We start from the raw sequence: 115,039 nt of genomic DNA on the forward strand, positions 1-115,039 counted from the left end.
GGGGGGGGTGGCCGCCCGCCCCCCCCCCCCCCCCCTCCCGCGGTGTCTCGGGCCCGGGCCCCCCCCCGGGGGGGGGGGCCCCCCGGGGGGGGCCCCCCCCGGGGGGGGGGCCCCCCCGCCGCCGTTGTCAGCCCACCGGGGTACGGAACCGGTTGATCTCCGGCAGATGCCGCTCACGCGTCTCGGGGTCGGTCACGCCGAGCCCCTCCTGGGGCGCCAGGCACAGCACGCCCACCTTCCCGCTGTGCTCGTTGCGGTGGACGGCGCGGGTCGCCTCCCCGGTGGCCTCCAGCGGGTAGACCGCGGACAGCGTCGGGTGCACCATCGCCTTGGTGATGAGGCGGTTGGCCTCCCACGCCTCGCGGTAGTTGGCGAAGTGCGAGCCGACGATCCGCTTCAGCGACATCCACAGGTACCGGTTGTCGTACTCGTGCCGGAATCCGGAGGTGGACGCGCACGTGACGACGGTGCCGCCGCGGCGGGTGACGAAGACACTGGCGCCGAAGGTCTCCCGGCCGGGGTGCTCCAGCACGATGTCCGGGTCCTCGCCGCCGGTCAACTCCCGTATCCGGCCGCCGAACCGCTTCCACTCGCGCGGGTCGGGCGTCTGCGGGTCCTTCCAGAACCGGTAGCCCTCCGCGGCCCGGTCGATGACCAGCTCCGCGCCCATGGCCCGCACCAGCTCGGCCTTGCGCGGGTCGGAGACCACGCACACCGGCACCGCCCCGCCGTTCAGGGCCAGTTGGGTGGCGTACGAGCCGAGGCCGCCGCCCGCGCCCCAGATCAGGACCACGTCGCCCTGCTTGAGCGAGGCGCCGTTGCGCGAGACGAGCTGGCGGTAGGCAGTGGAGTTGACCAGCCCGGACGACGCGGCCTCCTCCCACGTCAGGTGCGCGGGTTTGGGCATCAACTGGTTGGACTTGACGAGCGTCAGCTCCGCGAGGCCGCCGAAGTTCGTCTCGAAGCCCCAGATCCGCTGCTCGGGGTCGAGCATCGTGTCGTCGTGCCCGTCGGCGGACTCCAGCTCCACGCTCAGGCAGTGCGCGACCACCCGGTCACCCGGCTTCCAGTTGCGCACGCCGGGCCCCGTGCGCAGGACCACCCCGGCGACGTCGGAGCCGAGGACGTGGTACGGCTGCGCGTGGCGCGCCGCCTCGGGGCTGCTGCGCGCGTACCGGTCGAGGAAGGTGAACGTGGGCAGCGGTTCGAAGATCGCGCTCCAGACCGTGTTGTAGTTGATCGCGCTGGCCATCACGGCGATCAGCACCTCACCGGGGCCGGGTTCCGGGGTGGCGACGTCGATGGTGTGCAGGGACTTGGCGGGGTCCTTCTCGCGGGTCTCCAGCCCCTCGAACATGTCGGTCTCCTCGCGGAGCACGGCCGCGCCGCGGTAGCTCTCCGGCACCGGGAGCGCGAGGAAGTCCTCGGCCCCGGCCTCCGCGCGCACGGCGTCGATGATCTGCTGCATGAGCGGTCCTCCCGTTGTGACCCGGCGGTCAGGCGATCTCGTTGGTCGGCATGTGCACTTCCAGCGGGAGTTGGTGCCGCCTGGTGATGTTGAGCTTGCGGTAGACCCGGGTCAGGTGCTGCTCGACGGTGCTGATCGTCACGAACAGCTTCGCCGAGATCTCCCGGTTGGTGTATCCGCAGGCGGCCAGGGCCGCGACCCGCTTCTCGGAATCGCTGAGCTTCGCCTCGGCCTCCGCGCCCAGCGCGTCGGCGGCGACCGGTTCGGCGAGCGCGGCGGCGGCCGGGGCGAGATCCTGGGCCCGTTCCCGCTCGCCCTCACGCAGCCGCTGCCCGGACTCCGCGCACAGCGGTTCCGCGCCGCACTCGCGGGCCAGGTGCAGGGCCCGGCGGGTGACGGCGATCGACCGTGTGGTCTCTCCCAGTTCGCGGTACGTCTCGCCCAGCACGCCCACGGTGCGGGCCAGTTCGAGCCGGTCGCCCGACCGGTGCAGGTCCTCGACCGCCCGGGCCAGCAGCGACGGCCGGAGCTTGAGGTCGACGCTCTGCGCGCGCAGCCGCAGCGTGACGCCGCGCACCCGCGGGTGCACCGCGTCCGGCATCCGCAGCTGGTCCACGATCAACCGCTCGGCGCGGTCGGGCTGTTCGAGACGGCACAGCGCCTGCGCGGCGTCGGTGCGCCAGGGCAGCAGCACCGGTCGGTCGACGCCCCAGCGGACGGCGAAGCGGCCCGCGGTCTTGAAGTCGGTGAGCGCGGCCTCGGGTTGGCCGGTGGCCAGGTAGAAGTGGCCGCGTGCCCGCAGGTATCCGAGACCGTAGACGCTCTTGAGCAGGGCGTCGGGAATCGGCTGGTTGAGCCGCCGGGCCGCGGCCGTGTAGTCGCCCGCGGCCGTGTGCGTGAGGATCAGCACGGCCAGCGGACCGCCGACGAAGAAGCTCCCGTTGTGGGCGGAGACGCTGTTCAGCGACTCCTGCGCGTACTGCGCGGCGGCCTCCAGCCGTCCTCCGCGCAGCGCGATGTCGGCCCTCAGGCCGGCGAACACCGCCCGCCAGCCCGGCGCCCGCCGCCGGTCGGCCTCCTCCTGGAATCTGCGACAGGCGTCGTCGGCGGCTTCCAGCCGGTCGCCGAAGTACAGCGACACCACGGCGTTGACGATCGGCGTCAGCGTCACGTCCATCAGCGGGGACACCCGCAGAAAGCGTTCGGCCGAGGTCTCCACGCCGGTGTCGGGCGACAGGACCGGGCAGCGCAGCGACCCGTCGGGGGACGGATGCGCCACCGCGTCCGCGGATATCGGGTGGTCCTGCACCCCGGGGTCGCCGCCCTCGCCGCACCACTGCCCGGCCAGGGGCGTCAGTTGACCGAGCGCCGCCTGCGCCGCGCCCCACTGGCCGGACGACGCCCTCGCCTTGAGGCCGCCGAGGATGGCGCGGGCCTCCTCGAAGCGGCCGTGGCTGATCAGCAGGTCGGCGAGACCGGCGGCGGTGTGGGCGGGCAGCCGGGTGGTGGCCGCGGAGGCGACCAGTTCCGGCAGGTGCCTGGCCTCGGCCGCGGCGGGGTTGATCCGCCAGAGCACGGCGGCCAGCCGCAGCCTGATGTCCGTACGCACCCGCTCGTCGTCGCACCCGGCGCAGGCCAGCTCCAGGTAGTCGATGGCGAGCGGGGCGTCGTCCTCGTGCAGCGCGGCCTCCGCGGCCTCCCGCAGTACGGCCGCTCCCCAGGAGCCGGGCACCTCGCCCCCCGCGAGCAGGTGCGCGGCCACCGCCGAGGGGCGGGCGCCCTGGTCCCTGAGCAGACCGGCGACCTCGCGGTGCAACCGGCCGCTCTCGGCCGCGTCCAGGCTGTCGCGGACCACGGACAGCGCCACCGGGTCGCGGAAGCGCGGGCCGTCCACGATGCCCGCGGACTCCAGTGCCTGCAACGCCTCGTCGACGCTCCAGGAGGTGGCCTCGGAGACGCGCCCGACGGACTCGGTGTCGGCCGCCTCGCCCAGCACCGCGACGGCGGCGGCCACCTCCCAGGTGTCCTCGCCTCCGCGGCGCAGGCAGGTCAGCAGCGCCTGTCCGAACAGCTCCCCGGCGAGCGGCGGGGCGATGCCCGGCGGCCAGTGGGCCACCGCGCGGTGGCAGTCCTCGAGACACGCGCGCAGCAGCAGCGGATTGCCGCCGGTCAGCCGGTACAGCTCCGCGGCGTTGACCGCTCCGGCGGGCAGATCGGTATACGCGGCCAGGATCTGGGCCACGCCGTCCTGGTCCAGGGGCAGCAGCCGCAGCCGGTGCACCTCGGGCTGACGCAGCAGCTCGACGGCGAACTGCGGGTCCCGCGGTCCGCCGTGCAGCGGCTGGGTGAGCACCATCAGGACACGTCCGCGCCGGGTCAGCCGGGCGAGCTGGAGCAGACACCGCAGCGACTCGGCGTCGACGTGCTGGAGGTCGTCGACGGCGATGACCACCGGTGCCTGCTCGGCCATGTCCTTCACGGCCGCGGCGAGTTGCCGGGCGAACCGGCCGGTTCCCTGGTCGGTGGCCCCGTCGGGCGGTACCGGTGGCGCGGTCGACGGCGGCACGCCGTCCATCAGTTGGGAGACGGCGCCCAGGGGGGTGCCGGCCTCGGCGGGCGACCCCGCCGCGCACAGCAGGGTGACCCCGGACCTGGTCGCCTCGTCGATGACCCATTCCAGGGTCTGGCTCTTGCCGCAGGCGATCGCGCCCTCGACCAGAACCGTTCTCCCGCTGCCGGACATGACATCCCGCAAGGAATTGCTCAAAAACTCTAACTGCGCTTCACGCTGAATAAATTCCACGACAGTGAACAGCCCCCGTTCAAACCGTTCAATTCGCATTACCCAAAAGACACCGGGAACGCAACAAAGCGCCTGCGGGTGTGAACCCCGTGGCACAGATGATCCTCATCTATCCCAAACAGCCAACTCCCACCGTATCCGAAAGCCGATTCGACTCTATCGCGGCTTTCCGAAGATCGGGCAACCCCGGCGCGTTAAGGAAGCGGAAGAAGTCGGCCATCTCCGACTCGGCCGCATCCGGGCCGGCCACGGCCGGCCCGGTCACCGCCAACCCGGTCACCGCCGGATCGGTCACACCGGCACGCCGAGCCGGTCGCGTAACCCGGCGATCACCGCCGGCCCCTCGGCCACCAGGTAGAAGTGGCCGCCGGGGAAGACCTCGATGTCGAACGGGCCCGTGGTGTGCCCCGCCCACGCCTCCGCTTCCGCGATCTCCACCTGCGGGTCGCGGTCGCCGACGAACGCGGTGACCGGGCATTCCAGCGGCGGTGCCGGGCGCGGCGCGTAGGTCTCGATGGCCCGGTAGTCACCGCGGACCGCGGGCATGATCATGCGCACGATCTCGTCGTCGGCGAGCAGATCGGCGTGGGTACCGGCGAGTCGGCGCAGTTCGGCGACGATGCCGGCGTCGTCCCGCCGGTGGACCGGATCGGGCAGCGGACGGTGGGCGGAGGGCGCGCGGCGCCCGGAGACGAAGAGCCGGGTCGGCTCCACCCCATGGTTCCGTTTCAGCCGCAGGGCCACTTCGTAGGCGACGACCGCGCCCATACTGTGGCCGAAGAACGCGGTCCTCCGGTCGACCATGGGGGCCAGCGCCTCGGCGGCCAGGTCGGCCAGGTCGTGCAGGTCCTGGACCGGTTGCTCGGTCCTGCGTTCCTGCCGTCCCGGATACTGCACCCCGATGACTTCGACATCCGGTTGCAGCGCGCTGGAAACGGGGAGGTAAAAACTTGCCGAGCCTCCGGCGTGCGGAAAACAGACGAGTCTGCGGGGTTCACTTCCGGGCGGAGCTGGGTGATAGCGGCTGAACCATGCCTCGCGGTTCACACACATCTCCAATTCGTACAAATCCGCCCAACGTGCCCAAGGAGTGCCATGCATGCGGTTTCGAAACTAGTTCGGCTCCGCACTCGCCAGTAACCCCTAATCCGGCGAGCGCCACCCCTATGAACGGAAAATGGCGAGGCAGGGGTGGCCGAAACCGGCAATCCGCGAGGACCGCTCGACCGGCTGCCCGACCGGCGGCGGTGGCGCGCCGGGCCCCGGCCGAATTTGCCGCGGGGGCGGAGGGCGGGACGGGGTAGGCGAGGGCCAGGCCGTGTCGGCAGGACACGCATGAGGTCTCGCGGAGGATCGATGGAAGCGAACACCGTTGACGGCGGCGCGAGTTGCCAGGTTCTGGTGGTCGGTGCGGGGCCCACCGGGCTGTTGGTCGCCGAGGAGCTGGTCCGGCGCGGTGTGCGGGTCCGGCTGATCGAGCGGTCCACCGAGGAGAACACGCAGAGCAGGGCGTTGGTGGTGGGAGCCCGCACCCTGGAGGTGCTCGACGACCTCGGGATCGCCGAGGAGGCGGTCGACCGCGGCCGGATCCTGCGCCGTATCGACGTCCATCCCGGCCCGGACGACGTCATCCCGCTCGAACTGGACGGCATCCGCTCGCCGTTCCCCTTCGCGCTCTCCCTCCCGCAGCCGGAGGTGGCGGATTTACTGGAGACGGCCGCGCGGCGGCAGGGCGCGGTCGCCGAGCGCGGCACCGAACTGACCACGTGCCGTCAGGACGCGGACGGCGTCACCGCGACCCTGCGGATGCCCGACGGCGCGGAGCGCACGGTTCGCGCCGACTGGCTGATCGCCTGCGACGGGGCGCACAGCACCGTACGGCGGACGGCCGGGATCGCCGGCGACCACCGGGATCTGCACCGCGCCTTCCTGCTCGCCGATGTCGCGGCCGACTGGGACCTTCCCCAGGACCGGCTGCATCCCTGGCTGGGCGGCCACGGCATCCTCGTCCTGCTTCCGCTCCCCAAGCCCGGCCACTGGCGTGTCATCGCCGATGTCCCGTCCGGCTCCGACGCGCCGGAACCGGACGAGGACATGCTCAACCGGCTGCTCGCCGAGCGCACCCCGCTCTGCGGCGCCGACGGCGGCAGCGCGATCTCCCGTGTGGACTGGCTGAGCGGTTTCGAGGTGCGCGAGTCGCTGGCCGAGCACTACCGGCAGGGGCGGATCCTGCTGGCGGGGGACGCGGCGCACACCCACAGCCCGGTCGGCGGACAGGGCATGAACGTCGGCCTCCAGGACGCGCACAATCTGGCCTGGAAGCTCGCGCTGGTCGTGCAGGGGCGGGCGGGCGCGGGGCTGCTGGACTCCTATGAGCAGGAGCGCCGTCCGGTGGCGGACCGGGTGCTGCACGCCACGACCCGCGCCACGAAGGTGGCCACGACGCACGCCCCGGTCGCCCGTACGCTGCGAGCGCAGGCACTGCGGCTGATCAGCAGGACCCCTCCCGTACGGCATCGGCTGGCCCTCGGCGTCACCGAGCTCTTCGTCGACTACGAGCACAGCCCGCAGGTCGACCGCGCCCGCAGGTCCGGCGCGGGCGGCCCCGGCCCCGGCGACCTCTCCCCCGACGCGTTCGTCCACGACGGCACGGGCTTCACCACGCTGCGGCACCGGCTGCGCGGCAGCGAACACGCCCTGCTGGTGTTCCTCGGGTACGAGGACGACGAGCGGCGGATCGCGGAGGTGACGCGGGCGGGCCGCGAGGCGCTCGGGGACTTCGGCACCGTCGTCGCGGTGAGCCGGACCCGCGGGAAGGGCGACCCCGACCGGTCGCTGCTCGGCGACCGGCACGGCGCCTGCCACCAGGCGTTCGCGGCCACCGGCCCCGGCCTGTGCCTGCTCCGGCCCGACCGCTTCATCTCCCACCGCTCCCAGGGCTGGGACATGTCCGGAGTACGGGACCGGCTGGCCGCGCTCGCGCGCTGACCGGGAGCGACGGCGCCTCCGCCGTCCGGGGCCGCGCGGCCCCGGACGGCGGGCGGGCGAGTCCCGCGCACGCCGAGGAGACGCCCTTGTGACGATCCCCACTCGAACACCCGTTTCCCCGGTCCTCCTCCGGGCACGCGCATACGTGACCCAAGAGGTGACTTCGTTGGACATATTCGATGACGAGACCGGCTCGCCGCCCACCGGCGCACTGCCGATCGCGGACTACAAACATCTGCCCAAGCTCACGATCGAGGGGATCGTCCCCTCACTCCAGCGCGAAGAACTGGAAACGGTGCTGCGCTACGAGAACAGCCACCGCAACCGCACGCCGCTGATCCGCCTGCTGATGTCCCAGCTCCGCGTCCTGCGGCACCGCGCGCGGTAGGACGTCTCCTCCCCGCGGTGGCGTCACGACGGTGCCGCGTAGCAGCGGACGGCGAAGAGCGCGGCGGGGGCGGCGCCGTGCGTGGACACCACCTCGACGGACAGCTCGTCCGTTTCGAGGGGGGTGTCGAAGGTGAGGACGTTGTGGGTCTGGTGGTTGTCGGCGCGTTCTGCGACCACGCGGTCCCCGGCGCGGACGACGTAATCGCGTACGCAGAACGGCACCGCGCGCTCCTGGTGGTCCCACAGGACGGACTCCATGGCGTGGTCGGCGTCGGTGTCGAAGGTCAGGTGGAGCCGGCCGATGCGTCGGGGTTCCGGCCAGCGCAGGCGGACGGTGGGACGGCGGTCCTCGTACGCGGCGGCCCACGCGTTGGGCCGCGCCGTGGGCCGGTCGTGGCCGTTGCGGACGCCCTCCACGCTCCACGCCCTGAGCGGAGGGTCGATCGTCAGGGCGAAGTTGTGTCCGCCGGGGCGCCGTTCGGGGGTCCAGAACTCCACGCGCGGCTTGCCGACGGCGTCGTCCGCCTCCTGGGTGCCTGTGTGCCGGACCGAGAGCAGGCCGGTGACGCGCCGGGTGGTGGTCCGCACCGACACGTCGTCGTTGCGGATCAGCGTCAGGAAGACGTACCGCGGCCGGTCGACCGTCGCTTCGACGTCGACCTCGATCCGCTGCCCGGCGCCGGCGTCGAGACTGAACTCCCGCGCGGCCAGCACCACATCGGGGGTGTAGTCCTCCGGCCGGTTGCCGGTACGGAGCTCCACCCGCAAGGTGGTGGGCGCGGCCACGTCGACGGTCAGCGTCATCCTCGGCAGCTTTCCCGCGTCCAGCGGCAGCAGTTGGGCGCGCGAGTGGTCGAGCGGCGCCGCGGGACCGTCGCCGGGGAGCGACCCCACGGTCAGCTCGCTCGACGCGGTGAGCGCGGCCTGCCCGGCGAGGTCGTCCGGATCGTCGAGCCTCAGGTCGGGGATGTGCTGCCCGGCACGCAGGAGTTCACGCTGAAGGGCGGGCATCCGGTCGGGTTTCGTCAGCTCCGCCGGGAGTACGCCGTCACGCGCGCACACGGCGGCGGCCATCCCGGCGGCCTGTCCGATCTGGGCGCAGGTGGCCATCACCCTGGTCGAGGCGAACGCGACGTGCGAGACGCTGATGATCCGGCCCGCCAGCAGCAGATTGCTCACGTCACGGCTGACCAGGCAGCGGTAGGGCACCTGGTAGACCCCGCGCGCGTGCAGGTGGTTGCTCCCGGCGTGCTCGCTGAACACGCCGTCGGCCGGGTGCAGGTCGAGGGACCATCCGCCGGAGGCGACGGCGTCGGCGTGGGGGCGCTGGTCGACGATGTCCTGCTGGCGGAGCATGTACAGGCCCTCGAACCGGCGGCTCTCCCGCTTGCCGGGAATCAGCCCGGCCCACTCCAGCGTCAGGTTCTTCGCCTCGGGGAAGTCACCGGAGTTCTTCAGGTGGTTCCAGACGCCGTAGACCACCTTCCAGAGCTCCCACTTGATTTCCTCCGTGTCGTGCACGGTGTCGAGACGGCCGCCGTACTCGATCCACCACAGCCGGCAGCCCTGGACCGTGGTGTCGAAGCTGCGCCAGCGGGGGATCTCGGTGATGTCGTCGAGCGCGTAGCCGGGCGGCACGAAGGTCACCGGCCGTCCGACGTCCTTGCTGTAGAAGTAGATCGACTGGCCGAGCAGGCCGCCGTACGACTCCTCGGGCGCGAAGAGTTCGCCGAATTCCTCGGTGGACTCCGCACCCATCCGGTAGGCGGCGCCGGCCAGGTAGCCGAGGACGCCGTCACCCGACGCGTCGCAGAACACCGGGGCCGTCAGCTCGTAGCGCGTGGAGTTCTGGGCGCAGAAGGCGCTCACCGAGGCGATCCGGTCGCCGTCCTTGGACACCGCCGTCGCCGCCGTGTTCAGCAGGAGAGTGATGCCCGGCTCGGCGACCGCCTTCTCCAGGAGCACGGTGTCGAACAGCACGGCGTTGCCCTCGGGGTTGCGGAACATGTTCTCCACGAGGATCTCGTCGAGCACGCCGCCCTCGCGCGACCAGCGGTTGTTGTTGAACATGTGCGCGGTGGCGCCCAGCACCCAGAGCCGTATCTCGCTGGAGGCGTTGCCGCCCAGCACGGGCCGGTCCTGGACCAGGACGACCCGCGCCCCGGCCCGCGCGGCGGTCACGGCCGCACACGTACCGGCCATTCCGCCGCCGACGATCACCAGGTCGGCGCTGAGCCGCTCGGTGCGGAAGTCCCGGCTGTCGCGGGCGGGTTCGGTGGTGAGGAGAGTGCGCGGTGCGGTCATGCCGTTTCAGCGCTCCTTCGGAATCTGCTGGTTGAGGTGGCGTCAGTTCGGGCCGTGCGATGGTCACTTCGCCGCGCCGGGGCGGCCCGCCGCTCATCGCGTGCGACGGGCCGCCCCGGCAGGTGCGGGGGCAGGGTGCTAACCGGCGTCGGCGCCGATGTTGGGGGCGCCGGGGATCGCGTTCTGGTAGTAGTCCACGCCCCCGTTGCCGGAGACGGCGACTCCCGAACCCGCGGCCGGGGAACCGGAGTCGAGCGTGTACGCCTGCGGGCACGGCTGCGGTCCCGCGCCGGAGGACGGCGTCCAGGCGCAGGTGCCGCCGGTGCCGGGCGAGGTGAACAGCGGGTCGCCGAAGACCGGTCCGGTCTCCACTCCCGCGGCCTGCCACGCGGCGAAGGTGCTGTAGGTGGTGCCGCCCCAGCGCCAGGCCGGGGAGCTGGCCGCGTAGTACAGGTTGTGCGACAGGGTCATGCCGGTCTGGCCGTAGGCGTTGTAGTAGAACTGGCCGGGGTGACCGTACTGGTCCCTGTTGCCCATGTCGCAGATGTTGTCCGCGATCAGTGAGCCGCCGGCCCAGGTGCCCGCGCTGTAGCCGAAGTTGAAGCAGGCGCTGGCCGTGGACTTGGTGCTCTGGGCGACGTTGGTGAAGAAGGTGTTCCCGTAGACCGACAGCGCGTTCTTCGGCACGTTGGGCACGACGGTCATCAGGCCGCCCTGGATCTTGGCCCAGTCGTCGTTCTCGGAGATGTTGTAGCGGTAGGTGTTGGGACCCCACACCTTGGAGTCGACGGTCGAGGTGTAGGCGAGCAGGCCGCTGCCGGCGTTGTGGTGGGTGTAGTTGTACTCGACCACCGAGTTCGTCGTGCCGCCGTCGAGGTCGATGCCGTCCCAGTCGCACCCGGCCGTGAACGCCGGGTACGGCTGCACGTTGTAGACCTCGTTGTACCTGATGGTGACGTTGTTCGAGGTGTACGTCTCGATGCCGCTCGCGCCGCCGCAGGAGGTCACGTTCGCGCCCACGTCGTGGATCACGTTGTGCTGGATCACCGCGCCGTCCCAGCCGTTGCCGGTGATGCCCGCACCCGTATCCTTCGCGGGCATGCCGAGGTTGTAGACCGTGTTGCCCTCGACCGTGACGTCGGTGATGTTCTCCCCGGAGCCCCAGCCGTAGATGCCGGGGCCGTCCGGTGAGGTCACGCTCGCGCCGTGCAGCTTGTTGTGACGGATCTGGACGTCGTTCAGGGGCCCGCTGTGCCCGTTGACCGCGTAGCCGAGGATCATGATCTCCCCGCCGAACGAGCTGCTGCTTCCGGCGGGTGTGGAGAATCCGGAGATGTCGGAGCCGGACACCGCCAGCCCCTGGGTGGCGGCCGTGCCGTTCTGGTTCTCCAGCAGGACGCCGGCCGCGGTCGTGGAGCCGTTGACCACTTTCAGTCCGGTCAACTGGAAGCCGCTGACGTTGTCGGCCGTCACGGCCGCCGAGTAGTCGCCGGTGCAGTTCGAGGAGAGGGTGGCCTGCCCGGTGCCGTAGGAGTTCACCACGAACGGCGTGGACGCGGACGACGAGGGCACGTTGACGGAGTTGAAGACCAGGCAGCCGGTGAAGGTCTGCCCGCCTTCGAAGGAGACGGAGCTTCCCTGGGGGAAGGTGGAGCCGTTGACCTTCGCGACGGTCTTCCACGCCTGGGCGGGTGACAGTCCGGTGTTGCTGTCGCTGCCGCTCGGCGAGACGTAGTACGTCGCCGTCGCGGCGTGTGCCGCGACCGTTGTGGCGGGCAGACAGCCGAGGACGACAGGTACGATCGCGAGTGTGAGCGCCTTTGCTCTCATGGTTCTCCCTCACTGCGTGCGTATGTCGACGCACAGGCACGCAGCCGATGAATCGTGGTGGGGGCATGCCTCGGCCAACCGCGTCCGGCGTGTACCGGCGCGGTGCCGGGCAGTCCGTGTGCGCTTCCGGGCCGCGACGTTCACGGCGTCGCGGATCCCGGATCCGGCTCCACGGGACCTCGTGCGCGCTCCTTTCCGTGGGTCGAGGTGATGTGCCCGCGCGGGCGGTACGCCTCTGCGCGGAGGCTCTGGTCAGGTATCCCGATGGTCAGGCGGGCCGGAAGGCCAGGTATCGGGATGGTCGGGTATCGCTTTGGTCAGGTGATCCGGAAGGTCCGGCGCGCTTGGGTGCGCGAGCTGTTGCCAGTGTGGACGTGGATCTCGCCCGGCTCCACGGTGAAGACCCCGGCCGGGTCGTTCGTCCAGAAGCCGACGTCGTCGGCGCCGAGGGTGAAGCGGACCGTCCGCTCCTCCCCTGCGGCCAGCCGGACCCGGTCGAAGCCCCGCAGGCGGCGGACCGGCTGGGCGATGGCGGCCACGGGGTCCTGGACGTAGAGCTGGACGACCTCCTCCCCTTCGCGCTCGCCGGTGTTGCGGACGCGGACGGTGACCTCGACCGTCTCGCCCGCCAGGAGTTCGCGCACCGTGATCCGCTCGTGGCTGAGCGTCGGCTCGTCGAGGGCGAAGTCGGTGTAGCTCAGGCCGTGGCCGAAGGGGAATCGCGGGCCGTCCTGGACGTCGAGGTACTTCGAGACGTACTTCTCCTCCGGCACGGCCGGGTCGTACGGGCGGCCGGTGCGCTCGTGGTTGTAGTACAGCGGGACCTGGCCCACCGTCCGCGGAAAGGTCACGGGGAGCTTGCCGCCCGGGACGACGGCTCCGGTGAGCACGTCGGCGACGGCCGGGCCCGCCTCGATACCGGGGTGCCAGGCCATGACGACCGCCTGCACCTGGTCCGCCCAGTCCCCGATCGTCAACGGCCGCCCGCCCACGAGCACCACCACGCACGGCGTGCCCGTCGCGGCGACCGCCCTGATCAACTCCTCCTGGCGGCCGGGAAGTCCCAGGTCGCTGCGGACCGCCGCCTCCCCGCTGATCTCGGAGGGCTCACCCACCACCAGGACGACGGCGTCGGCGGCCGCGGCCGTCGCGACGGCCTCCGGAAGGCCGGAGACGTCGGAGCCGTCCGCGGGGACGCCCGGGGCGTGGGTGACAACCGCGTCCGGCAGGGCTTCGCGCAGGCTCCGCAGGACCGGGACGGCCTCGGGCGCTCCGGGCAGCGCCCACGTGCCCAGCAGATCGCCGCTGTCCGCGAACGGGCCGAGGACGGCGAGCGTCCCGATGGCGGTCCCGTCCAGCGGCAGCGCTCCGCCGTCGTTCTTCAGCAGCACCACGCAGCGGCCCGCCACCTCGCGGGCGGCGGCCCGTGCGGCGGCACTCGGGGCGGTGATCTCGGCGGACTCCTCGACGTACGGCCGCTCGAACAGACCGAGCCGCAGCTTCAGCCGCAGGACGCGGGCCACGGCGTCGTCCAGCCGCTCCTGGCTCAACTCGCCGCGCTCCAGCAGGGCCGGGCCGTGGTCGACGAAGGTGGTGGACACCATCTCCAGGTCCACACCCGCCGACAGCGCCAGCCGCCCGGCGTCGGCCTCGTCGGCCGCGCTGCCGTGCGCGATCAGCTCCTGGACCCCCGTCCAGTCGCTGACCACGACCCCGTCGAACCCCCAGCCGTCCTTCAGAACGCCGGTCAGCGTACGGGGGTCGGCGTGCGCGGGAACGCCGCTGACGGTGTTGAAGGCGGCCATGACGGTGGCCGCTCCCGCCGCGACGGCGGCCTCGAACGGCGGCAGGTAGAGGTTGCGCAGCCGCTGCTCGGAGACGTCCACGGTGTTGTAGTCGCGCCCGCCCTCGGCGCCGCCGTACGCCGCGAAGTGCTTGGCGCAGGCGGCCACCCGGTCCGGCGCGGACAGGTCGTCCCCCTGGTACCCGTGCACCTTGGCCACCGCGTAGCGCGCGCCCAGATACGGGTCCTCGCCGGGGCTCTCGGCGATCCTGCCCCACCGGGGCTCGTGGGTGACGTCCACCATCGGCGAGAACGTCCAGTGGACGCCGTTGGACCGGGCCTCGGCCGCCGAGACCTCGCCGTCGGTCCGCGTCACAGCCGGGTCGAAGGCCGCCGCCTGGGCCAGCGGAATGGGGAACGTGGTGTGGAATCCGTGGATCACGTCCAGGCCGAAGACCAGCGGAATGCCGAGCCGGGACTCCTCCACCGCGATGCGCTGAACGGCGTTGCTGTTCGCGGCGCCGACCACGTTGAGCACCGAGCCGAGCAGGCCCTTGCGCGCCGCGGCCTCGACCGCGCCGGTACCGCCCCCGCCGGGACCGGTGTTCCAGGCCCAGGCGAGCTGCTGCAACTGTCCGAACTTCTCCTCGACGGTCATCCGGCCGAGCAGCCCGGCGATACGGGTCTCGTGGTCGTCGGCGCGCGCCGGGATCGGCATCGTGGGCTCTCCCTGGTTCATCGGTCCTCCGTCCGGGTCCTGACCGCCTCGGGCCAGGCCAGCGAAATGCCGAGGGTACGGCTCAGCAGCCTTTGGTAGTCGGCCAGTTGCGCCTGGTCGGACCGGACCTTGCGCGGCGGCAGCGCCCGGTCCAGGCAGAATCCGGCCAGAGCGCCGACGGCCTCGCCGATGGCCCACTCCACGGGGTGCAGGCGGTAGCAGCCGTTGGTGATGTGGGTGGTGCCGATGTTCTTGTTGGCGGGCAGCAGATTGTCGACCCGGACCGGGATCAGCGCGCCCAGCGGGATCTGGAACGGGTAGGAGTCGATGTCGATGTAGGTCCGGCCGGTGGTGGAGGGGTGCAGGTCGATGCGGTAGCTGCCGAGGCCGACGCTGTCGTGGAAGACCTCGCTGCCCGCGCCCTCGGGCCGCGCCTGGACTCCGACATGCTGTTCGAGGACGGTGAACTCCGCCTTGATACGGCGGGATTCGCGGATGTACGGCGTCTTGGCCAGGCCGTCCGCGGTGCCGGTGACATCGGGGCGCGGGCGCAGGCCGGGGTAGCCGGCGCCGCCGTCGGGGCGCGGGGCCTCGGTCTGGAGCCAGTGCAGGAAGGACAGCGACAGGTCGCGGCTGGCGGCGAGGGCCGCCTGCCGGGCCTCGGCGCTCACACCGAGCAGCGGGGCCTCCCAGTAGTCGATCTGGGGCCAGTTGACGACGGTGAGGTCCGAGGCGAAGGCTCCGGGCGCGAACTGCTCGCGGGCCAGGACGCGCCGGAACTGCCACAGGTCGAAGTGCTCCCCCGCGCTCTGGTCGGCGCCCATCAGCGTCCAGGTGCGCTCTTCGAGGGTGATCGGAACGACGTCGGTGAGGGAGAGCTGCGGTCCCGGCCAGAAGGGCGCGGTGGTGGTGAGCCAGTGGTCGTAGGTGTCCGGCCGATCGATGACGTGGTCCTCGCCCGGCCGGTGTTCCAGGGCGAAGCACCAGGACACGGCCTGCTGGTCGAGGGGGTCGGCGGTGTCGGGCGCGTGGGGCTCGCCGGTCTCGTCGCGGCCCTCGGCGCCGATGACGTGTTCCACACCCGCCAGTTCCAGCAGGTCGCCGAGTTCGGTGGCGTCCGCGACGTAGGAGGCGTGGACGGTGATCCGGCGGTCGTCGTGCCGTCCGGCCAGCGTGACCGCCTCGACGCGGTCGCCCTCGGTGTGCGCGGCGACGGGCTCGTACCCGGTCAGCACGGTGATCGCGCCGGAGGCCCGCCAGGGGGCCAGCATCTCCTCGATGACGGCCGCGCCCACCCGCGGTTCGTGACACATCCGGCTGACGATGCCGAGACCCGGATCGAGTCGGGGGTCCCGCGCCGCCCCGGGCGTGAGCGGGTAGTTGCGGCGGTAGTAGTCGCGCACGCGTCTGCGCAGGTCGGCGTAGCCGGGTGGGCAGGCGGGGCCTTCGATCCAGGGGTGCTCGTCGGGTGGCACGGCCTGGGCGGTGAGCTGCCCGCCGAGCCAGTCGGTGGGCTCGGTGAGCACCACCGTACGGCCGAGCCGCGCCGCCGTGAGCGCGGCCGCGACGCCGCCCAGCCCACCGCCGACCACGAGGATCTCTGTTCGTATCTCTGCCATGTGCCCAAGAACTCCTTGTCACCGGTCTCTGCCGGTCGGAACGGTCGGTTCCGGCTCGGTGGTCGTGCCGGGTGTCTTCAGGGCAGCCGTGATCGACGGACGCCGCCCGCTGTCGTGAGATGCGTGCTGTGCGGCCGCTCCTGTCAGCTCACCGCCGCGATGGTGGCGCCGGGGACCAGCGGGCACGGCACGAGGACGCTCTCGGCCCGCTTGCCGGGGTCGTCGAGCATCGCGTGCAGCTGGTCCACGGCGATCCGGCCGATCTCCTTGCGGGGGATCTCCAGCGAGGCCCACTGACCGGCGAGGTCCGCGGAAGCCCCTTCCAGTACGGCGACCGAGACGTCCTCGGGGATCTTGCGGCCCCGGCTCGCGAGGCCGTCACGCAGCGATTCCGCGAGCCGTACGCTCTCCACCACGATGGCGGTCGCGCCGCCGTCCGCCACCTCGTCCAGCCACGCCTGGTCGAGGTCGGCCGCGCCGAGGTGGCCGGGGGAGGTGTCCGTCAGTCCGAGCCGCGCGATGGCCTCGGCGTAGCCGGTGCGGCGGTCGGCGTACGGTTCCAGTTCCAGCCAGTCGCGCACGTAGCCGAACCGCCGGTGGCCGTGGTCCGCGAGGCGCTCGACGATCTGTCCGCTGGCCGACCGGTAGTCGGGGATGATCTGCGGGATCTCCGCGCCGGGCACCTCGCGGCGGCCGATGTGCACGAAGGTGTACCCCTCGTACCAGAGCCGGGCCAGCTCGCCGCGGTCGGTCGCCACACCGAGCAGGATGCTGCCGTCGGCCAGATTCAGCCGGTTCGTGCCGCCCCGGTAGATCTTGCGCTCGCCGTCGCCGCCGGCCCCGGTGGAGGTGAACAGCACCAGGTCGAAGCCGGTCTCCTCCGCGCGTTCCTCGATGCCGAGCAGGAACTCGAAGTAGAAGTCCTCGCGCGCGTGCGGGAAGACCCGCTCGAAGGTGTGCACGCCCAGCAGGTTGTTGCGCTGATTGCGCATCGCCCGGGCGGCGGGGTTGGCGACGTAGCCCAACTCCTTCACGGCGTCGAAGACCCGCCGCCGGGTCTCCTCCGAGATCCGCGCGGTCGCCGCGTCACCGCTGATCACCCGGGACACCGCCGACTGGGACACTCCGGCGAGCCGTGCCACGTCCGCCTGGTTGGGCGCCCTGCCGCGTCGTTGTCCTGTCATCACGCCCCCTGGAGTGCTTCCCGCCGGGCGGTGGTCGCCGCGGCGTGTGTCGTGTCGGCCATCACCCCGGCCCGGCCCTTGGCGTGCAGCCAGCACTTCGCCCAGTGGCCGTCGCCGAGGTCGGTGACCGGTGGGGCCTGCTCGGCGCACTCCTTCATCGCGAACGGGCAGCGGGGGTGGAAGCGGCAGCCCGCGGGCGGGTCGATCAGGCTGGGCGGCTCACCCAGTTCGTCGGCGCCCGCGAAGAACGCCTCGCGGTCGCCGACACCGCGCTCGGGGTCGGGCGAGGACTCGATGAGCAGCTTGGTGTACGGGTGCTGCGGGGACGCGATGACGTCCTCCTTCGGTCCCGACTCCACCATCTGGCCTGCGTACATCACGGCGATCTCGTCGCACAGGTAGCGGGCGCTGGCGATGTCGTGCGTGATGTACAGCAGCGCCAGGCCGTCCTCGGCGCGCAGCCGCTGGAGCAGATTGAGCATCTCCAGCCGGATGGAGACGTCGAGCATGGAGATCGGCTCGTCCCCGAGCAGCACTTTGGGTTCCACGGCGAGCGCGCGGGCGATGACGACGCGCTGGCGCTGGCCCCCGGACAGCTCGTGCGGGAACTTCGCGGCGAATTCGGCGGCCGGGGTGAGGCTGACCTTCTCCAGCAGCAGCGTCATCCGCTGCTCGCGTTCGGCCGCGGACAGGTGCGGGTGGTGCAGCCGCAGCGCCCGGTCGAGGTTGTAGCGGACCCGGTGCATCGGGTTCAGGGAGCCGAAGGGGTCCTGGAAGATCATCTGGACCTCGGAGTGGTAGGCGCGCCGCCCCCGCCTGCTGCGGCTCACCGGCTCGCCGCGCAGCAGGATCTCGCCCCGCGTCGGTTCGTGGAAGCGGGCCAGCATCCGTGCGAGCGTGGTCTTCCCGCTGCCGCTCTCCCCCACCAGCGCCAGGATCTGACCGGGCTTCAGCCGGACCGTGGCGTCCTCGACCGCGCGGACGACGGAGGTACGGCCGAGCGCGCCGCGGGCGGTGAAGTGCTTGGAGACGTCGAGGGCCTCCAGTACATACGGCGGCGCTTCGTGCGCCGCGTCGGGCGTGCGGGCCTCTTCGTCCGGAGCGGACACGGCCTCGGTCATGTGCTTGCTCATCGGGTCTCGCCTCCGTTGTCGCCGTCGGTCTCGTTGAGCAGGCACGCCGCTTCGTGTCCCGGCCCGGGGCCCACCGGCAGCAGCAGCGGCAGCCGCTCGTCGCACCCGTCCGTCCGCCGCGCGCAGCGCGGGTGGAACGGGCAGCCCGACGGCAGTCGGCGCAGGTCGGAGGGTGTGCCGGGGATGCCGTGCAGATCGCGCAGCGGGGCGTGCAGCGGCGGGAAGGAGTCGCGCAGCCCCTGGGTGTAGGGGTGCTTGGGCGCCCCGTAGATGGCCGCGGCCTCGCCCACCTCGACGATGCGGCCCGCGTACATCACGGCGATACGGTCGGCCAGCTCCAGCAGCAGCGACAGGTCGTGGGTGACGAAGACGACGGCGAAGCCCAATTCCTTGCGCAGGCGCAGCACTTGGGCGAGGATCTGCCGCTGCATGACCACGTCGACGGCGGTCGTGGGCTCGTCCATCACCACCAGTTCCGGCCCGCAGGCCAGGGCCAGGGCGATGGCGGCGCGCTGACGCATTCCGCCGGACAACTGGTGCGGGTAGTCGCGGATCCGGTCCTCGGAGATGCCGACCAGGCCGAGCAGTTCGGCCGCCCGCGCCCAGGCGGCCCGCTTGTTCAGCGCGCGGTCGTGGGCGCGCAGGACGTCGGCGAACTGGGCGCCGATGCGCATCACCGGGTTCAGCGCGTCCATCGCGGACTGGAGCACGATGGACAGGGCCGTCCACCGGTAGCGGCGCATCCGCTTGCCGTCGAGCGCGGCGAGGTCGACCGGCGGCGCGCCGTCCCTGCCGTGGAAGAGGATCTCGCCCGCGGTGGTGACGGCCGGCGGGCGCTGGAGCCGGGTCAGGGCGGTGATCAGCGTGGATTTCCCCGAGCCGGACTCTCCGGCGACGCCGAGGATCTCCCCTCGGCGCAGGGTGAAGGAGATGTCGGAGCAGGCGCGCACCGGATCGGCTCCGGTGGCGTATTCGACGGTCAGGCCGCGGACTTCGAGGACGGTCTGTCCCGCGGGGATCAGCGGCCGGTGCTTCGGCTCTGTGTGGACGGTCATCAGGCCGCGCCTCCCGTCCGCGCCAGTTGCCTGGTGCGCCGGGCGGACACCGGGCGGGCGACGCGCAGTTTGGGGTTGGCCAGTTCGTCGATGCCGAAGTTGACCAGCGCCGCCGCGGTGCCGATCAGGGCGATGCACAGGCCGGGCGGCACGAACCACCACCACAGGCCGCGCAGGACCGCGCTCTGCTGCTGCGCTCCCTGGATCATCGTCCCCCAACTGATCGACGAGGAGTCGGAGATGCCGAGGAAGGCCAGTCCCGCCTCGGCCATGACGGCGCCGATCATCGCGTGCAGGAACATCGACGCGATGAGGCCGGTCAGGTGCGGCAGCACTTCGGCGAAGACCAGTCGGCGACCGCGCTCGCCGAGCATCCGCATGGCGCGTACGAAGTCGCGGTTGGCGATGCTCATGGCCTGGGCGCGCAGGGTGCGCGCGCCGCCCGACCAGCCGAAGAAGCCGATGATCAGGGCGATCGTGGTGAGCCCTGTGCCCTGGAGGTAACCGGCCACGATCATGATGAGCGGCAGCGTCGGCATGACGAGGAAGAGATTCGTCAGGAAGTTCAGGGCGCCGTCGATCTTGCCGCCGTAGAACCCGGCCGGTACGCCGACCAGGATCGCGATCGCCGTGCCGACCACCGCGCCGAGCACGCCGACGTACATCGAGCCGCGGGCACCGGCCACGACCTGGGCGAGCATGTCCTGCCCGTACTGGTTGGTGCCCAGCGGATGTCCGCCGCCGGGCGACCGGGAGATGGCGGTGGTGTCGTTGGCGCGCGGGTCCAGGCCGAGCAGGCTGTGCGTCAGCCAGGGGCCGAACACGGCGAGCAGGAGGAAGAGGACGAGGATGCCCAGGCCGATGCGGACTTTCCAGCCGCGGAGGAAGAGGGTACGCACGGCCGGTCACCCCCCTTCTCTGATGCGCGGGTCGAGCAGCACGTACACGGAGTCCGCCAGGAGGTTGGCCAGCAGCACGGTGAGGGTGATGAGGAAGAACACGCCCTGCATCACCGGGTAGTCGCGCTGTTGGAGAGAGGTGTAGAGCAGATAGCCGATGCCCGGGTAGTTGAAGACGACCTCGGTGAGCAGGGCGCCGCCGACGACGTGGCCGAGTGCGAGGGTGAAGCCGGTGAAGTTCGGCAGGACCGCGTTGCGGGCGGCGTAGCGGAGCATGACCCGGCGGCCGGACAGGCCCTTGGCCTGGGCGAGCAGGACGTAGTCCTCACGGACCGTGGTGACGGTCATGTTGCGCATGCCCAGCAGCCAGCCGCCGAAGGCCGAGAAGACGATGGTCGCCGCCGGGAGCACTCCGTAGTGCAGCACGCTCAGGACGAACGACGGCGAGAAGCCGATCGTCAGGTCGGCGTCGTATCCGCCGGCCAGCGGGAACCAGTCGAGTTGGAAGGCGAAGAGCCACAGGCCGATCAGCGCCATCCAGAAGTAGGGGACCGCCGAGACGAAGGTGGTCAGCGGGCTGACGATCGTGTCGAACCGGCTGCCCGCCTTCCAGCCCGCCATCGCGCCGATGCCGGTGCCCAGGACGAACGCGATCACGGTGGTGACGCCGACCAGCAGCATCGTCCAGGGCAGGCCCTGCCGGAGCAGGCTGGTGACCGGGGTGGGGTAGTTGCTGATCGAGACGCCCAGATCGAGGTGCGCCAACTGACTGAGGTAGTCCAGGTATTGGCGGCCGATACCGGCGTTCGGATTGCCGAACACCTTCTGGATGGACTCCATGGCGCTCGGCGACATCTGCTGACCGCTGACGGTCTGGAGCTTCTCGACGATCGCGGCCGACGGATCGCCGGGCATCATCCGGGGCAGGAAGAAGTTCAGGGTGATCGCCGACCAGGTGGCGGCCAGGTAGAAGCCCAGTCGGCGCAGCAGGAATCCCCAGCGGCGCGGAATCCGGAACCGGCCGGCCGCCGGTACGGCGGAGGCGGCGATCGCGGTCACGTGGTGGCCTGCTTCAAGTTGAGCAGGGTGAGGGTGGCGTCGGGACCGTTGCCGGGGAAGGGCACGTAGGAGAAGTGCTCGGGGGTGGGCCAGCCGCTCCAGCGCTTGGCGTTGATCAGGACGAACCAGTAGCTGTTGTAGATCGGGCTGTACGGCACCTGCTCGGCGACGATCCGTTGCAGCTTCTCGCCCGCGCTCTTGGTGACGGCCGGGTCGGCCGACGATAGCAGGTCGGTGATCGCGGCGTCGGTCGGCGCGTCCTTCCACCGGCCGAAGTTGGTGGCGGCCGTCTGCCCGAGCGGCCGCGACGCCCGGCTGCTCAGGGCGCTGTAGACACCGGCGACGCCCGCTCCGCCCGAGGTGCTGATGGTGAGGTCGAACTCGCCGGTCTGCTGCTGCTCGTAGAGGTTGGCGCCGGGCGCGCCGACCGACTTGACCTTGATCCCCAGGTGCTCCTGCCAAGCGCGGACCATCATGTTCGCGTAGGGGTCCCACCCGAAGTCCTGGTTGAACGAGAGCTTCGGAGCGTAGGACTTGCCGTCCTTGACGAGCTTGCCGCCCTTGACCTCGTAGCCGCTGAGGGCGAGTTCCCTCTTGGCCGCCTCGGCGTCGACCTGCTGCACCTTGCCCCGGTACTCGGGCAGGATGACGTCCCCGTAGATCTGGTCCACCAGCCCCGTCGGGCCCGCCTCGGTGCCGGGGCGCTCCAGGGTGGTGACGATGTCCTTGCGGGGAATCGTCATCGCCAGCGCCCGCCGTACGTGGACGTTGTCGAAGGGCGCCTTCGCGGTGTTGTAGAAGAGGGAGTAGGCGCCGCCGGTCGCGTACTTCTGGTAGAGGTTGTGCCGGGGATCCTTGGCGGTGTACTCCTGCTCGCCGTTGCCCCAGGCCGCCAGCGCCCAGTCCACGTCGCCGCGCACCAACTGCGCGCGCAGGGCGTCTCCGTTGGTCGGAATGATCTTGATCTGCTTCACGGCGAACCGGCCGCCCCAGTAGTCGGTCCGCGCGCGCAGGGTGATCTGCTGGGGCGCGAACCGGTCCAGGGTGAAGGGGCCGGTGCCGACCGGGTCCGGGTTGGACCAGCTCTTGATGTTCTTGCCCTGCCAGATGTGCGCGGGCACCACCGGGACCTGGATGGAGGCGAGTTGGCTCAGCTCGCTGAAGGCGGCGTGCGGCCAGTGCACAGTGACGGTCGAGGAGTCCACCTTGGCGACGCGGTCGTACGTGGTGCCGCCGAGGTTGAAGCTGGGGTCCTTCAGCGGGAGGTTCAGCGAGAAGAGCACGTCGTCGGCGGTCATGGGCTTGCCGTCGGAGAAGGTCACGTCCTCGCGCAGCTTCACGGTGAGCGTGGTGCCCGTCGGGTCGAACTCCAGGCTCTTGGCCAGCCAGGGCTTGACCTTCGCGCCGTCGCTGTAGTCGACCCGCGCCAACGGCTCATAGATCATCTCGGCGTTGGGCGACTTCTGGATGGCGGGGCCGAAGACGTTGTAGTTGCGGATGAAGGTCGTCCCGCCGTCGGTCTTCCCGAAGACCAGCGCGCCCGAGCCCTTGCCCGCACCGCCCGTGGCGGCCGTACCGCTCTTGCAAGCGCTCGCCCCCAGCGGTATGGCGAGGGCCGCCCCGGCGGCGCGAGCGATAAAGGCTCTTCTGGTGGGCATGGCTGACTCCTGCTCCTCGTGAGTGGCGATACAGCGCACAAAAGGGGGTGCACATACGTATGAGCACGAGTGGCTGAGCTGTCATGGCCTCTGCTTCTACGTATGATCCGGAAACGTACGCACGTTGCCGGGAGGGGTCAAGACGGTGACGGGAAGATTTTCCAGCCACCTCAACGGCGCCTGGGACACGGCGGACCGGCTCCCCGGGACGTCACCCGGGGCCCTCCCGGCCACCGTCCCGTACGGCCGGCGGGCGCGCCGGGGATGACCGCCGACGGGCGTTGACACCCCTGGGTGATCGCTCTAAGTTGGCGCACCGGCCGACGCACTTCACCGGCGCCTGACGTCATGGCCAGGCAGCGCCGGCCGCGCTTTCACTCGCGTTCGGCGCCCGGACACGACGTGCGCCGCGCGTTTTCACGACGCTTTCCCCGGCGCCTTTCGCATTCCCTTCCAAGTGCCTCGTCCGTTCGCCGCCGGGCGCATTCGCCGCTCAATGCTGAGGGACGGGACACCCGGTACGCCCCTGACCCGAGCGGGGCCGGACCGGTGCCTCCACCGGCCCCGCTCGCCCACCGAGCCCGCGCGCGCCGTCACGCGTCCTCGCTCTCGTCCCCGCTCTCGTCGTTTCTCTCGTCCTCACTCGTCCTCGCATTCCCCACCCCTTTTCGTATTCCAGGATTCAGGAGCCCGCGCATGTCGCGACCCGACCGGCAGCATTCCGTCTGGGGCCGTGTTCCGCGCCCCGCATACGGCGCCGACTACAACCCCGAGCAGTGGGACGCGGCGACGTGGAAGGACGACGTCCGCCTGATGCGCGAGGCGGGGGTCAATCTGGTCTCGCTCGGCGTCTTCGCCTGGTCCTGGATCGAGCCCCGGCGGGACGCCTTCGACTTCTCCGGCCTCGACGAGGCCGTCGAGCTGCTGCACGCGTCGGGCATCGCCGTCGACCTGGCCACGCCGACGGCCGCTCCGCCCCTATGGTTCTCGCACGCCCACCCGGAGTCGCTGCCCGTGACCGCCGACGGACGGCGGCTGGCGCCCGGCTCGCGGCAGGCGTACTGCCCGTCGTCACCGCTCTACCGGGAGCGCGCCGCGATCGTCACCCGCCGCCTCGCCGAGCGCTACGGCGACCATCCCGCGGTGGTGATGTGGCACGTCAACAACGAGTACGCCAACGGCAACGCGCACTGCTGGTGCGAGACCTCCGCGACGGCGTTCCGCACCTGGCTGCGCACCACATACGGCGACGACCTGGACGCCCTCAACGACCGCTGGGGCACCGGCGTCTGGGGCATGACCTACAGCGACTGGAGCCAGGTGACCCCGCCGCGCACCAGTACCAGCCGCCTCCCGCCCGCCCTGTGGCTGGACTTCTACCGGTTCAGCGACGCCGAACACCTGGCCTGCTTCCGGGCCGAGCGCGACATCGTGCGCGCCCACTCCCCCGGCCGTCCGGTCACCACCAACTTCATGGCGAGCGCGCTGCGTTGGAGCGACTACTGGCGCTGGGCGCGGGAGGTCGACATCGTCTCCAACGACCACTACCTCGGGTCCGAGGATCCGCACCGCGCCGCCGAGCTCGCGTTCGCCGCCGACCTCACCCGCGGGCTGGCCGGCGGGCGGCCCTGGCTGCTCATGGAGCACTCCACCTCCGGGGTGCAGTGGCAGCCCCGCAACATCGCCAAAGTCCCGGGCGAGATGGCCCGCAACACCCTGACGCACCTCGCCCGCGGCGCCGACGGAACGCTGTTCTTCCAGTGGCGGCAGTCCGCGTACGGCCCGGAGAAATGGCACTCGGCGATGCTCCCGCACGGCGGCGAGGACACCCGGGTCCGGCGGGAGGCCAGCGCCCTCGGCAACGCCGTGTCGCGTCTGGCCGACGTCGCCGAGAGCACCTGCCCGCAGGCCCCGGTCGCGCTGCTCCTGGACTACGAGGCGATGTGGGCCCTGGAGCTGCCCGACCGGCCGAGCTCGGACCTGACCTGCGGCGACGCGCTCCGCACCTGGCACCGCGCGCTGTGGACCGCCGGTCTGGGCTGCGACATCGTCCCCGCCCCCGCCCCCGGTGCGCACCGGCTTCTGCTCGTGCCCTCGCTGTACGCGCTGTCCGCTTCGACGGCGCGCGCCCTGGAGACGTACGTCGAAGGCGGCGGCCACCTGGTCGTCGGTCCCTTCAGCGGCGTGGTGGACCCCGACGACCGTGTCCATCCCGGGCCGTACCCCGGAGCGCTCCGCGATCTGCTCGGCCTGACCGTGGACGAGTACCTGCCGCTCACGGCCGGAGCCACCGTCGCCCTGGACGACGGCTCGACCGGGAACGTATGGGCCGAGCGGGTCGTCCCGGACGCCGGGACCGAGGTGGAGTGCCGCTTCGCCGACGGGCCCGCGGCCGGTGGCCCGGCGGTCCTGCGCCGCGGAAACGTCCGCTATCTCGCCACCCGCCCCGACGTTCCGTCCCTCCTGCGCCTGCTTCCCCGGTGGGCCGCGCAGGCCGGTTGCGCGCCCGCGCCCCGGGGGTCCGGCGACGGCGTGGAGGTCATCCGCAGAAGCGGGCCTTCCGGGGAGCGGTCCTGGCTCTTCGTCGTCAACCACACCGAGGCGACCGCGCATGTGGCCGCCACGGGAACCGACCTCCTGTCCGGCGCCCGCGTGCCGGGAGTCGTCGCCGTTCCGGCGGGCGAGGTGGCGGTGGTGGAGGAAGGCGGTACGGGTCCTCGCTGACGTGTCCCCTTGCCACGAGGTGCCGCGAGGTGCGGCGAGTCGCCGCGAGTCGCCGCGGGTCAGATCCGAGCTGTCCGCGGCGGTCGAGGCCCGGACCTGCCCTGTCACCCTCTCGCGGTGGGCATGGGCTGAGGTCAGCGGACGGCGGGTGGCCCCACCTCACCGAGGTGCTCGTGCGCCAGGCGGACGGCCATGGCGCCCTCACCGACGGCGGAGGCGACCCGTTTGACCGAGCCGCTGCGGACGTCGCCGACGGCGAAGACGCCCGGCAGACCCGTCTCCAGGGCGAGCGGGGCGCGGGCGAGGGGATTCCAGAGGTCCGCTGTCAGGTGGACCACGTCCTGCCCGGTAGGAATGAAGCCGCGCCGGTCCAGGGTGACGGCGTCGGCGAGCCAGGACGTGGCGGGGCGCGCGCCGATGAACACGAACAGGGCGCGGACCGCCAGCGTCTGCTGCTCGCGGGTGCGGTTGTCCTCGACGACGAGGGATTCGACCCGGTCCTCGCCGGTCACCTCCCGGACTTCGGTATGCGGCCGGACATGGATCCGCGAGTGCCGCTCGATCCGGTCGATCAGGTAGCGGGACATGCTGTGTTCCAGGTCGTCGCCGCGGACCAGAAGGTGGACGGCGGGCGACTCGCGTGCCATGAACAGGGCCGCCTGACCGGCGGAGTTGCCGCCGCCGACGACGGCCACCGGATCGAGACGACAGGTCCGTGCCTCCCAGACGGTGGCGGCGTAGTGCACCCCGAGTCCTCTGAACCGCTCGACGCCGGGGGCGGTCAGCCGCCGGTAGCGCGCGCCGGTGGCCACCACGATGTTGGCGGCGGTGACCGTGCCGCCGTCGGCGAGCCGCACCACGCTGTTCCCGTCGCGCTGTTCGAGGCCGGCGGCCTCGGCGGGGACGTCGATCCGGGCGCCGAACCGGTTGGCCTGTACGACGGCGCGTTCGGCGAGCTCCATGCCGGAGATCCCGGCGGGGAAACCGAGGTAGTTCTCGATCCGGGAGGAGGTGCCGGCCTGGCCGCCGGTCGCCACGGCGTCCAGCACGACGGTGGAGAGTCCCTCGGAGGCGCCGTACACCGCGGCGGCCAGGCCACCGGGTCCCGCGCCGACCACCACCAGGTCGCAGACGGCCTCCGCGGCGGTCCCGGCGCGCAGCCCGATGACCCGGGCGAGCGCGGCGTTGGAGGGATTGCGCAGCACCCGGTGGTCGTTCCAGACGACGATCGGGGTCTCCTGCGGAGCGATCCCCAGGCGCGTGAGCAGCGCCTCGGCCTCGGTGTTCTTCTCCAGATCGAACCAGCGGTGCGGGAGGCGGTTGCGGGCGGCGAACTCCAGCAGCCGCCGGGTGTCGGAGGAGAAGGCGGAGCCGATGATGCGGAAGCCCGTGCCCGCGCCGGCCAGCATCGTACGGCGCAACAGGTAGGCGCGGAGGATCACGTCGCCGAGCGCGGGTTCGCGGCTGAGCAGATCGCGCAGGGCCGCCGAGCCCACCGCCAGTACCTCGCCCGGTGTTCTCACCACCGCGCTGAGGAAGGCGGTCTGGCCCTCCAGCACGCCGAGTTCGCCGAGGAAGCTGTGCGGACCGTGCACCTGGACGACCTGCTCCTGGTCGCCTTGGCCTTCGACCACGGCCACCGTGCCGCTGAGGACGACGAAGAACTGTTCAGTGCGTTCGCCCGCCCGGAAGAGGTGTTCCCCCTCCCTGACCTGCCGCACCTGTCCGGCGGGGTCCAGGAGCGCGATCTGGTCGTCCGTCAGCCGCGGGTAGGCGTCGTGAACGTCGGCGGTCGGGGTCAGGGGCGGCATCACGACGGTTCGCTTCCTTCGTCAGGAACGGCGGTGGACGCGTACGGCAGAGGAGGGGAACAGCGGCGGACGCGGTGTCGGAGGCGCCGTGCGAGCCCGCCCGGCTCAGACCATCGACTCGTGGACGAAACACCACCGCCAGTCCTCGCCGGGCTGGAACGACCGCACGATCGGGTGCCCGTCGGCTGCCGCGTGGGCACGGGCGTGGCGCATCGGCGAGGAGTCGCAGCATCCGACGTGTCCGCAGGTCAGGCACAGCCGCAGGTGCACCCACGCAGTCCCCATGCGCAGGCAGTCCTCGCAGCCCTGCGGTGTCCTGGGCGTCACGGGCCGGACCATGGACAGGTGCGGGTCGGGAAGAGTGGTCATCACGGCCTCCTGGTCGCGGGATCGGCCGGTCCGGGGGACGTCGACAGCGACTCGTTCACCCACTGGCGGAGCGCGTTCGCGGGCGCGGCGCCGGTCTGGCGGGCGACGGGCCTGCCGTGGTCGAGGATCAGCAGGGTGGGGACGGCCTGGACCTCGAACCGTCTGGCCAGGGCCGGTGACGTGTCGATGTCGACCTTCACGAGCTTGATCCGGCCGGCGAGGTCCTCGGCGACCTGTTCCAGGGCCGGGCTCACCATCCGGCAGGGGCCGCACCAGGTGGCCCACAGGTCGACCAGCACGGGCAGGCTCGCCTGCTCGGCGACCTCACCGAAGTCGGCGTCGCCCGCTTCGGCGATCCACGGCAGCGGCGCCCGGCAGTTTCCGCAGCGCGGACGGCCGCCCGCCGCGGCGGGTACGCGGTTGGTCCGGCCGCAGTTGGCGCAGACGACGGTCCGTACCCGGGCCTGCGCGCCAGTGGTGCCGTCGCGGGCCGGGCGGTCGTAGCGGCCTTCCTGAGAGGTGCTCATCACGGCTCCTGCGGCTGGTCCTGGAGGGAGACGGTCAGTTCGCCACCTGCGGCGTCGACCACGATGGTCACGCCTTCGCGTGCCTCGCCGCTGAGCAACGCGCGGCCGATCCTGGTCTCGACCTCGTGCGAGATGAAGCGGCGCAGCGGCCTGGCTCCGTAGACCGGGTCGTAGCCCTCGGCCGCGATCAGGTGGCGGGCCGGCTCGGTGAGAACGAGCGTGACGCGCTGTTCGGAGAGGCGGTCGCGCAGTTCGTCGAGGAGCAGATCGACGATGCGCTCGATCTGCGCGATGCCGAGCGGGTGGAAGAGGACGATGTCGTCGACGCGGTTGAGGAACTCGGGGCGGAAATGACCGTTGAGTTCGGTCATCACCAGCGCCCGCGCCTCGGGCTTGATCTCGCCGGCCTGGGTGGCGTCCTGGAGCAGGTACTGCGACCCGAGGTTGGAGGTCATGATGATCACGGTGTTGCGGAAGTCGACGGTACGTCCCTGCGCGTCGGTGATCCGGCCGTCGTCCAGCACCTGGAGCAAGGTGTTGAAGACGTCGGCGTGCGCCTTCTCGATCTCGTCGAACAGGACGACGGAGTACGGCTTGCGGCGGACCGCCTCGGTAAGCTGGCCGCCCTCCTCGTAACCCACGTATCCGGGGGGCGCGCCGACCAGGCGGCTGACGGTGTGGCGTTCCTGGTACTCGCTCATGTCGAGGCGGATCATGTTGCTCTCGCTGTCGAACAGCGCCGCGGCCAGCGTCTTGGCCAGCTCGGTCTTCCCGACACCGGTCGGGCCGAGGAAGATGAAGGAGCCGATCGGCCGCCGCGGGTCGCGTACCCCGGAGCGGGCCCGTATCACCGCGTCGGCGACGAGCTGGACGGCCTCGTCCTGGCCCACGACCCGCTCGCGCAGGATCTCGTCCAGCTTGAGCAGCTTCTGCCGTTCGCCCTCCTGAAGGCGGGTGACGGGGATACCTGTCCACGCCGAGACGATCTCGGCGATCTCCTCGGCGGTCACCACCTCGCGCAGCAGTCGGCTCTCGCCCTGCTTGTTGGCGAGCTGTTCCTCCTCGGCGGTCAGCCGGCGCTCCAGTTCGCTGACGGTTCCGTAGCGCAGCTGGGCGGCCCGGTTGAGGTCGTAGGCGCGTTCGGCCTGCTCGGCCTCCTGCCGGGCGCGCTCCAATTCCTGGCGCAGTTCCTGGACCTTGCGGATGGCCTGGCGCTCGGCCTCCCACTGGGCGTGCTTGGCGTCCACCTCACCGCGCAGGTCGGCCAGTTCGCGCCGCAGGTCCTCCAGGCGGGCGCGGCTGGCCGGGTCGGTCTCCTGGTCCAGCGCGGCCTCCTCGATCTCCAGTCGGGTCGCCCGCCGGGTGAGTTCGTCGAGTTCGGCGGGCATGGAGTCGATCTCGGTCCGCAGCCGGGCGCATGCCTCGTCGACCAGGTCGATGGCCTTGTCCGGGAGGAAGCGGTCGCTGATGTAGCGGTGGCTGAGGGTGGCCGCGGCGACCAGGGCGTTGTCCTGGATCTTGACGCCGTGGAAGATCTCCAGGCGCTCGCGGATGCCGCGCAGGATGGAGATGGCGTCCTCGACGGTCGGCTCGTCCACCTGGACGGTCTGGAAGCGGCGCTCCAGGGCGGCGTCGGACTCGATGTGCTTGCGGTACTCGTCCAGCGTGGTGGCCCCGATCATGTGCAGCTCGCCGCGGGCCAGCATCGGCTTGAGCATGTTGCCCGCGTCCATCGCGCCCTCGGCGGCGCCGGCCCCGACGACGGTGTGCAGCTCGTCCACGAACAGCAGGATCCGGCCCTCGGCGCCTTTGACCTCCGACAGAACGGCCTTGAGGCGCTCCTCGAACTCGCCGCGGTATTTCGCCCCGGCCACCAGCGACCCCATGTCGAGCGAGAACACCGTCTTGTCCCGCAGCCCTTCCGGCACGTCGCCGCGCACGATCCGCTGGGCCAGACCCTCGACGATGGCGGTCTTGCCGACGCCCGGTTCGCCGATCAGGACGGGGTTGTTCTTGCTCTTGCGGCTGAGGATCTGGATCACCCGGCGGATCTCGGCGTCCCGGCCGATCACCGGGTCGAGGCGGCCGGTGCGGGCCTCCACGACGAGGTCCCGCCCGTACTTCTCCAGGGCCTCGTAGGCGTCCTCAGGAGTGGCGGAGGTGACCCGTTGGTTCCCGCGCACCGTGGTGAGGGCGGTGAGGAAGGAGTCCTTGGTGACGCCCTGTTCACCGAGTCGCCGACCGGCCGCGCTGGTCGCCCCTTCGTCCACCAGGGCCAGCACCATGTGCTCGGTGGAGACGTACTCGTCCTTGAGCCGCTTGGCCTCCTGCTCGGCGCTGTCGAGCAGCCGGGCCAGCCGCTGGGTCACCATCACCTGGCCGGGGGCGGCGCCCGGCCCCGTCGTGCGGGGGCGTTTGACGAGATCGGCCTCGACCGCGGCCCGCAGGGCGGCCGGGTCGGCACCGGCGTCGGCCAGCAGACGGGTGGTCAGGCCGTCGCGCTGATCGAGCAGGGCCAGCAGCAGGTGCTCCCCGTCGACCTCGGTGTGGCCCATACGGACCGCGGCGCTCTGTGCTTCCTGGAGCGCTTCCTGGGATTTCTGGGTGAGGCGATTCATGTCCATGGTGTGGGCTCCTTGGCGGCTCGTTCGCTGCGCCGCAGTGCGGTTTCCAGGCGTTCGATGCGGTCGAGCATGTCCAGGACGACGCCGATGGCCGCGTAGTTGAGACACAGTCCGTCCCGCAGCCGCTGCACTCGGGCGAGGGCCGACGGCGCGCTCGCCCGGAACCACAGCCGGCCCCGGGCGTCACGCTCGGCGTCGACAAGACCGAGAGCCACGAAACGCCTGACGAGTTCGGGCGGCAGTCCACTGCGGCCGGCCACCGCGGCCATGGAGAGCTGATAAGGGGTGGTACTGGTCCGGTGGACGCGCACCAGCGGATAGGCAGCCCTGGAGCCGGGCTGTCCGGCGCCTTCGGCGGGAGAACGGTGTTCGGCTCTCATGTCTGCTTCCTCGGGTCGAAGGAGGAGACCGCGGCCAGTTCCTCGAACAACTCACGTTCACGCGGGCTGGGCGAGGGCGGCACCATCACCTGGATTTCGGCGTAGAGGTGGCCCGGGGAGCCTTTGGGGCGTGGCATCCCCTCGCCGCGCAGCCGCAACCGGCGGCCGGTGGAGGTACCGGGCGGCACATGCGCCTTGACCGTCCCGCCCGGACCGGAGACCGGCACCGTCGCCCCCAGCGCGGCCTCCCAGGCGGTGACCGGCAGATCGACGTGGACGTCGTGCCCGACGAGCCGGTAGCGGGGATGGCGGGCGATACGGACCACCAGATAGAGGTCCCCGGCGGAACCCGGGCCGCGGCCCCGGCCGCCCTCCCCCGCGAGCCGGATGCGCTGCCCGTCGACGACGCCCGCCGGGATGGTGACGTCGTAACTGCGCTCCCCGCCGGGCCCGCCGAGGGTGATCTTCCGTCGGCCGCCGCGGTACGCCTCCTCCACGCTGAGGGTGAGTTCGGCCTCCTGGTCCGCGCCGGGGATCGGGCTGCCCCGCCCGGCGCCGCGCGCCCGGCCGCCGAAGACGCCTCCGAAGAGATCCTCGAAGTCCACGCCAGAGGCGTCGAAGTCGGACTCGGTCCAGGTCCGGGCGCCTGCCCGGCCGTCGCCTCGGGTGCCGGCGAAGGGACTGCCGCGGTACGCGCCGGCTCCGCCGCCGAAGCCCTGGCCGGCCGCGACGCGCTCGTCGTAGTCCTCCGGGATCTGCCGGAAGTCCGGGCCGAAACGGTCGTAGCGCGACCGGGTGCCGGGGTCGGAGAGCACGCTGTACGCCTCGTTGATCTGCTTGAAGCGCTCCTCGGCGGCTGGATCGCGGTTGACGTCCGGGTGGTAGCGGCGAGCCAGGGTACGGAACGCCTGCTGGATCTCGGCCGCGTCGGCGCCGCGCGGGACGCCGAGCACCTCGTAGTAGTCCTCTGCCATGGCGGCCTCACTCCTGCTTGCGGCTGACCGCCACCGCGGCCGGCCGCAGCTGGTGACCGGGGTCGCCATAACCGGGCCGCAGCACCTGGACGACGGTGCCCGCAGGTGTGTCGGGTTCATCCACCACGGACACCACCTCGTGCTGCTCGGGGTGGAAGGGGACGCCGGTCTCCTCGTAGCGGGGGTAGCCGAGGCTTCGCAGCACCTCGACGGCCTGGTCGCGTACCGCCCGGACTCCGCTGACGATCGCGCCGCGGTCGTCGGCGCCCGCGTGGGCGAGGGCCAGTTCCAGGTTGTCGACGACCGGGAGGAACGCCGCGGCCACCTTGGCCCGCTCGGCCTCCCGTTCCCGGGGAAGCTCACGGGCGTAGCGCTTGCGGAGATTGTCGAGGTCGGCGAGGGCTCGCCGCCACCGGTCCTCCAGCTCCTCCGCACCGGGGCCGCGGCGTGTGGACTCCGCCTCCCGCTCCCTGGCTTCCGGGGCCCGCGGGGGCGTCCGCGGTGCGGCACTCCGCTCGGGCGAGGTCGGCTCGGACGGCGTCGGCTCGGGCGGCGTCCGCTCGGACTCGGGCGGCGTCGGCTCGGACTCGGGCGGGGAGCGGTCCTCGGCGGGACGCGTCTGTTCCTGGTCCGACATGTCGCCGCCTCAGCTCTTGTCGAATTCGGCGTCGATGACGTCGTCGTCGCCCCTCGGGGAGTCGCCCCCGGGCCCCTGGCCGGGCTCGGCTCCGCCGCCCCCGGCTCCGCCCGGTTCAGCGGCGTGGGCGGCCAGCGCCGCGTGGATCTGCTGGAGTTCGGAGGTCAGGCTCCGGGACCGTTCCGCCGGAGCCTCCTCCTTGACGGCGGTACGCGCCTCGTCGGTGAGCAGTTGGGCGCGGGCGCGCTCGTGCTCCGGTGCGGCGTCGCCGAGGTCGTCCAGCCGGCGCTCCACCTGGTAGGCGGCGGCGTCGAGCTCGTTGCGGGCGTCGATGGCCTCGCGCAGGGCCTGGTCGCTGGTGCGGTTGTTCTCGGCCTCGTTGATCATCCGCTCGACCTCGGACGGGTCGAGGTTGGAGCCCTCGCTGATGGTGATCGACTGCTCGGCGCCGGTGTCCCGGTCCTTGGCGCTGACCTTGAGGATGCCGTTGGCGTCGATGTCGAAGGTGACCTCGATCTGGGTCTCCCCACGCCGGGCCGGCCGCAGGTTCTCCAGCCGGAAGCGGCCCAGCACGCGGTTGTCGGCTGCCAGTTCGCGTTCGCCCTGAAGCACGACGATGTCCACGGCCGGCTGGTTGTCCTCGGCGGTGGAGAAGGTCTCGGACCGGCGGGCGGGGATGGTGGTGTTCCGGTCGATGATCTTGGTCATCACACCGCCGGCCGTCTCGACGCCCAGCGACAGGGGGGTGACGTCCAGGAGCAGGACGTCCTTGACCTCGCCCTTGAGCACGCCTGCCTGGACGGCGGCGCCCAGCGCCACCACCTCGTCGGGGTTGACGCTCATGTTCGGGTCCCTGCCGCCGGTCAGCCGGCGGACCAGGTTCTGCACGGCCGGTATGCGGGTCGAGCCGCCGACGAGGATGACCTCGTCGATGTCGTTGTCGGTGACCTTGGCGTCGCTCATCGCCGTCCTGACCGGTTCCAGGCAGCGCTCCACCAGGTCCGAGGTGATCTGCTCGAAGGTGGAGCGGCGGACGGTCTCGGTGAGGTGCTTCGGCCCGGAGGCGTCCGCCGTGATGAAGGGCAGGCTCACCTGGGTCTGGGTGACCGAACTCAGCTCCGTCTTCGCCTTCTCGGCCGCCTCGAACAGGCGCTGCAATGCCTGCGGGTCCTTACGCAGGTCGATGCCTTCGGACGCCTGGAAGCCGTCCGCCAAGTGGTCCACCAGTCGGCGGTCGAAGTCGTCGCCGCCCAGATGGGAGTCGCCCGCGGTGGCGCGGACCTCCACGACGCCGTCGCCGACGTCCAGCAGGCTCACGTCGAACGTGCCGCCGCCGAGGTCGAAGACCATGACCGTCTCGTGGCCCTGCTTGTCCAGCCCGTAGGCCAGCGCCGCGGCTGTCGGTTCGTTGATGATCCGCAGGACTTCGAGGCCGGCGATCTTCCCGGCGTCCTTGGTGGCCTGGCGCTGGGCGTCGTTGAAGTACGCCGGTACGGTGATGACCGCCTCCGTCACCTTCTCGCCGAGCGACTTCCCGGCGTCGTCGGCGAGCTTGCGCAGCACCTGCGCGCTGATCTCCTCCGGCGCGTACTGCTTGCCGCTCACCTCGAAGCGGGCCACCCCGCCGGGCCCCTCGACCACGTCGAAGGAGACCGCTTTGGCCTCGTCGGAGATCTCGTCGTAGCGACGTCCGATGAACCGCTTCGCGGAGGTGATGGTGCCTTTGGGGTTGAGGATCGACTGCCGGCGCGCGAGCTGTCCGACCAGCCGCTGGCCGTCATCGGAGAAGGCGACCACCGACGGGGTCGTCCTGGCCCCCTCCGCGTTCGGGACGACGGTGGGCTCACCGCCCTCCCAGACGGCGATGACCGAGTTGGTGGTACCGAGGTCGATGCCTACTGCCTTCGCCATAAGAATCTCCTCCGTCGCGAGGCGGAACCGGCCGGCGGGCCGCCGGGCGCACGGCGCCGGACCCGCACAGTCTGCGAGCCTTACGCAGTACGCGGTGGACTTCCTCGCCCCGGGATGACCAATCCGCGCCGCCTTTCCGGTCCCCGAGGACGGGGGGCGGCGACGGCTCGCAGGTGAGGGCCCGTGCCGAGCGGCGTACGTTGAGAGGGGGCTGATTCGAGCCGCGAATGGACCTGCGATGGACGCTCTTCCGTTTCCGACCGCCGACCCGCCTCACCCCGTGCCGCAGCCGGGGGCCGCGCGTCACGCGCTGCTACGGCTGGTGACGGTCATGCTCGACGGCGACGACGAGCGAGAGGTGCTGTGGGGTGCCATGGCGGCGATCGCCGCCGCCGGTCCCTTCGTCGCCGAAGCGGCGTACGCCGTGCACCATGGTGCGGCGCGCCGCTGCCCTCCACGCCCGGAGGCTGTCTCCGCCGACGCCCGACCGGGGAGCACCGTGGCGCGGGAGCCCGGTGCGGAGCCGAACGGCCGGGCCCCGGCCGAGGCAGCCGCGGAGATGGTGGCCGCCGATCGGCTCGACCGGCGGATCGACGCTCTCGACGGCCGCAGCCGGAATCTGTACCGGGCGGACGGACGGTGGGCGCGGGCCGTCGCGCTGCGATACGGGGACGACTGCCTCGGCTATCTCGTCGTCGGGGGCGCGACCGCACCCTCGACCGACGAAACCGCGCTGACGGATCTGCTCGCGCAGCAGACCGGGATCGCCCTGGCACGCCTCAGCCGGCGCCGGGGAGAGCCGGTCGGCGCCCGCTCACACCATTGGCCGGGGATCGCAGGGCCGCCGACGGCAGAGAGCCTCTCACCGGCTGCCGGCCCCGGCGCGAGCGTCTCCGCCCTGGCCGCACGGCTAGCCGCTGACCACGCGCTCTCCCGGGCCGCTGCCTCGGGCAGCGGTGAGTCGGGAGTCCTGGAGGCCCTGCGCGACCATACGGGATTCGCGGTCCTCACCGAGGACCGCTTCGGCAACCCGCGGGCCTGGGCGGGGCACGGCGGGGGCGAACCCTCCGGGCGGCCCGGGAGTGGGCCGCGCCCGGCCCCGGGACACCGGGACCGGGAGGCCCTGATCCGTGACGCGCGCCACCGTCCCGGCGCCGTCCGCGACGGGGACCGGCTGCTCGTCCCCATCGAAATGGCCGGGGAAGTGCTCGGCGTGGCCGCGCTGGTCGATCCTGACCGGCGGGCGACGGAAACGGACTGCTCAGCGCTCGAACAGGCCGCCTTGGTGCTGGCCCCCGCGCTCTCGCACGAGCGCAGGCTGGCCGAGTTGGAGCCCCTGCTGCGCCACGGCCTGGTCGACCGGCTGATTTCGGGCGAGACGACCGACGACGACTTCGCCCGGGCGGCGGTCCTCGGCCACGACCTGCACCGGCCGTACAGGGTCGCCGTACTGGAGTGGGCCGGGACGGTCGGCAGGGCCGCGCTCGGCGACGCGGCGGCGCGGGCGGCCCGGCGGCTGCGCCTGAACGTACTCGTCGGCTCCCGTGGCTCGGCCACGGTCGTCCTGGAGCCCCGGGAAGACCGGGGTGCCCCGGAAGGCGCGCTGTACAGGGCCGTCTCGAAGGAGCTCGGCACCGGGGCCGGAGCCGTCGGCATCGGCGGCCGCTGCGAGGTCGTCGCCGATCTGCCGCGCTCCTACGACGAGGCCGTCCGCGCCCTCGCCGTCCGCCGCGGTTCCCAGGACCCGTACGGCAGCACCGGCTTCGAGGAGCTGGGCCTGTGCCGCATGCTGGGCACCGGCGAAGGCGAACGGGAAGCCGACCGATTCGTCCGCGAATGGCTGGGACGCCTGCTGGACTACGACTCCCGCCACCGCACCGGGCTGGTGACGACACTCTCGCGCTATCTGGAGAGCGGCGGCAGCTACGACGCGACCTCCGAGGCACTCCACATCCACCGCAGCACCGTCCGCTACCGCCTCCAGCGCATCTGCGAGATCACCGGCCACGACCTCGGTGACGTCGAGACGCGCCTCAACCTGCACATCGCCACCCGCATACGCAATGTGCTCGCACCCTCGCCGTGAGACGCGGACACCGGCGCCGTGGTCCGGCCCTGGTGAGCCGGACCGGCGCTGCGGCGCGGCCCCGCATCGCCTGAGGCGGCCTTCTGCCGTGGGGCGGCTGACACCAGGCGGTACGGACGTGGCCGGGCAGGAAGGACCGACCGCCCGCCGTCAGCGGCGTCCGCGGTGGTGGTAGCGGGCGGCGACCAGGCTCATCGCGCCCAAGGGGTCGGCGACAACCTGCGAGGCGGAGAAGTAGATATTGCCGCGGACCTGCGGGTAGCGGGCGCAGAAGTCGAGGTGGCGGGTCAATTCGGCCGGGTCCTGCCAGGCGTCGGGCTGGCCCGCGACGCCGACCTTGTACAGGGCCTCGCCGATGTAGAGGCGCACGTTGGTGCCACGGACGACGTCGGACCACCAGGGGACGAGGGCGGCGTAGTCGGCCGCCGCGAAGCCGATGTTCCAGTAGACCTGTGGAACGATGTAGTCGATCCACTGCTCCCTGACCCACTTGCGGGTGTCCGCGTGCAGGTCGTCGTAGGTCTGGACGCCCGCGGTGGTGGCCGAGCCCAGCGGGTCGGTGGCGGCGTTGCGCCAGACGCCGAAGGGGCTGATGCCGAACTGGGTGCTCGGCCGGATCCGCTTGATCCTGGCGGCGGTCTCGCGCACCAGGCGGTCGGTGTTGTCCCGCCGCCAGGCGTCGCGGTCGGGGAATCCGGCGCCGTACCGCGCGTAGGCGGCGTCGTCGTCGAAGACCTGGCCGGCGACCGGGTACGGGTAGAAGTAGTCGTCCCAGTGGACGGCGTCGATGGGGTAGCGGCGGACGGCGTCCAGCATCGCGTCCTGCACGAAACGTCGGACCTCGGGCAGTCCGGGGTTGTAGTAGAGCTTGCCGCCGAAGGGCACGATCCACTCGGGGTGGAGGCGGGCCGGGTGGGTGGGGGCGAGCTTGGTGACGTCGGTGTCCATCGAGACGCGGTACGGGTTGAACCAGGCGTGCAGTTCCAGGCCGCGGCGGTGCGCCTCGCGCACCGCGGTGCCCAGCGGGTCCCAGCCGGGGTCCTGCCCCTGAGTGCCCGTCAGGTACCGCGACCAGGGTTCGTACGCCGACGGCCAGAAGGCGTCGGCGGTCGGCCGGACCTGGAACACCACCGCGTTGAGCCCCCGTTCGACCGCGGTGTCCAACAGGTCGAGCAATTCCTGACGTTGCTGGTCGGCGGGGAGTCCGGGGGCCGAGGGCCAGTCGGTGTTGGCGACCGAGGCGATCCACATGCCGCGCAGGTCGCGGCCGTGACCACCGGGTCCGCCGTGACCCGCGGGACCCGGTGCGCCCTGGGGGGCGCGGGAGGGTTCGGCCGCCCGCGCCGCCGAGCCGGGGATGACGGCGGCCAGCGCGCCCGCCGCCGCGACAGTGAAGGTCCTGCGGGTGAGCCGGTCCATCCGTACCTCCTGATCATCCGTCATGATCCGCCGATGATGGGTGACTTCCGGCGCCGGGGCAACCCGCCGTTCGGTCCACTCCCTCGCGCGGCCCCCGCCGGGACGGAGCGTTGACGACCCCTTCTCGGGCGTCGGCGCGGGCGCTAACATCATGGGAGCGCTCCCACACCTCCTATGTATAGCGCCACCGTCCATCCCCCCACCACCCGCACGCGCGGGCCCGGCGCGGCCCGCGTCCGTACGGAGAGGACGCCTTTCCATGCTCCGCAGACCACTCGCCGCGCTCGTCGCGGCCCTGTCCCTGATAGGCGGCGCCTCCGCGGTCGCCGCGGTCACCGCCACGGCCACCGCGGCCCCGGCCACCGCCGCACCGGCCGCCGTCGCGGACACGTACTCCTGGAAGAACGTCAGGATCGACGGCGGCGGCTTCGTGCCCGGCATCGTCTTCAACCAGTCGGAGAAGAACCTCGCCTACGCGCGGACCGACATCGGCGGCGCCTACCGCTGGAACGAGGCCACCAAGTCCTGGACGCCGCTGCTGGATTCGGTGGGCTGGACCGACTGGAACAGGAACGGCGTGGTCAGCCTCGCCACCGACGCGCTCGCGCCCGACAAGGTCTACGCGGCCGTCGGCATGTACACCAACTCCTGGGACCCCGACAACGGCGCCATCCTGCGCTCTTCCGACCGCGGCGCGACCTGGGCGGCGACCGCGCTGCCGTTCAAGCTCGGCGGCAACATGCCCGGCCGCGGCATGGGCGAGCGGCTGGCCATCGACCCCAACAAGGACAGCGTCCTGTACTTCGCCGCGCCCAGCGGCAACGGGCTGTGGCGCAGTACCGACTCCGGTGTCACCTGGGCGAAGGTCACCGCCTTCCCCAACGTCGGGAACTACGTGGCCGATCCGTCCGACAGCAGCGGCTACCAGAGCGACAACCAGGGCGATGTGTGGGTGACCTTCGACCCGCGCACCGGCACCAAGGGCTCCACCACGCAGACCATCTACGTGGGTGTGGCCGACAAGGCCAACACCGTCTACCGCTCGACCGACGGCGGCGCCACCTGGTCCCGGCTGGCGGGCCAGCCCACCGGGTACATCGCGCACAAGGGCGTGCTGGACGCGGTGAACGGCTACCTCTACCTCGCCACCAGTGACACCGGCGGCCCGTACGACGGCGCCAAGGGCCAGGTGTGGCGGTACGCCACCGCGACCGGCGCGTGGACCAACATCAGCCCGATGTCGGACGCGGACACGTACTTCGGCTACAGCGGTATGACCGTCGACCGGCAGCACCCCGGCACGATCATGGTCACCGGCTACAGCTCGTGGTGGGCCGACACCCAGATCTTCCGCAGCACCGACAGCGGCGCGACCTGGACGCGGGCCTGGGACTTCACCAGTTACCCCAACCGCGCCGACCGCTACACCATGGACGTCTCCTCGTCGCCGTGGCTGAGCTGGGGCGCCAACCCGTCGCCGCCGGAGGAGACCCCCAAGCTCGGCTGGATGACCGAGTCGCTGGAGATCGACCCGTTCAACTCCAACCGCATGTGGTACGGCACCGGGGCCACCGTCTACGGCACCGACAACCTCACCAACTGGGACACCGGGGCGAAGTTCACCGTCAAGCCCAACGCCAAGGGCCTGGAGGAGACGTCGGTCCAGGACCTGATCAGCCCGCCGACCGGCGCGCCGCTGATCAGCGCGCTCGGTGACATCGGCGGCTTCCGGCACACCGACCTCACCGCCGTGCCCCCGATGATGTTCACCCAGCCCAACTTCACCACCACCACGAGCCTGGACTTCGCGGCCACCAACGCCAACACCATGGTCAGGGTCGGCAACGCGGACAGCGGCGCGCATGTCGCCTTCTCCACCGACAACGGCGCCAACTGGTTCGCGGGCACCGACCCGTCCGGGGTCAGCGGCGGCGGTACGGTCGCCGCGGCGGCCGACGGCAGCCGCTTCCTGTGGGCCCCGTCCGGTACCGGCGTCAAGTACTCGGTCGGCTTCGGCGGTTCCTGGTCCGACTCCACCGGCATCCCGACCGGCGCGGCCATCGGCTCCGACCGGGTCAACCCGAAGAAGTTCTACGGCGTCTACGGCGGCAAGTTCTACGTGAGCACCGACGGCGGAGCGACCTTCGCCGCGACGGCGGCCACCGGGCTGCCCGCGGAGGCGGGCAAGCTCAAGGCGCTGCCCGGCGCCGAGGGCGACGTGTGGGTGGCGGGCGGCAGCACGGGCGGCGCGTACGGCCTGTGGCACTCCACCAACTCCGGCGCGAGCTTCACCAAGCTGGCCAACGTGCAGGAGGCCGACACCATCGGCTTCGGCAAGGCCGCCCCCGGCGCGGCCTACCAGGCGCTCTACACCAGCGCGAAGATCGGCGGCGTCCGCGGCATCTTCCGCTCCACCGACGCGGGCGCGAACTGGGTGCGGATCAACGACAACGCCCACCAGTACGGCGTGACCAACACCGCGATCACCGGCGACCCCCGGGTCTACGGCCGCGTCTACATCGCGACCAACGGCCGCGGCATCATCTACGGCGACACCTCGGACGGCTCCGGCGGTACGACTGCGCCGACCACTCCCCCGACGACCCCGCCCACGACTCCCCCGACCACACCTCCGACGACCCCGCCCACCACGCCTCCCACCACCCCGCCGACCACACCGCCCGGCTCCGGCGCCTGCTCGGTGGCGTACGACGTCACCAATTCCTGGCCCGGCGGCTTCCAGACGTCGGTCACGGTCAAGAACAACGGCTCGGCGGCGATCTCGAACTGGAAGCTGACCTGGTCCTTCGGCGGCGGCCAGACCATCACGTCGCTGTGGAGCGCGAACTACACGCAAAGCGGCGCGGCCGTGACGGTCACCGCGCCGAGCTACGCGGCGGTGCTGCCCGCGGGCGGCTCCGCGACCTTCGGCTTCACCGGCAGCGCGCCGGGGACGAACACCTCCCCCGCCGCCTTCTCGCTCAACGGTTCCGCCTGCTCCGTGGGCTGACCCCGGCTCCTTCGGCTACGCGCGGGACCGGCACCCGGCCGGTCCCGCGCGTACCGGACACAGGTAACGTCTGTCCGGTACACGGAAGCGGTGCACGGAAGCGGCAGGGGCTGACGAGTGAGTGACATCCAGCGCGTCGGAGTGGTCGGCGCGGGCCAGATGGGGGCGGGCATCGCGGAGGTGTGCGCGAAGGCCGGGCTCGACGTCCGGGTCGCGGAGACCACCGGTGAGGCCCTGGAGCTGGGCCGCACCCGGCTGACGAACTCGCTCGGCAAGGCCGCGGAGCGCGGCAAGATCACCGAGGCTGAGCGCGACGAGACGCTGGGCCGGCTGACCTTCACCACCGACCTGGGCGAGTTCGCCGACCGCGACCTGGTCATCGAGGCCGTGGTGGAGAACGAGCAGGTCAAGATCGACATCTTCCGGGTGCTCGACCAGGTGGTGAGCAGGCAGGACGCGATCCTGGCCTCCAACACCTCCTCGATCCCGCTGGTCAAGCTGGCCGTGGCGACCTCGCGGCCCGACCAGGTCATCGGCATCCACTTCTTCAACCCCGCCCCGGTGCAGCGCCTGGTCGAGCTGATCCCGGCGCTCACCACCGGCAGTGACACCCTCAAGCGGACCGAGGCGCTGGTCACCGACGTGCTCGGCAAGCACGCCATCCGCGCCCAGGACCGCTCCGGCTTCGTCGTCAACGCGCTCCTGGTGCCGTATCTGCTCTCCGCGATCCGGATGTTCGAGTCGGGCATCGCGACCCGCGAGGACATCGACAACGGCATGGAGCTGGGCTGCGCGCACCCGATGGGCCCGCTCAAGCTGTCGGACCTGATCGGCCTCGACACCGTCGCCGCCATCGCCGACTCGATGTACTCGGAGTACAAGGAGCCGCTGTACGCGGCGCCGCCGATCCTTCAGCGGATGGTCGACGCGGGCCGCCTCGGCCGCAAGACGGGCGCGGGTTTCTACCAGTACTGACCGCCTGCCCGTACTGACCGTCCGCCAGCGCTGACCACCCGCGCCTCAGTGGTCCCCGTCCCCGTCCGGCCAGTCGCGGTCCAGGGCCTGGACGACCCGTGACGGGGACGGCCGGCCGAGGAGCGCGGTGACGCGGAGCCCCGCGCGCATCGCCGCGTCCAGGTCGGCCCCGGTCTCGATGCCGAGACCGGTGAGCATCCAGAGCAGGTCCTCCGTCGCGAGGTTGCCGGTGGCGGAGCCCGCGTACGGGCAGCCGCCGATGCCGCCGACCGAGGCGTCGAAGGTCGTGACCCCGGCGAGCAGTCCCGCGTGCACGTTGGCCAGGGCCTGGCCGTAGGTGTCGTGGAAGTGCAGGGCGATCCGGTCGCGGGCCACACCCGCTTCGGCGACCGCTGCCAGGACCGCGCCCACATGGCCGGGTGTGCCGACGCCGATGGTGTCGCCGAGGCTCACCTCGTGGCACCCGGCGTCGGCCAGGGCCCGGGTGACCTCCGCGACCCGCTCCGGGCGGACCGGCCCCTCCCAGGGATCGCCGAAGACCATCGAGACATACCCGCGGACCCGGACGCCCGCGGCCAGTGCCCGCTCGGTCACCTTTCCCGCGACCTCGACCGCCTCCGAGCGGCCCATCGCCAGATTGCGGCGCGCGAAGGTCTCGGTCGCGCTGACGAAGACCGCGACGGCCGACGCCCCGGCGTCCAGGGCGCGGTCAAGACCGCGGTCGTTGGGCACCAGGACGGGGTGTCTGCTCAGGTCCGCGCCCGCCTCCCGCAGCGCGGCGAGCACGTCGGCGGCGTCCGCCAACTGCGGGATCCAGCGCGGGGAGACGAAGCTGGTCGCCTCGACCACGGGCAGCCCGGCGGCGGTCAGGTCGCGGATCAGCCGGACCTTGGCCGCGGTGGGCACCCGCGCCTTCTCGGCCTGGAGCCCGTCGCGGGCCCCGACCTCGTAGACCGTCACCCGGTCCGGCAGTCCTGGCGACCGGTGGGCGACGGGCAGTCCGAGCGCGGCCGGTGACCGGGTCACGGCCGGTCCCGCAGTTCGGCCAGGATTCGCTCGGCGGCGTCCGCGCGTACGGACCTGTCCGCGACCATCCGCGCGACGACCGAGTCGATCTCGGCGGCGGTGGCCCCCGCGGTCACGGCCACATTGCGCGCGTGCAGCGACATGTGGCCGCGCTGGATGCCCTCGGTGGCCAGCGCCCGCACCGCCGCGGCGTTCTGGGCCAGGCCGACGGCCACGATGATCTCGGCCAGCTCGCTCGCCGTCTCCACCCCGAGCAGTGTGACGTTGGCCCGCGCCACGGGGTGCACCTTGGTGGCGCCGCCGACCAGTCCGACCGGCATGGGCAGCTCCAGCGTGCCGACCAGGTCGCCGTCGGCGTTCTTCTCGAAGCGCGACATCGCGGTGTAGCGGCCGTCAGGACCGACCGCGTGGGAGTGCGCGCCCGCCTCGACCGCGCGGGTGTCGTTGCCGGTCGCCAGGACGACGGCGGTGACGCCGTTCATGATGCCCTTGTTGTGGGTGGCGGCGCGGTAGGGGTCGGCGACGGCGAATTCGGCCGCGTCCAGCATGTTCTCCACGACGGCGGGGCCGCCGAGCAGGCCCGCGTCGAAGGTCGCCGAGACACGGGTGAGGCGCAGGTCGGCCTTGTTGGTGAGGATGCGCAGGAGGGTCCGCCCGCGGGCGATCTCGGCCGCGCGGGGAGCGATGGCCTCGGCCATGGTGTTGACCGCGTTCGCGCCCATGGCGTCGCGCACGTCGACCACGAGGTGCAGCACCACGTAGGTCTGCCGCCTGCTGGGCACCAGCCGCACGGAGATCTCGCGCGCCCCGCCGCCGAACCGGACCAGCGCGGGGTCCTGTTCGTTGGCGAGCGCGATCAGTTCCCCGGCCGCGGACAGCAGCCGCACCCGCGCGCCCGCCGGGTCTGCGACGTCGAGGATCTGCACCTGCGCCTGCATGAGCGGGACGCTGGACGAGGTTCGGAAGCCACCGTGGTCGCGGGTCATCCGGGCGAGGTTCGAGGCCGCCGCGACGACCGAGGGCTCCTCGGTCGCCATGGGGACGAGGACGTCGCGGCCGTTCACCACGAAGTTGGTCGCGATGCCGACCGGGAGGCCGAGGACGCCGACGACGTTCTCGACCATGTGGTCGGCCTGGTCGAGCGAGAGGCCCCGGTCCGGCGAGAGCGCGTCGAACAGGGCGAGGGGCACCTCCATGGCCTCGGCGGCGCGGGCACGGCGCTGGTCGACGGAGAGATTCCTGAAACCCGACAGACGGCTGGTCACGATGCCATGGCCTTCCTCCGGAAGCGGTCACGGGCGGGAGCGGTGGTGCCGAGGGACGCGCGGGGCGCGTCCCTCGGGTGCTGGTCACGCTAATGACGGCGCGGAACCCCCCGCTATGGACCATCAGCACGCCGTACGGCACGCTGAGTGTGCGCAGCGCACAGCGGCCGACGGCGGAGGCCGGCGCGGCGCGCGGAGGGAGCGGTCGCGGTGGAGAGCGGAGCCGAGCGGGCGGACCGGAGTACGGCGGACGGCGGTACGGCGGACGGCCGCGCGCGGGCGCTGGCGGTCGTCCTGGACGCGGCCGTCGGCGAACAGGCGGTGGACCCGTACCGGCTGGACGGCGCGCTCGCGGACCTCGGCGTGACCGGCGGCGCCGCGGAGCGGCTGTACCGGCTGCGGCGCGACCAACTGCGGCTGCGCCGCCGTGAGCACGAGCTGACCGCCCTGTTCTCCAGCGCCCGGGAGCTGGCCGAGGAGCGGGACGCCGACGCGCTGCTGGCCCGGCTGGTGGAGCGCGCGCACGACATGATCGACTCCGACGTCACGTATCTGTCGGAGTTCGACGCCGCCAGCCTGACGCTGCGGGTCCGCAAGACGGCGGGCTCGGTCAGCCCGCGCTTCCAGCGCCTGGTGGTGCCGCCCGGCCGCGGACTGGCCAGCCTCGTGGTCGAGACCCGCGCCGCGCAGTGGGTGACGCGCTACGAGGACGACTCCGCCGGGTGGCACGAGGACTCGCTGTCCGAGGCGGTCGCCGCCGAGGGCCTGGTCTCGCTCCTCGGCGTGCCGCTGCTCTCCGACGAGGACGTCCTGGGGGTGCTGTTCGTCGGGACCCGCGACGAGCACGCCTTCACCCCCGAGCAGGTCGCGCTGCTCTCGGCGCTCGCCAACCACGCCTCGGTAGTGCTCCAGACCGCGCAGCGGCTCCAGCGCCTCCAGCGCTCGCAGGAGGAGGCGCGCGACGCCCTGGAGCGGTTGAGGGAGCACCTGGTCGAGCGGGACCGCGCCAACGCGGTGCATCAGCAGCTCATCCGGTCCGTGCTGGAGGACAGCGACTTCTCGCCGATCGCGGAGAAGCTCGCCGAGGCCCTGGACCGCGCGGTGGCCGTCGTGGACGAGTACGGCGAGGTGATCGTGACGGCCGGGCGCGCCCTGTCCGCCGACGAACTGCGCCGCGCACCCGTCGCCGAGGCCGTCCGGGCCAGCCATGACTCGGGCCGCTGCGTCCTGGTCGAGGACGGCGGGGACATCGGGGCGGTCGCCGCCCTGACGACCGGCTCGTACTACTTCGGCGCGGTGCTGCTCGGTACGGGCGGTTTCCCGCTCAGCTCCGTCGACCTGCGGACCATCGAGCGGGGGGCGCAGGTCGGCACGCTCCTGGCCATGCAGCGGCAGGCCGTGTCCGACGCGGAGCACCGCAGGCAGGGCGAGTTGCTGGCCGATCTGCTGGACGGCTCGCCCGACCGCCGTCGCGACGCGGTGCGCCGGGCCAAGCGGTTGCGCGTCCCCGTCCAGGACCTCGACACCCTCGTGCTCTTCGCCGTGCCGGGCGAGCACCGGCCGCAGGCGACCCGTACGCTGCTCGGTCCGCTGCACAGCCGGGCGCTGGTGGGCGAGTACGGCGGCCATGTCGCCGTCGCCCTGTCGTCCCGGCAGCCCGGCGTCACGGTCCAGCGGCTCCACGACCAGCTGCGCGCGGCGCTGTCGGTCCCGGTCCTGTCGGTGAGCGCCGCCGCGTCCGGCGACCTGCCCGCGGCGGTCGTGACGGCGCAGCGCACCGTCCGGCTGCTCCAGGCGCTGGGGGCGGGCGACCTCGCGGCGCGGGCCGAGGACTACCACCCCTACGCGGCCGTCTTCGAGCCCGACCCCGCCGCCCTGACCGCGTATCTCGACACGATGGTGGGGCCGGTACGGCGCTACGACGCCGAGCACGGTACGGATCTGCTCGCCACCCTGCGCGCCTTCGTGCGCAATCAGTCGAGCCCGACCAGGACCGGCCGGGAGCTGGGCTTCCACACCAACACGATCCTCCAGCGGATCGAACGGCTGACCCGGCTCCTGGGCGAGGGCTGGCGCGACGACGAGCTGTTCTTCCGGCTGTCGCTCGCCGTCCGCCTGGACGAGATCGCCGAGCGGCTGCGCCGCCTCTAGAGCGTGTCCGTACGCACCCGGCCCCGGGCGAGTACGCGATGGTCGGCGTCCAGGGCGCGGACCCGTACGCCGTCGGCGTCCTCGCGGCCGACCAGGGTCACCGGCCGGTCGACGAACGCGGGCGAGACCGAGCGCACCGAGAACTCGCGGACCGTGCGGCCGGGCAGTGAAAGCGTCGCGAAGTCGAGCAGGAGCATGCGCATCAGGGGGCCGTGCACCAGCAGGTCGGGCAGGCCCTCGACGTCCTGCGCCCAGGCCCGGTCGTAGTGCACCCGGTGGGTGTTGAAGGTCAGCGCCGAGTACCGGAAGAGCTGCCGGCTGTCCAGGGTCGCCCGCCGCGACCAGTCCCACTGCTCGGCCTCGCCCGCGGGTACGTCGGCGGGCGCGGCGGCGGGGTCGCTCGCGGGCAGGAACACGTCGTGCCAGGTGCTCGTGACCGCGACGGCGCCGTCCACCAGGTAGCTCCGCTCGATGTCGGCGAAGACCAGCTCCCCCGCCCGGCCGCGCTTGCGGGTCACGGCGCCGAGCGCGGTGCGCTGCTCGACCGTGTCGCCGTAGCACAGGGGCCGCAGGAAGCGGGTGTCCTCACCGGCGTACATGCGCCGGGGCAGGCCGGGGTCGGGCACCGTGCCGTCGGCGCCGGGCGAGCCGTCGGGGCGCAGGTCGGCGAAGGCCGCGTCGAAGGGGAAGTAGATCCCCTCCCAGCCCGGGGGCAGCGGCTCGCCGGGGACCGGCTCAGGGGCGCTGGGCGCGAAGGTGGAGCGATACGCGGCGGCGGGCCCGGTCAGCAACGGCTCGCGACGGACGATCTCCTGACCCATCGTCAGATCACCTTCGCCGCGCGCAGCTCTTCGATCCGCGCCCGGTCGTAGCCCGCGAAGCGGCGCAGCACCTCGTCGGTGTGCTCCCCCACCTTGTTGGCCGGTCGCCCCGGCACGGCGGGGGTGGCGCTGAGCTTGATGGGCGAGCCGAACATCCGCAGCGCGCCCAGCGGGCCGTAGTCGGCCTCGACGATCATGTCCCGCTCGGCGGTGCCCGGGTCCTCGACGACCTCCCCGATGTCGCGGACGGCCGTCAGCGGGATGACATCGCCCGCGAGGTCTTCGAGTTCCTGCCGGGTCCGCCCGGCGAACCAGCCGGTGACCAGCGGCTTCACCCGGCGGTCGTACGTCTCCTTGTCGAAGCGTTTGCGCATCGTGTCGATCTCGGGGTCCGTGGCCGCCTCCGGTGTGCCGAACAGCGCGCAACTGGCCGCCCAGAGCCTGTCGGTGTAGCCGCCGAAGAACACCTGCCCGTCGGCGCACGGGAACAGCTCGTACGGCCTGACCCAGGCGTGCTCGTTCCCGGCCGGTGCCGCGACCTTCCGGTCGACGGTGTAGTCGACGACGGCCGTCTCGGTCATGGCGACGACGCTGTCGACCTGGGCGACGTCGACCAGTTGGCCGACGCCGGTGCTCTCGGCGTGCCGCAGGGCGGCCAGGGTGCCGATGACGGCGAACATCGTGGCCGACAGGTCCCCGATGGTGACGCCCACCCGCACCGGCGGGGTGTCGGGGTAGCCGTTCATCGACCACAGGCCGCCCGCGGCCTGCGCGGTGCTGTCGAAGGCCGGACGGCGGCGGCGGCTGCCCGTCTGGCCGTAGCCGGAGATGGCCGTGTACACCAGGCGGGGGTTGATCCCGGCCAGCACCTCGTAGCCCAGGCCGAGCTTGTCCATGGTGCCGGGCCGGAAGTTCTCGACGAGGACGTCGGCGTGGGCGACCAGGTCCTTGAGGGCCTGCTTGCCTTCGTCACGGGCCAGGTCGAGGCAGACACCGAGCTTGCCGCGGTTGTACTGGCCGTAGTACCCGCTGAACTCCTCGTCGTCCGAGCGCAGGTACGGTGGGAAGCCGCGCGAGACATCGGGGTTCGCGGGGTTCTCGACCTTGATGACGGTCGCGCCGAGGTCGGCCAGCGTCTGCGCGGCGTACGGTCCCGCCAGGACGTGGGACAGGTCGACGACGACCACTCCGGTCAGTGCGGCCCTGCCGTCGGCGCCGGTCTCCGGCTGGTCCCTGTGCATCGCGCACCCCTGCCTCTTCGTTCTCGTCGGCTCCGCCGCGTGGACACGGCCCGCGTGCCGTATGTCTGTTTCCGCCTCTGCGCCGCACGATAGCCGTGGCGCCGACCGGCGGCGATGGGCCCACCGTCCATCACCACCGCCGGATCCTGGGCCCTCGTCACTGCCGTCCCGTGGACGGCGGAACCCGCTTACGCCAGTGCCCGCAGGACGTCGGCGAGCTGGGCGACGCCCCAGGACAGCTCGCTCGGCTCGATCACCAGGGGAGGCGAGAGCCGCACGGTGGAGCCGTGGGTGTCCTTCGCGAGGACACCGCGCCGGGCCAGTTCCTCGCAGACGGTACGGCCGGTGGCGAGCGCGGGGTCGACGTCGATCCCCGCCCACAGCCCGATGGTCCGGACCGAGACCAGCCCCTGGCCGACCAACGGCGTCACCTCGTCCCGCAGTCGCGCCCCCAGGGTCCGGGCGCGCTCCTGGTACTCCCCGGTCTTCAGCAGGTCGACGACGGCGGTCCCGATCCGGCAGGCCAGCGGGTTGCCGCCGAAGGTCGAGCCGTGCTGCCCCGGGCGCAGGACACCGAGGATGTCGCTGTCGGCGACCACCGCGGACGCGGGGACGATGCCGCCGCCGAGCGCCTTGCCCAGGATATAGACGTCGGGCGTCACTCCGACGTGGTCGCAGGCGAAGGTCTCCCCCGTGCGCCCCAGGCCCGACTGGATCTCGTCGGCGAGGAACAGGACGCCCCGCTCGTCACAGATCCGGCGCACCGCGGGCAGATAGCCCGCGTCGGGGATGATCACACCGGCCTCGCCCTGCACCGGCTCCAGCAGCACGGCGGCGGTGTCGGGGGTGATCGCCGCCTCCAGGGCCGCGGCGTCGTTGTAGGGCACCGTCACGAAGCCCGGGGTGAACGGTCCGAATCCGTTCCTGGCGTCGGGGTCGTCGGAGAAGCCGACGACGGTGGTCGTCCGGCCGTGGAAGTTGCCGGAGGCCACGATGATCTCGGCCCGGTTCTCGCGGACGCCCTTGACCTCGTAGGCCCACTTCCTGGCGACCTTGATGGCGGTCTCGACGGCCTCCCCGCCGGTGTTCATCGGCACCATCATGTCCTTGCCGGCCAGGTCGCAGAGGGCCGCGGCGTACCGCTCCATCTCGGTGTGGTCGTAGGCGCGGCTGATCAGGGTCATGGCCGCGAGCTGGTCGTGGGCCGCCGCGAGCAGGGTGGGGTTGCCGTGGCCGAAGTTCATCGCGGAGTAGGCGCTGAGCATGTCGAGGAAGCGGCTGCCCGAGGCGTCCGTGACCCAGACGCCCCGCGCGGACTCGGCCCGCACCGGAAGGGGCGCGTAGTTGTTGGCGAGACGGCTCACCCGGCGCTGCGGAACGGTGGTCTCTGCGTGCACAATGTCCTCCTTGAACGTTTGTTTCGAACGTGTCGGGGTGTGGAACGTGTCGGCGGACGCGGACGCCCTGGTCCGTGTCCTGGCGGGCTCCATCGCGGAGTCGGAGGACACCATCGAGCAGATCCGCCGCACCGACCGGCTCTACCGGACCCGGAGCGCGATCGTCCTCTCGCGCCTGTTCGAGCGCGCGCTCGGCTGAGCGGTCACCGCGGGCGCGGCGCCCCTCGGCCCGCGAGGCGGCGCCATGCCAGTTCCGCCAGGAGCGCCGCGTGTTCGTCGAGGCGGGAGTCGTCGAAGACCGCCCGATCGGAGTGCATCGGACCGCTCGTACCGGCCTCGGGCCGTACGCCGAGGAAGACCAGCGTGCCGGGCACCTTTTCGAGCACGTAGGCGAAGTCCTCCGAGGCCATGCCGGGGAACGGCAGGCGCACCACCCGGTCGCCGTAGCGCTCGTCGAGCACCGCGAGCACCCGCTCGGTCTCTGCCGGGTCGTTGACCGTCACCGGGTACGACTCGACGTACTCGGTGTCGACCGCGCAGCCGTGCGCCTCGCCGAGCGCGACGGCCAGCGCCGGGAGTTCGTCACGCACCAGCGCGAGCGTCGCGGGTGACAGGGCGCGGATGTTCGCCTCCAGGCTGACGGAGGCGGCGAGGACGTTGCCCGCGGCGGAGTCGGAGGAGACACGGGTCACCGAGACCACGGCCGGGTCGGCGACCGGTATCCGGCGCGCCACGAAGGACTGCGTCGCGAGGATGATCTCGGCCGCCACCGGGACCGGGTCGAACCCGTGGTGGGGGTAGGCGGCGTGGCCCCCGGTCCCGGTCACCCGGATGTGCAGCGCGCTGACGCTCGACATCATCGGACCCGGCCGGGTGACCGCCCGGCCCTTCGGCGTCACGCAGTCGACATGGACGGCGTACGCGGCGACCGGGCGCTCGCCCGCCGCGTCCAGGACGCCTTCCTCGATCATCAGCCGACCGCCCGCGTATCCCTCCTCGCCGGGCTGGAACATGAACACGACGGTGCCGGGCAGTTGCGCGCGGCGGGCCGCGAGGAGCCGGGCGGCGCCGACCAGGCCCGCCATGTGCAGGTCGTGGCCGCAGGCGTGCATGGCGCCGTTGGCCGCCGCGAACGGCAGGCCGGTGGCCTCCAGGACCGGCAGGGCGTCCATGTCGGAGCGCAGCAGGACGACGGGGCCCGGCCGGCCGCCGCGCAGCACGGCCGTCACCGACGTCAGACCGTCCCCGGTGGTGATCTCCAGGCCGAGGCCGTCCAGCGCGGTGAGGACCGCCGCCTGCGTCCGGGGCAGGTCGAGGCCGACCTCGGGGTGGGCGTGCAGTGCGCGGCGCAGCGCCACGAGGTCGGCGAGCGCCGCGTCACCCGCGGTGAACCCCGTCACCGCGCCGCGGCCCGTTCGCCGAGCCGCGCCAGCGGTCCCGCGGCCTTGACCGACACTTCCACGGTCGGCCGGTCGCTGTAGGGGACGGGGGTCTCCAGCACGTCGACGACGGCCACTTCCAGCGGGTCGGCGCCCGCCTGGATCGCCTTGGCGATCGCGGCCTCCGACGCCTGGGCGATGGCCGCCTCCCGGTCCTCCAGCGGGCTGATCTGGTCGGCGCGGCCTCCGGCGAGCGAGATCGCGGCGCCCACCGCGTTCGCCACGTCGCCGTGGTCGGGCCGCACGATGGGACCGGCGCCCGGCAGGTCGTCGGGTACGAGGAAGCCGCCGCCGCCGACCACCACGAGCGGCAGGTCGGCGCGGCCGAGGGAGAGCCGTTCCACGGCTTCCTCGATCAGCACGTGCGCGCGCTCCAGGGCGGCGCGCAGCGCCTGCTCGTTGGCGGCCGTCTGGGCGGGGAGGGTCCGTCCGGCGATCGAGGCGCCCGCGAGGGCCGCCGCGTCGGTCAGGGTCGGCGTCCGGCCGCCGAAGAGCAGGCCCTCCGTCGCGATCCGGTAGCCCACCGAGCCCGGTCCGACAGCGCCGGTCACCGGGTCGATGGTCGTACCGCCGCCCACGCCGAGGCTGAGGATGTCGGGCATCCGGAAATTGGTCCGTACGCCGCCGATCTCGCGGGGCAGCGTGGACTCGCGGGGGAATCCGTTCACCACGACGCCCAGGTCCGAGGTGGTGCCGCCGACGTCGATGACGATCGCGTTGGTGGCGCCGGAGAGGTAGGCCGCGCCGCGGATGGAGTTCGCGGGGCCGGAGCCGATGGTGAGCACCGGGTACCGGGCGGCGTAGTCCAGCGACATCAGCGTGCCGTCGTTCTGCGCGAAGAAGGTGACGGCGTCGAGCCCTTCCTCGTCGACGACCGTCACCAGGGCCTCGGTGACCGAGCGGGCCACGCTGTGCAGCGCCGCGTTGAGGACGGTGGCGTTCTCCCGCTCCAGCAGACCGGTGGGACCGATGTCGTGGCTGAGGAAGACGCGCGCGTCGGGGCCGAGGTGGGCGCGGAGCAGTTCGGCGACCTCGAGTTCCTGGTCCGGCATCGAGGGGCTGAAGATGCCGGTCACGGCGACGGCGTCGAAGTGGTCGAGGCCGTCGAGGAAGCGCAGGATGGCGTCCCGGTCCAGCGGCGCGATCGGCGTGCCGTCGACCATGTGGCCGCCGCCGACCATCGCGGACCCGGCCAGGATGAGCCCGGCGAGATCGCCCGGCCAGCCGAGCAGCGGCGGGTACTCGGTCGCCGCCGGGGCGCCGAGCCGGATGGTCGCCACCCGGTCGAGCTGCCGCCGGGCGACGATCGCGTTGGTGGCGTGCGTGGTGCCGAGCATGACCCGTGAGACCCGTGACCGGTCCTCGCCGAGCGCTGTGAGCACATGGGCGATTCCGGCCCTGATGCCGCCGGTGACGTCGTCGGTCGTCGCCTGCTTGGTGTGGGCGAGCACGGTGCCGGTGCTGTCGATGGCGACGGCGTCGGTGTTGGTGCCGCCGACGTCGACGCCGATGGAGAGATCGCGCGTGGCCGTCATCGGGTGCTTCCTTCGAAGGGGGTGTAGGTCAGCTCGTATCCGAACGCCCGCGGTCCGGCCAGTTCCAGGCCGCGCGGTGTCCGCCAGATCGGGTCGCAGGCCCAGGCGAGTACGGAGACGCGCTGGCCGTACCGCAGCATCTCGGTGGTGATCGCGTGGCCGGTCTCGGCGTCGATGATGGTGACGTTGTCGGGGACGCTCACGAGCACTTCGCCGTCCTCCAGGACGACCAGGTTCTCGTTCTGGATCTCCAGGCGCTGGAGCCTGCCGCGGTCGGTGCCCGTACCGGCGATCGTCACGGAGCCGCGGGAGAAACCGCCGACGGTGCGGCGGTCGAGGTCGGTGATCTTGCCGGTGAGCAGGATCGAGCCGCCGAGCTCCGCGGCCACGGCGGCGACCGGCTCGGGTGAGGAGAGCAGGGCGTGGCCGACGCGGATGGCGGCGCTGACCGTGCCCTCGACGACGGCGCCCTTGGCCGTCTCGGCCGTGAGGGGGTAGTGCACGCCGAGGCAGATGGAGCCGCTGGCGACGGTGAGGGCGCGCGCGTGCCGCTCCAGCCAGTGCAGGTCGACGGTCTTGAGCACCGAGACGTTGCCGACCACGTCGCTCAGGACGGAGAAGTCGCACGGGACACCGGCGACGTTCATGGCGACCATCGCCGCGTCGGGGAAGGCCCGGCCCATGCCGTCGGCGTCGAGCAGCTTCAGCCCGAGGCGGGAGGCCCAGCCCACCGGCCCGACGCCGTTGCTGCCGCCGATCTCCGCGGCCATGAGGGCGGTGATGGGGCGGCCGGCGACGGCCTCTGCCTCGCGGACGAGGAGGTCGACCTGGCGGTTGGAGGAGAGCATCTCGATGCCCACGGTGGGGGCGCCGATGCCCGACATGAGGATCACCAGGTCGTCGGGGCCGAGATCGTCGACGGTGACCAGGGGCACCGGGCCGTTCGCGCGGAGCGCTTCCTCGGCGACGATCTGCGAGGTGTAGACCGCCCCGCCGCCCCCGGTGCCGAAGATCGCTGTGCCCGCGGCCAGCGCCGCGACGTCTGAGGCCGCGACGGCGGAGGCCCTGTGAGGGGCGGGCGCGTCGAGGGGTGTGTGAACCATGGGCCTCACGATATGGCGGCGCCCTGACCGCACCTATGGCCCGAGAGTCCAGAGAATCGCGTCATACTGTGCTGATGGCACAACTGACCGTCTCCGACCTCGCCGCCCAGGGCGACCGCCTCGGCATCCGGCACCGCGCCGGGCCCGCGGACGGGCGCGCCGTCGTACGGGTGGACGTCTCGCCGCTCGACCTGCTGGGCACCGTGCCCGCCGGAACCCTCGTCATCGTTCCCGGCACCGAGCACCCGCCGCCGTACCGGCTGGACGTGGCGCTGCGTCAGGCGAGCGCGCGCGAGGTCGCGGGGCTCGTGTTCACGACCGAGCTGACCCTGCCCGACACCGCCAGGGTGCTCGCCGACCGCGGCGGTGTGCCGGTCTTCGCCGCTCCCGGCGCGCGGTCGGCCGATCTGGCCCTCGTGGTCGACCGGCTGCTGTCGGGCGGCGCGTCCGAGGCGATCATGCGGGCGACGCACGCCATCGAGAAGGCCACCGAGGCCGCGGCGGGACCGGACGGGACGCCCGAGCACATCCTCGCCGAGGCCAACCGCATGCTCGGCTCGGAGCTCGCCGTGGTGGAGGACGCCACCGTGACCTGGTCGGCGGCCGACGCGGTCTGCGTCGGCGAGGTGCCGATCGGGCGGCTCGTCGGGAACCGGTCGGACCCGGCGATGGCCATCGCCCTGCCCGTCGTCGCCTCGCTGCTGTCGCGGGCCGCCCAGCGCCAGATCAGCGACCGTTTCGCGCCCACCCAGTCGCGGTCGGACCTCATCGTCGAGCTGGTGCTCGCCGAGTCCCACCGGGTCGAGGGCTTCGTCGGCCAGGCCGCGATGCTCGGGCTCCCCCTCCAGCTCTCGCACGTCGCGGCCTGGCTGATCCCGACCGGCCTCGACAACCCCGAGGCGCGGGCTCCGCGCAGCGTGCAGCCCGCGCTTGAGCTGTTCGCGCTCCAACTGGTCGACGGCCGGGACGAGATGTGGCACGTCGCGTTCGTCCAGGACGACCTGCTCCTGGTCAGCACCGAGGAGCACGGCGCGGGCGACCACCAGCGGCGGCTGCGGGAGGTGGCCGTCCGGCTCCAGGAGTACGCGCGCGGCCTGACCGGGCACGGGTGGGAGTACACGCTCGGCCTCGGCACCCCGCAGACGGGCGCGGCGGGGCTGCGTTCGTCCGCCGCGGAGGCGCGGATCGCCGCCGGTTCCGCGATCGCGGCCGGGCGCCTCGGCAGCGTCGAGCTGACGGACGTGACGGGCCTGCGCCGGGTGCTGCTCGACGTGTACGCCTCCCCGACCAGCCGCAGCCTGCTGGCGGACATCCTGCTGCCGCTGGACGCGCTCGGACCCGAGCGGGCGCACATCTCGGTGCAGACGCTGCTCGCCTACCTGTCGCACCGCAACTCCCTGGCCCACGCGGGCCGCGAGCTGAATCTGCACCCCAACGCCGTCGGCTACCGGCTCAAGCGGGTCCGCGACACGCTCCAGCTCGACCTCGACGACCCGGACACGCGCTTCGCGGTCGAACTCGCCTGCCGGGTGCGGCTGCTCGGCGCCAGCCGCCGCTGAGCGACGGGGCCGGGCACGGCGCGGTCAGTCGCGCACGGCGCGCATCCGCGCGGCAAGGCCGGGGTTCGCGTACGGGCCGTCCCCGTCGAGGGCCGCGAGGATGCGCGCGACGACCGGTTCCGGCTTGTCCTGGCTCATCTTCTCCTTGGTGACCGCGCGGGTGACCCGCATGCGGAAGCCGACCGTGCCGTGCACGATGCGCTGCGCGTAGGCGGCGTTCTCCGCCGTGCCGCGCATCAGGAACGGGTTGGGCACGGGCGCCTCGAAGTGGGCCACGAGCCGGTCGAGGACGGCCAGATTCTCCTCGTCGGGGAGGATGTCGGGCACGCCGTACAGGTGGGCGGTGGCGAAGTTCCAGGTGGGTACGGCGGTGGGCAGGTCGTACCAGCTCGGCGAGATGTAGCCGCTGGGGCCGTAGACGACCACGCACAGCTCCTGGGTGCCGAGCCGGTGCAGCGCCTCGTCGGGGCGGCCGACATGGCTGACCAGCACCAGTTCGCCGGGGGCCGTGGAGTCTTCTGGGGCCCCGGACTCCTCGGGCTCCTCGATCAGGAACGGGTAGTGCGAGACGACGGGCCCCGCGCCGTCGGCGCCGTTGGACACCATGGTCGCCCAGGGGTGTCCGCGCAGCAGGTCCGCGGCCCAGGCGAGGCCGCCGCCGGTGTACTCGGGGGTCTCACGCATGGTCGCTCCGCTCCGCTCGCGCCGCCGTGCGCGCGAACGCGCGGACGAAGTCGGGCCACAGCTCGCGCGGGATGTCGTGGCCCATCTCCTCGTAGAGGTGCACCTCGGCCCGCGGCATGATCTCCGCGAAGGCCAGCGCGGCCCGCCAGTGCAGGGACTGGTCGCCGCGCCCGTGGATGACCAGCGTCGGCACCGTGACCTCGCGCAGGTCGTCGCGGCGCTCCAACGGGCCGCGCAGCATGGCGTTCCACTGCCGCACCAGGCCGTCGGGCCGGTAGACCCGGTCGTAGTAGCGGGCGCCGAGGGCGGCCGACTCCTCGGCGTCGAAGGGGAAGCCCGGCGACTGGTAGTTCCGCTGGCCGCCGACGAACATCTCGATGTAGGCCGCGCGGTCCAGCCGTTCGGGCGCCCGCGACACCGGCTGACCGTCCCCGTGCGTCCCGACCAGGAACTCCGGCTCGCTCGACGGCGAGGTCGACATCAGGCCCAGGCTCGCGACCCGTCCGGGGTGCTCGATCGCGACCAACTGCGCGATGTAGCCGCCCATCGACATACCGGCCAGGTGCGCGCGGCCGATGCCGAGGTGGTCGAGGAGCGCGACGACGTCGTCGGCCATGTCGGAGAGGTCGTACGTGGCGGCGAACTCGTCGGGTCCGCCGGTCTGCTGGGAGAGCCCGACGTCCCGGTTGTCCGGGCGTACGACGTAGAAGCCCGCGTCGGCCAACAGCGCCACGAACGCGTCGTGCCAGCCGATGAGTTGGGCGCCGCCGCCGTGCACGAGCACCAGCGGACGCCCGGCCGGGTCGCCGTCGGTCTCGTAATGGACCTCGATGCCGGCGGGGGTGATGAGGGTGGGCATCGGATCTCCTACAGGTTCGTCCAGGTGGGCCGGCCGCCCAGCACGGTGGCGGCGACCGGCAGGGTGCGCAGCGCTTCGGCGTCCAGCTCCAGCGGGTCCTCGTCGAGGACGACGAGGTCGGCCGGGTCACCGGCCGTCACGTCTATCCGGCCGCGGGCGCTCGCGGACAGGGCCGCCTCGCGGGTGATCCGCTCGTCCGGGTGCCAAGGCTCGCGGCCGTCGCGGCTGCGCGAGACGGCGGCGCTGATCGCCACCCACGGGTCGAGCGGCGAGACGGGCGCGTCGGAGCCGAGCGAGAGGGTCGCCCCCGCGTCCAGCAGCGAGCGGAACGCGAACGCCCGGTCGCTGCGGCCCGCCCAGTGCGTGTCGGCGACGTCGCGGTCGTCCATGGCGTGCTCGGGCTGCACGCTCGCGACCAGGCCGAGCCGGCCGAAGCGGGCGAAGTCGGCGGCGGACACGAGCTGGGCGTGCTCGACGGTGCCCGGTATGCCCAGGCGCTCGAAGGCGTCGATCACCTGGGTGTTGGCGCGGTCGCCGATGGCGTGGACGGCCGCCGCGATGCCCGCCGCGTCCGCGCGGGCGAGCAGTTCCCCGACCCGCTCGGGTGCGACGGACTGCACTCCGCACGGGTGCGGGTGGTCGGCGGGCAGCCCCGGATAGGGGTCCCAGCACAGCGCCGTACGGGTGTTGAGGGAGCCGTCGACCACGATCTTGAGCCGCCCCATGGTGATGAGCCCGCTCGGTTCGAGGAGGTCACCGGTCCGCAGGCCGCGGCCGATCGCGTCGTCGAGCCGGTCGGGCCACACCGACGCCTCCACGCGCAGCGCGGTCACTCCGGCGGCGACCCGCTCGGGCCAGAAGCGGGTGATGTCGGCGTTCTCGAAGTCCACGATCCCGACGACGCCCCTGGCCGCTGCGGCCTGGGCCGCGGCCCGGTGGTCGGCGGCCTCGGGCCGGTGGTCGCGGTCGAGGACGTCGAGCGTTCCGATCCACTCGGTCTCGCGCAGCACGCCGTCCTCGGGCGGGCGCACGCCGAGGCGGCGCGCGGCGGCGGAGTTGAGCCAGCCGCAGTGCAGGTCGCCGGAGACGAGCACCAGGCCGCGGTCGGCCGATATCGCGTCGAGGGCGGCCAGGCTCGGGGCGTCGGGCCACAGCGCGTCCCGGAAGCCGTAGCCGACCAGGAGGTCGGACGCGGTGGCGGCCAGCGCGTCGCGCATGATCGTGGCAGCGTGCGCGGCGGACGTGGCGGGGGCGAGGTCGACCCGGCGGCTGCGGATGACCCACTGGTCGAAGTGGGTGTGCGCGTCCCACAGGCCGGGGCGCACGAAGCGCCCGTCGAGGTCGAGGGCCGCCGACGGGAGGTCGCCGCCGGTCGGCGCGACGCTCTCGATCAGGCCGTCGCGCAGCACGAGGTCCCACTGCCCCGGGGTGCGCGGGATGCGCGCGCGGCGCAGGACGAGGTCGGGCACGGGGCTCATGGGCGACCGCATCTCAGGTGTTCCTCCGGATCTCAGGGGTCTTCAGGGTCGAGGGGTGCCGTCGAGGTCGAGGCTGGTGTCGAGGTCGGCGGTGTCGTCGAGGGAAGCGTCGTCGAGGTCGTCGAGGTCGAGCGGCCTTCCCATCACGGGGATCGACCGCAGCAGTTCGCGGGTGTAGGGATCGGCGGGGTCGGCGAGCACGGCGTCGGTGGGCCCGTGCTCGACGACGCGGCCGGCCCGCATGACGGTGACCTCGTCGCTCACGTAGCGCACCACGGCGAGGTTGTGCGAGATGAACAGCATGGTCAGGTGGAGTTCGCTCTGGAGCTCGCGCAGCAGATTGAGGACCACGCCCTGGACGCTGACGTCGAGCGCCGAGGTGATCTCGTCGGCGACGAGTACGGCGGGTTCGGCCGCCAGCGCCCGCGCGATGGTGATCCGTTGCCGCTGGCCGCCGGAGAAGCGGGCCGGTCGGTCGCCCGCCCGGGACGGGTCGATGTGGACGAGGTCGAGCAGTTCGCGGACCCGTGCCTCCCGGTCGGTCCGGTTGAGCCGCCGCCCGGTGGCGAGCAGGCCCTCCGCGACGGAGACGCCCACGGGCATTCGCGGGTCGAGCGCAGCCAGCGGGTCCTGGAAGACCATCTGCACCCGGCGGCGGGCCAGTCTGGCCTCGCGCGAGCGGGCGGTGAGGTCGACGCCGTCGAGGCGTACGGTGCCCGCGTCGGCGCGCGCCAGTCCCACCGCGACCCGCGCCATGGTCGACTTGCCCGACCCCGACTCGCCGACGAGCCCGAGCGTCCGGCCGGAGCGGACGACGAGCGAGGCGTCGTCGACGGCCGTCTGGGCGGCCCGGCCGTGGCCGAAGCGCACCGTGACGTGGTCGAATTCGAGCGTGCTCACGCGGTCGCCTCCTCCTGTGTGGCGACGCCGACCACCGGCAGCGCGCGGGTCCTGTCGGTCGTCATGTCGGGCACGCAGGCGATCAGACCGCGCGTGTACGGGTGCCGCGCCTCGTCCAGCCGTCGCGCGTCCAGCCATTCGACCACCACGCCGTCCCGCATGACGGCGATGCGGTCGCAGAAGCCGCTCACCAGGGCGATGTCGTGGGAGATCAGCAGGATCGCGGCGCCGGTCCGCTCGCGGGCGTCGCGCAGCGCACGCATCACCTGCCGCTGCACCGTCACGTCCAGGGCGGTCGTGGGCTCGTCGGCGATGATCAGCCGGGGCGTCCCCATCAGGCCCATCGCGATCATGGCGCGCTGCCGCATGCCGCCGGAGAACTCGTGGGGCAGCTGCCGGATCCGCCGTTCCGGGTCGGGGATGCGCACCAGGGCGAGGGCGTCCAGGGCCCGCTTCGTCGCGGCGCCGCGCGCCACACCCGCGTGGATCTCGCTGGCCTCGGTGAGCTGCCGGCCGACGGTGAGGGCCGGGTTGAGCGAGGACAGCGGGTCCTGGAAGATCATCGCCTGTTCCAGGCCGAGCCTGCGCCGCTCGGCGGCCCTGGGCCGCCGTTCCATGTCGATGCCGCGGAAGACCAGGCGTTCGCTCTCCACCAGCGCCTCGGGGCCGAGCAGTCCGGCCAGGGCCATGGCGGTGACCGACTTGCCGGAGCCCGACTCGCCGACGATGCCGACGACCTCCCCCGGTCCGATCGTCAGGTCCACGCCGTGCACCCGCTGGACCAGGGAGCCGTCGTCGGCGCGGAAGGAGACCCGCAGGTTCTTCACCTCGGCGACGGCCTCGCCCTCGGCCGGGGTGACGCCCGCGCCGTCCGACCGGGGGCGTACGGCGTGCACGGTCCGGGCGCGGGACTGGCTGAGCACCTCGCCCAGCAGCGAGAACAGCACACCGGTGAGCACGATCGCGATGCCCGGCCCGATCGCCGCCATGGGCGCCGAGTAGATGCGCTTGGAGCCCTCGTTGAGCAGCCGTCCCCAGTCGTACTGCGTGGGTTGCACGCCCAGGCCGAGGAAGGACAGCGCGGCGAAGGAGAGCAGCGTGGCCGACGCGTGCGCGGCGATGTTGACGACCAGCGGCGGCAGGATGTTCGGCAGGACGTGCCGCCGCGCGGTGCGCAGCGGCGGGCTGCCGACCAGCCGCGCGGCGTGCACGTAGTCGGTGTTGGCGACCGACGAGGCGAGGGTGGAGACCAGGCGCGCGAAGACCGGGACGCCCGCGAAGCCGATCGCGAACATCGCGCCGCGCGCCGTCGCGCCCCAGATGACGGAGAAGAACAGCGCGAGCAGCAGCCACGGGAACGACAGCAGGATGTCGATGAAGGCGGTGACCAGGCGGCGCGGCGCGCGCGGCAGCACCGCGGCGACGATGCCGAGCACGACGCCGCCCGCGACGGAGATGCCCGCGGCGCCCAGGGTCAGCAGCACCGACAGGCGGGTGGCGACGACGGTGCGGGCGAACAGGTCGCGGCCGAGTTCGTCGGTGCCGAAGGGGTGGGAGAGGCTGACCGGTGCCTGGCGGCCCGCGATGTTCCGGGTGGTGGCCGCGTGGTCGAACACGAAGGGGCCGACGACCGCGGCGAGCACGACGAGCGTGAGACCGGCGAGTACGGCGATGCCCTGCGGGGTGAGGAGGGTACGGCGCAGCATGGTCATGCCTCCGCGATCGTCGAGCGCGGGTCCAGGACCGCGATGGCGAGGTCCACGACGAGGTTCGCCCCGAGGACGAGCAGCGCGTACACGAGCACGATCCCCTGGATCAGCGGGTAGTCCTTGGCCGTGATCGAGGAGACGATCGTGGACCCGATGCCGGGCACGGTGAACACCGTCTCCACGAGCACGGTGCCCGCGACGAGTCCGACCAGCACCACGCCGCCCGCGGTGAGGGTGGCGGTGACGATGTTGGGCAGCGCGTGCCGCAGGTACAGCAGCCGGCCGGGCAGCCGCTTGCTGCGCGCGGTGGTCAGGTACGGGGCGTCCAGCACGCGCAGCATCTCGATGTGCACGATCCGGGCCAGGTAGGCCAGCGGCCCGATGGCCAGCGCGAGCACGGGCAGCACCGCCTGGCCGGGCGTGCCCCATCCCGCGGGCGGGAAGAGCGGCAGGCCGACGCCGAGGGTCGCGATGAGCAGCACCGCGAGCAGGAAGTTCGGGATCGCGATGAGGATGCCGAGCAGTCCCGACACCCCGAGGTCGAGGAAGCGGCGGCGACCGCTCCGGGCCGAGACCGCCGTGGCGACGCCGATCGGGAACGCGCCGACGACGGCGACGAGGAAGGAGATCACGGCCAGCAGCAGCGTGGTGGGCAGCCGCTCGCCGAGGATCTGGGAGACCGGTCGCTGCGAGGTGATCGACGTACCGAGGTCGCCGTGCAGCAGCGCGGTGACGTAGTGGGTGAACTGGGCCCACAGCGACTGGTCGAGGCCGAGCTGCTGGCGCAGCGCGTTCACCGTCGACAGCGGGGCGGTGGGCCCCAGGGCCGCTCGTACCGGGTCGCCCGGCACGAGCTGGACCATGAAGAACGACGCCACCAGCACGACGGCGAACGAGATCGCCGCGCGACGCAGTCGTTGCAGGACGAATTCGAGCCTCGGCGATCCGGCCAGGAGCCGGGGGCGCCCGGCCCGAGCGGCGGCCGGTTCGGCCTGCTCGGGGGGCGCGGCGGTGGTGACCGCGTTCGAAGGGATCGTCATGCCGTCAGCCCAGCATGCGGATGGTCGTCGGCGCGATGCCCCAGGGCACGTCGGCGGTGGCCTTGTTGAAGAAGGTCGGCGCCGCGGTCTGCGCGAGGGGGTAGGCGTCGGCCCGGTCGATCAGTTCCTTCTCCGCGCTCTGCCACAGGTCGCACGCCGCCGTGGTGTCCTTGGCGGTCATCGCCTGCTTGGCCAGGTCGTCGTACGCGGGGTTGCGCACGTCCATGAAGTTGTAGCCGCCCTTCTCGCTGGTGGCGCCGAGGAAGAACAGGCTGAGCGTGGAGGGCTTGTTGGGGGCGAGCTGGATGAAGCCGGTGTCCCAGTCGTAGGACTGGTAGAGGTCGGTGGACCAGCCGGTCGGGTCCTCGGCGACGAGCTTGGTGTCGACGCCGATCTCCTTCCACTCGGCCTGGATCTCCTCGGCGGCGGCGGAGTGGCTGGGCGTGCCCGCGTCGTACAGGAAGCGGATGGTCAGCGGCTTGCCGTCCTTGGAGCGCTTGCCGCCGGAGCCTGCCGGGTACCCGGCCTCGTCCAGCAGCGCGCCGGCCTTCGCCTTGTCGGTGGCGGGCAGCGTCCACTTCGGGCCGCCCTTGACGCACAGGAACGGCGCCTGGACGACCAGCGACTTCATCTCCTCGGAGTGGCCGTTGGTGACGAGGTCGCCGACCGAGGAGCGGTCGAGGGCGAGTGTGAGCGCCTTGCGCACGCGCTCGTCGGAGGTCGGCCGGCTGGAGCGCTCGTTGAAGAGCATCTCGCCGATCGGGTTCGGCACGCCCTTGGACGCCAGCTTGGCGGCCTGGAGGCGGTCGCGGTCGGTGCCCGCCACGCCTGCCGCGTTGAGTCCGCCGGACAGCAGCAGGTTCGCCGCCGTGGACTCGTCGGTCACGACCTTCCCGACGACCTTGTCGGGCAGCCCCTTGGTGCTGCTGGTGACGCCCTGGGGTCCCCAGGTGTAGTCGGTGCGCTTGGTGTAGACGTACTCGTTGCCCGCCTTGGCGGTGGTCAGGTGGAACAGCGCCGTGCCGTTGGTCGCGTTCTTCAGCGAGTCGGGCTTGTCGAGGCCGCCCTGGCAGACCATCTCGACCTCGCCCGTCATGCTGAGCAGGAACGGGTTGCTGGTCTTCGAGGTGATCGTGAGCTTGTTGCCCTCGGCCGTGGCCTTCATGTCGGCGGTGACGTCGGAGCCGTGCCAGAAGGTGCCGTGCTTGGCGTCCGCCTGGTAGGTGATGTTGTTCGCGGCCGTCGCGGCCGTGAACGTGCTGCCGTCGGAACAGGTGACGCCGTCCTTGAGGGTGTACGTCACGGAGGTGGGGGTCTGCGTCCAGCTCTGCGCGAGCCACGGCAGGGACTGGCCGTCCCCCGAGGTGTAGACGAGCGATTCGTAGGCGTACGGCACGAGCTGGCGCTGCACGAGCGAGACCCCGGTGAGCGGCGAGAGGCTGCCCGGGTCGTCGTTGAGCCCGACGTTGAACGTGCCGCCGGAGACGTACGAGGTCGGGCCTGCGCTCGCCTTGGCGCCGGAGCCTGAGCCGGAACCGCAGGCGGCGAGCGTTACGGCCGCGACCGCACATGCCGCGACCGCGACGGACGGCTTGAGGTGCTTCCTGGTCATTGCTGTCGTCCTTTGGTTCGACGCGGTGCGGGACGGGAGCCTGGTCGATGGGGCCGGGCGGCCCCGGGTACTCCGAGGCCCTGGGTCCGAGGCTAGAAAGCCCGGATACACCCGACAATGTGCCGACGACGCAGAGAATCGTGGCGCACTGTGCTGTGAGCACAGTGGCCGGCACCACATCGGCTCGTGACCGCGAGCCGTCCGGGTACCGGTGTCCCCGCACCCGCGCCGGGTACGGGCCGCTCGAAAGCCGTCCCGGCGCGGTGATCTCCCTGGAGACGATGCAGGAGCGGGCTCCGTACTTCAAGCCCCGACGGCATCGACATGTGCCGCGACCAGCGGTTCAGCTGCCGCCGCTGTGCTCCTCGTAGGCGGCGACGACCTCTTCGGTCGGGCCGTCCATCACCAGCTCGCCCTTCTCCAGCCAGATCACGCGGTCGCAGGTGTCGCGGATGGAGCTGTTGTTGTGACTGACGAGGAAGACGGTGCCCGCCTCCTTGCGCAGCTCCCTGATCCGGTCCTCCGAGCGCTTCTGGAAGGCGCGGTCACCGGTGGCCAGCGCCTCGTCGATCATCAGCACGTCGTGGTTCTTGGCCGCCGCGATCGAGAACCGCAGCCGGGCGGCCATGCCGGAGGAGTACGTCCGCATCGGCAGCGAGATGAAGTCGTCCTTCTCGTTGATCCCGGAGAACTCGACGATGCCGTCGTACCGCTCGCGCACCTCCTCCTGGGACATGCCCATGGCCAGGCCGCCGAGGATGACGTTGCGCTCGCCGGTCAGGTCGTTGAGCAGGGCGGCGTTGACGCCGAGCAGGGACGGCTGGCCGTCGGTGTAGACCCGGCCGCGGTCGGCGGGGAGCAGGCCCGCGATGGCCTTGAGCAGGGTGGACTTGCCCGAGCCGTTGGAGCCGATGATGCCGATCGCCTCACCGCGGTAGGCCGTGAAGGTGACGCCCCTGACCGCGTGCACGGTGTGGACGTTCGGCGAGGCCCTGCGGGAGACCAGCCGGTGCAGGGCGGAGGTCGCGTTGCCCCGGCCGGTGCCCGCGCCGTAGATCCGGTAGACGACGTGCAGTCCGTCGACGATGACGGTGGGCACCAGGGGCCGGACCAGGCGCGGGGCGACCTCCGGGGCGATCTTCGGGTCCAGGGCGGCAGCCAGCTCGGGGGCCAGGCCCCTGGCGCTGTTCGGGACGGCGTTCAGCGCGGTCTCCTGCGTTGCCTCGTCCGTTGGTTCAGCCACGGCCGTACTCCTCCTCCGACGACCAGAAGAACGCGTACCCGGCGCAGGCGGCCACGGCCGCCCAGCCGACCGCGAGCGGCCAGATGTGCGGCGGGAGCTGTTCGCGGGTGACGCTGTCGATCAGCGCGAAACGCATCAGACCGACATATACCAGGGCGGGGTTGACGTTGAGCATCACCGCGACGGCGTGCGGCGCGCCGACGGTGAACCGGGAGAGGTCGTAGAAGACCCCGGAGACGTACATCCAGGTCCGCAGCACGAAGGGCAGCACCTGGGCGAAGTCGGTGGTCCTGGCGCCGACGCGGGCCAGGCCCAGGGCCAGCCCCGCGTTGAAGAGCGACTGGAGGGCCAGCGCGGGGACGGCGAGCAGCCAGCGGGCGGTGACCGGGATGCCCTCGGCGACCACGATGACCGAGAGCACGCCGAGGGAGAGCAGGAGCTGCCGGAGCTGGAGCAGGGTGGCGGCGATCGGCAGGCAGGCGCGCGGGAAGTGCAGGGCGCGGACGAGTCCGATGTTGTCGGTCAGCGAGCGGGCGCCGCCGAGGACGGCCGACTGGGTGAAGGTGAAGACGAAGACCCCGGTGCACAGGAACGGGATGTAGTCCGTGACGCCGCGGCCCGCGCCGAGCAGCAGTCCGAAGATCAGGAAGTAGACGGCCGCGTTGAGCAGCGGGGTGAGCACCTGCCAGAGCTGGCCGAGGCGCGCGTCGCTGTAGAGGGCGGCCTGCCGGGCGCCGGCGAAGGCGGTGACGAAGTGGCGGCGGGCCCAGAGCCGCCGGGTGTACTCCACGATTCCGGGGCGGGCGCCGCTGACGGTCAGGCCGTGGGCGGCGGCGAGCGCGGCGGGAGCGAGGTCCGCGGGGCCCGGCCGAGCGGGTGCGCGCGGAGCGGTGATCACGGCGGGAGAGGCGACGGGCATGGGCGGCTGCCTTCGGGTGACGGGCATGGGGAGACACCTGCGCAACAACGGAACGGGCCCGTATCGTCGTCACGGTCGACGGTAGAGCAGTCGCGGGATGGAACGCAACCGTTCCGTCGTCACGTCGGGTTAGGATCGCTCGCATGACCGACTCCGCCGAGGCCGCTTCTCCGTCCACGACGACCGGCGGTCCGCGCCGCGCCCCGGCGGGCGCCGCCGTGCTGCGCGAGGACGTCACCGAGGCGATCCGGGCGGCCGTCTTCGCCGAGCTGGCCGCCGTCGGCTACGGGCGCATGTCGATGGAGGGCATCGCCCGGCGCGCGGGGGTCGGCAAGGCCGCCGTGTACCGCCGGTGGCGCTCGAAGCTGCCGCTGGTGCTCGACATGGTGTCCGACTTCGCCGCGCAGGGCCTTCCCGTGCCCGACACCGGCACGCTGTACGGGGACGTCCGCGCCCTGCTCGACGTCAGCGCGCGGGCCCTGCGGCATCCGGTCGCGGCGCAGATCATCCCCGATCTGCTGGCCGAGGCCGCTCGCAGTCCCGAGCTGGCCGACACGCTGCGCACCGCGCTGCGCGAGGCCCAGGGCGGGATCACCGTCGCCGTCATACGCCAGGCCGCCGCGCGCGGCGAGCTGTCCCCCAGCGCCGATCCCGAGCTCGCCCTCGACCTCATCGCGGGCCCGCTCTACTGGCGTCTGGCCGTCATGCGCGCCGCCTACTCCCGAGCGCAGCTCGACGCCCTCACCTCAGCCGTCGTCGCTGCGCTCCAGGCTTCCACGTAGCGCGTACGTCCGCCCCCACCCCGCCGCCGCGCTCCCGGCTCCCGCGTAACCACCGGGCCTCCGGCCCGGACCCCCACAGGACCTGCCCCGCTGAGACCGGTCCGCACAGCGCACCACCGCCGCGGCCGGCCGCGCAGTTCCCCGCGCCCCTAAAAACCCGCCGCACCCAGCCGAACACCCACGCCCCCGAAGGGCCGCGACCACCGGGCCTCCGGCCCGGACCCCCACAGGACCTGCCCCGCTGAGGCCGGTCCGCACAGCGCACCACCGCCGTGGCCGGCCGCGCAGTTCCCCGCGCCCCTAAAAACCCGCCGCACCCAGCCGAGCACCCACGCCCCCGAAGGGGCGCGAGGAACTGCGCGACCAACCACGACGCACCGGCACCCGGCGAACACCCGGCCGGGCTACGGCGCGTGGCCGAAGGGGCGCGGGGAACTGCGCGGGAAACCCATCACCGGCGGGTGGTCGGGGGGATGCGGCAACCGCCCCACCGGGGCCGGTAGTGACCGGCAGGTCAAAAGCCGTCCACGTGCCGGTGGTGACCGGCAGCCCAAACGGCGTCCAACATGCCGGTGGTGACCGGCAGGTCAAACGGCTTCCCCGTGCGGGAGCACCACGGTGCGGTGGGCGTGGTCGCCCGCCACGTCCGCCGTGGGGGCGGCGGCGATCACGAGGATGCCCGCGGCGGCGACACCGCGGAGGCGGCCCCAGATCCGGCCTTCGGCCGGAACGGCGAGGTCGGCGGGGTCGACCAGGAGGACGTCCGGGGCCGGGATGAGGGCCAGGGCGACGGCCAGGAGAAGCTGGTCGCAGACCCCCAGGTGTTCGAAGCGGGCGCGGCGGGGGACGACGCCCGGCCGCTCCGGGTCCGGGTGGTCGGCCAGGGTGAGCCCGGCGGCGGCCAGGGCTTCGTGGATGCGCCGGGCACCGACACGCAGGCCCGCGTGGACGGCCGCCAGGTCGAGGAGTTCACCGACGCGGTCGTACGGGTCGGGGGACCCGGGGCCGTACACCCGCGCCACGCCGGTCCTGCGCCCGCCGGGCCGCAGCCCGCGCCCGAGCGCGACCAGCATCGCGGTGCGTTCGGGACCCGCGGGGCCGATGACGGCCAGGAGTTCCGCGGCCGATACGGCGGCGGGCGCGACGCCGTGTGCGGGGGCGCTGTGCCCGGTCACTGTCACCACGCCGTCCCCTTCCTTCGTAGAGGCGAGCAATCCGCCCATATCTACCAAGGAAGGGGGCGTTCAGCGGCGCGGCACTCCGGAGAGCGCCGCCGTACGCGGCCGGGCCGCCGGACGTACACCGTCCCGGACGAGTACCAGCAGGGCCACGTCGTCGGCGGGGCGGTCGGCGGCGTGCCGCAGGACGGCGGCGCGCAGGTCCGCGGCGACGGCGCGGCCGGACAGCGGGGTGCCGGGGCGTACGTCGGCCGCGTCGGCCAGGGCGTCGGCCAGCGGGAAGAAGACGCCCTCGGCGTCCCGCGCGTCCTGCATGCCGTCGGTGCAGAGCAACAGCCCGTCGCCGGGCGGCACATGGCCGGTGGCGGCCGGTGCGGCCGTCCGCGCCGGGTCGAACAGGCCCAGCGGCGGCAGGGGTTCGCCGATCGGCAGCGGACCGGGCGCGGCGTCGAGCAGATACGGCTGCGGGTGGCCGCAGTTGACGATCCGGTAGGCGCCGTCGTCGGCGAGCTCGACGAGTTGGAGGGTGGCGAATTCCTCGGCGACCGGATCCTGTGGCGGGACACCGGCCGCCGCCGGGTGCTCACCGCGGGTCCGCTCCCGCAGATGGCGTCGCAGGGCCCCGTCCAACCGCCGCAGCACGCCCGCCAGTTCGGGTTCCTGATGGGCGGCCTCGCGGAAGCTGCCGAGCAGCGCGGCGACCATGCCGATCGCGGGCAGGCCGTGGCCGCGCGCGTCCCCGATGACCGCCCGCACCCCGAACGGCGTGGCCAGCACCTCGTAGAAGTCGCCGCCGACGTGAGCGCCCCGGCTGGCCGACACGTACTCCCCCGCCACCGTCCAGCCGCCCGCTCTGCGCGGCAGCGGCCGCAGCAGCACCTGCTGGGCGGCGACGGCGATCTCCCGCGTACGGTCCAGCTCGTCGCAGAGCAGCGACCGGCGGCGGGCGGTCCACATCGCCGCGGCTATCACCGCGACCGCGGTGGCCGCGGCGCCGAGCACCGGGCCGGAGCCGTCGAAGGAGTCGTCGGCCAGTTCCGCGCCCAGCACGCCGAGCGCCAGCAGCCCGCTGCCGAACACCCAGAGCCGCCGGGCGCCCGCCGCGCAGGCCACCGCGGGTGTCACGGCGAGGGCGGGCAGCACGTCCGCGCCTTCGGACAACTGCCAGGTGAGCACGCCCATCACCGCCACCCACACGGCGGGTACCAGCGCCCACGGCACCCTTCGCAGCGCACGGACTGCCCGGTTTCGGATCATCCGCCCGGCTCCCCCCAGAAGCCGCGGTCGCGGCAGCGTCGGAGCCGCGGCCCGCATGCCCGGCTCCCGCATCCCGACCGATTCTGGCCATTCCCCGCGCACAAGTGGCCCGCCGAACGGGGTAATCACTCGAATGAGCGACGAAACCCTTGAGCGCTCCCCGAAAGACGAAGGGGGCCGCCCCGGTGCGTCCGGGACGGCCCCCCTTCTCGGGTCCTGCGCGCCGTCAGGCGCCGCGCAGCACCGCCCCGGTGAGGGCGTGGGCGCTGGCGACCGCCGCGTCACGCGCCGCCGTGGTCTCCTCGGCCGTCAGCGTGCGGTCGGGGGCCCGGAAGCGCAGCGCGTAGGCGAGGGACTTGCGGCCCTCGCCGATCTGCTCGCCGGTGAAGATGTCGAACAGCCGGAGCGATTCGAGGAGTTCACCGGCGCCGTCGCGCAGCGCGCGCTCGACGTCGGCGGCCGGGACCGAGGAGTCGACGACGAGCGCCACGTCCTGGGTCGCCACCGGGAAGGTGGACACCCGCGGCCCGGTGGGCCGGTCGCCGCCCGCGCGCTCGACCTGGTCCATGTCCAGTTCCATCGCGCAGGTCCGCTCGGGCAGGCCGAGCGCCTTGGTGACCCTCGGGTGCAGCTCCCCCGCGTTGCCCACCAGCGTCTCCTGACCGTCGACCACCGCGTACAGCGCGGCGCAGCGGCCCGGGTGGTAGGGGGCGTGCTGGTCCTGGCGGACGCTCAGCTCGACCCCGGCCTCGCGGGCCACGGTACGGGCCGCCTCGACCGCGTCGGCCCAGGTCGCCGGGTGTCCGGCGCCCCACCAGCCATTACGGTCGCGGGCACCGCAGAGCACGACGGCGACCCGGCGGGGCTGGTCCGGCAGCGCCTCTTGGAGCCGCGCGATCTCCGCGTCCGTCGGACGGCGGTCGACCGCGAGACGCGGCGGCGCCTTCTCCGCGCCGGTCGGCAGGAAGACCAGACCGGTCTCGAAGAGCGCCAGGTCGTGCGTGCCGCGGCCCAGATTGCGGCGCAGCGTGGCCAGCAGACCGGGCAGCAGTGTCGTGCGCAGACCGGGCTCGGTGTCCGAGAGCGGGTTGGCGACGGTCACCGTGCGGCGGCGCGGGTCGTCCGCGTCGAGCCCGAGCTGGTCGAAGACCTCGGCGCTGACGAAGGGGTAGCTCGGCGCCTCCACGTATCCGGCACCGGCCAGGGCCCGGCCGACCCGGCGGCGCAGGAGCTGCGACTCGGTCAGCCCGCGTCCGGCGGGCGGCTTGGGCAGCGTCGACGGCAGATTCTCGTAGCCTTCGAGCCGGATGACCTCTTCGGCGAGGTCGTTGGGGAAGGCCAGGTCGGGGCGCCAGCTCGGCACGGTGACGATCAGCTCGTCGCTGCCGTAGACGTCGCAGCCGATCTCCTGGAGGCGGCGGACGACGGTCTCGCGGCCGTACTCGGTGCCCGCGACGCGGTCCGGATGGTCGGCGGCCATCGCGACGGTGCGCGGGGCCGACGGTGAGACGACCTCGGTGACGCCGGGGTCCGCGGTGCCGCCCGCCAGGCCCGTCAGCAGGTCGACCGCGCGCTGGGCCGCGGCCGAGGTGGCCTGCGGGTCGCTGCCGCGCTCGAACCGCTTGGACGCCTCGGAGCCGAGCTTGTGGCGGCGCGCGGTGCGGGCGATGGTGACCGGCGCGAAGTGCGCGGCCTCGATGACGATCTCGGTGGTGCCGGTGACGACGCCGGTCTCCGGGTCGGTGGCGGGCGCGGCGATCTCGGTGTTCGCGCCGCCCATCACGCCCGCGAGGCCGATCGCCCCGGAGTCGTCCGTGATGACCAGGTCCTCGGGGTCCAGCGTGCGCTCGACGTCGTCCAGCGTCGTCAGCTTCTCGCCGGGCAGCGCGCGGCGCACCCCGATCGGCCCTTCGATCCGCGAGCGGTCGTAGGCGTGCAGCGGCTGGCCCAGCTCGAACATCACGTAGTTGGTGATGTCCACGGCCAGCGAGATCGGCCGCATGCCGACCTTCTGGAGCCTGCGCTGGAGCCAGATCGGCGACCGCGCCTCGGGGTCGAGACCGGTGACCGTACGGGCGGTGAAGCGGTCGCAGCCGACCGGGTCGGCGACCTTGACCGGGTAGCCGAACGCGTTGGGCGCGGGCACGTCGATCAGCGCCGGGTCGCGCAGCGAGACGCCGTACGCGATGGCCGCCTCGCGGGCGACGCCGCGCATCGACAGCGCGTAGCCGCGGTCCGGCGTGACGGCGATGTCCAGGACCTCGTCGACCAGTTCGAGCAGCTCGACGGCATCGGTGCCCACCTCGTGCTCGGGCGGCAGCACGATGATGCCCTCGTGGTCGTCGCCCATGCCCAGCTCCTGCGCGGAGCAGATCATGCCGTGCGAGACATGGCCGTACGTCTTGCGCGCGGCGATCGCGAAGTCGCCGGGCAGCACGGCGCCTGGCAGCACCACGACGACCTTGTCGCCGACCGCGAAGTTGCGGGCGCCGCAGACGATCTCCTGCGGCTCGCCGGTTCCGTTGGCGTCGCCGACGTCGACCGTGCAGAAGCGGATCGGCTTCTTGAAGCCCTCCAGCTCCTCGATGGTCAGCACCTTGCCGACGACCAGCGGGCCCTTGAGCCCGGCGCCGAGCTGTTCGACGGTCTCGACTTCGAGACCGGCGGAAATGAGCTTGGCCTGGACGTCGCGGCCGGTCTCACCGGCGGGCAGTTCGACGTACTCCCGCAGCCAAGAAAGCGGGACCCGCATCAGATCTCCATCCCGAACGGAAGGGTGAAGCGCACATCACCCTCGACGATGTCTCGCATGTCCTCGACGCTGTGGCGGAACATCAGCATCCGCTCGATGCCGAAGCCGAACGCGAAACCGCTGTACTTCTCCGGGTCGACGCCGCAGGCGGTGAGCACCCTGGGGTTGACGACGCCGCAGCCGCCCAGCTCGATCCAGCCCTCGGAGGAGCAGGTGCGGCAGGGGCGGTCGGGGTTCCCGACCGAGTCGCCGCGGCAGACGTAGCAGAGCATGTCCATCTCGGCGGACGGCTCGGTGAACGGGAAGTGGTTGGGCCGCAGCCGCGTCGTCATGCCCTCGCCGAACAGCGAGACCACCATGTGGTCGAGGGTGCCCTTGAGGTCGGCCATGGTCAGGCCCTCGTCCACGGCGAGCAGTTCGACCTGCGCGAAGACCGGGGTGTGGGTGGCGTCCAGCTCGTCGGAGCGGTAGACGCGGCCCGGCGCGATCACGTAGACGGGCAGCTCGCGCTCCAGCAGGGCGCGGATCTGCACCGGGGAGGTGTGGGTGCGCAGCACCACGCCGGACTCGCCGCTGCCGCCGGGGCCTTCGGGGCCCTCGACGAAGAAGGTGTCCTGGGTCTCGCGGGCGGGGTGGTCGGGCGGGAAGTTGAGGGCGTCGAAGTTGAACCACTCGCTCTCGACCTCGGGACCCTCGGCGACCTCGTAGCCCATGGCCACGAAGATGTCCTCGATGCGCTCGGAGAGCGTGGTGAGCGGGTGCCGCGCGCCGACCGGGCGCCGGTCGTAGGGCAGCGTGACGTCCACGGCCTCCTCGACCAGCACGCGGGCGTCGCGCTCCGCCTCCAGCTCGGCCTGCCGGGCGGCCAGCGCCTTGTTGACCGCGCCGCGCGCCTGGCCGACGCGCTTGCCCGCCTCCGCCTTGGCCTGCGGCGGCAGCGCGCCGATCTCGCGGTTGGCGAGCGCCAGCGGCGAGGCGCCGCCGGTGTGCGCGGTCTTCGCGTGCGCGAGCGCGTCGAGGTCGGTGGCGGCGGCGACGGCGGCCAGCGCCGCGTCGCGCATCCGCTCGATCTCCTCCGGCTTCAACGCCTCGACCTCCACAGGGTCGTACGACTTGTTCGGTGCCGACATCTTTTCCCGTTCCGCAGTGGATGGTGGTGGGGGCGCCTCCCAGGACGGAGTCTCCGAGTGGAGGCTCTGCCCGACCGGACACATACCGAAGCCCGATTCTACCGGCGCCGCGTGGACCGCCTGATCACGCCCGTCGGGGGTCCGCCGGGACGACATCCCCGGCGAACGCTCTGCCCGCGCGGCCGGTCAGGCCATGAAAGCGGGTGCCCCGACGGGCAGAATAAATCGGAACTGGGCGCCGCCGCCGGGGGCCCTGCCGACGGAGATGGTGCCGCCGTGCGCCTCGACGATGCCCTTGACGATGTACAGCCCGAGGCCGGTGCCGCCGCGCTTGCTGCCCCGCCAGAAGCGGGTGAAGACGCGGCCCATCGACTCCTCCGGAATGCCGGGGCCCTCGTCGCTCACGGTCACCGCTGTGCCGGTGCAGCTCCGCTCCTGCGCGGAGAACGAGGGCTCTACGTCGATGGTGACAGTCCCCTCGCCGTGCCGCACCGCGTTTTCCAGCAGATTGCCGAGGACCTGGTCGACCTTGTCGGGGTCGGCCCACAGCGCGGGCAGCGGCTGGGTGACCCGCACCCGGAAGCGGTCGGCCCGCTGGCCCGCGGCGACATGGCCGTCCACGTGCCGCTGCACGGCCGCCGCCATGTCCACCGGCTGGCGGCGCACTTCCAGGCGGCCGGAGTCGATCCGGGAGATGTCGAGGAGTTCCGCGATCAGCCGGGTGACCCGGTTGGCGTCGGCGTCGACGGTCTCCAGCATGAGTTTCTTCTGATCGTCGGTGAAGCGTTCCCACTTGGCGAGCAGGGTCGCGGTGAAGCCCTTGACCGAGGTGAGCGGCGAGCGCAGTTCGTGCGCGACGGTGGCGATCAGCTCGGCGTGGCTGCGTTCGGTACGGCGGCGGGCCTCGGTGCCGCGCAGCGAGACCACCAGACGGCGCACCGGTCCCGTGGGGTATTCGCGCACATAGCGGGCGGCGACCAGCACTTCGCGTCCGCCGGGCAGCAGCAGATTGCGTTCCGGCTGGCCGACCCTGATGGCCAGGCCGCCGTACGGGTCGGTGAGCGCCCACCAGCGGCGGCCTTCGAGGTCTTCCAGCGGCAGCGCACGCTCCACGGATTTGCCGAGCACGTCGCGCGGGTGCAGGGCGGTGATCCGGGCGGCGGCGGCGTTGAAGGCGATCACCCGGCCGCGCTCGTCGGCGACCACCAGGCCGTCGGGGAGGTCGTCCGGGTCCAGGCCCAGGGAGTCGACGCCGAACGGTTCCGCGCCGAGGGGGCGGGCGGCGCGTGCCGCGGTGTCCCGCGATTCCGCTTCGTGGCCCGCGGGCCCCGGTGTCCGCGGTCCCGCGGAGCGCGCGGTCCGGCCCAGGACGGCGCTGCGCGCCTCGTCCTCTGGCACCGTCACATCCATCCCCGCCACTCCCCTTTCAGGGCCCCCGGGCCGCCACCCTACTAGGTGGATGTGACGCTGCGGCACCCTCCGGGCGCGCGCTGCGCCCGCGCGGAGGCGTAGAGGCAGACGGCGGCGGCCGTCGCGAGGTTGAGGCTTTCGGCGCGGCCGTGGATCGGGACGCGGACGACCTCGTCGGCCAGCGCGCGGGTCTCCTCGGGCAGGCCCCACGCCTCGTTGCCGAAGATCCAGGCGGTGGGGCCGTTCATCGTGCCCTCGTCCAGCTCGGCGTCCAGGTCCCGCCCGCCCGCGCCGTCGGCGGCCACCACCCGTACACCGGCGGCCCGCAGTCCTGCCACGGCGGTGTCGACGGGCACGCCGACGGCGACCGGCAGGTGGAACAGGCTGCCCGCGGAGGCGCGTACGGCCTTGGGGTTGTACGGGTCCACGGACGCGTCGGTGAGCACCACCGCGTCGGCGCCCGCGGCGTCGGCGCAGCGCAGCACCGTACCGGCGTTGCCGGGGTCGCGGACGTTGGCGAGCACGGCGACCAGCCGGGGCCCCGCGCGCAGGATCTCCTCGAACGGCGAGTCGAGGAAGCGGCACACCCCGACCAGGCCCTGCGGGGTGACGGTGTCGGAGATCTCCGCCATCACCTCGGGGGTCGCGGTCAGTACGGGCGCGCCGACGGTACGGGCGGCGGCCACGATGTCGGCGTGCCGCTCGGCGGCCTCCGGTGTGGCGTACAGCTCGACCAGGGTCCTGCCGCCCTCGGTGCCGGGGTGCGCGATGGCCTCCCGTACGGCCTGCGGTCCCTCGGCGAGGAAGCGGCGCTCCTTGCCGCGGAAGCTGCGCTTGGCCAGCCGGTGCGCGGCGGTGACGCGCGTCGAACGCAACGAGGTCAGCTCGGGGGCTGGCATGGGTGACTCGCCTTCCGGATACGGGGGAAGCGGGCATGGCACAGGCCCGCAGGGGAAAACCACCCGCGGGCCCGGAACCGTACCGTGAACAGGGCGCGTGTCGGCGTCAGGCCGCCTTGGGCGCGTTCACGTCGGAAGGCAGCGCCTTCTGGGCGACCTCGACCAGCGCCGCGAAGGCGTTCGCGTCGTTGACGGCCAGCTCGGCGAGGATCTTGCGGTCCACCTCGACGTTGGCGGCCTTCAGGCCCTGGATGAAGCGGTTGTAGGTGATGCCGTTGGCGCGGGCAGCGGCGTTGATCCGCTGGATCCAGAGCTGACGGAAGTCGCCCTTGCGCTTCTTGCGGTCGTTGTAGTTGTAGACCAGGGAGTGGGTGACCTGCTCCTTGGCCTTGCGGTACAGGCGCGAACGCTGACCGCGGTAACCGCTGGCCTGCTCGAGGATTGCCCGGCGCTTCTTCTGGGCGTTGACTGCCCGCTTGACGCGTGCCACTTGATAACTCCTTCTAGGGGACCGCGGTGATGCTCACACGGTCCGAAAGCGAATGAGGTCCCGGATCGGAACGGCGTGCCCCCGTCGGGGCACCGCCGTCACTTGCCGAGAAGCTTCTTGATCTTCTTGGCGTCCGACTTGGCGACCTCGACGGTGCCGGTGAGGGCGCGCGTCTTGCTGGACGGCTTGTGCTCAAGCAGGTGGCGCTTGCCGGCGCGCTCGCGCAGCACCTTGCCGGAGCCGGTGATCTTGAAGCGCTTGCTCGCACCGCTGTGCGTCTTGTTCTTCGGCATGGCGCCGTAGTCTCCTCGTCGCTGGCCCTCCCGTCCGCCGGTGGGCGCACGGAGAGCGTCAGTCCTGCATTACGGCCCGGAGCCGGAGGCTCCGGGGTGTTCGTCTCGTCTCAGGCGTCGGCCTGGGCCTCGTCCGGCACCTCGACGTCGTCGTGGGACACGGCCTCGTCGTGGGAGACGTCGTCGTCGTCGGCCGGGGCCTCACCCAGGCGGCTGGCCTTGCGGGCGGCCTGCGCCTCGCGGGCCTCGGCCATTGCCTCGGTCTTCTTCTTGTGCGGACCGAGGACCATGATCATGTTCCGGCCGTCCTGCTTCGGGTTCGACTCGATGAAGCCGAGGTCCTGGACGTCCTCCGCGAGCCGCTGCAGGAGCCGGTAACCCAGCTCCGGCCGGGACTGCTCGCGACCACGGAACATGATCGTGATCTTGACCTTGTCACCCTGCTTGAGGAACCGGACGACGTGACCCTTTTTGGTGTCGTAGTCGTGCGGGTCGATCTTCGGCCGGAGCTTCATCTCCTTGATGACCGTGTGCGCCTGGTTCTTGCGCGCCTCACGGGCCTTCATGGCCGACTCGTACTTGAACTTCCCGTAGTCCATGAGCTTGCACACGGGCGGACGGGCGGTCGCCGCGACCTCGACCAGGTCGAGGTCGTACTCCTGCGCAAGCTCCAGGGCCTTCGCAAGCGGCACGATGCCGACCTGCTCGCCGCTGGGACCGACAAGTCGAACCTCGGGAACGCGAATCCGGTCGTTGATGCGGGGCTCGGCGCTGATGGGGCCTCCTCGGTTGCACCACGCGGCTGACTGGCCGACAGCCGCGCATGAGTCTGTCTGGTTCTTCCGACCCCGTACCCAAGGCGCAAAAAACGCCCCGTACGGTACACAGGCGGGGCTCCTCACAACCGGGGAGCACCGCCGCGTTATTCCGCGGGGCGCATCGGACGGTGCCCGGTGGTGTCATGCTGACCGGAAACCGTCTGACCGGGGACCCGTCGGCCGAAAGGCCAACCAGGTGGGAGATCGGAGCCTCCACTTGATGGCCGGGACACACGGGTGCCCGGCCGGTCGTTCTCCCACCATACCAAAGGCTGACCGAAGCCCGTAATCCGCCGGACGGGGCATATCGTGTGCGGCATGAGCGACGAACAACAGACCCCGGACTTCGACAGCCTCACCCGCGACATCGCGGATGTGCCCGCCGTCGAGGTGATCACCACGGTCGCGGTGCACCTGATGAGCGCCGCCGCGGTGAATCTGGGGCTGGCCGAGGAGGGCCCGCAGCACAAGGACCTGGACGAGGCCCGCAAGCTCATCCAGGCGCTGGCCGGTCTGGTGACGGCGAGCGCCACCGAGATCAGCTCCTTCCACGCGGCCCCGCTGCGCGACGGGCTCAAGTCGCTCCAGCTCGCCTTCCGCGAGGCGTCGCTGGTGCCGGACGAGCCGGGTCAGGGGCCCGGCGAGAAGTACACCGGGCCGGTCTACGTCTGACCTCTGCCGCCGAGGGGGTCCGGTACCGGCGCGGCCGGTGCGGGGCGGCGCGGGCCGCGGGACCTCATGACGCCTCGGTCGCGCCGTCCCCCTTGTCGGCCAGCGCCTCGTCGACAGCGGCGGCCCGCGCGGCCTTGGCGGCGACCAGCGCCGGGTGGGTGACCTGGTGGACCAGGGCGGCGAGCGCGCCGCCGATCAGCGGGGCCACGATGAACAGCCAGAGTTGCGAGAGCGCCGGGCTGCCCGCGAAGAGCGCGGGGCCCAGGCTCCGCGCCGGGTTCACCGACGTGCCGGTCAGCGGGATGCCGACCAGGTGGATGACGGCGAGCGCCATACCGATGGGCAGACCGTCGAAGCCGACCACCGCGACCCGGTGGGTCACCGCGAGCACCACGAAGACCAGCAGGAAGGTCAGCACCACCTCGGCGATGAAGGCACCCGCGGTGTTGATGCCGACCGCGGACCGGTAGCCGTAGCCGTTGGTGCCGAAGGCGCCGTGCGTCTTGAGACCCGGCACCTGCTTGGCGACCAGCAGGAGCAGCGCGGCGCCCGCGATGGCGCCGAGGAACTGCGCGATCCAGTACTCGACGGCGGTGCGCACCGTGATCCGCCGGGCGACCAGCATGCCCAGCGTGACGGCCGGGTTGACGTGGCAGCCGGATATGGGGCCGAAGGTGTAGGCCAGCGCGAGCAGGACGAAGCCGAAGGCCAGCGCGATACCGAGGGTGCCGATGTACTCGCCGGACAGCACGGCGGCCCCCACGGCGAAGAAGACCAGCAGGAGCGTGCCGAGGAATTCACAGGTCACTGTTCGCTTGTCCATCGGACCTCCTTGTGACGAGCACAGCCTGCTCACGCCATTCTCGGCCTTGCTGATGAAATCCACATCTCGGGTCATTTAGGGCAAATGAACCGGTCCGGACGGCGTTCCGGAGCGCTGCCACCCACCCGAAGGCTTTCGGCTCGACGCACGAGGTCCAGCGCACGAGGTCCAGCGCACGGGTCTCAGCTCACGGGTCACAGCGCCCGAGGCTCAGCTCACGGGTCTCAGCGCGCGAACAGCGGCTCGCCCGGCAGTACGGCGCCCGGCGGCAGCAGCGCCAGGTCGAGGCCGCGCACCAGGCCCGCCCGCAGCACCTCGTCGGCGGCCAGCGCGGCGGCGATCCTGCGCCCGGTCTCCTGGACGTCGGCGTCCGGCGCCAGCACCAGGCCGAGCGTGCCGTCGCCGTCGGTCCCCGGCGTCAGGTGCGCCCGTACGACACCGGGCTCGGCGGCCACCGCGGCCCGCAGCGCCTCCCGTACGGCGGGGTCGGCGGTCGGGTCCGCGCGGCCGGGCCCGAGGGCGGCGGCGCGCAGGGCGGGTCCGGTCAGTTCGTACGTGACCGGCCCCGCGAGGTCGATCAGCAGCGTGTCGGCCCCCTCGTGCGCGAGCGCCTGGAGGGCCTGCGACAGCGGTACGGCGACCGGCCGCGCCTCCGGCCGCCAGCGGGCCAGCGCCGCCACGGAGGTGAAGGCGGGCAGCGCCCGCCGCCCGTCCGGCGCCTGGATCGTCGGCACCGCCATGTCGCTGCTCTTCTCGCGGCGCAGCCCGTCCTCGCCGGTCTCGGCCTCGCCGAGCACCGCAACCACCGGCACCAGCAGCCGGGCCCCGTGCAGCGCGGCGACCACGGCCGCCTCCGTCCCGGGGTCCCGCGCGTAGCCGGCCAACGCGTCGGCCAGTGCCGCGTCGGCCGAGCCGTCGTCGTCGGAGAAACCGGGGTCGGGGATGTTCTTCAGCGCCACCCCGGAACCCTATCCGCCGTCCGCCGACAGACCGTGGGCGGGCCGTCCCGCGCGGCGGGGGCGGAACCACAGCAGCGCGGCGACCACGACCAGGGCGGCTCCGGCCACGGCGAAGACGGTCGCGACACCGTCGCCGAGGAAGCGGGCGGGCTCGGGCGCGCGGACCGGCGGCGCGGGGCCGGGGCTGAAGTACGTCCGCGGATAGCCGGCGGCGGCCGGTACGGGGGGCGCGGGCCTCAGCTTCGCGGCGGCCTTCAGGGCGGCGGCCGGGTCGATCAGACCGGTGCCCATCTCGTCGCTGCGCCCGTCCTTGGGCCGGTCCCGCGTCGTGTCCTCCAGCACCCGCTTGACCTGGGCCGGGCTCAGCTTCGGGTCGGCGGACCTGATGAGGGCGGCGGCGCCGGAGACGTACGCGGAGGCGGCGCTGGTGCCCCAGCCCTCGTAATAGGTGCGGTCCGGGTCGGCGATCACGACGTCGACGCCGGGCGCGGAGACGGACGCGTACCAGCGGCGGGTGGAGAAGGCGGCGTGCTGCCCGTTCCTGTCGACGGCCGCGACCGCGATCACTCCGGGGTACGCGGCCGGGTAGGAGGAACGGTCCGCCTCCTCGCCGCCGTTGCCCGCGGACGCGACGACCACGACGCCCTTGCCGAGCGCGTACCGGATCGCCTCGTCCTCGGCGGCGACGGGCGCGGCGGTGGCGCTGTCGTCGCCGAGCGAGAGATTGATGACGTCGGCGCCGTGGTCGACCGCCCACCGGATGCCGTCGGGCAGCGCGTTGCCCTTGCTCGTACGCGCCTTGGACCGCTGCGGGTCCTTGTCCTCCAGGATCACCCGCACCGGCAGGATCTTCGCCTTGGGCGCGATGCCCATGACGCCCGAGTCGTGGCCGGGACCGTGGCCGTGCCCCGCGATGATCGCGGCCATCCCCGTGCCGTGCCGGGCCCAGGAGCGGTCGCCGCGGCCGGCGCCGAAGCCGACCATGTCCTTGCCCGTCAGCACCTGCCCGGTCAGGTCGGGGTGCGTCGCGTCCACCCCGGTGTCGAGCACCGCGACCGTGACGCCCGCGCCCTGGCTCGTACGCCACGCGCTCTCGGCGTGCAGGGCGCTCAGCGCCCAGTCGGCGTTGCGCACGGCGTCGGCGGCGGCGGGCTGGGCGGCCAGGACGAGGGCCGCGGCGCCCGCGGCGAGCGAGGTCAGGGCGCCGAGCAGGCGGCGGGCCGGGAGACGGGAGGGGCGGCTCATCGGGACTTCTCCGTACCGGTGGCGCCGGGACCGCCAGGGCTGCTGGACGGCCTGAGCAACGCGGTCACCGCGCTGTGCAGGCGGTCGTCGACGGCCGAGGCCAGACCGGTCGCGTCGTAGCCGAGGCCGGCCTGGGCGGCCACGCTGGTGGCGCCGGACTTGGTGGCCTTGTCGGCGGACTGCGGGGTGAGGGTGCGCCCGTCGGCGAAGCCGGTGACCGCGTACACGACGAAGGGCAGGTCGGCGGAGACCTGCACGTCCCAGCTGCCGCGCTGCTTCACGCCGAAGGAGTCGGCGGCCGTGCCGGGGAAGGCCACCGGACGCGGGATCAGGTCCGCACGGTCGCCGAGGTGCTGCGAGGCCCAGCGTCCGCTGAACCCGCGCATGGTGGCCGACTCGGCGGTGGTGACCAGCAGGCCCACCGTGGTGACCGAGGTCGACGTGCTGTCCACGTAGGTCGCGCGCAGCAGGCGCGCGCAGCCGACCGGGGCGAGTACCTGCTGGAGCAGCGGGTCGAAGGCGGCGGCGCAGCCGCCGGGCGCGGCGACGCCGATCCTGGTCCACGCGCGGTCGGCCCCGCCGGGACCCGCGCCGTTGGCGGACACCGTGCGCGGGAACAGCGCGTCGACCGGTGTGCTGCGCCACACCTCCCGTACGGCGGCGAACGCCTTGACGCTCCCGTCCACCAACGGCGGCTCCGCCCGCGGCTTGTGGTTGATCGCGCTCCCGGCGACCGCCCCGCCGATCAGGCCGAGCCCGAGCACCAGGCAGAGCGCCGCCCAGATCCGGGCCGAAGCCCCGCGGGCGGCGGGGGCGACGGCCCGCGCGGGCCCATGGTCGTATCCGGCGGGCGCGTATCCGCCGGGACCGTACGCCGTGAACCGCGGCGCGGCGGCGGGCGGTGGGGTGTAGGGCGGTGCGGGGGGCCGCGCCGGAGGCGGGGGGACGGCCGGGGGCGGTTCGGCCGCGGGCGGCGGAGGTCCCTCGGGGTGCGGGGGGACCGTCGGCGGAGTCTGCGGGCTCTGTTCCCGGCGAGGTTGGAGCGGGGGGAACGACGGGGACGTGGAGCCTCCTCCGTTGTCCACTCCAGTGCTCACCGGCGCCCCCTCGTGACATGTCCTCACGGCTTGCGCGTCACTCTACGGGGTCGACCGGACGTCGTGGTCCAGCAGGCCGTCCGGCATCCGTCCGCGTGACACGGCGGCGGACGTGCCCCGTACGCCCCTACCGCCCGGTAGCCCCTGTCTGGCAAGCTTCATGACATGTCAGAACGCGCTGCCGACCGCACCCGGTACGACCGGGCCACCGCCCATCTCGACGCCCCCGTGGCGATCGTCGACCTGGAGGCGTTCGACGCCAACGCCGACGACCTGGTGCGCCGCGCGGGCGGCAAACCGATCCGGGTGGCGTCCAAGTCGGTGCGGTGCAGGGCGCTGCTGGAGCGGGCGCTGGCCCGCGACGGCTTCGCGGGCATCATGTCGTTCACCCTGGCCGAGTCGCTGTGGCTGGCGCGCGCGGGGTTCACCGACATCCTGCTGGCGTATCCGTCGGCGGACCGGGACGGCTTCGCGGAGTTGGCCGCCGATCCCAAGCTGGCCGCCGCCGTCACGGTGATGGTGGACGACGTCTCGCACCTCGACCTGATCGACGCGGCCCGCGGCGGCGGCGACGAGACCGTCCGGGTCTGTCTCGAAATGGACACCAGCCTGCGGAAGTTGGGCGGTCGGCTGCGGATCGGCGCGCTGCGCTCGCCGCTGCACGACCCGGAGCGGATGGCGGCGCTGGCCCGTACCGTCACCGCGCGGCCCGGCTTCCGGCTGGCCGGGATCATGGCGTACGAGGGGCATGTCGCGGGGGTCGGCGACGCGGTCGCGGGCCGTCCGTTGCGGTCGCGGGCCATACGGCTGATGCAGTCAGCGGCCCGCAAGGAGCTGGCGGCGCGGCGCGCGGAGGCGGTCCGCGCGGTGCGGGCGGTCGCGCCGGAGCTGGAATTCGTCAACGGCGGCGGCACCGGCAGCGTGCAGACCACCGCTGCCGAGGACGCGGTGACCGAGATCGCGGCGGGTTCCGGGCTCTATGTGCCGCGGCTGTTCGACAACTACACGTCCTTCCGGGGCCGTCCGGCCGCGCTCTTCGCGCAGCCGGTGGTGCGCAGGCCCGGCGTCGGCGTGGTGACCGTGCTCGGCGGCGGCTACCCGGCCTCCGGCGCGGCCGGGCCCGACCGGCTGCCGGTGCCGTATCTGCCGGAGGGGCTGCGCTACGACCCGCAGGAGGGTCCCGGCGAGGTGCAGACCCCGCTGCTGGGGTCGCCCGCGGACGACCTGCTGATCGGCGACAAGGTCTGGTTCCGGCACGCGAAGGCCGGTGAACTGTGCGAGCGCTTCGCCGAGTTGCACCTGGTCGAGGGCGACCGGGTGACGGCGACGGTGCCGACGTACCGCGGTGAGGGCAAGACGTTCCTGTAGCCGCTGAAGGCGACAGGGGGCGGCGCCCGGGGTCCGGGCGCCGCCCCCTGTCGCGTACGGCCTCGCGCGGGCCGCGGGTCAGACGCCGGTGCCGCCCGTGCCGCCGGTGCCGCCGCTGCTGTCGGCCTTGATGCCCTGGGTGATCTGGTCCATGACGGCCAGGCTCGGGGCTTTGGAGCCGATGTCGAAGCCGAAGCGGACGACCGCGATGTTCTTCGGGTCGCGGGGCGAGGGGAAGGCGAGGGACTCCACGTACCCGCTGGTGCCGGACTTCGTGACGATCTTCCAGCGGACGAAGTACCCCTTCTGCCCGGCGACCGTGACCGGCTGCGACGCGATCTGCTGGTGCGAGGTCGTGGCGCCGTAGATGTCGGTGCTGTACGCGTCGGCCGCGTTCTGCGCGATGTCCGCCTTGGCGGCGGCCTCCGCTCCGGTCGCGGTGAGCTTGAGCGCCTCGGCGGGCTGGGCGAAGACGCCGCCGCGCACGCAGTCCTTGGTGGCGTCGCCGGGGCACGGGTAGCCGCCGGTGACCACGCTGGCGCCGATGCCGTTGGCGCCCGAGGTGCCGGTCCAGCCGTTGAGCACGGGGAGCCTGATGCCGTCGTAGCCGTCCACGGCCTTGCCGTCGCTGCCGCCGTCGGGACCCTGCGAGCCGTCCGGGGAGTCGGGGTCGGGCGACCCGCCGCCCGGCGACCGCGGTGTCCGGGACTCGCCTCGGTGCGGCGCCGAGGCGCTGGGCGTCGGCGAGGCGTTCTTGTCGCTCTTGTCGTCCTTGCCCAGGACCAGGATTCCGGCGACCACGCCACCGATCAGGACGAGCGCGGCCACGATCGCGATGACCACCGCACCGGTACGGCGACCGCCGCCGCCGGGGCCGCCGGCCACGACGTCGCCCGGATAGCCCGGCGTGCCGGGGTAGCCCGCGTAGGGCTGCTGGACCGCGTCCACCGGGACGGGCGCGGTCCTGGTGTACTCCGTCCACGTACTCCCGTCCCACCAGCGTTCCATGGCCGGGCCGTTGCCTGTGTGCCCGGGTTCTGGATACCAGCCGGGCGGGGTCGTCGTCGTCACGGCCGTCACCCTATGGCCCCTGCATGAGAATCCCGTAAGGGCGTCGGTCACAGCCCGGTTACACCCGTTCTGTCACCGCGATTTCCGGCCGCACGGCCGCCCGTCCCCCGCGCTGCCCGTCCCTCTCGCCCCTCGGCGCTCCTACCGCTTGCCGCTCTTGCCTCGGGTCAGCGTCAGCAGGTCGCGCGCCGGGCCCGCCGGGCGGTGGCCCGCCGTCCACACCGCGCGCAGCGACCGGCCGAGGTCGAGACCGGCGACGGGGACGCGGACGAGGCGGCGGGCGGCCAGCTCCTCCACGACGGCGAGTTCGCTGAGCACCGCGGGCCCCGCGCCGCTGACGGTGGCGGCCTTCACGGCAGTGGTCGAGGCGAGTTCGAGCAGCGGTACGGCCGGGCCGCCGTGTCCCGCCAGGCCCGCGTCGAGCACTTGCCGGGTGCCGGAGCCCTCCTCGCGCAGGACGAGCGCGGTCGCGGCGAGTTCGGCCGCGGTCAGCGCCTTGCGGCGGCGGGCCCAGGGGTGGGCGGGCGCGACCACGACCAGCAGCAGGTCGTGCGCGATCACGACGGCGTCCAGACCCGCGGGGACGTCCACGCCCTCGACGAAGCCGAGGTCGGCGGTGCCCGCGAGCACCTGCCGGGCGACGGCCGCGGAGTTGCCCGCGGCGAGCGAGACGGCCGTGTCCGGGTGGCTGCCGTGCAGGGCGATCAGCCAGCCGGGCAGCAGGTATTCGGCGACGGTCATGCTGGCCGCGACCCGGAGCCGGGAGTCGCGCCTGCCGCGCAGCGCCCGCGCGCCCGCGTCGAACGCCTCGGCGGCCTCCAGCACCTTGCGCGCCCACTCGCTGACCAGCGCCCCCTCGTCGGTGAGGCGCGAGCCGCCGGGCGAGCGGCGGACCAGCGCCACGCCGAGCTGCCGCTCCAGGCCGCGCAGCCGCCCGCTGGCCGCGGGCTGGCTGATGCCCAGCTCCCGCGCGGCCCGCCCGAGGCTGCCGAGCCGCGCGACGGCCAGCAGCAGCTCCATGGCGGCGAGGTCGGGGACCCGGCGGGCGAGCGGAGTGCCTGGTGGGGGCGGCGTGGTGGACGGCTGAGCCATAAGCCCACGTTATGCCCTCATAGCCTCGCGGGCTCTACCGGGGCGGCCCGCGGGAGGGGAGGGTCGGAGCATGGCCACTGTTCACGCCGCGCAGCCGTTCGCCCAGGTCCGTACCCGTGTCCCCGCGGTACGGCACGTCGGTCCCAACTGGTACGCCACCGTCATGGGGACGGCGATCGTGGCGAACGCCGGGGTGGCGCTGCCGGGCGGGCAGCGCTGGCTGCGGGACGTGTGCACCGGGGTGTGGGCGCTGTCCGCGGTCCTGCTCGTCGCGGTCCTCGCGGCCCGCTGCGCGCACTGGGTTTGGCACACCGACCAGGCGCGGCGCCATCTGCGCGACCCGGCCGTGGCGCCGTTCTACGGCTGTCTGCCGATGGCGCTGCTGGCCGTCGGCGCGGGCACGCTGCTGCTCGGGCCGCCGGTGCTCGGGGAGCGTACGGCGGTCACGGTCGACGCGGCGCTGTGGGCGGTCGGGACGGCGTCGTCGCTGGTGGTCGCGGCGGCCGTGCCGTATCTGATGGTGGCCAGACACCGGATCGGCCTCGACGACGCGTCGCCCGTGTGGCTGCTGCCGGTGGTGGCGCCGATGGTCGCGGCGGCCACCGGGCCCGCGCTGATCCCGCGTCTGCCCGCCGACGCCGTACAGGCCAGGGAGGCGCTGCTGCTGGGCTGTTACGCGATGTTCGGGCTGAGCCTGCTGGCGACGCTGACGATGCTGCCGCTGGTGTGGTCGCGCCTGGTGCGCCGCGGGCCGCTGCCGCTCGCCCTGACCCCGACGCTCTTCCTGGTGCTCGGTCCGCTCGGGCAGTCCACGACGGCGGTCGGCCAGGGCGCCGACGTGGCCTCCGGCGCCGTCCCCGCCCCGTACGCGACGGCGCTGCGCGGCTTCGCGGTGCTGTACGGCGTCCCGGTGATGGGCTTCGCGCTGCTGTGGCTCGCGGTGGCGGCGGCCCTGGTGGTACGGGCGGCCCGGCGCGGGATGCCGTTCGCGATGACCTGGTGGGCCTTCACCTTCCCGGTCGGCACCTGCGTGACCGGCGCGGCGAGCCTGGCCCGGCACACCGGTCTGCACGCGCTGGGCTGGCTGGCGGTCGGGCTGTACGCGGCGCTGGTCGTGGCCTGGCTGGCGGCGGGCGCGGGCACGCTGCGGGGGACGGTGAGCGGCCGGTTACTGGCGGCGCCCACGGGGTGACCGGCTGGACCGGTCTCAGTACGTGCGCGCCGCCCTCAGCGCGGCCCCCACGACGGCGGGCGCTCGCACCAACGAGGGCCCGTACCAGGTGAGATGGCGACCGCTGACCAGGGCGGCGGGCAGGCCGGGGAAGGACTCGGGGCCGTCGTCGGCGGTGAAGCGGTACGGCTCGTCGGGGAGGACGACGAGGTCGGCGCCCACGGCCCGCAGCTCCTCGACCGGGACCGCCGGGTAGCGCTCGGCGTGTCCGGCGTAGGCGTTGCGCACGCCGAGCCGGGCCAGCAGGTCACCGGCGAAGGTGTCGCGGCCGAGCACCATCCACGGCCGCCGCCAGATCGGCACGACCGCCGTCGCCGTGACCGCGGGCGCCGCCGGAATCCCCCGCCAGGCCGCCTCCGCCTCGTCCAGCCACCGCGGGCGCGGCACCCCGCAGCCGTCGACCAGCATCCGGTGCAGCTCGCCGAACGCCTGGGGCAGCGTCCGTACGTCGGTGACCAGGACGCGCACTCCCGCGGCCCGCAGCGCGGCCAGGTCGGGGGCGCGGTTCTCCTCCTCGTTGGCGACCACGAGGTCGGGGGCGAGGGCGACGACGGCGGGCACGTCGGGGTTCTTGGTGCCGCCGATCCGCACCACGTCGAGGTCCGCCGGATGGGTGCACCAGTCGGTGGCGCCGACCAGCAGTTCCGGCGCGGTGGCGGCGACCGTCTCGGTCAGCGACGGCACCAGCGAGACCACCCGGCGTACGGCGTAACGGCCCTGGTTCACCCGCCCACCGTACGACGGACTGTCCGACCCCCGTGCGATGCTGGCGCCGTGACTGACGACACGCCCGGCGGCAAACTGCTCCTGCTCGACACCGCGAGCCTGTACTTCCGCGCCTACTTCGGGGTGCCCGAATCGGTGAAGGCACCGGACGGCACACCGGTGAACGCGGTGCGCGGGCTGCTGGACTTCATCGCCAGGCTGGTCGCCGACCACTCCCCCACCGCGCTGGTCGCCTGCATGGACGCGGACTGGCGCCCGCAGTGGCGGGTGGACCTGATCCCGTCGTACAAAGCGCACCGCGTGGTCGAGGACACCGAGGGCGTCGAGGAGGTGCCCGACACGCTGTCCCCGCAGGTGCCGGTGATCGAGGCGGTGCTCGACGCGATCGGCGTCACCCGGGTCGGCGTCGCCGGTTACGAGGCGGACGACGTCATCGGCACCCTCGCCACCGCCTCCCGCACGCCGGTCGCGATCGTCACCGGGGACCGCGACCTGTTCCAGCTCGTGGACGACGCGCGGGGCGTGCGCGTGCTCTACCCCCGCAAGGGCGTCGGCGACTGCGACGTCATCGACGAGGCGGCCATCCAGGACCGGTACGGGGTGCGCGCCGGGCAGTACGCGGACTTCGCGGCGCTGCGCGGCGACCCGAGCGACGGGCTGCCCGGCGTGAAGGGCATCGGCGAGAAGACGGCGGCCCAACTCGTCACCGAGTACGGGGACCTGGCCGGTGTGCGGGCCGCCGCGACCGACCCGATGTCCAAGCTGACCCCGGCCAGGCGGCGCAACATCGTGGAGGCCGCCGCCTATCTCGACGTGGCGCCCAAGGTCGTGGCCGTCGCCGCCGACGTACCGCTGCCGGACTTCGATCCGACGCTGCCGGGCGAGGCCGCCGACCCCGAGGTGCTGGAGTCGCTCGCGGAGCGCTGGGGGCTCGGCGGCTCGCTGACCCGGCTGCTGGACACGCTCGCCGCCAAGGGCGCGCGCTGATCCTCCTCACGTGCGGCCTTGACGTGCTGCCCTTACGCGCTGGGGGCCTTCGCGTGCGGCCGTACGGCAGCGGCGTCAGCCGTGCAGATGCACCGGGATTCGCTGCCAGCCGTAGGCGATGAAGGACGGCACCTGCTTCAACTCGTCCTGCGGGACGGCGAGTCGGAGGTCGGGGAAGCGCTCGAAGAGGGCCGGGAGGGCGGTGCGCGCCTCCATCCGGGCCAGCGGGGCGCCGATGCAGCGGTGCACGCCGATGCCGAAGGCGAGATGGTCGTCGGCGGCCCGCGTCGCGTCGAACTCGGCGGCCGTGGGCCCGTAGTGCGCCGGGTCGTGGCCGGCGGCGGCGTACGTGGTGACGATGGCGTCGCCCGCCGGGATGGTGACCCCGTCCACCGTGATGTCGCTGACCGCGAAGCGCAGCGGCAGCGCCGCGATCGAGGGGTGGACGCGCAGCACCTCGTCGATGACCGCGTCCCAGCCGATCTCCCCCGCCCGTACGGCGGCGAGTTGGCCGGGGTGTGTGAGCAGCGCGACCACCGCGTTGCCGATGAGGTTGACGGTGGTCTCGAACCCGGCGCCGATCACCAGCAGCAGGGTGTAGAGCAACTCCTCGTCGCTGAGCCGGTCGCCGTCCTCGGCGCGCATCCGGATCAGCTCGGTGGTCATGTCGTCGCCGGGGTGCTCGGTCCTGTGGCCGATCAGCGCGGGCAGCACGACACCGATCTGCTCCTGGACGAACCGTCCGTGCTCCGGGGTCGGGTCGGAGGTGTCCATGATGGCGGCGATCAGCGTGCCCGTCGCCTCCGTCAAGTGGTCGGGGACGCCGAAGAGTTCGCAGATCATCCGCATCGGCAGCGGGTGCGCGTACGCGGCGCGCAGGTCGACCGGCCGGCCGTCGGCCGCCGCCAACTCCGGTGCGCTCAGCAGCTCCTGAGTGATCGTCTCGACGCGGACGCGCATCGCCTCGGTGCGCCGGGCGGTGAAGCTGGGCGCGACGAGCTTGCGCAGCCGGGCGTGGTCGGAGCCGTACGTGGAGAGCATGTTGACCACGCCGACCCAGCCGAGGACCCAGCCCCAGGCGGGGTGGTCGCCGACCTCGGACCACAGCGCCCAGTGCTGCCGCGGGTCGCGGCTGACCCGCGGGTCGAGGATCAGCGACTTGAGCGTGTCGTAGCCGGTGGGCGCCCAGGCCGGGATGCCGCCCGGCAGTTCGACCGGCACCACCGGGCCCAGCGCCCGTAACTCGGCGCTCTCCAGGGGGATGTCGGTGCCGAACGGGTCGATGGCCACACGGGCGGCGGGCGCGGTCATGCGCGGTCTCCGGTCTGGTCGGGGGTGCGCGGGGTGAAGCGGACGGGCAGCGCCGTCAGCGAGCGGTGGAACGGGCCCGGCCGCCAGGTGAGGCGGTCGCGGTCGGTGGTCGGTTCCAGGTCGGGCAGCCACTGGGTGAGGCGTTCGATGGCCTCGGTGGCGATGAGCAGGGTGTGCTGCTTGACCGGGCAGGAGTGCTCGCCCGCCGACCAGGACAGGTGGGAGGCGTCGCCCGGGTGGTGGGCGCCGCCCGACTCCTGCTCGGCGAAGTGGCCCAGCGCGCCGTAGGAGATGACGACGGGCACGGCCGCCCGCACCCACACGCCGTGGAAGCTCAGCGGCTCGCGCGCGAAGTGGATGCCGTAGTTGGACAGCGGCGTCTCGTACCGCAGGACCTCGACGACGGCGTCCATGACCGGGCGGGAGCCGCTGGTCAGCGTGGTGTAGAAGTCGGGGTTGCCGAGGATGCGCGACAGCGCGTTGGAGACCAGATTCGCGGTCGGCTCGTGGCCCGCGCCGAGGGTGAGGAAGACCTGCCAGGTCACCTCTTCGGCCGTCAGGTCCTCCGGGTGGTCCAGCAGCCAGCTCGTCAGGTCGGGGCCGCGGGTCTCGCTCTTGGCGGCGATCAGTCCGAGCACGTACGCCCCGAACTCGGCCTCGCCCTCGGCCGCTTGGACGCCGCCCTCCATCATCTTGCCGAGCGCGACCTCCAGTCGGCCGCTCTCGCTGTCCGGCAGCCCGAAGAGGTTGTTGAAGATCAGCGACATCAGCGGGCGGGCGAAGTCCGCGACGAGGTCGGCGTGGCCGACGGGTCCGAAGCGGCCGATCAGGATGTCCACCGCGCGGTGCACCCGCTCGCGCAGATCGGCGGGTTCCACCAGGTCGACCGCGTCGGCGAAGGCGCGGCGGTAGCGGACGTGCGCGTCGCCGTCGGAGAACAGGGTGTTGGGCCGCCAGCGCATCATGCCGAGGATCGGCGCGTCCTCGGCGACCGTGGACTCCCACGGGCGCGGGTCGTGCGACCAGGTCTCCGCGTCACGCAGCAGGTCGAGCGCGGCGCACCGGTCGGTGACGACGTACGCCGGTACGCCCGGCGCGAGTTCGGCCCAGCCGAGCGGGCCCTGCGCCTTGAGCGCCGCGTAGTAGCGGTGCGGGTCGGCGGCGAAGCCGTCCTCCCAGAGCCGGACCGGCGCCGACCGGGCGAAGGTGTCGGCGGGGGTGGCGGGCGCGGAGGAGGACGGTGGGGAGGATGACGGCGCGGCGGGCGCGGGAGAGGGCGCTGCGGGAGGGTGATTCATCAGAGGGCTCCGGGCGTTGGGTCGGCGTCCTTGCGGTCGATCAGGTGCTGCACCAGCGCGAGCAGCGCGTCGACGGAGGAGTTGGTGTCGCGCGCGTCGCACGCCACCATCGGCGTGCCGGGCTCCAGGTCGAGCGCCTGCCGCAACTGGGCCTCGGTGTACGTCCGCGCGTCGGGGAAGGTGTTGAGCGCGACGGCGTACGGCAGGCCGGTCTCCTCCACCAGGCCGAGGACGTCGAAGGAGTCGTTGATCCTGCGGGTGTCGACCAGCACCAGCGCGCCCAGTGCCCCGTACGCGATGTCGGCCCACAGCGAGCGGAACCGTTCCTGCCCCGGGGTGCCGAACAGGTACAGGACGACGCCGCCCGCCATGCTGATCCGGCCGAAGTCGATGGCGACGGTGGTGGTGGTCTTGTCACGGACGCCGTCGAGGTCGTCGACGGCGGCGGACGCCTCGCTGAGGTGTTCCTCGGTGTGCAGCGGGCGGATCTCGGAGACCGAGTCGATCAGCGTGGTCTTGCCCACCCCGAACGGACCCGCCACCAGGATCTTCACCAACTCGCGGGCGCTGTCCGGCAGATGTACGTCGCCTCGGTGGGGGTCAGTGCTTGAGGGCGCGGAGGCCATCGGCCACTCTCTTCAGCAGGTCGGGTTCCGGTAGGTCGGCTACGGGTACGGGCGGACGGACGCTGACCAGCCCCCGGTCGGTCAGCTCCGCGGCGAGTACCCGGACGGCGGAGACGGGCAGCCCCAGCAGGGCCGCCGTCTCCACCACGGTGAGGGATCCGCCGTCCAGCAGCTCCAGCAACGCGTGCTGGGCGGCGGGGAGTTCGGCGGGAATCGCGCCGTCGGCGTCGGTGCTGGTCAGCACCGACAGCCGCTCCAGGCTGTCCCGGCTCGGCCGCGCCACCCCGCCGGTGGACAGATAGGCGGGGACCAGCGGGCGGCCGGTCCGGCGGCCGGTCATTCCGCGGTGCCGCCATCGCCCGCGCGGGGCGCGGCGGTCATGGCCTTCTCGCCGAGCCTGGCCACCTGCGAGTGGACCCGGTGGGCGAGCAGGTCGAGGCGGACCTCGGGACCGCCGAACGCGGCCACGCACGTGCCGTGTTCGGTGGGCGCGACCAGGATGTAGCCGTGGTCGGACTCGATCACCACCTGCCGGATTCGCGCGTCGGTCCGGTCCGCGAAGGCGGCGGCGGCCGTGCGGCAGGCGCCCTGGACGGTGCTGGTGATCGCTGCGGTGCGCTCGGCGGTGGCCTGGGACAGCGCCTCCGAGTACCCGGAGACGAGACCGTCCCTGGTGAGCAGGACGGCTGCGGTGACATGCGGGATCTCCAGGATCGGATCCAGCACCCACGCGGTGTCGCCGGTGTCGCGGCTGGTCATCGCGGGTCGTTCCCTTCGGTGTCGACGGCGTTTCTGGCCGCGGCGGTTCCGGCCTGGAGGGCGCCGAGGGCCGCGGCGGCCTCCTCCGGTGTGCGGGCGGGTGCCGCGGGCGCGGCGGCGGTCCCGTTCTCCGCCGCCCTCCCGTGGGCGGCGCGGGCCTTGCGTCGCCGTTGCGGCAGCACCTCCGCGGCGGTGTCGTCGGCGCCCGTACCGCTGTCGGCCCCGGGTCCGGCGTCCGGTTCGGGTCCGGCGTCCGTCTCGGCCGCCCGCTGGTGCCCGGCCGCCGTCTCGCGTACGGCCGCGGAGGCGGATACGGCTGCGGGCTCGGTGTCCGCCGGGGACCCGGCGCGGGCGTGGGCCGGGTCGGGCGCGCCGTCGTCCGCGACGGCCGGGCGGGTGGAGCGCGGCGTGCTGGCGGCGGGCGGCTGCTCGACCGGGTCGATATGGCTGAGCAGGTGCTTCCTGACCAGCAGGACGGCCCGGACGCCGCCGTAGGGCGACGGCGAGGAGAGGTCGACGGACAGGTCGAAGCGCCGGGTGAGCTGGCCGATCGCGGCCAGGCCCATGCGCGGCGGGTCGCCGAGGTCGGAGAGCAGGATCGGGTCGGTGCCCGCGACCATCTTCTGCGCGTACGCCCGCTCGTCGGCGGCCATGCCGACGCCGGAGTCGTCCACGGTGACGGAGACACCGTGGTGGACGGCTTCGAGGTTGACCACCACGGCGGTGTCGGGCGCGGAGTGCCGCAGCGCGTTGTCCAAGAGCTCGGCCACGATGATGGCGACGGGCTCGACGGCGTGCGAGACCAGCGCCGTACCGGGTTCGAGGTGGTTGTTGACCCGGACGCGGTGGTAGCCGACGAGCCGGGACTGGCCGCCGGTCACCGCCTCGACCAGGTGCGACTCCTCACGGGCCAGGCCGACCCAGGCCCCGCACACCACGGCCGTCACCTGGGCGCGGCGCAGCGACTGCTCGTTCTCGTGGTCGAGGGCGAACAGCGTCTGGGCCAACTCGGGCTCGTCGTAACGCTGTTGGAGTCCGCGCAGGACGTCCTGGAGGCGGTAGAGCCCGGCCTGGATGTCGCGGGTGGCGCCGCGCATGCCCGCGCGGGCGGCTGCGTCGACCCGCTTGCGCTCCCGGGCGGTCGCGGCGAGGACGGCGGTGAGGACGTCCCCCAGGGCGGCTTCGATGTCGGCGGGCGGGGGTCCGGCGGCCGGGCGTTCAGCGGCCGGGGGTCCGGGGCGCGGAGGGTCGGGGTGCGGCGGTCGGCCGTCCGGGGATTCGCCGTCCGCGGTGGCCCGGCCGCCGAGGGTTCCGGGGTGCAGCGGTCCCGGCACCCGGACGTGCGGGTGGGCGGCGCGGGTGGCCTCGGCGGGGATGCGCGCGGCGGCCAGGTGGGCGATCTCGGCGGCGACGGCCGTGGTGACCCGTTCGGTCTCCTGCCGCGCCTCGTCGAGCCGGGACCGCAGCCCGGCGATCTCCGCGCGCTGCCGGGTCCTGTGCCGTAAGGAGCGCAGCAGGCCGCCGCCGAGCACTAAGGCGGACACGGTCCCGGCGGCCAGGCCGGCGACGGCCAGGTCCGGTATCTCGATCATCGAATCGGCCTCGGAGGATCAGGGAACGGCGGGACGGCGGGCCGCCCGGGGGCGGGCCGTGCCCAGTACACACTGGAACCGATCGGTCGCGCGCTGTTTTGCGCGAAGATCCTTTTCGATATGGCCCGAGGGCGACCGGTTCTGCCCGAAGTGTCGACACAACGGACATTCATGCACCGGGGCACCCCTGTCCCACCTGCGGCGTGGCCGAAACACCCCGCTATACATGCCGTACATAGCGGGTGTGTAGGGTGAGTCTCCGTCCGCTCAGCAGACATAGAGCGGACATACAGACTTCGCACGGATGTCGCCCGGCGAGCCCGCGCGGCGGGCCGGGCGGAGCCCCGTGCCGAGCAGCCGTACGCAGCCGCGCGGTGCCGTTCCGAGCCACCGCGCGGCGCGCCCACGCACAGACCCGGAGGACCCGCCATGCCAGGAACGCCCTCAGCCATACGACGCCGGTGCGCCGGAGCCGCGGTGGCGGCGGTGGCGCTGGCGACGGCGCTGAGCGGGTGCACCACCTATGACACGCAGTCCCCGCGCAGCGCGCGGAACGCGGCGGCGAAGAAGGCCGGGGCCGACGCGGCGGTGCCCGCCGGGGCCGTCGACTGCCGCAAGGCCAAGTGCATCGCGCTGACCTTCGACGCGGGCCCCAGTGAGCACACCCCCGCGCTGCTGAAGGTCCTCGACGAAAAGAAGGTGCGGGTCACCTTCTTCCTGCTGGGCCACAACCACGTGGACAAGTACCCGGACCTGGTCGCGCAGATGGGGCGGAACGGGAATGTGCTGGGCAACCACACCTGGACCCACCGCAGGCTGACCGACCTCAAACCGGCCGAGATCCGCACCGAGTTGGACCGGCTCAACACGGCGGTCGAGAAGCTGACCGGCAAGCGGCCGACGCTGATGCGCCCGCCGCAGGGCCGTACCAACAAGGAAGTCGCCAAGATCTCCAAGGAGTTGGGCCTGTCGCTGGTGCTGTGGAACGACACGGCGAGCGACTACGCGACCACCGACTCCGCGCTGATCCACAAGCGCATCCTCAAGGACGCGCACCGGGACGGGATCATCCTGCTGCACGACCTCTACAAGGGAACGGTGCCCGCGGTGCCGGGGATCATCGACTCGCTGCGCGCCGAGGGCTACACCTTGGTGACCGTGCCGGAGCTGATGGCCCCCGCGAAGCCGGAGCCGGGGAAGATCTACAAGCCCTGAGGCCCCTCCCACGCACCGGGCCCGTGCGCCCCTCCCGCGCATCGAGCCCCGCTTTCGGCCGCCGTCCCGCTCGGGTCGCCGCCCCGGTGGCCCCGAGTAAACTGATCTTGGGACGACTCCTCAGAGAACCTGAGACCTGCGAGGTGAGACGCCGATGACCGTCGGATCACTGCGCCCCAGTCCGCTCGTCGAGCAGGCCGCGCAGCGCCTGCGGGAGCAGATCGCCGAGGGACGCTGGCCGGTGGGAGCCAGGCTGCCGGGCGAGACGGCGCTCGCCGCGTCGCTCGGTGTCGGCCGGTCCACGGTCCGCGAGGCGGTACGCGCCCTGGCCGGTGCCGGGCAGCTGCGGACCCGGCAGGGCGCCGGGGTGTTCGTCATCGCCACCGAACCGGTCGAGGAGTGGTCGGCCAAGCTCGGCAGGGCGGCGGCGACGGACGTCCACGAGGTGCGCGCGCTGCTGGAGACGCGGGCCGTACGGCTGGCGGCGCGGCGCCGTACCGACGAGGCAGCGGCGGCGCTCGACGCAGCACTGACCTCGGCGCTCACGGCCACCGCACGCGCCGCCCGGCCGGAGGCCGCCGCCGATCCGGCGGCCCGCGTGGACGCCGACCTCGCGCTGCACGCGGCGCTGGTGGCCGCGGCCGGCAATCCCGTACTCACCGATCTGTTCGCCGAGTTCGCGCCCGCGTTGCGCGAGGCGCTGTTGGCCGTGGGGACCGCGGGTCCTGACGGTCACGAAGCGCTGGTCGCGGCGGTGCTCGACGGCGACGCGGACGCGGCCGAGCGCCTGGTCGCTGCCGAACTCGACGTCTTCGCCCGCCTGTTGCGCGAGGCGCGGGCCAGGAGCGCGGCGTGAACGCGCTCATCCCCCGGCCGCGCTCGCGGCCCGCGCCCGGCGCCGTCCACGTGCCCGGCTGGCTCTCCCCCGAGGAACAGGCCGAGTTGGTGGCGGCGTGCCGCGCGTGGGCGCGCGGCCCGGTGCCGATGCGGCGCACCCGGCTGCCGCGCGGCGGCGTCATGTCGGTGCACACGATGTGTCTGGGCTGGCACTGGAGCCCGTACGCGTACTCGCGGATCGCGCACGACGTGAACGGCGCCCGCGTCGCCGCCTTCCCCGAGCGGCTCGGCGAGTTGGGCCGCCGCGCGGTGGCGGACGCGTACGAGGACGGGGCCGCGGGGGCGGCGTACGCGCCGGACACGGCGCTGGTGAACTTCTACGGCGAGGGCGCCACGATGGGCATGCACCAGGACAAGGACGAGAAGTCCGGTGCCCCGGTGGTGTCGTTGAGCATCGGCGACACCTGCGTCTTCCGCTTCGGCAACACCGAGACGCGCGGAAAGCCGTACACCGACGTGGAGTTGGCCTCCGGTGACCTCTTCGTCTTCGGCGGGCCGTCCCGCTACGCATTCCACGGGGTGCCCAAAGTCCTTCCGCACACCGGCGATCCGGCCGTCGGGCTGAGCGGCGGACGCCTCAATCTGACGCTGCGCGTCACCGGCCTCACCGACTGACGCCCCTCGCACGGCGGCGCCCCCGCCGCCGGTGGGAACCGGCGACAGGGGCGCGCTGCTGCGAAGGAGTCCCGATCAGTCCTTCAGCAAGGTGAAGTTGCTGGTGACGGTCGCTCCCTTCGTGATCTTCACGGTGGCCACGGTCGGCTGCCAGCCGTCCTTGGCCACGATGAGCTGGAGCGGGTTGTTGCGGACGTCCAGCCACAGGGCGTACGTGCCGTCCGGGGCGGTCTTCAGCGTGTAGTGCGTCGCCCAGGTGTTGATCTGGACGGTGGCCCCGGCCAGCGGCGATCCGCCGCCGCTGACGGTGCCGGTGATCTTGCCCCAGGTGGCGGGCGGCTTGACGGTCAGCGACACGGGGATCGGGGCGATGCTGTACGGCGTGTCACTGGCCAGGCCGATCGAGGCCGAGTACGTCCCCGGCTGGGTGATCTCGGGGACGGACGCGTCCAGGGTGACGGTCAGCGTGGTGCTGGCGCCGGGTGCGACGGTGACGGACGTGGCGCTCTCCGACAGCCAGGTGACGTCGGTGACGTCGGGCTGGTCGTAGCCGGGGAGCACTTCCGCGTTCTTGGCCGGGGTCTGGCCCGCCAGGCCGCCGACCGAGTAGAAGCCGGCGCCGCCGCTGCCGCGGTAGAGCGAGGCGTTGGCGTTGGGCAGCGCCGTCCAGGTGTTGTCGGTGGGCTGGTAGGCCCACGTCTGGTTGGTCAGCGCGGCGCCCGCGTTGATGGCACCGCCCTTGACCAGCAGCACGCCGTTGGCCGAGGTGTACGTGGCGCCCCACGCGTCGGTCGGCTGGTCCGCGATCGGCGACCAGGAGTCGGCGGCGGGGTCGTAGACGTACGCGTGAGTGGTGCTGCCCGCGTCCGTGGTGCCACCGGAGCAATAGAGCTTGCCGGTGACCGCGCCGCAGGACTCCCAGGCGATGGGCTCCGGGTAGGCGGCGGCGCTGGCCCACGTGTTGGTCGCCGGGTCGTAGGAGGTGACGTCGGCGGTGCCGCACGCGGTGGCGGTGCAGCCGCCGACCGAGTACAGCTTGCCGTTGAGCACCGCGCTGCCCGCGCCCGCGTACGGCTTGGGCGAATTGGCTCCGGTGCTCCAGGTGTTGGAGGCGATGTCGTAGATTTCCAGCTTGGCGTCCGGGTTGCCGCTGGCGCCCCAGCCGCCGGCCGCGTAGAACTTGTCGCCGATCACGCCGTGGACCGGGGCCTCACGGGTGTCGGCGGCGGAGGCGAGCTTGGTCCAGGCGCCGCTGTCCGCGCTGTACGCGTACAGGTCGCTGGTGTCGGCCACGCCGGTGAAGCCGAACGCCGAGTAGACGGTCCCGTCGTGCACGGCCACCGCGTTGTCACCGGTGGGTACGGGCAGGTCGGGGATGGTCTGCCAGGCGTCGCCCGCCGCGCCCTGCGCGTTGGCGGCGGCGTCGGTGGTGGCCTTGCCGCCGGGCGACAGCGCGCCCTTCTTGGCGCTCGCGCCGTGCGTGGTGAGCGACAGCGGCGAGTAGTGGCCCTTGACGAGGTTGAGCGGGGCGCCGCCGGCCTTCTGGAGGACGACTCCGCCCGGCGTCTCGCCGAGGGTGACGGTGGCCGGGGCGTTACCGGTGTTCTTCACCGTCACGACCTGGCTCGCGCTCTTGCCCCAGGCGACGGTCTTGCTGATGCTCGCCGGGGTGACCTTGATCTGGCCCGCCTTGAGGGCGAGGTTGTGCGAACCGACGCCGTCCCTGGGGACGTTCACGGTCGCGGTCGCCGAGGTGTACTTCGACGCGGTGGCCGTGATCGGGTGCTTGCCGGTGAGGTGCGAGAACATCCAGAAGAAGCCGTCGCCCAGGTTCGGGTCATCGGGCGTGGCGTTGGTGGTGGTGTGGTCGTCGGGTGCGTCGGTGCTGGTGACGGTGGCGCCGTTGACGCCCGCCTTGGTGTTGCTGTCGGTCACATTGCCGACGATCAGGCCGCCGCTGACCGGGTCGTAGGTCCGCTTGCCGACGAAAACGTTGTCGAGCTGCCACCAGTAGGCCCAGTTGCCCTTGTAGTGGAAGCGCAGCCGTACGTCGCTCTTGCCCGCGTAGTCGGCCAGCGGGAGTTCGACGTGCGTGGGACCGGCCACCGAGGTGGTCGTCTTGTGCCAGACGGTGGTCCAGGTGGTGCCGGCGTCGGTCGAGACGTCCACGTCGGCGGTGGAGTTGCTGAACGCCTTGTAGTCGGTGTCGAAGCCGAGCACCGGGGCGGCGACGTCGGTGAGGTCGTAGGACGGGGACAGCAGCGAGCTGTCCTGGCTGAGACCCTGGCCGATGTTGTCACTGTCGATGTTGGCGAAACCGCCGCTGCCGCCGGTCCTGTTGCCGCGGGCGCCCGGGTCGTTGAAGACCCAACCGCCGTTGGTGCTGTCCGCGTTGGTCACCGACCAGCCCGCCGGGGGTCCGGTGGTGGAGGTGAACGCCTCGCTGCTGCCGGTCAGGTGCACCGCGTAGCCGGGCGCCTGGTCGGACGACGGGTCGACGGGCACGGGGACGTTGAGCGTCTGGTCGGCGGTGCCGATCTGGAGGCTCTTGTCGACCGTCTTGTAGCCGGGGTAGTTGGCGCTGACGTGCAGGGTGTACGCGCTTCCCTGAGGGAGCGTCAGCGAGTAGTCACCGGTGACGGGGTCGGTGTAGACCGGCGCGCCGGGGACACCGTCGACGGTGATCTTCGCGTACAGCGGCCAGCCGTGGCCCGAGCCGTCGGTGACCTTGCCCGCGACGGTCTGCTTGGCCACCGCGTCCAGGGCGAAGGAGGTGGTGACGGTGGCGCCGTCGGCCAGTTCGACGGCGGACGCGGTCTTGCTCGCGTAGCCGTAGGCGGCGGCGGTCAGGTCGTAACTGCCCGGCGGGACGTCCAGCTTGTAGCCGCCGGTCGCGTCGGAGGTGGCGCTGTAGTCGCCCGCGGTCACCTTGGCGCCCGCGATGGCCGCCCCGGTGGCGTGGTCGGTGACCTTGCCGGTGAGCACGCCGTGCGGGCCGCTGCGGAAGGCCGCCAGGCCGTTCGGGGTGCCGAGGCCGGTCGGGCCGTCGTAGCCGGGGCCCGCGGTGCACTGCTGGGTGGGCGAGCAGGTGCCGTTGTTGCCCGCGGTGACGTCGTTGAGGGCGCCGGCCTGCGCGTACGGGTAGGAGTTCGGGTACGTGCCCGCGGCCGGGGTGCCGGCCGACGCGTACACGCCCGCGATCAGCGGGGAGGAGGCGCTGGTGCCGCCGTAGACCGCCCAGCCGTTGCCGCCGTAGCCCTGGTAGACGGAGACGCCGGTGACCGGGTCGGCGACCGCGGAGACGTCGGCGACGGACCGCTTGTCACAGAAGCCGTTGGTCTGGAAGGCCGGCTTGGGCTCGTAGAGCGAGCATCCCGAACCGGGGCCGCCGTAGGTGTTGTTCCACACGGACTCGGTCCAACCGCGGCTGGTGCCGGTGTCCTTGGCGAGCGCGGTGCCGCCGACGGAGGTCACGTACTGCGAGGCCGCCGGGTAGCTGACGCCGAAGCCGTCGTCGCCGGAGGAGGCGACCACCGCGACACCCGGGTGGTTGTAGTACGGGTCCATGTCCGTGGTCTCGGACGGGTCCTCGCCGCTGCCGGGCGTGCTGCTGTAGCCGGTCCCGTAGGAGTTGGAGACGTACTTCGCGCCGAGCGCGACCGCCTCGTCCACCGCGGCGCCCAGGTCCGCGAAGTTCGCCGAGTCGGCCTCGACGAGCAGGATGTGGGCGTTGGGGGCGGCTGCCGAGACCATGTCGACGTCGAGCGAGATCTCGCCCGCCCAGTCGGGGTCGGGTGACGGGTAGTCGGTGCCGCCGCGCTGGCTGACCTTCTTGAAGCAGCCGTTGGCGGTGGTGCACTCGGGCAGGCCGTACTGCGCCCGGTAGATCGCCAGGTCCGCCTCGGCGGTGGGGTCGTCGTAGGCGTCGACGATGGCGATGGTCTGGCCCGCGCCGCCGTCGGCGGGCAGGTTGTACGCGTCCTGGAGGTCAGTGGCACCGAAGCCGGCCGGGGTGGCGGCGAGCGGCTGGATGCCCTTGTGCGCGGCCACGTCGGTGCGGCGCAGCGCGAAGCAGCGGAATTGACCCGGCTGGGCGTCGCCGCACTGCCGTACGACGTCGGGCCGGGAGGAGGGTGCGGCGGACGCCGTTGCCGCGGCGGGCAGTTGAAGGCCGAGCAGGGCGATGGTGGCCGACGCGAGGGCGGCTACCGCGGTAGCGGCGCGCCGACCTCCGCTCCGTCTGGGAAATATGCGCAAGGCGGGACTCCGTGATGCCGGAGGGGACCGTGCCATGACGAGGTCGTGGCCGGTTGCGGTCCGATCGAACCGCTGGCGTATACCTGTGCCTCACACGCACCACTGGAACCCGAAGTGATTGTCGGATACCTGACATCACCCACACCGGAACTGCACGTCGCGTTCACGTCAACCAGACGGCACAACCTCACCGCGTCCGTATCCGTCGTCCAGCCAGCCGTGCCGGGCCGCGTGCCAGACCAGCCGTATACGGTTGTCGACTCCGGCGTCCCGCTGCATCGCCGCGATGTGCCGCTGCACGGTCCGCACCGCGACACCCAGGGCGCGGGCCATCGCCGCGTCCGTGCTGCCGCTCACCAGCATGGCCAGGATGCGCAGTTGGACGGCGCTGCGGGCCGGTCCCGCGTCGGCGCGGGCCGGCGAGGGTCCGGCGTCGGGGCGGCCGAGCGGCACCGCGTCCGCCCACACCGACTCGAAGAGCGTGACCAGCGCGTCGAGCAGTCCACTCGGCCGGATCACCAGCATCACCGGGTCCGGTGGCCGCGCGTCGGCGGGCAGCGGCAGCAGCGCCAGGGAGTGGTCGGCGACGCACAGCCGCACCGGCAGCCGGTCGGTGACCCGGACGAACGCCTGCTGCCGGGTGCCCGGCGGGTCGAGCGCGGCCAGCGGGTCCAGGCCCATCGACTCCAGGCCCGCCCGCTCGAAGACCACCCGGCGGCGTATCCCCGGCACGGCGGCCGAGCCGCAGGCCAGCGGGTCGGGGACGGTGTCGTCCGCCGTGTCCTTGTCGGTACGGACGAAGGCCATCAACTCCGAGACGGCCGAGGCGTGGAGCTGTTCCGCCCAGCGGCCGATGGCGGCCTGGCCCTCGACCACCCGGACGATCTCCTCCGCCCGGTGGCCCTCGTGCACCCGCTGGTACTCCACGCCCAGCCGGTCGAGCAGTTCCCGGCCGCGCCGCAACTGCTCCTGGGCGCGGGACACCAGCGGCAGCAGCGTGCTCTGCGGCGGCACCGGATACCAGCGCCCGTCGCGCCCGAGCTTCGCCAGGCCGCGCCCGGCCAACTCCCCGCAGGCTTCCTCCGCCCGCGCCCTCGACACCCCCATCTGCCGAGCCAGTTCCGCATCGGCCACTCCCCGCGTGGCCACCAGCAACGGGTAGGCCCGGTCCGCGTCGGCACTCAACCCCAGAGCCTCAAACGGACGTTCGCTCATGATCGGGACTGTAGCCCTCACGGGCCGCCGTGACCGGCGATTCACACAGGCGCGCCATGGCCGTCGCACATCATTCATGGGCCCGCCGGGCGCCGAGGCACCTGACGGGCCCATGACCGGGCCATTACCCCCGCATGACTGACGCTGTGTCATTTCTTGGGCACGGCGGGCGATTTCGCGGGTGTGCCGTGTGCCTCAGGCGGGTTCCGCCGCGAGCGCCGCCATTTCGCGGTCCACCGCCGCCTGGTGCTCATCGGCGTCCTGCTTGGCCCGCTTGGGACTCCAGCGACCGGCCATCACGAACACGAACGGCAGGAAGAGGACCTGGCCGCCGACACAGATCCACCACCAGGTACGCCACTGGCCGGGGCCGTCGTGCGCGGCCTTCTGCACCTTGGCGCCGTACGTGGTGAGCACCGCCAACTGCGGCTGCGCCTTCTGGACCACGGCGAGGTCGGCGGGGCCGACCTCCTGGACCGCCTGCTGGGTGAGGGCCGCGGGCGCCTTGCCCGGCGGGTACTTGCCCAGTTCCGCGAAGAGTTGGGGATGGGCGTTGACGACGGCGAGCGCGGGCGCCGCCTGCCGCTGCGCGACGGTGACCTCGGGCCCGTGGTCGACCAGCGGGGTGACGGAGGTGACCAGCACCGGGATGAAGGCGGCCGAGACCGCGACCACGATCCTGATCGTCCAGCCCCACACCGCCAGGCCCGTCGCGGTGGCCGCCGGATTGTGCTTCTCGACGGTCTCGGTGAAGCTCGCCATCCACGGCCCGTAGGCGATGCCGCTGAAGACGCCGATCCCGATGAACAGCCACGCGAAGGTGTAGTAGCCGGTGGTGGGGTGGGTGGCGCGGGAGGCGAAGATCGCGGTCACCACGATGGAACCGACCGCGCCCACGATCATGAACGGCTTGCGCACCTTGAGCCGGTCGGAGATCACGCCGATCACCACCAGGGCGATGGCGTTCGCCGCCCAGTACCAGTTCGCGACCGCGTTGGCCCGCTGCTCGGTGTAGCCGTAGGTGGTCGCGAAGTAGACGACGAAGTTGCCGACGGCCGCGAAGTACAGCAGCAGGAAGAGCGAGATCGCCAGCGCGGAGCCCGCCACGTCGAGCCGGAGCATCTGCCGCCACTCGCCGCGCCTCGCGGCCTGCGGGTCGATGCCCTTGGCACGCGCCTCGACCAGCGCCCGGTCCCGCAGCGTCACCATGATCTGGTCGCGCAGTCCGGGGGACAGCTCGCGCAGCGCGAAGATCGCGATCACGAAGACCACCAGACCGGAGACGCCGGAGTAGCGCAGCTCGTCCTGCCAGCTCGACGTGTCCAGGGTGTTGCTGGTGACGGTGGTGACGACGAGGCTGCCGATCACCGGCCCCATCGTCCAGGCGCCCATCGCGGTGGCCCGCCCGACCTGCGGCGAGAAGTCGCGGATCAGCGCGGGCGTGGCCACGAGCACGATGCCCTCGATAAAGCTGACCAGCGCGAACAGCACCAGATACGTGGTCTTGCCGCCCGCGTTCGGCAGTCCGAGGAAGACCAGCAGCGACGCGACGAGCAGCCCGTAGACCACCAGATTCGCCCGCCCCCAGCGGTCGGCGAGCCCGGCCACCAGCGAGGCGAAGGCGCCTACCGCGTTGCCGATCACCGAGACCCACACGAAGTAGCGGTAGGTCATGTCGAAGTGCGTGATGATCGACGTGGCGACCGCGTACTGGATGTAGAGCATGTAGTACAGCACGACCGTGGTGATCACCACGATCGCCAGATACGCCATACGACGCCCGGTGGCCGGATATTCGGCCAGGTCACGGCGGTAGAGCCGACTGAGCGCGGTACGGGCGCCTGCGGACCGGGCGTCGGGCCCGGGTCTGTCGGCGTCGAGCGGCGTCGGGGTGGCGGACATACGGCTCCTCCTGGAGATGCTTGGAGACCGGGTGGAGTGGCACGGGGACGGCACTGCTGCGGTCCCTCGGGGGTGCGGTGCGGCGGGCCCCGAAGGTGTGGCCAGAGGCTAGTACCGACTGGTCGGTATGCCTAGGGGTCTGCACGGGGTCAATTCCGCGTCGCATCAAGGCCGGGGCGGGCCGCGCCGGCCCCGCGCACAACGGGGACCGGCGGGCCCCTGGACGGGACCCGCCGGTCGGTGGCGCCCCGCGGGGAGCGCCGGCACATCAGTGGTGCGTCAGGTGGCGGTGCAGGTCAGCGCGGGTGCGCCGAGGGTGCCGCTGGAGGTGCCCTGGAGGCCGAAGGTGGTCGTGGCGGCCGGGGCGAGCGCGGCGTTGTAGGCGAGGCTGCCCGCGGTCACCGCCGCTCCGGTCTGGTGGATGTCCGCGTTCCAGCCGCTGGTCTCCTGCTGCCCGCCCGGCCACGTCCAGGTGACCTTCCAGCTCTTGGTCGCGGCCGTACCGGAGTTGGCCACGGTCACGGTGGCGGTGAAGCCGCCGCTCCACTGGTTGTCGGTGTGCCAGGTGGCCGTGCAGCCGGAACTGCCGCCGGTCGGACCGCCGGTGGAGCCGGAGGTCGTGCCGGTCGACGTACCGGTCGTCGTACCGGTGGTCGTACCGGAGGAGGTGCCCGACGAGGTACCGGACGAGGTGCCGGAGGACGTGCCGCTCGACGTGCCCGACGACGTACCGCCGTTGGTGGTGCCGCCGGTCGTGCCGCCCGAGTCGCCGAAGCCGGGCGCCTTGATGCTGGCCAGGTAGCCGTCCTTGACGGTGTTCACCGTCGTCCAGTCGTCGTTGAGGATGCCGCCGGTGTCACCAGAGTTGGGATTCCACGACCAGAAGGTCCAACTGAAGCTGTCGCCGCCGTAGGTGCTGGTCGGCCGCAGGTAGTCCACCAGCGTCCGCAGCCAGGTCTGGTCGACGGTCGACTGGAGGGTGGTGCCGAACTCGCCGACCCAGACCGGGGCGATGTTCTGCTTGAACAGATAGCCCCAGTACTTGTCCCAGATCGCCGACATGTTCGCCGGGAAGCTCGGGTCGCTGAACCACGGCTGCTGGGCGACGCTGGTCGCGTAGTCGTGCGCCGAGTAGACCACCCGGTTCGCCACGTTCAGCTCGACCGGGTACTGCCCCGCGCCCATCAGGTTGCCGCCCCACCAGCCGGACGTCCCGTTGAAGGTCTGGACGCCCTCCACGAAGATCAGCAGATTGGGGTTGACGCCGAGGACGGCGTTGCCGCCGCGCTCGGCCGCCAGACGCCAGTCGATCGTGGTGTCGCCGCAGCCCCAACAGGCCGGGTCGTGCGGCTCGTTGTGCAGGTCGATGCCGACGACCGCCGGGTTGTTCAGGTAACGGGTCGCCATCGCCTTGAGGTTGGTGATCCAGGTCGACTCGGGGACGGCGGCGGTGTACCAGAGCGCGGACTGGCCGCCGGAGTCCGGACGGTGCCGGTCAAGGATGACCCGCAGCCCTATGGAACCGGCGTAGTTGACGATCTTGTCCATCACGCCTAGGGAGTTGAGGCCCTGGAGATCGGCGTTCATGCCGCCGGAGTAGTTGATGCTGGAGGGCATCGTGCCCTTGAAGATGTCGTCGCTGTACGGCAGTCGGATCGTGTTGTAGCCGAGCTGCTTCATCTGGTCGATCATGCTCTTGTAGTCGCGCGACCAGATGCCGTGGGCCACGTAGTTGCTGGTCTCGAAGCCGAACCAGTTGACGCCCGCGATGCGGACCGACTTGCCCGTGGAGTCCAGGATCTGGCGTCCGCTGGTGTGCCAGTAGCCGGTGGCGGCCTCGGCCGCCGCCGGAGCCGCGGGCGCGCCCGCGGCCGTGGCGTGCGTCTGTCCGGCGAGGGAGAGCAGCGCGAGCAGCGCCGCCGCGACGGCGGCGGCCAGAAAGACCCGCAGCCTGTTCGTTTTTCTCAGGGGGCTCAGCGAGCCCGGAAAGGGGACCACGGTGGCGATTCCTCTCGGTGGGGGGACGGAACGCTTCAGTTCGTGGTGGGGGTGGACGGCGGAAGCCCGGTGGGAGCGCTCCCATTCGTAACCGTATGGAAGCGAGGACACGCGAGTGGCGTCAAGAGGAAACACAGGCTTCAAGTAGTGAAGCCGGGTAGGGGGCGGGGCCGGGGGCTGCACCGAAGAGGTGCCGGAGCGGGGTGCTGGAGTCATACGAGCGGGGTCGCCGACACCTGGCCCGTAATCAGTTAGGCTTACCTAACTAAGCCTGGGGGAACAGTCCGGGCGCAGCGCGAACCACGCAGTACGGCACAGCACCGAGAGAGCGGAGCACGCCCATGGCAGACCGACCGGTGGGACGGGCGACGGACCAGCAGACGGGCGCGGCGACGCAGGACCCGCGGGCCGAGGAGCGGGCGGCACCCGCCGCCGTCGAGCGCCCCGCGCGCCGGGCCCCGCGGCTGAACCACGCCCGCGTGATCCGTTCCGAGCGCGTCACCCCGCACATGATCCGGGTGGTGCTCGGCGGCGACGGGCTCGCCGGGCTTCCCGTGGGCGACTACACCGACCATTACGTCAAGCTGGTCTTCGCGCCTCCCGGGGTCACGTACCCCGAGCCGCTGGACATGGAGGCCGTCCGCCGCGACCTGCCGCGCGAGCAGTGGCCGACCACCCGTACGTACACCGTGCGCGCCTGGGACCCGGTCGCGCCCGAGATGACGATCGACTTCGTCCACCACGGCGACGAAGGGCTGGCCGGGCCCTGGGCGGCCGGTGTCCGGCCGGGCGACGGCATCTACTTCATGGGCCCTGGCGGTGCCTACGCGCCCGACCCCGCCGCCGACTGGCACCTGCTCGCGGGCGACGAGAGCGCGCTGCCCGCCGTCGCCGCGGCGGTCGAGCAACTGCCGCCGGGGGCACGGGCGAAGGTCTTCGTGGAGGTCGAGGGCCCGGCGGAGGAGCAGAAGCTGGCCACCTCGGGCGACGCCGAGCTCGTCTGGCTGCACCGCGGTGCCCGGCCGGTCGGCGAGGCGCTGGTCGAGGCCGTCACCGGCCTGGAGTTCCCGCCGGGTGACGTCCAGGTCTTCGTCCACGGCGAGGCCGGTTTCGTCAAGGACCTCCGCCGCCACCTCCGCCTCGACCGCTCGATCCCCCGCGAGCGCCTGTCGATCTCCGGCTACTGGCGCCGCGGCGCCGACGAGGACGGCTGGCAGGCGTCCAAGCGGGAGTGGAACGAGCAGGTGGAGCGCGAGCAGGAGAGCGGCGCCGGGCGCTGAGCGCGCGGCGGGCGTGAGCGCGCGGCGGGCGTGAGCGCGCGGCGGGCGTCCCTGACGGACGGGGAGCCGGGCCGACCCGTTGCCCGCCCGGCCGTGGATGGAACGTCCCCCAGCCGTGGATGGAACGTCTCCCGGCCGTGGACACGCGCGGCGGCGGCCCGCCGCCCGTTCGGCCCGAGTGGGTGACCGGGGGCGGGCCGTCCGCCGCGCGGGGCGAACCGCTGCCGCCGGGAGCCGCCTTCGCCACTCGGGCCGTTGATGCCGCTCGGACCGTTGATGCCGCTCGGGCCGGAGGGCTGGACCGACTTCTGGTACGAGCGGAAGGTGCGGGTCGACAGCCGCACCGCGACCAGGGCCAGGGCGAGCAGGCCGCCGCCGCGGCTGAGGACGTCGCCCCGGCCGGGGTCGGCGGACATCGCGGAACGGCCCGCGACCAGAGCCCAGTTGACCGGGTTGACGTCGGCGATGTGCCGCATCCAGGACGGCATCAGGCCGGGCGCCATGAAGGCGGAGGACAGGAAGGTCAGCGGCAGCAGCAGGAACGTGTTGATGCCGATGATGCTCTCGCGACCATGTGGGCCTGGAATTCGGTCTCCACCACGAAGATCCGGGGCAGTTCACCGTCCAGCTTGTCCAGGACGCCGCGCAGGGCCGCGCTGTGCACTTCCAGCGTGTTGGCCCGCTCGGCGAGCAGTTCCGCCACCTCGTCCGGGTGCAGCGCCATGATCAGCGACAGCGCGGACTCGAAGGCGGGGTACTCCCTGGCGGGCACGGCCACCATGTCGGCGAGCCAGTCGTGCATCTCGGTGCGGCCCTCGGCGGTGAGCCCGTAGAGCGTGCGCTCCGGCCGGTTGCCCTGCCGCTGGACGCCCGCGACCTCCACGAAGCCGTGCTTCTCCGCAGGCCGTCGGTGCTCCCGCACGGTGAGGCGCCCGCGCGCGAGGCGGGGTGAGGACTTCGGCCCGCGCGCGACACGGCCGTGTCATTCCGGCGAAACACCGGGTCCCTAATTTCTGTCGCCCGACAGGAATTCGTGACAGGGGGCCAGGCCCATGACCGCCACCGCACCTTCCGAGGTCCGCTCAGACCCGCCGGACCACGGCACCGCAGCCGACACCGCGGGCACCGACACCGCGGGGCTCGCGGGCTTCGGCTACCGCCAGGAACTGCACCGCAGCCTCGGCCGGTACGCGTCCTTCGCCGCCGGTTTCTCCTTCATCTCGGTGCTGACCACCGTCTTCCAGTTCTTCGCCTTCGGCTACTCCTTCGGCGGCCCGCGCTTCTTCTGGACCTGGCCCGCCGTCCTGATCGGCCAACTCCTCGTCGCCGCCTGCTTCGCCGAACTCGCCGCCCGCTACCCGATCTCCGGCGCCGTCTACCAGTGGTCGACCCGGCTGAGCAACGCCGTCTTCGGCTGGTACGCGGGCTGGATCATGGTCATCGGCCAGGTCGTGGTGGTGGCCGCCGCCGCGCTCGCCCTCCAGGTCGTCCTGCCCGCCGTCTGGTCCGGCTTCCAGCTCATCGGGACCGATACGTCACCGGTCTCGTCGGACGGCGCGGCCAACGCGGCGCTGCTCGGGATCGCGCTGCTCGTCCTGACCACCGTCGTCAACCTCCTCGACAACACGGTGATGTCGCTGGTCAACCGGATCGGCGTGACCGCCGAGATCATCGGCGCCGTGCTCATCGTCACGCTGCTCTTCACGCACGCCGACCGCACGCCGTCGGTGACCGTGCACGGCGGGGGCGGCTCGTCGGCGCTGCTCGTCAGCTCGATCGCCGCCGCGTACGTGATGATCGGCTTCGACAGCGCGGGCGAGATGAGCGAGGAGACCCGCGATCCGCAGCGCGTCGCGCCCCGTACGATCCTGTCCGCGCTCGCCGCGGCCGGCGCCCTGGCCACGCTCCTCGTCCTCGCCGCCCTGCTGGCCGCGCCCAGCCTCACCGACGGGCGGCTCGGCACCGAGGGCCTGTCCTACGTGCTCACCAGCCGGCTGGGCGACGGGGTCGGGCGCGCGCTGCTCTGTGACGTCGCGGTGGCCGTCACCGTGGCGACCCTCGCCATCCAGACGTCGGCCACCCGGATGCTCTTCTCGATGGCCCGCGACCGGGCACTGCCCTTCTCCGGGCCCCTCGCCCGCGTCTCCCCCCGCACCGGCCAGCCCGCCGCCCCCGCCCTCGTCGTCGGCGTCCTCGCCGCGGCGCTCCTGCTGCTCAACTTCGGCTCCCCCGACGCCTTTCTCGCCATCGGCACCACCTGCATCGTCATGCTCTACCTCGCCTACGCGATGGTCACAGGCCCCCAACTCCTGCGCCGCCTGCGCTCCCCCCTCCCCCCGGCCACCGACCCATCCGGCAACCCCCTGTTCTCCCTGGGCCGTTGGGGCCTCCCCGTCAACGCCCTCGCCCTCCTCTACGGCCTCGCCATGACCGTCAACCTCGCCTGGCCCCGCGCCACCGTCTACGACCCCTCCGGCGGCCACTGGTACTTCCAGTGGTTCACCCTGCTGTTTCTGCTGGCCGTGCTGCTGGTGGGCTTCCTCTGGCGGACCCTGAGGGCACATCGGGGGCGCATCGCTCCCGAAGGGGCAGCGTTTCCAGAACCGACTCCATGACAGCCGCCGTGGTGTCGTCGCCCACCGGCCACAAGCCTGTGTACTCGTCGAGCGTGATCGACGGCTTGCTGTGGCCGAGTCGCACCTGAACGGTCTTCACGTTTCTCGTTGTTCTTGATCGGACACGACGGCGTACCAGTCGCGGAGCCCGTGGAGCGTCAGCTTCTCGGGCACCCGCGCCACCGATCCGACAGCGATCAGGACGCGGTTCGCGTCCTCGCGCATCCGCTTCCCAATTCGTGCCCACGTCGACCGGCGGATCGGCCGCCGCCGCGTCGTCGCCATCGCCCCCGCCTACGCCGCACCGATCGGCGAATGGCTCTCTGGCAGCGCCTCTGCCCGGGAACGCGTCATGCGCGGTCTCGATCCCGCGGACCGCGCCGCGGTCATCACCGCCCTGCACGCCTACGAGGCCGCCCTGGCCGCCCTTGGCGCCGACGGGTGATACCTGGGGTGACGGAGCAGCGAGACGTCTCTCGCTCCGGCCGGGACAGCACCACATCCTGGCCCGACCTCAAAGCGGCCGGAACGGCGCTGGCGCCCGGCGTGATCCTGGGCGGCGAGGCCGTCGTGTTCACCTGAGGTGTCGAGCTCAGCGCTCCCGGCGGTCCTTCGCCGCCCCGGCGGGGTCGCGCCGCAGAGGCGGTGCGGCGGCGGACGGCAGGTGGAGGGTGAAGAGCGACCCCGCGCCCAAAGTGCTGGACACCGTGACCCGGCCGCCGTGCGCCTCAGTCAACTGGCGAACGATCGCAAGGCCGAGGCCGCTGCCGCCCGTCAGCCGACTGCGGGACTTCTCCGACCGCCAGAAGAGGTCGAAGACGTGCGGCAGCTCCTCATCGCTGATGCCGCTGCCGGTGTCGGCGACCTCGATCAGCACCGACCGGTCCCGAACGAACGTCCGGACCTCGACGCTGCCGCCCGGCGGGGTGTGCCGGACCGCGTTGGACAGCAGGTTTCCGACGGCCTGCCGCAGCCGCAGCGCGTCGGCAGTCAGCTCCGGATCGCCTTCCGCGGACCAGGTCAGCGCGACCCGCGCGGTGCGGGCGGCGTCACGGTGGGCGGCGCAGACCCACTCCACGACCTCCGCGGCCCGGACCCGCTGGGTGTGCAGCCGGAAGGTGTGCGCGTCGTCGGCGGCCACGTCACGCAGGTCGTCGATGATGTGCTGGAGCAGCAGCGCCTCACGCAGCAGCCGCGAGGTCAGGGGCCGGTCGGCGACCGCCACGCCGTCCTCGACCGCCTCCAGCCAGCCCCTGATGTTGCTCAGCGGGGTGCGCAGCTCATGGGCGACGTCCCGGACCATCGCCTTGCGCTGGTCCTCCAGGCGTTCGCGGCGCGCGGACAGGTCGTTGAAGGCGACCGCGAGCGAGCCGATCTCGTCGTCGGTGGAGACCGGGACCCGGTTGCGCGCCTGGTCGGGCCGCTGGGCGGCCTCGGTCAGGGTGCGCAGCGGCCTGATCAGCCGGGTCGACATCAGCACAGCGGCGGCGACGGTGACCGTGAGCACCAGGGCGGCGACCTCGACGATGCGGACGGCGTTCGCACCGGTCAGGGCGAAGCCGGTGGTGTCGGCGCCCGGAACGCCGGTGACGAAGAGCAGGGCACTGGGCGCCACGTAGGGAGCGAGCTGTTCGCGGCGCCCGTCCTCGACACAGCCCTCGGTGATCCGGCCTGCGTCCATGGGCGCGTAGAGCGTCTCGATCGACTGCGGGCCGATGTAGTCGAGACCGATCCGGATGGGCGACATTCCCTGGCGGCGCAGACACGGGTTGACCAGGCCCTCCAGTCGGTGGAGGGCGGCGGCCTCGGTCGGGGTGGGGCGGGTCAGGATCCTGCTCTGGCCGCCGCACACGTCGGGGATCACGGGGGCGGCGGCGGTGAGGGACTCGGTGGTGACCCGGGGCCGGCCGCTGGGGGCGTAGCTGATCTGCGACGGCTCGCCCAGTTTGAGCAGGCACCCGGTGATGCTCCGCGCCGAGGCCGCGAGTGCCGTCCGCTCCGCGGCGGTGAGGCGATAGGGGCCGACAGCCCGCGGGTCGATCGGGGTGGCGCCGGTGCCACCGGTCAGTGAGGAGTCCACCGCGAGCGGGTTGACGACCGCGGACACCGCGGCGGGCAGTGCGGCGTGGTCGGCCGCCGCGGAGTCGGCCAGCGTCCGGCGCTGCGGGGTGGTCAGGACGATACGGCGCCCGGTGCGCTTGGCCAGCGACGCCACGTCGGGGGCCACCGCGTCCCAGCTGCGGTGGGTGGCCGCGTAGCCGAGCAGCGCGTCGTAGACCTGGGCGTCCCGGGCCAGTACCTGCCCCTGCTCCTGCCGCAGCGCGTGGGACGTGGTCGTCGCGGCCAGCCAGGCGGTCGCGGCGATGGAGCAGACCGCGATCAGCACGGAGGTGGCGAGCAGCCGCACCATCAGGCTCTTGCGCAACGGGACGCCGCGTCTGCTACGGGTACGGCTCCTACGGGTGCGGCGGTCGCTACGGGGCACGGTGGCCGCGATCCGTGCGGTCCCGGCCGTTCGCACCGTCCGTCAACTTGTAGCCCACCCCGAAGACGGTGACCAGGCGCGCCGGGCGGCGCGGATCGGCCTCGGTCTTCCGGCGCAGGTTCATGACGTGCATGTCGATGGTGCGCTCGGAGGTGTACGCGTCCGTGCCGGAGACCTCCCGCAGCAGTTGGGCGCGGGTGAAGACCCGGTCGGGCTTCGCGGCCATCGCCGCCAGGATCTCGAACTCGCCGCGTGTGCAGTCCACGACATCGGAGTCGATCCACACCTGGTGCCGGGCCGGATCGACGGTGAGGCCGCCCACGTGCAGGGTGAGCCGCGACCACCCGCCGGACCGCTGGGAGCGGAGCAGGAGCGTGCGTACCCGGGCCATCAACTCCCGCGGGCTGTACGGCTTGGTGACGTAGTCGTCGGCGCCCAGGCCGAGGCCGAGCAGCAGATCCTCCTCGTCCGTCCGCGCGGTCAGCATCAGCATCGGCACGTCGCACTCCCGGCGCAGGATCCGGCACACGTCCATGCCGTCCACCTCGGGCATCATCACGTCGAGGATGAGCAGGTCGGGCCGGAATCTGCGGGCCTGGTCGAGGGCTTCACGGCCGTCGCGGGCGACGACCACGCCGTGGCCCTCATGCTCCAGATACCGCTGGAGGAGTTCGGCGTGCGTCTCGTCGTCCTCCGCGACCAGGACACGTGCGCTCATGCGACGACTGTAGAGCCGTACAGGTGCGATCCGAAGAGACCGGAAATACGAAAAACAGAATTCTGACAAGTCTCTGACCAGGTGCCCACACCCCTTGTCCACGATGTGGTCATGCCGATCACGACCCCAGCCACGCCCTTCCGCCGCCGCAGCCTGTCCCGTCACGCGGCATTGACCGCCGCCGGTCTGGCCGCGGTCACCGCGCTGGCCTCCCTGACCGCGTGCGGCGGTTCCCACTCCTCCGAGGGTGCCCGCGGCAGCGGTGTGGCATCGCTCGCCGCCACCTCGCCGCCCGCACCGGGCTCGGTGCCGTCGTCGGGGTCCTCGACGTCAGCGGCGGGCGAAAACCCGGCGGCACCGGCACCCGACCCGTCCAACACCGCCTCCGGTCGTCCCCAGATACGGCTCGACGACTCCCCCGCGACCCAGATGCGCCTCACCAACGCCTACGCGTCCTGCCTGATCCAGCACGGTGCCACCCGCGAGACCGGGGGTGCGGGCAAGGAGCAGGGCGGAATCCAGGCAATCGGCGTGAAGGACGGTGCCCCGCGGGCCGCGATCATCGCCTGCGAGTCGAAGGAGCCGCTCATGCCGACCAGCGAGGACCCGGACAACCCGCACGCCAGGGACTACGTGCGGGACGAGGTGAACTGCATCAACCGCAAGGGCTACGAGACGGTCAGAGCCTACGAGGGCGGCTTGAGCTGGACCTACGTGCGGGCGCCCCGCACCCAGGAGCAGGGCGAGAAGGCCATGGCGGCGGAGCGGGCCTGCCACATCCAGGTGTACTCGCACGTGTACCCGTAGGGAAACGGGAGCGGGTGCGCGGGGCGGTGCCGTGACGGCCGCCGCCGACCGGGCCGGGCAGCGGCCGTGGTGAACAGGAGCTCGGAAAGTACGTGTGCGACCGATGATGAAACAGAGGGGCCGGGTCATGGCCGACAGCAAGAGCCCCAGACACCGGGCGGGCGGCGGCGGTGCGTCGCCCGGCGGTGATCTGCTCGGGGCCGGGGCCGGGGACGGGGGCGGACCGCCGGGCGACGACGGCCGCGGGGACGAGGAGTCGGCCGCGCCGTCCCGGCGGCCGGGCGGGCGGGCGCTCGTCAGCCTCGGGGTGGCGGCAGCCGTCGCGGCGGCGGCCGTGGGGGCGGTCGTCATGCACCACGACAGCAGGTCCCCCGGCCGGGGGACGGCGTCGACGCCGGTGCAGACCGTCGCCGTGGTGCGTACCGACCTGTCCAGCTCGCAGAGCCTCAGCGGGACGCTGGGCTTCGGAAAACCGGTGACGGTCAAGGGCGCGGGCACCGGCACGGTGACCCAGCTCCCCGCGCAGGGGGAGAACGTGTCCCGCGGCCGTCCGCTGCTGCGGGTGGACGACCACCCCGTCATGCTCTTCTACGGCAGCACCCCGCTGTTCCGGCCGCTGGACCGGCGGGGGCTGGTGGGCCGGGACGTGGCGATGGTCGCGGCGAACTTGAAGGCGCTCGGCTACGACATCGGCGCGCAGCCGTCCGTCGGCAGCACGATCCGGCAGGCCGACGCGCCCGCGGCGGGCAGCGGGTCCGCGACCTCCGGCACGGACGGCTCAGGACCGGGCCACGGCTCCGGCTCCGGATCGGGTGCGAGCTCGGCTCCCGGCGCCGGCTCGGGCTCCGGG

At 72.6% G+C, this 115,039-nt stretch carries 91 protein-coding genes and 1 pseudogene (1 of these 92 running past the window's edge); 22 read left to right on the top strand and 70 right to left on the bottom strand.

What is annotated here, in order from left to right:
* Window positions 1-127: 127 nt before the first annotated feature.
* From ccrA to ACFY9V_RS11450, 3 genes are all read right to left on the bottom strand, one after another.
* On the bottom strand, window positions 128-1,468 hold the full coding sequence (gene ccrA / locus ACFY9V_RS11440) for a crotonyl-CoA carboxylase/reductase (protein ID WP_391160920.1): 1,341 nt from the start codon (window positions 1,466-1,468) through the stop codon (window positions 128-130).
* A 28-nt stretch (window positions 1,469-1,496) separates the two neighbouring features.
* Complete coding sequence (locus ACFY9V_RS11445; RefSeq protein ID WP_391160922.1) at window positions 1,497-4,310, bottom strand: AAA family ATPase; 2,814 nt, start codon at window positions 4,308-4,310, stop codon at window positions 1,497-1,499.
* A gap of 252 nt (window positions 4,311-4,562) precedes the next feature.
* Complete coding sequence (locus ACFY9V_RS11450) at window positions 4,563-5,372, bottom strand: alpha/beta fold hydrolase (RefSeq protein WP_391160924.1); 810 nt, start codon at window positions 5,370-5,372, stop codon at window positions 4,563-4,565.
* Window positions 5,373-5,627: 255 nt separating this feature from the next.
* Here ACFY9V_RS11450 and ACFY9V_RS11455 point away from each other — a divergent pair, with 255 nt between their 5' ends.
* Both ACFY9V_RS11455 and ACFY9V_RS11460 read left to right on the top strand, forming a co-directional pair.
* Window positions 5,628-7,259 (top strand): FAD-dependent monooxygenase, encoded by a 1,632-nt coding sequence (locus ACFY9V_RS11455; protein ID WP_355332747.1) that lies wholly within the window; start codon window positions 5,628-5,630, stop codon window positions 7,257-7,259.
* Window positions 7,260-7,425: 166 nt separating this feature from the next.
* Window positions 7,426-7,647 (top strand): hypothetical protein, encoded by a 222-nt coding sequence (locus tag ACFY9V_RS11460; RefSeq protein ID WP_355332750.1) that lies wholly within the window; start codon window positions 7,426-7,428, stop codon window positions 7,645-7,647.
* Between the two features lie 23 nt (window positions 7,648-7,670).
* On the opposite strand, the gene ACFY9V_RS11465 is transcribed toward ACFY9V_RS11460, so the two are convergent.
* The 10 genes from ACFY9V_RS11465 to ACFY9V_RS11510 form a co-directional block, all read right to left on the bottom strand.
* Window positions 7,671-9,953, bottom strand: a complete 2,283-nt coding sequence (locus ACFY9V_RS11465; RefSeq protein ID WP_391160926.1) for an FAD-dependent oxidoreductase — start codon at window positions 9,951-9,953, stop codon at window positions 7,671-7,673.
* 138 nt (window positions 9,954-10,091) lie between these two features.
* Window positions 10,092-11,783, bottom strand: coding sequence for a right-handed parallel beta-helix repeat-containing protein (locus tag ACFY9V_RS11470; RefSeq protein WP_391160927.1), 1,692 nt, complete (start codon window positions 11,781-11,783; stop codon window positions 10,092-10,094).
* Between the two features lie 317 nt (window positions 11,784-12,100).
* Entirely contained in the window at window positions 12,101-14,284 is a 2,184-nt protein-coding gene (locus ACFY9V_RS11475) for a glycoside hydrolase family 3 N-terminal domain-containing protein (protein WP_391161380.1), read from the bottom strand.
* Window positions 14,285-14,301: 17 nt separating this feature from the next.
* A complete protein-coding gene (locus tag ACFY9V_RS11480; protein ID WP_391160929.1) occupies window positions 14,302-15,903 on the bottom strand; it encodes an FAD-dependent oxidoreductase in 1,602 nt (533 codons plus the stop codon).
* Window positions 15,904-16,046: 143 nt separating this feature from the next.
* The gene (locus ACFY9V_RS11485; RefSeq protein WP_355332764.1) at window positions 16,047-17,087 is read right to left on the bottom strand and encodes a LacI family DNA-binding transcriptional regulator; all 1,041 of its coding nucleotides are present in this window, start codon (window positions 17,085-17,087) and stop codon (window positions 16,047-16,049) included.
* Complete coding sequence (locus ACFY9V_RS11490; RefSeq protein ID WP_355332767.1) at window positions 17,087-18,220, bottom strand: ABC transporter ATP-binding protein; 1,134 nt, start codon at window positions 18,218-18,220, stop codon at window positions 17,087-17,089. The genes ACFY9V_RS11485 and ACFY9V_RS11490 overlap by 1 nt, the downstream gene beginning before the upstream one ends.
* Window positions 18,217-19,275 (bottom strand): oligopeptide/dipeptide ABC transporter ATP-binding protein, encoded by a 1,059-nt coding sequence (locus tag ACFY9V_RS11495; RefSeq protein ID WP_391160932.1) that lies wholly within the window; start codon window positions 19,273-19,275, stop codon window positions 18,217-18,219. Before ACFY9V_RS11495 ends, ACFY9V_RS11490 begins: the two co-directional genes overlap by 4 nt.
* The gene (locus tag ACFY9V_RS11500; protein WP_355332771.1) at window positions 19,275-20,174 is read right to left on the bottom strand and encodes an ABC transporter permease; all 900 of its coding nucleotides are present in this window, start codon (window positions 20,172-20,174) and stop codon (window positions 19,275-19,277) included. Before ACFY9V_RS11500 ends, ACFY9V_RS11495 begins: the two co-directional genes overlap by 1 nt.
* A gap of 6 nt (window positions 20,175-20,180) precedes the next feature.
* Entirely contained in the window at window positions 20,181-21,224 is a 1,044-nt protein-coding gene (locus ACFY9V_RS11505; RefSeq protein WP_391161381.1) for an ABC transporter permease subunit, read from the bottom strand.
* Between the two features lie 5 nt (window positions 21,225-21,229).
* Window positions 21,230-22,891: an ABC transporter substrate-binding protein gene (locus ACFY9V_RS11510; RefSeq protein WP_391160934.1), complete on the bottom strand. Its 1,662-nt coding sequence runs from the start codon at window positions 22,889-22,891 to the stop codon at window positions 21,230-21,232.
* Between the two features lie 696 nt (window positions 22,892-23,587).
* Here ACFY9V_RS11510 and ACFY9V_RS11515 point away from each other — a divergent pair.
* On the top strand, window positions 23,588-25,615 hold the full coding sequence (locus tag ACFY9V_RS11515) for a beta-galactosidase (RefSeq protein WP_391160936.1): 2,028 nt from the start codon (window positions 23,588-23,590) through the stop codon (window positions 25,613-25,615).
* 134 nt (window positions 25,616-25,749) lie between these two features.
* Here the strand turns inward: ACFY9V_RS11515 and ACFY9V_RS11520 are convergent, their stop codons facing one another.
* From ACFY9V_RS11520 to dnaK, 8 genes are all read right to left on the bottom strand, one after another.
* Complete coding sequence (locus ACFY9V_RS11520) at window positions 25,750-27,426, bottom strand: FAD-dependent oxidoreductase (RefSeq protein WP_391160938.1); 1,677 nt, start codon at window positions 27,424-27,426, stop codon at window positions 25,750-25,752.
* A gap of 105 nt (window positions 27,427-27,531) precedes the next feature.
* Window positions 27,532-27,795: a UBP-type zinc finger domain-containing protein gene (locus tag ACFY9V_RS11525; RefSeq protein WP_355332779.1), complete on the bottom strand. Its 264-nt coding sequence runs from the start codon at window positions 27,793-27,795 to the stop codon at window positions 27,532-27,534.
* Window positions 27,795-28,322: a thioredoxin gene (trxA, locus tag ACFY9V_RS11530; protein WP_391160940.1), complete on the bottom strand. Its 528-nt coding sequence runs from the start codon at window positions 28,320-28,322 to the stop codon at window positions 27,795-27,797. Before trxA ends, ACFY9V_RS11525 begins: the two co-directional genes overlap by 1 nt.
* Window positions 28,322-30,946, bottom strand: a complete 2,625-nt coding sequence (gene clpB / locus ACFY9V_RS11535; protein ID WP_391160942.1) for an ATP-dependent chaperone ClpB — start codon at window positions 30,944-30,946, stop codon at window positions 28,322-28,324. The genes trxA and clpB overlap by 1 nt, the downstream gene beginning before the upstream one ends.
* Window positions 30,937-31,326, bottom strand: coding sequence for a chaperone modulator CbpM (locus ACFY9V_RS11540; protein ID WP_391160944.1), 390 nt, complete (start codon window positions 31,324-31,326; stop codon window positions 30,937-30,939). Before ACFY9V_RS11540 ends, clpB begins: the two co-directional genes overlap by 10 nt.
* Window positions 31,323-32,300 carry a J domain-containing protein gene (locus ACFY9V_RS11545; RefSeq protein ID WP_355332789.1) on the bottom strand — a complete coding sequence of 326 codons (978 nt, stop codon included), beginning with the start codon at window positions 32,298-32,300 and terminating at the stop codon, window positions 31,323-31,325. The genes ACFY9V_RS11540 and ACFY9V_RS11545 overlap by 4 nt, the downstream gene beginning before the upstream one ends.
* Before the next feature lie 7 nt (window positions 32,301-32,307).
* Window positions 32,308-32,937, bottom strand: a complete 630-nt coding sequence (locus ACFY9V_RS11550) for a nucleotide exchange factor GrpE (RefSeq protein ID WP_391160946.1) — start codon at window positions 32,935-32,937, stop codon at window positions 32,308-32,310.
* Window positions 32,938-32,946: 9 nt separating this feature from the next.
* A complete protein-coding gene (gene dnaK / locus ACFY9V_RS11555) occupies window positions 32,947-34,848 on the bottom strand; it encodes a molecular chaperone DnaK (protein WP_391046389.1) in 1,902 nt (633 codons plus the stop codon).
* 238 nt (window positions 34,849-35,086) lie between these two features.
* Here dnaK and ACFY9V_RS11560 point away from each other — a divergent pair, with 238 nt between their 5' ends.
* The gene (locus tag ACFY9V_RS11560) at window positions 35,087-36,934 is read left to right on the top strand and encodes a helix-turn-helix domain-containing protein (RefSeq protein WP_391160948.1); all 1,848 of its coding nucleotides are present in this window, start codon (window positions 35,087-35,089) and stop codon (window positions 36,932-36,934) included.
* A 150-nt stretch (window positions 36,935-37,084) separates the two neighbouring features.
* On the opposite strand, the gene ACFY9V_RS11565 is transcribed toward ACFY9V_RS11560, so the two are convergent.
* A complete protein-coding gene (locus ACFY9V_RS11565) occupies window positions 37,085-38,353 on the bottom strand; it encodes a family 10 glycosylhydrolase (RefSeq protein ID WP_391161382.1) in 1,269 nt (422 codons plus the stop codon).
* A 259-nt stretch (window positions 38,354-38,612) separates the two neighbouring features.
* On the opposite strand from ACFY9V_RS11565, the gene ACFY9V_RS11570 reads away from it, so the two are divergent.
* Entirely contained in the window at window positions 38,613-41,363 is a 2,751-nt protein-coding gene (locus ACFY9V_RS11570) for a cellulose binding domain-containing protein (protein WP_391160950.1), read from the top strand.
* A 117-nt stretch (window positions 41,364-41,480) separates the two neighbouring features.
* Complete coding sequence (locus ACFY9V_RS11575; protein WP_355332800.1) at window positions 41,481-42,338, top strand: 3-hydroxybutyryl-CoA dehydrogenase; 858 nt, start codon at window positions 41,481-41,483, stop codon at window positions 42,336-42,338.
* Between the two features lie 45 nt (window positions 42,339-42,383).
* Here ACFY9V_RS11575 and ACFY9V_RS11580 read toward each other — a convergent pair whose 3' ends face one another.
* Together ACFY9V_RS11580 and ACFY9V_RS11585 are read right to left on the bottom strand one after the other, a co-directional pair.
* On the bottom strand, window positions 42,384-43,364 hold the full coding sequence (locus ACFY9V_RS11580) for a hydroxymethylglutaryl-CoA lyase (RefSeq protein WP_391160952.1): 981 nt from the start codon (window positions 43,362-43,364) through the stop codon (window positions 42,384-42,386).
* Window positions 43,361-44,629: a hydroxymethylglutaryl-CoA reductase, degradative gene (locus ACFY9V_RS11585; RefSeq protein WP_391160954.1), complete on the bottom strand. Its 1,269-nt coding sequence runs from the start codon at window positions 44,627-44,629 to the stop codon at window positions 43,361-43,363. The genes ACFY9V_RS11580 and ACFY9V_RS11585 overlap by 4 nt, the downstream gene beginning before the upstream one ends.
* Window positions 44,630-44,839: 210 nt before the next feature.
* Between ACFY9V_RS11585 and ACFY9V_RS11590 the strand changes: the two genes are divergently transcribed.
* Window positions 44,840-46,780, top strand: a complete 1,941-nt coding sequence (locus ACFY9V_RS11590) for a GAF domain-containing protein (protein ID WP_391160955.1) — start codon at window positions 44,840-44,842, stop codon at window positions 46,778-46,780.
* On the opposite strand, the gene ACFY9V_RS11595 is transcribed toward ACFY9V_RS11590, so the two are convergent.
* The 3 genes from ACFY9V_RS11595 to rocD form a co-directional block, all read right to left on the bottom strand.
* A complete protein-coding gene (locus tag ACFY9V_RS11595; RefSeq protein WP_391160956.1) occupies window positions 46,777-47,601 on the bottom strand; it encodes a hypothetical protein in 825 nt (274 codons plus the stop codon). The genes ACFY9V_RS11590 and ACFY9V_RS11595 overlap by 4 nt on opposite strands.
* 2 nt (window positions 47,602-47,603) lie before the next feature.
* Complete coding sequence (locus ACFY9V_RS11600; protein ID WP_391160958.1) at window positions 47,604-48,842, bottom strand: CoA transferase; 1,239 nt, start codon at window positions 48,840-48,842, stop codon at window positions 47,604-47,606.
* A 188-nt stretch (window positions 48,843-49,030) separates the two neighbouring features.
* Window positions 49,031-50,239 (bottom strand): ornithine--oxo-acid transaminase, encoded by a 1,209-nt coding sequence (rocD, locus tag ACFY9V_RS11605; protein WP_391160960.1) that lies wholly within the window; start codon window positions 50,237-50,239, stop codon window positions 49,031-49,033.
* A 10-nt stretch (window positions 50,240-50,249) separates the two neighbouring features.
* On the opposite strand from rocD, the gene ACFY9V_RS11610 reads away from it, so the two are divergent.
* Complete coding sequence (locus ACFY9V_RS11610; RefSeq protein ID WP_391160962.1) at window positions 50,250-50,438, top strand: Lrp/AsnC ligand binding domain-containing protein; 189 nt, start codon at window positions 50,250-50,252, stop codon at window positions 50,436-50,438.
* A gap of 4 nt (window positions 50,439-50,442) precedes the next feature.
* On the opposite strand, the gene ACFY9V_RS11615 is transcribed toward ACFY9V_RS11610, so the two are convergent.
* Genes ACFY9V_RS11615 through ACFY9V_RS11625 form a run of 3 tightly spaced genes read right to left on the bottom strand, consistent with a single transcriptional unit; the run spans window position 50,443 to window position 54,316 of the window.
* Window positions 50,443-51,639 (bottom strand): amidohydrolase, encoded by a 1,197-nt coding sequence (locus ACFY9V_RS11615; protein WP_391160965.1) that lies wholly within the window; start codon window positions 51,637-51,639, stop codon window positions 50,443-50,445.
* Complete coding sequence (locus ACFY9V_RS11620) at window positions 51,636-53,213, bottom strand: hydantoinase/oxoprolinase N-terminal domain-containing protein (protein ID WP_391160967.1); 1,578 nt, start codon at window positions 53,211-53,213, stop codon at window positions 51,636-51,638. The genes ACFY9V_RS11615 and ACFY9V_RS11620 overlap by 4 nt, the downstream gene beginning before the upstream one ends.
* Window positions 53,210-54,316, bottom strand: coding sequence for a DUF917 family protein (locus ACFY9V_RS11625; RefSeq protein WP_391046362.1), 1,107 nt, complete (start codon window positions 54,314-54,316; stop codon window positions 53,210-53,212). Before ACFY9V_RS11625 ends, ACFY9V_RS11620 begins: the two co-directional genes overlap by 4 nt.
* Window positions 54,317-54,390: 74 nt before the next feature.
* Between ACFY9V_RS11625 and ACFY9V_RS11630 the strand changes: the two genes are divergently transcribed.
* Window positions 54,391-55,875 (top strand): helix-turn-helix domain-containing protein, encoded by a 1,485-nt coding sequence (locus ACFY9V_RS11630; protein WP_355332829.1) that lies wholly within the window; start codon window positions 54,391-54,393, stop codon window positions 55,873-55,875.
* A 24-nt stretch (window positions 55,876-55,899) separates the two neighbouring features.
* Here the strand turns inward: ACFY9V_RS11630 and ACFY9V_RS11635 are convergent, their stop codons facing one another.
* From ACFY9V_RS11635 to ACFY9V_RS11675, 9 genes are all read right to left on the bottom strand, one after another.
* Window positions 55,900-56,559, bottom strand: coding sequence for an FMN-binding negative transcriptional regulator (locus tag ACFY9V_RS11635; RefSeq protein WP_355332832.1), 660 nt, complete (start codon window positions 56,557-56,559; stop codon window positions 55,900-55,902).
* Window positions 56,552-57,418 carry an alpha/beta fold hydrolase gene (locus ACFY9V_RS11640; protein ID WP_391160970.1) on the bottom strand — a complete coding sequence of 289 codons (867 nt, stop codon included), beginning with the start codon at window positions 57,416-57,418 and terminating at the stop codon, window positions 56,552-56,554. Before ACFY9V_RS11640 ends, ACFY9V_RS11635 begins: the two co-directional genes overlap by 8 nt.
* 8 nt (window positions 57,419-57,426) lie before the next feature.
* Window positions 57,427-58,908, bottom strand: coding sequence for an amidohydrolase family protein (locus ACFY9V_RS11645; protein WP_391160973.1), 1,482 nt, complete (start codon window positions 58,906-58,908; stop codon window positions 57,427-57,429).
* Between the two features lie 30 nt (window positions 58,909-58,938).
* Entirely contained in the window at window positions 58,939-59,796 is an 858-nt protein-coding gene (locus tag ACFY9V_RS11650) for an ATP-binding cassette domain-containing protein (protein WP_391160975.1), read from the bottom strand.
* Complete coding sequence (locus ACFY9V_RS11655) at window positions 59,793-61,508, bottom strand: ATP-binding cassette domain-containing protein (protein WP_391160977.1); 1,716 nt, start codon at window positions 61,506-61,508, stop codon at window positions 59,793-59,795. Before ACFY9V_RS11655 ends, ACFY9V_RS11650 begins: the two co-directional genes overlap by 4 nt.
* Window positions 61,505-62,545, bottom strand: a complete 1,041-nt coding sequence (locus ACFY9V_RS11660; protein ID WP_355332846.1) for an ABC transporter permease — start codon at window positions 62,543-62,545, stop codon at window positions 61,505-61,507. The genes ACFY9V_RS11655 and ACFY9V_RS11660 overlap by 4 nt, the downstream gene beginning before the upstream one ends.
* 4 nt (window positions 62,546-62,549) lie before the next feature.
* Complete coding sequence (locus tag ACFY9V_RS11665; protein ID WP_391160979.1) at window positions 62,550-64,157, bottom strand: ABC transporter substrate-binding protein; 1,608 nt, start codon at window positions 64,155-64,157, stop codon at window positions 62,550-62,552.
* Window positions 64,158-64,500: 343 nt separating this feature from the next.
* On the bottom strand, window positions 64,501-65,256 hold the full coding sequence (locus ACFY9V_RS11670; protein ID WP_391161383.1) for an ATP-binding cassette domain-containing protein: 756 nt from the start codon (window positions 65,254-65,256) through the stop codon (window positions 64,501-64,503).
* A 136-nt stretch (window positions 65,257-65,392) separates the two neighbouring features.
* Entirely contained in the window at window positions 65,393-66,346 is a 954-nt protein-coding gene (locus tag ACFY9V_RS11675) for an ABC transporter permease (RefSeq protein ID WP_391160981.1), read from the bottom strand.
* 116 nt (window positions 66,347-66,462) lie between these two features.
* On the opposite strand from ACFY9V_RS11675, the gene ACFY9V_RS11680 reads away from it, so the two are divergent.
* Window positions 66,463-67,101 carry a TetR/AcrR family transcriptional regulator gene (locus ACFY9V_RS11680; RefSeq protein WP_355332851.1) on the top strand — a complete coding sequence of 213 codons (639 nt, stop codon included), beginning with the start codon at window positions 66,463-66,465 and terminating at the stop codon, window positions 67,099-67,101.
* 587 nt (window positions 67,102-67,688) lie between these two features.
* Here ACFY9V_RS11680 and ACFY9V_RS11685 read toward each other — a convergent pair.
* From ACFY9V_RS11685 to infC, 9 genes are all read right to left on the bottom strand, one after another.
* The gene (locus ACFY9V_RS11685) at window positions 67,689-68,285 is read right to left on the bottom strand and encodes a hypothetical protein (RefSeq protein ID WP_391160983.1); all 597 of its coding nucleotides are present in this window, start codon (window positions 68,283-68,285) and stop codon (window positions 67,689-67,691) included.
* A gap of 60 nt (window positions 68,286-68,345) precedes the next feature.
* Window positions 68,346-69,500 carry a SpoIIE family protein phosphatase gene (locus tag ACFY9V_RS11690; protein ID WP_391160984.1) on the bottom strand — a complete coding sequence of 385 codons (1,155 nt, stop codon included), beginning with the start codon at window positions 69,498-69,500 and terminating at the stop codon, window positions 68,346-68,348.
* A 262-nt stretch (window positions 69,501-69,762) separates the two neighbouring features.
* Window positions 69,763-72,288, bottom strand: a complete 2,526-nt coding sequence (pheT, locus tag ACFY9V_RS11695) for a phenylalanine--tRNA ligase subunit beta (RefSeq protein ID WP_391046336.1) — start codon at window positions 72,286-72,288, stop codon at window positions 69,763-69,765.
* Window positions 72,288-73,418: a phenylalanine--tRNA ligase subunit alpha gene (pheS, locus tag ACFY9V_RS11700; protein WP_391046334.1), complete on the bottom strand. Its 1,131-nt coding sequence runs from the start codon at window positions 73,416-73,418 to the stop codon at window positions 72,288-72,290. Before pheS ends, pheT begins: the two co-directional genes overlap by 1 nt.
* 186 nt (window positions 73,419-73,604) lie before the next feature.
* Window positions 73,605-74,660, bottom strand: a complete 1,056-nt coding sequence (locus ACFY9V_RS11705; protein ID WP_391161384.1) for an ATP-binding protein — start codon at window positions 74,658-74,660, stop codon at window positions 73,605-73,607.
* Window positions 74,661-74,869: 209 nt separating this feature from the next.
* Window positions 74,870-75,727, bottom strand: coding sequence for an RNA methyltransferase (locus ACFY9V_RS11710; protein ID WP_355332865.1), 858 nt, complete (start codon window positions 75,725-75,727; stop codon window positions 74,870-74,872).
* A gap of 106 nt (window positions 75,728-75,833) precedes the next feature.
* Complete coding sequence (rplT, locus tag ACFY9V_RS11715) at window positions 75,834-76,217, bottom strand: 50S ribosomal protein L20 (protein WP_018564305.1); 384 nt, start codon at window positions 76,215-76,217, stop codon at window positions 75,834-75,836.
* Window positions 76,218-76,315: 98 nt separating this feature from the next.
* A complete protein-coding gene (gene rpmI / locus ACFY9V_RS11720) occupies window positions 76,316-76,510 on the bottom strand; it encodes a 50S ribosomal protein L35 (RefSeq protein WP_327291998.1) in 195 nt (64 codons plus the stop codon).
* A 110-nt stretch (window positions 76,511-76,620) separates the two neighbouring features.
* Entirely contained in the window at window positions 76,621-77,286 is a 666-nt protein-coding gene (infC, locus tag ACFY9V_RS11725) for a translation initiation factor IF-3 (protein ID WP_355333576.1), read from the bottom strand.
* A 360-nt stretch (window positions 77,287-77,646) separates the two neighbouring features.
* On the opposite strand from infC, the gene ACFY9V_RS11730 reads away from it, so the two are divergent.
* Entirely contained in the window at window positions 77,647-78,000 is a 354-nt protein-coding gene (locus ACFY9V_RS11730; protein ID WP_188281368.1) for a DUF1844 domain-containing protein, read from the top strand.
* Window positions 78,001-78,064: 64 nt separating this feature from the next.
* Here ACFY9V_RS11730 and ACFY9V_RS11735 read toward each other — a convergent pair whose 3' ends face one another.
* The 4 genes from ACFY9V_RS11735 to ACFY9V_RS11750 form a co-directional block, all read right to left on the bottom strand.
* Complete coding sequence (locus tag ACFY9V_RS11735; protein ID WP_355332870.1) at window positions 78,065-78,823, bottom strand: MIP family channel protein; 759 nt, start codon at window positions 78,821-78,823, stop codon at window positions 78,065-78,067.
* A 224-nt stretch (window positions 78,824-79,047) separates the two neighbouring features.
* The gene (locus ACFY9V_RS11740; RefSeq protein ID WP_391160986.1) at window positions 79,048-79,782 is read right to left on the bottom strand and encodes an SseB family protein; all 735 of its coding nucleotides are present in this window, start codon (window positions 79,780-79,782) and stop codon (window positions 79,048-79,050) included.
* A gap of 9 nt (window positions 79,783-79,791) precedes the next feature.
* Window positions 79,792-81,027, bottom strand: a complete 1,236-nt coding sequence (gene mycP / locus ACFY9V_RS11745) for a type VII secretion-associated serine protease mycosin (protein ID WP_391160988.1) — start codon at window positions 81,025-81,027, stop codon at window positions 79,792-79,794.
* The gene (locus ACFY9V_RS11750) at window positions 81,024-82,124 is read right to left on the bottom strand and encodes a hypothetical protein (protein WP_391160989.1); all 1,101 of its coding nucleotides are present in this window, start codon (window positions 82,122-82,124) and stop codon (window positions 81,024-81,026) included. The genes mycP and ACFY9V_RS11750 overlap by 4 nt, the downstream gene beginning before the upstream one ends.
* Before the next feature lie 165 nt (window positions 82,125-82,289).
* On the opposite strand from ACFY9V_RS11750, the gene ACFY9V_RS11755 reads away from it, so the two are divergent.
* Window positions 82,290-83,492, top strand: coding sequence for an amino acid deaminase/aldolase (locus ACFY9V_RS11755; RefSeq protein ID WP_355332882.1), 1,203 nt, complete (start codon window positions 82,290-82,292; stop codon window positions 83,490-83,492).
* Between the two features lie 78 nt (window positions 83,493-83,570).
* On the opposite strand, the gene ACFY9V_RS11760 is transcribed toward ACFY9V_RS11755, so the two are convergent.
* Window positions 83,571-84,563, bottom strand: coding sequence for a DUF2510 domain-containing protein (locus ACFY9V_RS11760; protein WP_355332884.1), 993 nt, complete (start codon window positions 84,561-84,563; stop codon window positions 83,571-83,573).
* Window positions 84,564-84,704: 141 nt separating this feature from the next.
* Window positions 84,705-85,655: a LysR substrate-binding domain-containing protein gene (locus tag ACFY9V_RS11765; protein ID WP_391160991.1), complete on the bottom strand. Its 951-nt coding sequence runs from the start codon at window positions 85,653-85,655 to the stop codon at window positions 84,705-84,707.
* Window positions 85,656-85,725: 70 nt separating this feature from the next.
* On the opposite strand from ACFY9V_RS11765, the gene ACFY9V_RS11770 reads away from it, so the two are divergent.
* Window positions 85,726-86,847, top strand: a complete 1,122-nt coding sequence (locus tag ACFY9V_RS11770; protein WP_391160995.1) for a TDT family transporter — start codon at window positions 85,726-85,728, stop codon at window positions 86,845-86,847.
* Between the two features lie 15 nt (window positions 86,848-86,862).
* On the opposite strand, the gene ACFY9V_RS11775 is transcribed toward ACFY9V_RS11770, so the two are convergent.
* A complete protein-coding gene (locus tag ACFY9V_RS11775; protein WP_391160997.1) occupies window positions 86,863-87,612 on the bottom strand; it encodes a helical backbone metal receptor in 750 nt (249 codons plus the stop codon).
* Between the two features lie 48 nt (window positions 87,613-87,660).
* Here ACFY9V_RS11775 and ACFY9V_RS11780 point away from each other — a divergent pair, with 48 nt between their 5' ends.
* The gene (locus ACFY9V_RS11780) at window positions 87,661-88,599 is read left to right on the top strand and encodes a 5'-3' exonuclease (protein ID WP_355332893.1); all 939 of its coding nucleotides are present in this window, start codon (window positions 87,661-87,663) and stop codon (window positions 88,597-88,599) included.
* 75 nt (window positions 88,600-88,674) lie between these two features.
* On the opposite strand, the gene ACFY9V_RS11785 is transcribed toward ACFY9V_RS11780, so the two are convergent.
* The 6 genes from ACFY9V_RS11785 to ACFY9V_RS11810 are packed head-to-tail and all read right to left on the bottom strand — an operon-like array spanning window position 88,675 to window position 94,185.
* Window positions 88,675-89,910 carry a cytochrome P450 gene (locus tag ACFY9V_RS11785; RefSeq protein ID WP_355332895.1) on the bottom strand — a complete coding sequence of 412 codons (1,236 nt, stop codon included), beginning with the start codon at window positions 89,908-89,910 and terminating at the stop codon, window positions 88,675-88,677.
* Window positions 89,907-91,208 carry a cytochrome P450 gene (locus ACFY9V_RS11790; RefSeq protein ID WP_391161001.1) on the bottom strand — a complete coding sequence of 434 codons (1,302 nt, stop codon included), beginning with the start codon at window positions 91,206-91,208 and terminating at the stop codon, window positions 89,907-89,909. Before ACFY9V_RS11790 ends, ACFY9V_RS11785 begins: the two co-directional genes overlap by 4 nt.
* Window positions 91,208-91,834: an ATP/GTP-binding protein gene (locus tag ACFY9V_RS11795; RefSeq protein ID WP_355332899.1), complete on the bottom strand. Its 627-nt coding sequence runs from the start codon at window positions 91,832-91,834 to the stop codon at window positions 91,208-91,210. Before ACFY9V_RS11795 ends, ACFY9V_RS11790 begins: the two co-directional genes overlap by 1 nt.
* Window positions 91,809-92,174 (bottom strand): DUF742 domain-containing protein, encoded by a 366-nt coding sequence (locus ACFY9V_RS11800; protein WP_355332902.1) that lies wholly within the window; start codon window positions 92,172-92,174, stop codon window positions 91,809-91,811. Before ACFY9V_RS11800 ends, ACFY9V_RS11795 begins: the two co-directional genes overlap by 26 nt.
* Complete coding sequence (locus ACFY9V_RS11805; RefSeq protein WP_355332904.1) at window positions 92,171-92,593, bottom strand: roadblock/LC7 domain-containing protein; 423 nt, start codon at window positions 92,591-92,593, stop codon at window positions 92,171-92,173. The genes ACFY9V_RS11800 and ACFY9V_RS11805 overlap by 4 nt, the downstream gene beginning before the upstream one ends.
* On the bottom strand, window positions 92,590-94,185 hold the full coding sequence (locus tag ACFY9V_RS11810) for an ATP-binding protein (protein ID WP_391161002.1): 1,596 nt from the start codon (window positions 94,183-94,185) through the stop codon (window positions 92,590-92,592). Before ACFY9V_RS11810 ends, ACFY9V_RS11805 begins: the two co-directional genes overlap by 4 nt.
* A gap of 429 nt (window positions 94,186-94,614) precedes the next feature.
* Between ACFY9V_RS11810 and ACFY9V_RS11815 the strand changes: the two genes are divergently transcribed.
* From ACFY9V_RS11815 to ACFY9V_RS11825, 3 genes are all read left to right on the top strand, one after another.
* Entirely contained in the window at window positions 94,615-95,400 is a 786-nt protein-coding gene (locus tag ACFY9V_RS11815; RefSeq protein WP_391161004.1) for a polysaccharide deacetylase family protein, read from the top strand.
* Between the two features lie 154 nt (window positions 95,401-95,554).
* Window positions 95,555-96,256, top strand: coding sequence for a GntR family transcriptional regulator (locus ACFY9V_RS11820; RefSeq protein WP_391161005.1), 702 nt, complete (start codon window positions 95,555-95,557; stop codon window positions 96,254-96,256).
* Window positions 96,253-96,912 (top strand): alpha-ketoglutarate-dependent dioxygenase AlkB, encoded by a 660-nt coding sequence (locus tag ACFY9V_RS11825; protein WP_391046302.1) that lies wholly within the window; start codon window positions 96,253-96,255, stop codon window positions 96,910-96,912. Before ACFY9V_RS11820 ends, ACFY9V_RS11825 begins: the two co-directional genes overlap by 4 nt.
* Before the next feature lie 75 nt (window positions 96,913-96,987).
* Here the strand turns inward: ACFY9V_RS11825 and ACFY9V_RS11830 are convergent, their stop codons facing one another.
* From ACFY9V_RS11830 to ACFY9V_RS11845, 4 genes are all read right to left on the bottom strand, one after another.
* A complete protein-coding gene (locus tag ACFY9V_RS11830; RefSeq protein ID WP_391161008.1) occupies window positions 96,988-101,169 on the bottom strand; it encodes a carboxypeptidase regulatory-like domain-containing protein in 4,182 nt (1,393 codons plus the stop codon).
* A gap of 168 nt (window positions 101,170-101,337) precedes the next feature.
* Window positions 101,338-102,384: a LuxR C-terminal-related transcriptional regulator gene (locus ACFY9V_RS11835; RefSeq protein WP_391161009.1), complete on the bottom strand. Its 1,047-nt coding sequence runs from the start codon at window positions 102,382-102,384 to the stop codon at window positions 101,338-101,340.
* 195 nt (window positions 102,385-102,579) lie between these two features.
* Entirely contained in the window at window positions 102,580-104,286 is a 1,707-nt protein-coding gene (locus tag ACFY9V_RS11840; protein WP_391161011.1) for an MFS transporter, read from the bottom strand.
* Between the two features lie 279 nt (window positions 104,287-104,565).
* Complete coding sequence (locus tag ACFY9V_RS11845; protein ID WP_391161385.1) at window positions 104,566-106,224, bottom strand: cellulase family glycosylhydrolase; 1,659 nt, start codon at window positions 106,222-106,224, stop codon at window positions 104,566-104,568.
* Window positions 106,225-106,625: 401 nt separating this feature from the next.
* Between ACFY9V_RS11845 and ACFY9V_RS11850 the strand changes: the two genes are divergently transcribed.
* Window positions 106,626-107,564, top strand: coding sequence for an SIP domain-containing protein (locus ACFY9V_RS11850; RefSeq protein ID WP_391161013.1), 939 nt, complete (start codon window positions 106,626-106,628; stop codon window positions 107,562-107,564).
* A gap of 299 nt (window positions 107,565-107,863) precedes the next feature.
* Here the strand turns inward: ACFY9V_RS11850 and ACFY9V_RS11855 are convergent.
* Window positions 107,864-108,133 (bottom strand): annotated as a pseudogene (locus tag ACFY9V_RS11855) (ABC transporter permease); the annotation flags it as partial.
* Window positions 108,088-108,486 (bottom strand): hypothetical protein, encoded by a 399-nt coding sequence (locus ACFY9V_RS11860; protein WP_391161014.1) that lies wholly within the window; start codon window positions 108,484-108,486, stop codon window positions 108,088-108,090. The gene ACFY9V_RS11860 and the pseudogene ACFY9V_RS11855, both read right to left, overlap by 46 nt.
* 130 nt (window positions 108,487-108,616) lie before the next feature.
* On the opposite strand from ACFY9V_RS11860, the gene ACFY9V_RS11865 reads away from it, so the two are divergent.
* Window positions 108,617-110,179 carry an amino acid permease gene (locus tag ACFY9V_RS11865; RefSeq protein ID WP_391161016.1) on the top strand — a complete coding sequence of 521 codons (1,563 nt, stop codon included), beginning with the start codon at window positions 108,617-108,619 and terminating at the stop codon, window positions 110,177-110,179.
* 96 nt (window positions 110,180-110,275) lie between these two features.
* Here the strand turns inward: ACFY9V_RS11865 and ACFY9V_RS11870 are convergent, their stop codons facing one another.
* Window positions 110,276-110,464 (bottom strand): hypothetical protein, encoded by a 189-nt coding sequence (locus ACFY9V_RS11870; RefSeq protein ID WP_391161018.1) that lies wholly within the window; start codon window positions 110,462-110,464, stop codon window positions 110,276-110,278.
* Between the two features lie 168 nt (window positions 110,465-110,632).
* Here ACFY9V_RS11870 and ACFY9V_RS11875 point away from each other — a divergent pair, with 168 nt between their 5' ends.
* Window positions 110,633-110,761 (top strand): hypothetical protein, encoded by a 129-nt coding sequence (locus ACFY9V_RS11875; protein WP_391046284.1) that lies wholly within the window; start codon window positions 110,633-110,635, stop codon window positions 110,759-110,761.
* A gap of 10 nt (window positions 110,762-110,771) precedes the next feature.
* On the opposite strand, the gene ACFY9V_RS11880 is transcribed toward ACFY9V_RS11875, so the two are convergent.
* Entirely contained in the window at window positions 110,772-112,604 is a 1,833-nt protein-coding gene (locus ACFY9V_RS11880; RefSeq protein WP_391161020.1) for an ATP-binding protein, read from the bottom strand.
* A gap of 49 nt (window positions 112,605-112,653) precedes the next feature.
* Entirely contained in the window at window positions 112,654-113,382 is a 729-nt protein-coding gene (locus ACFY9V_RS11885) for a response regulator transcription factor (RefSeq protein ID WP_355332939.1), read from the bottom strand.
* Between the two features lie 111 nt (window positions 113,383-113,493).
* Between ACFY9V_RS11885 and ACFY9V_RS11890 the strand changes: the two genes are divergently transcribed.
* Both ACFY9V_RS11890 and ACFY9V_RS11895 read left to right on the top strand, forming a co-directional pair.
* Entirely contained in the window at window positions 113,494-114,189 is a 696-nt protein-coding gene (locus ACFY9V_RS11890) for a hypothetical protein (RefSeq protein ID WP_391161022.1), read from the top strand.
* A gap of 127 nt (window positions 114,190-114,316) precedes the next feature.
* Window positions 114,317-115,039: the 5' end (the start) of a peptidoglycan-binding protein gene (locus tag ACFY9V_RS11895; RefSeq protein WP_391161024.1), read on the top strand. It continues 735 nt past the right edge of the window; the window shows 723 of its 1,458 coding nt (coding positions 1-723); the start codon lies at window positions 114,317-114,319; its stop codon lies beyond the right edge, outside the window.

The organism is Streptomyces sp. NPDC008317, assembly GCF_042955955.1.
Lineage (GTDB): Bacteria > Actinomycetota > Actinomycetes > Streptomycetales > Streptomycetaceae > Actinacidiphila.

Excerpts from the sequence above, each read along its gene's own strand:
- ccrA (WP_391160920.1), bottom strand. The coding sequence starts at position 1,468 with ATGCAGCAGATCATCGACGCCGTGCGCGCGGAGGCCGGGGCCGAGGAC.
- ACFY9V_RS11445 (WP_391160922.1), bottom strand. The coding sequence starts at position 4,310 with ATGCGAATTGAACGGTTTGAACGGGGGCTGTTCACTGTCGTGGAATTT.
- ACFY9V_RS11450 (WP_391160924.1), bottom strand. The coding sequence starts at position 5,372 with ATGCATGGCACTCCTTGGGCACGTTGGGCGGATTTGTACGAATTGGAG.
- ACFY9V_RS11455 (WP_355332747.1), top strand. The coding sequence starts at position 5,628 with ATGGAAGCGAACACCGTTGACGGCGGCGCGAGTTGCCAGGTTCTGGTG.
- ACFY9V_RS11465 (WP_391160926.1), bottom strand. The coding sequence starts at position 9,953 with ATGACCGCACCGCGCACTCTCCTCACCACCGAACCCGCCCGCGACAGC.
- ACFY9V_RS11470 (WP_391160927.1), bottom strand. The coding sequence starts at position 11,783 with ATGAGAGCAAAGGCGCTCACACTCGCGATCGTACCTGTCGTCCTCGGC.
- ACFY9V_RS11475 (WP_391161380.1), bottom strand. The coding sequence starts at position 14,284 with ATGCCGATCCCGGCGCGCGCCGACGACCACGAGACCCGTATCGCCGGG.
- ACFY9V_RS11480 (WP_391160929.1), bottom strand. The coding sequence starts at position 15,903 with ATGGCAGAGATACGAACAGAGATCCTCGTGGTCGGCGGTGGGCTGGGC.
- ACFY9V_RS11485 (WP_355332764.1), bottom strand. The coding sequence starts at position 17,087 with ATGACAGGACAACGACGCGGCAGGGCGCCCAACCAGGCGGACGTGGCA.
- ACFY9V_RS11490 (WP_355332767.1), bottom strand. The coding sequence starts at position 18,220 with ATGAGCAAGCACATGACCGAGGCCGTGTCCGCTCCGGACGAAGAGGCC.
- ACFY9V_RS11495 (WP_391160932.1), bottom strand. The coding sequence starts at position 19,275 with ATGACCGTCCACACAGAGCCGAAGCACCGGCCGCTGATCCCCGCGGGA.
- ACFY9V_RS11510 (WP_391160934.1), bottom strand. The coding sequence starts at position 22,891 with ATGCCCACCAGAAGAGCCTTTATCGCTCGCGCCGCCGGGGCGGCCCTC.
- ACFY9V_RS11515 (WP_391160936.1), top strand. The coding sequence starts at position 23,588 with ATGTCGCGACCCGACCGGCAGCATTCCGTCTGGGGCCGTGTTCCGCGC.
- ACFY9V_RS11520 (WP_391160938.1), bottom strand. The coding sequence starts at position 27,426 with ATGCCGCCCCTGACCCCGACCGCCGACGTTCACGACGCCTACCCGCGG.
- ACFY9V_RS11525 (WP_355332779.1), bottom strand. The coding sequence starts at position 27,795 with ATGACCACTCTTCCCGACCCGCACCTGTCCATGGTCCGGCCCGTGACG.
- trxA (WP_391160940.1), bottom strand. The coding sequence starts at position 28,322 with ATGAGCACCTCTCAGGAAGGCCGCTACGACCGCCCGGCCCGCGACGGC.
- clpB (WP_391160942.1), bottom strand. The coding sequence starts at position 30,946 with ATGGACATGAATCGCCTCACCCAGAAATCCCAGGAAGCGCTCCAGGAA.
- ACFY9V_RS11540 (WP_391160944.1), bottom strand. The coding sequence starts at position 31,326 with ATGAGAGCCGAACACCGTTCTCCCGCCGAAGGCGCCGGACAGCCCGGC.
- ACFY9V_RS11545 (WP_355332789.1), bottom strand. The coding sequence starts at position 32,300 with ATGGCAGAGGACTACTACGAGGTGCTCGGCGTCCCGCGCGGCGCCGAC.
- ACFY9V_RS11550 (WP_391160946.1), bottom strand. The coding sequence starts at position 32,937 with ATGTCGGACCAGGAACAGACGCGTCCCGCCGAGGACCGCTCCCCGCCC.
- dnaK (WP_391046389.1), bottom strand. The coding sequence starts at position 34,848 with ATGGCGAAGGCAGTAGGCATCGACCTCGGTACCACCAACTCGGTCATC.
- ACFY9V_RS11560 (WP_391160948.1), top strand. The coding sequence starts at position 35,087 with ATGGACGCTCTTCCGTTTCCGACCGCCGACCCGCCTCACCCCGTGCCG.
- ACFY9V_RS11565 (WP_391161382.1), bottom strand. The coding sequence starts at position 38,353 with ATGGACCGGCTCACCCGCAGGACCTTCACTGTCGCGGCGGCGGGCGCG.
- ACFY9V_RS11570 (WP_391160950.1), top strand. The coding sequence starts at position 38,613 with ATGCTCCGCAGACCACTCGCCGCGCTCGTCGCGGCCCTGTCCCTGATA.
- ACFY9V_RS11595 (WP_391160956.1), bottom strand. The coding sequence starts at position 47,601 with ATGGGTCAGGAGATCGTCCGTCGCGAGCCGTTGCTGACCGGGCCCGCC.
- ACFY9V_RS11600 (WP_391160958.1), bottom strand. The coding sequence starts at position 48,842 with ATGCACAGGGACCAGCCGGAGACCGGCGCCGACGGCAGGGCCGCACTG.
- ACFY9V_RS11620 (WP_391160967.1), bottom strand. The coding sequence starts at position 53,213 with ATGACGGCCACGCGCGATCTCTCCATCGGCGTCGACGTCGGCGGCACC.
- ACFY9V_RS11625 (WP_391046362.1), bottom strand. The coding sequence starts at position 54,316 with ATGGTTCACACACCCCTCGACGCGCCCGCCCCTCACAGGGCCTCCGCC.
- ACFY9V_RS11630 (WP_355332829.1), top strand. The coding sequence starts at position 54,391 with ATGGCACAACTGACCGTCTCCGACCTCGCCGCCCAGGGCGACCGCCTC.
- ACFY9V_RS11635 (WP_355332832.1), bottom strand. The coding sequence starts at position 56,559 with ATGCGTGAGACCCCCGAGTACACCGGCGGCGGCCTCGCCTGGGCCGCG.
- ACFY9V_RS11640 (WP_391160970.1), bottom strand. The coding sequence starts at position 57,418 with ATGCCCACCCTCATCACCCCCGCCGGCATCGAGGTCCATTACGAGACC.
- ACFY9V_RS11645 (WP_391160973.1), bottom strand. The coding sequence starts at position 58,908 with ATGCGGTCGCCCATGAGCCCCGTGCCCGACCTCGTCCTGCGCCGCGCG.
- ACFY9V_RS11655 (WP_391160977.1), bottom strand. The coding sequence starts at position 61,508 with ATGACCATGCTGCGCCGTACCCTCCTCACCCCGCAGGGCATCGCCGTA.
- ACFY9V_RS11660 (WP_355332846.1), bottom strand. The coding sequence starts at position 62,545 with ATGACGATCCCTTCGAACGCGGTCACCACCGCCGCGCCCCCCGAGCAG.
- ACFY9V_RS11665 (WP_391160979.1), bottom strand. The coding sequence starts at position 64,157 with ATGACCAGGAAGCACCTCAAGCCGTCCGTCGCGGTCGCGGCATGTGCG.
- ACFY9V_RS11675 (WP_391160981.1), bottom strand. The coding sequence starts at position 66,346 with ATGCCCGTCACCCGAAGGCAGCCGCCCATGCCCGTCGCCTCTCCCGCC.
- ACFY9V_RS11680 (WP_355332851.1), top strand. The coding sequence starts at position 66,463 with ATGACCGACTCCGCCGAGGCCGCTTCTCCGTCCACGACGACCGGCGGT.
- pheT (WP_391046336.1), bottom strand. The coding sequence starts at position 72,288 with ATGCGGGTCCCGCTTTCTTGGCTGCGGGAGTACGTCGAACTGCCCGCC.
- pheS (WP_391046334.1), bottom strand. The coding sequence starts at position 73,418 with ATGTCGGCACCGAACAAGTCGTACGACCCTGTGGAGGTCGAGGCGTTG.
- ACFY9V_RS11710 (WP_355332865.1), bottom strand. The coding sequence starts at position 75,727 with ATGCCAGCCCCCGAGCTGACCTCGTTGCGTTCGACGCGCGTCACCGCC.
- rpmI (WP_327291998.1), bottom strand. The coding sequence starts at position 76,510 with ATGCCGAAGAACAAGACGCACAGCGGTGCGAGCAAGCGCTTCAAGATC.
- ACFY9V_RS11730 (WP_188281368.1), top strand. The coding sequence starts at position 77,647 with ATGAGCGACGAACAACAGACCCCGGACTTCGACAGCCTCACCCGCGAC.
- ACFY9V_RS11735 (WP_355332870.1), bottom strand. The coding sequence starts at position 78,823 with ATGGACAAGCGAACAGTGACCTGTGAATTCCTCGGCACGCTCCTGCTG.
- mycP (WP_391160988.1), bottom strand. The coding sequence starts at position 81,027 with ATGAGCCGCCCCTCCCGTCTCCCGGCCCGCCGCCTGCTCGGCGCCCTG.
- ACFY9V_RS11755 (WP_355332882.1), top strand. The coding sequence starts at position 82,290 with ATGTCAGAACGCGCTGCCGACCGCACCCGGTACGACCGGGCCACCGCC.
- ACFY9V_RS11765 (WP_391160991.1), bottom strand. The coding sequence starts at position 85,655 with ATGGCTCAGCCGTCCACCACGCCGCCCCCACCAGGCACTCCGCTCGCC.
- ACFY9V_RS11770 (WP_391160995.1), top strand. The coding sequence starts at position 85,726 with ATGGCCACTGTTCACGCCGCGCAGCCGTTCGCCCAGGTCCGTACCCGT.
- ACFY9V_RS11785 (WP_355332895.1), bottom strand. The coding sequence starts at position 89,910 with ATGACCGCGCCCGCCGCCCGTGTGGCCATCGACCCGTTCGGCACCGAC.
- ACFY9V_RS11790 (WP_391161001.1), bottom strand. The coding sequence starts at position 91,208 with ATGAATCACCCTCCCGCAGCGCCCTCTCCCGCGCCCGCCGCGCCGTCA.
- ACFY9V_RS11795 (WP_355332899.1), bottom strand. The coding sequence starts at position 91,834 with ATGGCCTCCGCGCCCTCAAGCACTGACCCCCACCGAGGCGACGTACAT.
- ACFY9V_RS11800 (WP_355332902.1), bottom strand. The coding sequence starts at position 92,174 with ATGACCGGCCGCCGGACCGGCCGCCCGCTGGTCCCCGCCTATCTGTCC.
- ACFY9V_RS11805 (WP_355332904.1), bottom strand. The coding sequence starts at position 92,593 with ATGACCAGCCGCGACACCGGCGACACCGCGTGGGTGCTGGATCCGATC.
- ACFY9V_RS11810 (WP_391161002.1), bottom strand. The coding sequence starts at position 94,185 with ATGATCGAGATACCGGACCTGGCCGTCGCCGGCCTGGCCGCCGGGACC.
- ACFY9V_RS11815 (WP_391161004.1), top strand. The coding sequence starts at position 94,615 with ATGCCAGGAACGCCCTCAGCCATACGACGCCGGTGCGCCGGAGCCGCG.
- ACFY9V_RS11820 (WP_391161005.1), top strand. The coding sequence starts at position 95,555 with ATGACCGTCGGATCACTGCGCCCCAGTCCGCTCGTCGAGCAGGCCGCG.
- ACFY9V_RS11835 (WP_391161009.1), bottom strand. The coding sequence starts at position 102,384 with ATGAGCGAACGTCCGTTTGAGGCTCTGGGGTTGAGTGCCGACGCGGAC.
- ACFY9V_RS11840 (WP_391161011.1), bottom strand. The coding sequence starts at position 104,286 with ATGTCCGCCACCCCGACGCCGCTCGACGCCGACAGACCCGGGCCCGAC.
- ACFY9V_RS11850 (WP_391161013.1), top strand. The coding sequence starts at position 106,626 with ATGGCAGACCGACCGGTGGGACGGGCGACGGACCAGCAGACGGGCGCG.
- ACFY9V_RS11865 (WP_391161016.1), top strand. The coding sequence starts at position 108,617 with ATGACCGCCACCGCACCTTCCGAGGTCCGCTCAGACCCGCCGGACCAC.
- ACFY9V_RS11870 (WP_391161018.1), bottom strand. The coding sequence starts at position 110,464 with ATGGCGACGACGCGGCGGCGGCCGATCCGCCGGTCGACGTGGGCACGA.
- ACFY9V_RS11885 (WP_355332939.1), bottom strand. The coding sequence starts at position 113,382 with ATGAGCGCACGTGTCCTGGTCGCGGAGGACGACGAGACGCACGCCGAA.
- ACFY9V_RS11890 (WP_391161022.1), top strand. The coding sequence starts at position 113,494 with ATGCCGATCACGACCCCAGCCACGCCCTTCCGCCGCCGCAGCCTGTCC.